Raw genomic sequence first — 115,343 nt, forward strand, 5'->3', positions numbered from 1 at the left:
TAATTGTGGAGCTATGTGTTAAACTTATGTTAAATATTTCACGAAAAGAGGAAAGTCTAATGGCAGAAGTAAAGATTCCGCAGGCTACTGCAAAACGTCTACCGATATATTATCGTTATCTAAGACTATTATCTAATTCTGGAAAGAATAGAGTTTCTTCAACAGAATTAGCTGAAGCCGTAAAAGTAGATTCTGCTACTATTCGACGTGATTTTTCGTATTTTGGTGCTTTAGGTAAACGTGGTTACGGATATGATGTACAAAGTTTACTTGATTTTTTTACTAAGCAATTAAATCAAGATACGCTAACTAATGTTGCTTTGGTTGGGGTTGGTAATTTAGGACATGCTTTATTGAACTTTAATTTCCATCAAAGTAATCATGTAAGAATTAGTGCAGCATTTGATGTAAATGAAGATATTACAGGAACAATTCAAAGTGGAATTCCAGTATATCCAATGTCTGATATGAAAGAACAATTAAAGTTACAGCAAATTGAAATTGTAATTTTAACTGTTCCGGCTCCTGTAGCACAAAAAGTTACAGATGAGTTAGTAGAAGTTGGTGTAAGAGGAATATTGAATTTTACGCCACTTAGAATTACTGTACCAGAAAATATACGTGTACAAAATGTAGATTTGACGAATGAAATGGAAACTTTGATTTATTTCTTGAATCATTTTGGAAACACAGAAGAGTAGTGTTACATAGAAGACTGAAATAAGTTTCAAAATAAAAATTGCTGAAGATTATGATGTTATCTAATCATTAATCTTCAGCAATTTTTTGATATTAACAACTTCTAAAGCGATGACAGAAGTATAATAAACAAGTTTAGAAATATATGACTAAAAGTAGAAGTAATAATCGTTCCAGTCCGATAGTAAATATAGCAAAACAAAAGGCCAATACTAGCATAGATAAGGAAATGACCATCCATATGAGCTAAACTAAATAGAAGACTGGAAATTAAGGCAGCAGGTAGAAAAGGGATGAATCTTGAAAAATTTCCAAATAAAACTTTTCTAAAAATTAACTCTTCCATTACAGGTGCAACAATTCCAGGTACTAAAATGTAGTATGGGTAATGGTGAACAATTTCTAACAATAGGTTAGTATTAGCTGAATATGATGAAAAATGGAAAAGTCCTGATTCAATACGAGATAATCCAATTTGAATTATGAGGGCACCGACCATACCAAGGATACTCCAGAGTAAAATAGATTTAAGTTTAATAGTTTTATATTCTAATTTATTTTTAAAAGAGAATCTATGATTGAGATAAACAATAAACAACATGCAGAGTATTCCAATAATAGTTTCAACCAAATAAAAATTATGACTTTGATTATAAAAAATATTGAATATTGCTAACAAAATTTGATAACCAATATAGGTTAGCAATAAGGGAATAGAATTTCTTTGTTCCAAATTAATTATCACCTTTCATTTTTAAATTTAATTGTACCATTAACAGGTCAAATAAAAAAATTAGCACTCTAATGTGTCGAGTGATAAAAAATACTTGCAATTTATATTTAAAGTGGTTATAGTATTAATTGTAGTTAGCACTCAGGAGTTGAGAGTGCTAAATGATACAGATGATTGATATTGGAGGGATTAGACGTGCTTAAACCATTAGGAGATCGCGTTGTTTTAAAAGTTCAAAAGGAAGAAGAACAATCCATTGGTGGAATTGTTATCGCAAGTAATGCAAAAGAAAAGCCTACAACAGGTGAAGTAATTGCTGTTGGTAACGGACGTATCTTAGACAATGGACAAAGGGTTGAACCTGAAGTAAAAGTTGGTCAATCAGTTGTTTTTGATAAGTATGCTGGTTCTGAAGTTAAATATGAAGGCGAAGAATATTTAGTAATCCGTGAAAATGATATTATTGCGGTTATAGATTAATTTTTAATTAATTTGAGGTGAAGAGATTTATGGCAAAGGAAATTAAGTTTTCAGAAGATGCTCGTTCAAAGATGTTGAAGGGTGTAGATAAATTAGCAAATACAGTAAAATCAACTATTGGTCCTAAAGGCCGTAATGTTGTTTTGGAACAATCTTATGGTTCCCCAACAATTACAAATGATGGTGTAACAATTGCTAAGGCTATTGATTTAGAAGATCATTTCGAAAATATGGGAGCAAAATTGGTGTCTGAAGTTGCTTCTAAGACAAATGATATCGCAGGTGATGGTACAACAACTGCTACTGTTTTAACACAAGCTATTGTAAATGAAGGTATGAAGAATGTAACTGCTGGTGCAAACCCAGTTGGAATTCGTCGTGGTATTGAATTAGCAACTAAGGCTGCAGTTGATGCATTACATGAAATGTCCCATACAGTAGAATCCAAGAGTGATATTGCACAAGTTGCTTCTATTTCATCTGCTAACGAAGAAGTTGGTAAATTAATTGCCGATGCTATGGAAAAGGTTGGTAATGATGGTGTTATTACAATTGAAGAATCTAAGGGTATCGATACTTCTTTAGATGTTGTTGAAGGTATGCAATTTGATAGAGGTTATCTATCACAATATATGGTAACTGATAATGATAAGATGGAAGCTGATTTAGATAATCCATACATTTTATTAACAGATAAGAAGATTTCAAACATTCAAGAAGTATTACCATTATTGCAATCAATTGTACAACAAGGTCGTCCATTATTGATTATTGCTGATGATGTAGACGGTGAAGCATTACCTACACTTGTTTTGAACAAGATTCGTGGAACATTTAACGTTGTTGCAGTTAAGGCTCCAGGATTTGGCGATCGTCGTAAGGCAATGTTACAAGATATTGCTACATTGACAGGTGCTACTGTTATCACAGATGACTTAGGCTTACAATTGAAAGATACAACAGTTGAACAATTAGGTTCTGCTGGAAAAGTAACAGTAACTAAGGAAAATACAACAATTGTTGAAGGCGCTGGTGATAAGGACAAGATTGCTGAACGTGTAGAACAAATTAAGAAGCAAATTAGTGAAACAACTTCTGATTTTGATCGTGAAAAATTACAAGAACGTTTGGCTAAATTATCTGGTGGTGTTGCAGTTATTAAAGTTGGTGCTGCAACTGAAACAGAATTGAAAGAACGTAAGTACCGTATTGAAGATGCTTTGAATGCTACACGTGCTGCTGTTGAAGAAGGATTTGTTCCTGGTGGTGGTACAGCATTGGTAAATGTTATTGGTAAAGTTGCTGCTTTGGAAGAAGAAGGCGATGTACAAACAGGTATTAACATTGTAAAACGTGCTTTGGAAGAACCTGTTCGTCAAATCGCAGAAAATGCAGGTTTAGAAGGTTCTGTAATTGTTGAAAAATTAAAGGAACAAAAACCAGGTGTAGGTTTCAATGCTGCTACAAATGAATGGGTTGACATGGTTGAAGCTGGTATTGTAGATCCTACAAAGGTAACTCGTTCAGCACTTCAAAATGCAGCTAGTGTATCTGCTTTATTATTAACAACAGAAGCAGTAGTTGCTGATAAGCCAGAACCAGAAAGTAACGACCAAATGCCTGCAACACCAGGTATGGGTGGTATGATGTAATCTAGGTTTAGATTACTAAATTAAAATAAGTAATAAACACTGAGATTTCAGTCATGAAATTTCAGTGTTTATTTTTTTAAAATTATATAATATTTTAAATGTATTATATAAAAGTTAAAGATTGTTCAATGATTTTATTATATCCTACATGTTATACTAACATTAGTGATAGTTAGGGATTGGGGGATAGTAATGAAAAAATCAAGTAACGAAAAAATTGATATAAATAGGATAACTCCTGATGCAGACTATGGGCTTACGGATAAACAAGTGGAAAAATATAAGAAAAATGGTTGGAGTAATGAGGCAGTGAAACCACCTGTACGTACTGCCAAAGAAATAGTTGCAGAAAATATATTTACATATTTTAATTTGATATTTTTAATATTAACTTTACTTTTATGTTTAGTAAATTCATTTAGAAACTTAACCTTTTTACCAATTATTATTGCAAATATTTTTATTGGGATAATTCAAGAATTAAGGGCAAAAAAAGTTGTTGATAAGTTAACGATGCTAAATTTTCCGCAGGCTATGGTAGTAAGAAATGGAGAGGTTACACAAGTAAATGCAGAAGATTTAGTATTAGATGATATTGTAATCTTTAAAACGGGGAATCAAATTTTAGCTGATAGTGAAATTGTAAGTGGAGAAGTTTTAGTAAACGAATCTTTATTGACAGGTGAGTCTGATGAAATTCCTAAAAAGCTAGGAGATAAATTAATGTCAGGTAGCTTTATTATTGCTGGAAAGTGTAGAGCAAGACTAACAGCGGTTGGCAAAGACTCATATATTTCTAAGTTAACATTAGAAGCTAAGAAAATGAAAAATGTTGAACGTTCTGAAATGATCCAAGATCTTGATATATTAGTAAAATTTGTAGGTGTAGCGTTAGTTCCGATTGGAATTGTTTTATTTATACAAGGGATTTTCATAAATCATGAAAGTTTACATGACAATATAACATCTATGGTAGCAGCTGTTTTAGGTATGATACCAGAGGGGCTGTATTTGTTAACAAGTGTAGCACTAGCTGTTAGTTCCATGAGGCTAGCTAAGAAAAAAGTATTGCTTCATGATATGAAAAGTATTGAAACTCTAGCAAGGGTAGATGTTTTATGTGTAGATAAAACAGGAACAATTACTGAAAATGAAATGAAAGTAGAAAAAATAAAAGCAATCGATGTAGAGAACAGAGATGCCTTTGAAGAGTTATTAGCAAAGTTTGTTTATGCAATAGATGAAAGTAATAATACTATGAAAGCTATAAGAAATTATTGTAAACAGACGAGTAAAGTAATAGCAAGTGAAATCATTCCATTTACATCAAAAAATAAGTATAGTGGGGCTGTTTTTGAAAATGATGCATATATATTAGGTGCTCCTGAATTTGTATTGCGTGAAGATTTTCCATTATATCAAGATAATATTAATGAAGATACTAAAAAAGGATACAGAGTACTAGTGTTTGGAAAAGCTTTAGATGGTTTTATGGATAAGAAAATTACAGGTAAAGTAATTCCTATAGGATATGTATTAATAACAAATCCCATAAGAAAAGAGGCACCTGCAACATTTAATTATTTTAAGGAGCAGGGAGTAGAAGTAAAGGTTATTTCTGGAGATAATCCGCAAACTGTTTCAGAAATATCTAAAAAAGCACAGATTGAAAATGCAGATTTGTACATTGATGCTACAAAGTTAGAGACAAAAGAGGACCTAGCTGAAGCAGTTAAAAACTATAATATTTTTGGTAGGGTGACACCAACGCAAAAAAGAGAAATTATACGAATTTTGAAAGAACAAGGAAGAACTGTTGCTATGACAGGCGATGGAGTAAATGACGTGCTAGCACTGAAAGATGCAGATTGTAGTATAGCTATGGCGTCTGGTAGTGATGCTGCAGTTTATTCATCGCAAGTAGTGCTGTTGGAATCGAATTTTTCATGTATGCCTGATGTGGTTTTAGAAGGAAGACGTGTAGTAAATAACATTCAACGTTCTGCTAGTTTGTTTTTGGTAAAGAATATATTTTCCTTTTTCTTATCAATGTTAGCAGTTATTTTATCATTTACTTATCCTTTAAAGCCTGCACAAGTTTCATTGATAGGGATGTTTACAATTGGGATACCTGCCTTTTTCCTAGCGTTACAACCTAATAAAGAAAAGATAGAAGGGCGATTTTTATCTAATATATTACTAAGGGCCTTTCCAGCAGGAATAACTGATGTGATAGTTGTGGAAATGATGGTACTTCTAGCTTCGATGTTTGAAATAAAATATGCAGATTATTCAACAGCTTCTACTATTTTATTATCTATAGTAGGATTGATAGTTTTGTATAAGACTTGTAAGCCATTCAATGTCCTTAGAGTAACCGTTTATGTGGGATGTATCTTAGGATTGATAGGAAGTTGTGTGTTTTTACCATGGCTATTTGGCATCACATTGCCATCAAAAGAATGTATTGTTTTATTAATATTAATTGTAATAACGATTAATACGTTATTAAGTTATACAACCAAAATTGTTAACTTAGTTCGAAATGGTTTTATTAAAATTAGAAATAAAATCAAAAGTATTTTTAATAATTAATGGTTAATTTTTAACAAGACCTATGTGACAAAATTCTAACAAATTTACTTTTTTAAACATTTTGATTAAATAGCTGTTGAAACTTTGAATGAAATATGATTTTATATAATTTGTATCAAAATATTCTTAACATTTAGTTAAGAAAAGAGAAAAATAGATAATTAAATTAAGGGAGCAATTATTATGTGGCGTTACTTAAAAAGATTACTTATTGGGGAGCCGCTTAAGACAACAGAAGAAGGCGGCCAAGCGTTAACAAAATTTAAAGCTCTAGCATTACTTTCATCAGATGCTTTATCCTCAGTTGCTTATGGTACAGAACAAATTACAACAGCTTTATTTGTTTTATCTGCAGCAGCTACATGGTATGCAATTCCAGCAGCAGGGATAGTATTGATTTTACTTTTTGCAATAACTATGTCATATCGACAAATTATCCATGCGTATCCTTCTGGCGGTGGTGCTTATGTTGTTGCTACGCAGAACTGGGGAACAGGTGCAGGATTAGTAGCTGGAGGTTCTTTATTAGTTGACTATATGCTTACGGTAGCTGTATCTGTAACATCTGGTACAGAAGCAATCACTTCTGCGATACCTTCTTTGAGGGCTCATAGTGTAGGTATATCTATTTTAATTGTCCTGTTCATTATGACTTTGAATTTAAGAGGATTGCGTGAATCAGCTTCATTTTTGACGGTTCCAGTATATTTCTTTGTAATTATGATTGTAGCTTTGGTGGGTTGGGGATTGTTTAATATCTTCACAGGTAATATCCACTATGCTGCAGCTGCGCATGTCGGTCAAGCAGTTCCTGGAATGTCAGTGCTTTTATTCTTAAAAGCTTTTTCTGCAGGTTCTTCCTCATTAACAGGGGTTGAAGCTATTAGTAATGCAGTTCCAAACTTTAAGAAACCTAAACGTAAAAATGCTGCTAATACATTAGGAATTATGGCATTGATTTTGGGTATCTTCTTTGCTGGAATTACATTCTTAAGTTACTACTTAGGTATTTTACCTAATTCCAAGCAAACAGTTTTATCACAAATAGGTATTGCCGTATTTGGGCATGGAGTGCTATTTTATCTATTACAATTGGCAACTGCGATGATTTTAGCTGTTGCTGCTAATACAGGTTTTTCAGCATTCCCAATCCTTGCATATAATCTTGCCAAGGATAAATTTATGCCACATATGTTTATGGACAAGGGTGATCGCTTAGGATACTCTAATGGTATTATTGCATTGGCAATTGGCGCGATTACTTTGATTTTAATTTTCCATGGACAAACTAATCTATTGATACCTTTATATGCAGTAGGTGTGTTTGTGCCATTTACTTTATCTCAGTCTGGAATGATCATTCATTGGTTTAGAGAACGAGGTAAACATTGGATTTTAAACTCAATGTTTAATTTGGTAGGTGCTCTAATTTCATTGGCTCTAGTTATTTTCTTGTTCTGGTTACATTTTGAAAATGTATGGCCATATTTGATTATCATGCCAGCATTGATTTTTGGATTCTATAAGATACACGATCACTATGTGAAGATTGCCGCTCAATTAAGATTAAGCAATGATGCTCAATTGCATGATTATGACGGTTCAACTGTTATTGTATTAGTTAGTTCTGTAACTCATGTAACTACTGGTGCTATTAACTATGCTCGTTCAATTGGTGACTATGTAATTGCAATGCATGTTTCGTTTGATACTAACCCTAAAAAAGAACACGAAACTGCTAAGGAATTTAAGGAATCATTTGGCGATGTGAGATTTGTTGATTTACATTCATCTTATCGTTCGGTTCAGACACCTGTTATTAGATTCTGTGATGTTATTGCTAAGAAAGCTGCGGAAAGAAATTATTCAGTTACGGTCTTGGTACCTCAATTTGTACCTAAGAAACCTTGGCAAAATATCTTGCATAACCAAACAGCATTACGTTTAAGAACAGCTTTGAATTCTCGAGAAAACATCATTGTTTCAACTTATAATTATCATTTGAAAAAATAATTAAAATAAGGATTGGCGATGTTAAATTGTCAATCCTATTTTATTTTAGGTATTAATGACTAATTTGATAAGTTATGATAAGATAGCGGTATATAATAAATTGTTAAAATATAGTTCTACATATAGTTAGAACTTAAGAAAGAGGATAATATGTATAGAATTATAGCATCTCTATTTGCAACAATGATTCTATCAGCTATTTTGACTCCGTTTATAAGATTGTTAGCATTTAAAGTAGGAGCTGTTGACAATCCAAATGCTCGTCGTGTAAATAAGGTTCCTATGCCGACAATGGGTGGATTAGCTATTTTTCTAGCATTTAATGTGACTAATTTTCTTTTATTGAGAAAGCAATACCCAATCGAACAATTGTGGGCATTATTGTTAGCAGAATGTATAATTTTAGCTACTGGAATAATAGATGATATTTATGAATTAAAACCTAGACAAAAAATATATGGAATAACTTTAGCAGCTTTAGTAGTATTTTTTATTGCTAAAATTAAAATGACAACTATTACATTACCATTTTTAGGTACAGTAACTTTAGGGTGGTTAAGTTTACCAATAACACTAATATGGATTTTAGCAATTACTAATGCAGTTAATTTAATTGATGGATTAGATGGATTAGCAACTGGAGTAGCAATTATTGCTTTATCTACCAGTGCAGTTACAGGATATTTCTTTTTAAATGTAACCAATACTTTTATATCAATAATGATGTTTACGTTAGTAGCAGCATTGATAGGATTTTTGCCATATAATTTTCATCCTGCTAAGATATATTTAGGTGATACGGGATCTTTATTTATAGGTTTCATGATCTCGGTTTTTGCATTATATGGTTTGAAGAATGCGACATTTATTACAATAATAATTCCAGTTATTATTTTAGGAGTACCAATAACTGATACTGTCTATGCAATCTTACGAAGAATTTTAAATAAAAAACCAATTTCACAAGCTGATAAGCATCATTTGCATCATAGACTAATGCAAATGGGATTGAGTCATAGACAAACCGTATTAGTTATTTATGGAATAGCATTGATTTTTTCATCTATTTCATTGCTATATCCTATTTCTAGTTTTTGGGGCTCTGTTTTATTGACAGTAGCTACACTATTGGGATTAGAAATTTTCGTTGAGGTTATTGGATTAGTTGGTGAATCACGACGTCCATTATTGAATTTTATTAAAAAAATAGTTCTCTTGTCTGAAAATAAAATAGAAAAATAAAAAATGACAGAAAATATTTAGTATTTTCTGTCATTTCTGCGTATATAGAAAGTAGAAAATATTGGGAGGGCAGGTATGGATGGATTTTAATGAAATGGCTGGTCGTTTAGTAGTAGTTGATAAATCGGAAGAAAAAATAATGTCATCTGATAATATTGAAGTTTATCAAGCAATTAAGGTTTTTAAAAATAAAATAAAGTGTAATCGTTGTGGAAAAGTAACAACTAAGGAAAGAGCTAAACTACCCTATGATAATTACTATTGCCCGAAATGTATTGTTTTAGGAAGAGTCAGTACATTGAATAATTTAGTTCATGTTATTGAGGATAATCATTTTAATAATGTTGATGAAATTTTAACGTGGGACGGGAAATTGTCTAAATTTCAAGAGGTATGTTCTAATGAACTAATTAATATAATTGGAAAAAATACAGAGCATTTATTATGGGCTGTTACGGGGGCTGGAAAAACTGAAATGCTATTTAAACCAATAGCTGAAGCTCTAAGAAAAAATTTTCGTGTAGCGATTGTTTCTCCTAGAGTGGATGTATGTAATGAATTATACCCACGTTTAGATAAAGCTTTCAAAAAGATTGATAAAATTCTTTTGCATGGAAGAAATGAAGAAGCATATAGATATACTCAACTGGTAGTATGTACAACACACCAATTATTAAAATTTAAAGAAGCTTTTGATGTACTGATAATTGATGAAGTCGATGCTTTTCCATATGTTAATAATAAAGAATTATTATTTGCAACTAAACAGGCTATTAAGAAAACAGGGACTCTTATTTATCTAACTGCTACGCCTAGTAATGAGTTGGCAAAAAAGATAAAAAGAGGGAATATATCTATAAGTTATTTACCAATGAGATTTCATCAAAATGCTTTACCTACTATAAAAGTAGAATTTACAAATAATTGGTGGGGATTTATTTTACAAGGGAAATTGGATACAAAAATTAAAAAGTATCTAAAAAAATGGGAGCAAAATGGAAAGCAGTTTTTAGTATTTGTACCTCATGTTGCTATGTTAAATAAAGTAAGAGAAGTAATTAAAGCAGTCTTAGCTAGTAAAATAAAAGGTGATACGGTGCATGCAGCTGATGAATATCGAATTGAAAAAGTACAAAAAATGAGAAACAAAGAATATACGTATTTAATAACAACAACAATTTTAGAAAGAGGAGTCACTTTTCCGGAAATTGATTTACTAGTGTTAGGTGCTGACAATAGTGTGTTTTCAACATCTGCTTTAGTTCAAATTGCTGGGAGAGTTGGACGCAGTGTTAGTAGACCAGATGGTGATGTAATATTTATCTGTGATAGATATACAAGAAAGGTAAAAGATGCACAAAAACAAATAGAATTTTTAAATAAAAAAGCTAAAAAATTGAGAGAAGGTATCTCATGAATTGCTTATTATGCAACAACACAATTGATTTTAAATTAAATATTAAATGGATTTTATCGTTAGAAAAATATAAGCGAGACAATGTTTGTAAAAGATGTAGAGAAGAATTGGGAAAATGTAAGATAGATAATGCTTGTGAAGGATGTGGGAGAGAACAAAAAAAGTTATTATTATGTAATGATTGCATTAAGTGGAAAAATAATAACAAAATCTTATTGAATAATAAGTCGATATATACATATGATAATTTAATTATCAAAAAATATTTCGAAAGATATAAATTTATGGGAGACTATTATTGGAGAAAAATTTTTAACATAGAGTTTAAAAATTTTATAACGAATAACTATCCCTCTAAAGATTGGATATATATTCCTATTCCAGTGGATGAATATACAATGCAACATAGAGGTTTCAATCAAGTAGAAGGATTAATAGGAGATCTACCTTATTCAAGAGTTCTGAAGATGAAGAAAATAAGAAGAGATAAAAAGCAGTCAGAAAAAAGTAGAAGTGAGCGTTTGAAAACACAACAACCATTTGAATACATAGGTGATAAACTACAAGGAAATTATGTCATAATAGATGATGTTTATACAACAGGAAGAACTCTATATTATGCTCAAGAATTACTACTAAAAAATGGAGCTAGTAGAGTATGTTCAGTAACTTTAGCAAGATGAGTTAAAAAATTATTGTAAACTTAAATGAAATTTATAAAGAAATTACATAAAACTTGATAAATTTATTTGATAATTTAAACGCTTTCTATTATAATATAGGTAGAAAGAGTGATAAAAGTTTTTTTATTTACTCTCTATATAAGTCTAATAAGACTTAGTTGTGAAAGGAGAGGTTTACCATGTTAAAAATCAATGTTCGTGGTGAAAATATTGAAGTTACAGGAGCAATCCGTGAATACGTTGAAAAGAGATTAGCAAAATTAGAGAAGTTCTTTGATAATACTGCTGATTCAACGGCTCACGTAAACTTAAAGGTGTACTCAGACAAGACTGCAAAGGTAGAAGTAACAATTCCATTACCATATCTTGTTTTGAGAGCAGAAGAAACCTCACCTGATATGTATGCAAGTATTGATCTTGTTACAGATAAACTTGAACGCCAAATTAGAAAATACAAGACTAAAGTAAATCGTAAGTCTCGTGAAAAAGGCTTTAAGAATTTTGAATTTGCACCTGTTGCAGATGAAAAAGAAGAAGTAGAAGATAAGAAGTTTGAAATCGTTCGTACTAAGCGTCTATCTTTGAAACCAATGGACAGTGAAGAAGCTGTATTACAAATGGACATGTTAGGTCATGACTTCTTCATTTATGAAGATGCAGAAAATGGTGGTATAAATATTGTATATCGTCGTCGCGATGGCCGTTATGGTTTAATTGAAGCTAGTGAAGACTAAGCTTAATTAATAATTAATTGCTCTAAATACTCCATAGATTAGTCTATGGGGTATTTTATTTTGATGAGCAATGCTATAATTTTTTTTAATGATACGATAACTATTTTGTGAGGATGAATATAAATGTTGAAAGTAAGAAATAATTTTGCTTGGGAAATAGTGTTAATTGCATGCAACTTAAGATTAGCAATTATAATTCTTACACCTTTAATAGATAAAATAGGAGAAACATTCAAGCTATCTACAGTTCAATTAGGGATACTTACTACGATACCATTATTATGTTTTGGTTTTATATCTATATTAATTTCTTTGTTAATTAAAAAAATTGGAACTAGAAGAACAATAATAATTGGTTTATTTTTGTTGATGCTAGCCAATTTTTTCAGAATATATACCGAAAGTTTGATTTTTGTAGGTACATTATTTGTAGGTGTAGCAATAACTATTTTAAATGTGACTTTACCGGCTTTGGTTGTAGATTATGCTGAAGAAAAATCAGCATTTTTAAATGGATTATATATAGCTACTAGCAATTTAATTTCTGCTTTAGCAGGAGGTGTGATAGTTCCACTGTCAAATCTAGTAGGTTGGGAAAATGCAATTCAAGTATTTTCATTGCCTGCATTAATTGCTGGAGTTGGAGCAATTTTGTTACCTAAAAAAGAAATTGAATTAGATAATAAAGTAGAAATTCTTGAAAAAGAAAAGGTATGGCAAAGGCATGCTATCTGGTTGTTAGCAATTTTTATGGGATTGCAGTCCTTAGTTTTTTACACGTTGGTAGCATGGTTACCAAGTGTTTTAGTAAATCATGGAATCTCTCCTGTAACAGCGGGATGGATATTTGCGGCATTTCAAATGATAGGATTCCCATTTTCGTATGTAGTTCCTAAATTAGTAAGTAGATTAAAGAGTGCACGATTGACAATGCTATTATTATTAGTGGGATATATTTTAGGTGTGGGAATGCTAATTGTTATTAAAGATAATTTATGGTTATTATTGCTAGCTTGTTTAATAAATGGAATAACAACAGGAACAAGTTTTGCATTATCTTTATATCTAATTACTGTTTTTTCAAGTAGTAGGGAAGAAGTTGGACAAGTTAGTGGCTTTATCCAATCTATAGGTTACTTACTGGCAAGTTCAGGCCCAGTTATTTTTGGAATTCTTAAAGATACTTTTAATAATTGGAATACGACTTTATTGTGTTTATTATTAGTAGCAGTATTTACTGCTATAATTGGGTTAGTTATGATAGGAATAGGAAGACAACATTTTTTACAGTTAAATAAGTAATTTGAAATTAAGGAATTTATTAAGTGTGATTATTTAATTTCAAAGTGATTAATGGTAAAATTAAGGTTAGTTTACAAATTTGGAAATAGTTTAATTTTATTGAGGATTGGAAGGAATTGACATATGGCAAATCTTCTTAAACGTTGGGTGGAAAGTGATAAACGAGAACTTAAACGCCTAGGAAAAATTGCTGATAAGGTAGAATCATATGCTGATGAATTCGGTGCTTTATCAGATGATGAATTAAAAGCAAAAACAGAAGAATTTAAAAAAAGATATCAAGATGGAGAAAGCTTAGATGATTTATTACCTGAAGCTTTTGCTGTCTGCCGAGAAGGTGCAAAAAGGGTACTAGGCTTGTATCCATACCATGTTCAAATAATTGGTGGTATCGTTTTGCACGAAGGTAATATTGCAGAAATGAAAACAGGTGAAGGTAAAACTTTGACTGCTACAATGCCAGTATATTTGAATGCTATTTCTGGTAAAGGTGTTCACGTTGTTACTGTTAACGAATATTTATCTGAACGTGATGCCACAGAAATGGGAGAGTTATACACATGGTTAGGGTTAACTGTTGGGTTGAACTTAGCTGATAAATCACCAGAAGAAAAGCGTAATGCTTATAATTGTGATATTACTTATTCAACTAATAGTGAGCTTGGTTTTGATTATTTGCGTGATAACATGGTTGTTTACAAGGAAGATATGGTTCAACGTCCATTGAATTTTGTTATCGTAGACGAAGTTGACTCTATTTTAATTGATGAAGCTAGAACACCATTGATTATTTCTGGTCAAGCAACGGGAACGACAACTCTTTATACTAGAACTGATCGTTTTGCTAAGACTTTGACAGAAGATGAAGATTTCAAGATTGATTTGGAATCAAAGACAGTTTCATTGACAGAAGATGGTATCCGTAAAGGTGAAAAATATTTTGGATTAAAGAACTTATATGACCCAGATAATATGGCACTAAACCATCATTTGGATAATGCTCTACGTGCTAATTACATCATGTTAAGAGATAAAGATTACGTTGTACGTGATGGTGAAGTTCTAATTGTTGATCAATTTACTGGACGTATTATGGATGGACGTCGTTATTCTGACGGATTACACCAAGCTATTGAAGCAAAAGAACATGTTGAAATTGAAGAAGAAACAAAGACAATGGCTAACATTACTTATCAGAACTTCTTCAGAATGTATAATAAACTTTCTGGAATGACAGGTACAGCTAAGACAGAACGTGAAGAATTCCGTGAAATTTATAATATGGAAGTTGTATCTATTCCTACAAACAAACCAATTGCTCGTGTAGACAAGCCTGATTTGTTATATCCTACACTAAAGAGTAAATTTAATGCAGTAGTAAGAGATGTAAAAGCACGTCATGAAAAAGGACAACCTGTTTTAGTAGGTACAGTTGCAGTTGAAACTTCTGAATTATTGTCTAAGATGTTAGACGATGAAGGCATACCACATTCTGTTTTAAATGCTAAAAATCATGCTCGTGAAGCTGAAATTGTAATGAATGCTGGTCAACGTGGTGCGGTAACAATTGCTACTAACATGGCTGGTCGTGGTACTGATATCAAACTTGGACCTGGTGTTCGTGAATTAGGTGGATTAGCTGTTATCGGTACTGAACGTCATGAATCACGAAGAATTGATAATCAGTTACGTGGACGTTCAGGTCGTCAAGGAGATCCGGGTGTTACTCAGTTCTATCTATCATTAGAAGACGATTTAATGTTGCGTTTTGGATCGGAACGCATTAAGAACTTCTTGGAAAGAATGAAAGTTAGTGATGACGATGCAGTTATTCAATCCAAGATGATAAGTCGTCAAGTAGAATCAGCACAAAAACGTGTTGAAGGTAATAACTATGATACTCGTAAGCAAGTTCTTCAATATGATGATGTTATGAGAGCTCAACGTGAAGTTATTTATGCTCAAAGACAACAAGTAATCATGGAAGAAAAGAGTTTGAAACCAATAATTATGCCTATGATTGAAAGAACTGTAAAGCATACAGTTTTGATGCATACTCAAGGTGATAAGAGTGAATGGAATTTGCAAGGTATTTTAGATTTTGCTGTTTCTGCAATGGTTAATGAAGATACTATTAGTTTAGGTGATTTGGTGAATAAAACACCGGATGAAATTGTTGACTATTTAATGAAACGTGCAGAAGATATCTATGCTGAAAAAGAAAAGCAATTGTATGATGAAAGCCAAATGTTAGAATTTGAAAAAGTTGTAATTCTAAGAGTTGTTGACTCATTGTGGACAGATCATATTGATGAAATGGATCAATTAAGACAATCTATTGGTTTGCGTGGATATGGACAATTAAATCCATTGGTAGAATATCAACAAGATGGTTTCAGAATGTTTGAACAAATGGTAGGTGCAATCGAATATGATGTTACTCGTTTGTTCTTGAAAGCTGAAATTAGACAAGACATAAAGCGATAATAAACAGTAAAGACTGGAAAGAAGTTCTTCTTTCTAGCCTTTATAGTATACAGACTAAATTATTGATAGGAGCGATGATTTTGAACTTAGAATTAAGTGAATATAAGAAAAATATTGCTGAAATGAGTAATAAAGTTAGTGAATTTAGGAGGTCTCTTTGACTTAGATGCTTTAGAAGAAAAGATTGCAGAAAATGAAGCAAGGATGGCAGAGCCAGGATTTTGGGACGATCAAGAAAAAGCACAAGAGGTTATTGCTGAAAATAATGATTTAAAGGCAAAATTTGAGACATTTCATGAACTAGCGGAATCTATTTCAGATTTAGGAGTATCGTTAGAGTTATTACAAGAAATTCCAGATGATGAGGAATTACAAGCAGATTTAGAAGAAAATTATCAACATGCTGAAAAATTGTTACAATCATATCAATTAAATATGTTGTTAAGTGAAAAGTATGATAAGAATAATGCTATTTTAGAAATTCATCCTGGAGCAGGTGGCACAGAATCTCAAGATTGGGGATCAATGTTACTAAGAATGTATACACGCTGGGCTAGTCAACACGATTTTAAAGTTGAAACTGTAGATTATCAACCAGGCGATGATGCTGGTATAAAAAGTGTAACGCTTATGATAGAAGGAAAAAATGCTTATGGTTATCTACGAAGCGAACGAGGAGTTCATAGACTAGTACGTATTTCACCATTTGATTCTGCCGGAAGACGTCATACCTCATTTGCATCTGTTAATGTTATGCCAGAACTTGATGATTCTGTTGAAGTTGAGTTAAGACCTGAAGATATAAAAATGGAAGTCTTTCGTGCTAGTGGAGCAGGTGGACAGCATATTAATAAAACTTCTTCAGCTGTTAGACTTATTCATATACCAACGGGAATAGTTGTTTCAAGTCAGGCACAACGTTCTCAATTTCAAAATAGAGCAACTGCAGAAAATATGTTACGTGCTAAGTTATATCAATTGGAGATGGAAGAAAAAGAAAAGCAACGTGCTGCTATTCAAGGGGAACAATTAGATATTGGTTGGGGTTCCCAGATTAGATCATATGTCTTTCATCCATACTCAATGGTCAAAGATCATCGCACTGATTATGAAACTGGAAATATTCAAGCAGTCATGGATGGAGATTTAGATCCATTTATTAATGCTTATTTACAATGGAAGCTGCAACAAGCTAATCCACAATAATTGTTATATAATAAAACTATAGAGGGTTGAAGCACCAATAAATCAGTAATTAGTAATGACTGATTATAGGTGCTTTTTTTATTATGTGATATTTTTGTCAATGAATTACAAAATTTGATATACTTAAATTAAACTATGTTTTGAGGAGGGACGTTAACTTGTTAATTTTAAAACTTATAGGTAGTTACTTATTGACACCTGTTTTATGGTTAGGAATATTGTACGTAATTATTAGTTATAATCAGAGAATTAATAAAGAAAGAAAACAATTTAGAGTTGCGATAAATAAGGATTTTTATGAGGGGCGAAATTTCATAAAATATGGTCTGTTCTTTTTTGTGATGGGAAGTTTAATTTCCATGATATTAGGACTAACCTTGCCTACAAATAGTGTATACATATATCAAATTTTAGTAGTACTGGCGTTTTTAATAAACGGATTTTCAACAACAAGCATGTTATTAGTTATGACTGCAGCAGGTATATTAGAGTTAGTTGTCCCAAGATTCATTACATTTTTTGGAGATGTATTTCCAGAAATATCAGGGCCTAGTTGGCTATTGTTAATATTTATTTCAATATTAGCCGATTATTATCTAACGAGAAATATGAAGAAGCATCCATTAAGTCCAAGGATAAAAAGTGGAAAACGTGGTAGAAACATTGCTACATATTTAGGAAGAGAAACGGTTGTGTTTCCACTGTTGGCATTAATCCCTAGTGGTACTCTCTCTAGCACTTTGAATTTTTGGCCAGTTTTTAATATTGGTAATCAAAAATTTTCGTTAATTCTATTTCCAATTTTTATAAGTACTAGCGTTAAAGTTATAAAAAGAGCTAAGGAACGAGTAATACAAGATAAATTAAAGAATATTGAATTACTTTTAGGTTTAACTTTTGTTTTAATAGTATTAACTAAATTTATGTCAAAACTATTTTTGATCAGTTTGATAATTTTGACAGTAGTATCGATATTTTTTGAAATTAAACTTAGAAAGAAAGAGAAAGATGCCGATTCTTGGTATGTGGAAACAGATGAAGGTATTAGAATCATTTCAGTTCAGCCAGAGACACCTGCAGCAAAAATGAAGTTGCAGCCGGGAGATGTTATTTTGACATGCAATAATAGAGTAGTAAATTCTGAGGAAGAATTTTATCAAGCATTACAACTAAACTCTGCATATTGCCATGTTAAAGTGAGAACTTATGAGGGAGATTTACGAATTGCGGAAAGTGCCATTTTCATGGATTCTCCTCATGAAATCGGCTTAATTTTATTCCACTAGTTAGAAGGTGAAAATATGGCAAAAGTATTGGTTGTAGATGATGAACAAGCAATAACAACATTGTTGAAATATAATTTAGAAAAGGCAGGCTATGAAGTTAAAACCGTTAATAATGGAAATGATGCATTAGATGAAGGATTAACTGGCAAATACGACTTTATAATCTTAGATCTAATGTTGCCAGGAATTGATGGAATTGAAGTTACTAAGAGAATAAGACAAGAAAAGATAACAACATATATTCTTATTCTTACTGCTAAGGATGATGAGTATGATAAGATCATTGGACTGGAATTAGGTGCTGATGACTATTTGACTAAACCCTTCTCACCACGTGAAATTGTTGCTAGGTTAAAAGCAGTCAAAAGAAGAGTGGAACATTATTCTGATAATTCAGAGAAGGATTCCAAAAATAAGTATTACTTTGGAAACTATATGGTAAATCTTGATAGTTATGAATTGAGAGATAAAAATAATAATTTAATTAAGTTAACGCCTAAAGAATTCGAATTGCTTGTATATTTTTTAAGAAAAAAAGGTAGGGTTTTAGGACGCGAAGAATTGTTGAACAATGTTTGGGGATTTGACTATATCGGTCAAACAAGAATGGTAGATATGCATGTCAGTCATTTACGGGAAAAAATAGAGGAGAATCCTAAGAAACCTATTTTTTTAAAAACCGTTAGAGGCTTCGGCTATCGCTTTGAGGACGAATAATGAGTAAAATTAGACTTGTTTTATTAAATATTGTTTTAGTTCTAATATCAATGCTAGGTGCAGTATTGATAATGGTTGATTTTAAAAAATCGGTTCTATCAGAGTTTTTGGAAAGAGAATCGTGGATACAAATTATAATTGCTGTTGTAGTACTTGTAGTATTAGATACAGGAATTGATTTGTGGAATAGTAGAAAACAAAGAAAAGAGATAGAGAGATTAAATAAGAAAATTATAGAAGATATCAAATTAACTGATAATGTGATAGATAAGAAGAATCCTTATTATGAGTTATCTCAATCTATAGGTTATGTTCAAGATAAACAAAATAAGCTTTCTAAAAAATATGATAAAAGAAAAAGAGAATATTTGAGTTTATTAGAATACATTGATATTGGAATATTAGTTATTGATTATAAAGATAGATTAACAATGTCTAATGAATTAGGAAAAGATTTTTTTGATTTTGACAATGAATGGAAAAATCAAGATTATCAAAATTATATTTACAATCTTGATGTGAGAAAATTAATTGAGCAAGTTAAGTTGACCAAGGAAGATAAGAAAAAACAGATTGTATTAAAAGTCGATACAGTTCAAAAAATTGTTGAGGTAAGTGCTATCTATATTCCAATAGATTCTAAGCGCTACTTAATAATGCTAATGTTACGAGATTTAACAGCTCAAAAAGAAGTGGAAAAAAAGCAATTAGATTTTGTGGGAAATCTTAGTCATGAAATAAAAACGCCTATTACTGCAATAACAGGATTTAGTGAGACATTATTAGATGGTGCTCTAAATGATAAAGAAGTTAGTAAACAATTTATTGAAATTATTCATGATGAAAGTACTAAACTCTCGAACTTAGTTGATGATATGATAACTATTTCTAGATTAAACGAGCATGGAAATTTGAATATTGAGTTGGTAAATATCTTTAAGTTGGTTAAAGATACATTACAATTATTTAGTCATGAAATTGAGAAAAAAAGATTGAATGTTAGGATAGAAATAGATGAAGAATTAAGTTTATATTGTGATAAATTGAAATTAAAGCATATTATCACTAATTTAATTCAAAATGCAATTCGATATAATTTAGAAAATGGGGAAATAAAAATTAAGGTCCAAAATGATAAAAAAAATGAGTGGGTCTTTGTTATCAGTGATACAGGTATTGGTATATCGGATGAAGATAAAGAAAGGATCTTTGAGAGATTTTATCGTGTAGATAAATCACATAGTAAAACAGTTGGTGGAACAGGATTAGGTTTAGCTGTTGTAAAGGAATCAGTTGATGCTTTATCTGGAAGGATAAAAGTTAAAAGTCAAATTAATAAGGGAACAACATTTTATGTGATTTTACCAAGATTTAAGGCAAGGTAGGGATAGCAATATATGAAAAAATTATACAGATCAAATAGAAATCGTATAGTTGGTGGAGTTTGTGGTGGTATTGGTGAATATTTAGGAATAGATGCTAAGTATGTCAGAATAACTTTTGTAGCTTTGACGATTATTACTAGTATTTTTAGGCCATTGTCTATGGTAGTGCCTGGAATTTATATTATTATGATGCTAGCAATTCCAGTTAAAAAAATTAATAGAGATGATTTTGACTCAACTTTTGATCCATTCTCATATTTTGAGAAAACAGATGATGTTAAAGAAGAAAAAGGTAGAAAAACATTAACAAATGTTACTGAAAAGGACATTAAAGATGATAGAAAGGATTAAACAATGTATTTAGGTTTTTGGAAGAGAGTTTTGATAAATGGCATATTTTTCATAGCGATTGCTGGTTTATATAGCTCAGGGTTACATGTGGCCAATGTTTGGGTAGCATTCATGGCTGCTTTTGTTTTAGGATTGTTAAATACGTTTGTAAAACCATTTTTAATAATTTTATCTTTACCGATAACTTTGTGGACAATGGGGCTATTTTATTTTGTAATCAATGCTTTATTACTAGAATTGACCTCAGTTGTAATGAAAGGTGCATTTTATTTTACAAGTTTTGGTTCAGCACTAATTGTTGCGATTATCATGAGTATTGTAAACTTAATTGTGACAAATTATTTTATGAATAGATAAAGTAGTGAAACCGGTTTATAAAAATGATAGAATATAGATAGAAGTTATTTACTTCTGAATGGAGGGAAGATAATGAATAGTGTTTCAGTAGCTAACTTGGTAGAAGCTATTAACTTAACCGTTTATTCTGGAGAAGAATATTTAGAAGAAAAGCAGATTACTACAAGTGATATCTATCGTCCTGGTTTAGAACTTACAGGATATTTTGAATATTATCCAGAAGAACGTATCCAGTTATTTGGAATGACAGAAGTCTCATACGCTCATCAATTGACTAAAAAAGATTTGCAGGATGTTGCGGAAAAATTATGTGCTTCAAAGACACCTTGTTTAGTAATTGCTAGGGATCTAAAGGTACCAGCAGAATTAGAAAAATCAGCGAAAGCCAATAATATTCCGATTTTATTATCTAGCTTACCAACAACAAGATTGTCATCAAAAATGACGGATTATCTTGAAGGAAAGTTAGCTGAGCGAAGAGCAATGCATGGAGTACTAGTAGATATTTATGGCTTAGGTGTCCTAATTACTGGAGATTCAGGTGTAGGTAAATCAGAAACTGCACTTGAATTAATAAAACGTGGGCACCGTTTAATAGCTGATGATAGAGTCGAAGTGTGGCAACAAGACGAACAAACTGTTGTTGGTGAAGCACCACAAATTTTGCGTCATTTATTAGAAATTAGAGGAATTGGAATCATTGATGTCATGAATTTATTCGGTGCTGGTGCTGTTAGACAAGACACAGATATATCATTGATTGTTCATCTTGAAAATTGGAGTAAAGATAAACAATTTGATCGTTTAGGTTCAGGAGAACAAAGTCAACAAATTTTTGATGTATCAGTTCCTAAAATTACTATTCCAGTAAAAATTGGACGAAATTTAGCTATTATTATTGAAGCCGCAGCGATGAATTTCCGTGCAAAAACAATGGGATATGATGCAACTAAAGCATTTGAGAGAAATCTTAACAATTTAATTAAAGAGAATTCAGAAAATTAGAGGTGTAAAGATTAATGAATTTTTTAGGAGTAATTAATCCGGTTGCCTTACAATTAGGTCCATTTCAAATTAGATGGTATGGAATAATTATTGCTAGTGCAGTTATTCTGGCAGTATATTTATCTGTTTTAGAGGGAAGGAAACAAAATATCTTAGATGATGATATCTATGATTTATTGTTGTATTCTCTGCCAGTAGCAATTATCTGTGCCCGAATTTACTATGTAGTTTTTGAATGGTCATATTATTCTCATCATTTAAGTGAGACTTATCGTATTTGGGACGGTGGAATTGCTATTTATGGTGCACTAATAGGTGCAGTTATAGTTATCTTGATCTTTTGTCGTCGTCGCAATATTCCAACTTGGACTTTACTTGATGTGATTGCCCCAACAGTTATATTGGCACAAGGCATAGGACGTTGGGGAAATTTCATGAATCAAGAAGCTCATGGTGTTGCAACGACATTAGGTTTTTTAAAATCGTTACATCTACCTAAGTTTATAATTAACCAGATGTATATAGATGGAACATATTATCAACCTACGTTTCTTTATGAGTCTCTATGGGATATTAGTGGATTCGTTGTTTTAATTATTTTGAGAAGACAGAAGAAATTATTAAAAAGTGGAGAAGTTGTTCTGTCTTACATAATTTGGTATTCATTTGGTCGTTTCTTTATTGAAGGAATGAGAACTGATAGCTTAATGTTGGGGAGTTTAAGAGTATCACAATGGTTATCTTTAATTCTATTTATTAGTGCCATCGCAGCAATCTTTTACAGAAGATACAATGATCCGTTGTTGAAATGGTATACAGAATAATAATTAATTAAAAAAATTTGCTATTCTATAGTATAATATAGATATATGTTAATGGAAGGGTGATTTTCATGAGTTGGCAAGATACTTACCAAGACTGGAAAGAAAATAAAGAATTAGTTGAAGATTTACGTGCAGATTTAGTACGTATGGAAGGAAATCAAGATGAACTTGAAGATGCATTCTATGCACCATTAGAATTTGGTACAGCTGGTATGCGTGGGGTTTTAGGTGCAGGAATTAATCGTATGAACATTTATACTGTTCGTCAAGCTACTGAAGGTTTAGCTCTTTTCATGGAAACTCTTGATGAAGAAACAAGAAAACGTGGTGTAGCTATTAGTTACGATTCACGTCACCATTCACAAGATTTTGCTTTTGAATCTGCTAGAGTATTAGGACAACATGGTATTCCAACATTTGTTTTTGAAAGTTTACGTCCAACACCTGAATTATCATTCACAGTACGTCACTTACATACTTATGCAGGGATTATGATTACTGCAAGTCACAATCCAAAGCAATACAACGGATATAAGATTTATGGTGAAGATGGGGCACAAATGCCTCCTAAAGAATCAGATTTGATTACTAAATATATTCGTAAAGTAGATGATCTATTTGCAATTAAAGTTGCAGATCAAGAAGAACTAATAGAAGATGGTGTTCTTAAGGTAATTGGTGACGAAGTTGATAAAGCATACTTAGATGAAGTAAAACAAGTTACTATTAATCAAGAACTAGTTGCTGAAGAAGGTAAGACAATGAAACTTATCTTTACACCACTTCATGGTACAGGAGCTATGTTAGGTGAAAAAGCTTTGCGTCAAGCAGGTTTTGAAAACTTTACAATGGTTCCAGAACAAGCTAAGCCAGATCCTGATTTCTCAACAGTTAAGAAGCCAAATCCAGAAGATACAGCAGCCTTTGATTTAGCTATTAAATTAGGTAAAGAAGAAGGTGCAGATTTATTAGTTGCTGTTGACCCTGATGCTGACCGTTTGGGAGCAGCTGTGCGTCAACCAGATGGTGAATATCAATTATTAACAGGTAACCAAATTGCAACAATTATGTTAAACTACATTTTAACTGCTAGAAAGAATGCAGGTACTTTACCAGCTAATGCAGCAGCAGTTAAATCAATTGTATCAAGTGAATTTGCTACAAAGATTGCTGAAAGTTTTAACGTAGATATGATCAATGTTTTAACTGGATTCAAATTTATTGCTGAACAAATTAAGCATTTTGAAGATACAAATGAACATACATTTATGTTTGGATTTGAAGAAAGTTATGGATATTTGGTTCGTCCATTTGTTCGTGATAAAGATGCTGTACAATCACTTGTAATGTTAGCAGAAGTGGCTGCTTTCTATAAGAAACAAGGTAAGAATCTATACGATGGTCTTCAAGAATTATTTGAAAAGCATGGTTACTTTGTTGAAAAGACAACATCATTAACTTTTGATGGGGTTGAAGGTGCTAATAAGATTAAAGACTTAATGGCTAAATTTAGAGCTGAAGCACCAAAACAATTTGGTGATTATAAAGTTGTTGCAATGGAAGATTTTGATAAATCTGAAAAGAGTTATGCTGACGGAAAAGTCGAAGCAATGACTCTACCTAAGTCTAATGTATTAAAATTCTTATTGGAAGACGGTACATGGATTGCTATTCGTCCTTCTGGTACAGAACCAAAGATCAAATTCTACATTGGTACTTTAGGCGATACCTTAGAAGTAGCAACAAAGAAACGTGCAGTCTTTGAAGAAGAAATTAACAATTTTGTAAATGAATAATAAATAGAAATTAGTTTAGAGAAACGTCTTATTACTGATAAAAATTAGTAGTAAGACGTTTTTATTAATTCTAAACTAAGTAGTAGTAGTAGAATTTCTTGTTCGGTGTGGTACAATATATATGCAATTTTTATGATTGGGAGGGTTCGATGTGATTGAGCGTCAAGCAGATAGAAATTTTGAATTAGTTTCTAAGTATAGCCCAACTGGAGACCAGCCGGAAGCAATACAAGAATTAACAGAAGGAATTAAAAAAGGTGAAAAAGCTCAAATTTTAATGGGAGCGACAGGTACTGGTAAAACTTTTACAATTTCTAACGTAATAAAGAATGTTAATAAACCAACTTTAGTTTTAGCACATAATAAGACGTTGGCAGGACAATTATATGGGGAATTTAAAGAATTCTTTCCTAATAATGCAGTGGAATATTTTGTTAGTTACTATGACTATTATCAACCAGAAGCTTATGTTCCTTCTAGCGATACTTATATTGAAAAAGATTCAAGTATTAATGATGAAATAGATAAACTTCGTCATTCTGCTACAAGTTCATTATTAGAAAGAAATGATGTAATTGTTGTGGCTTCTGTTTCATCAATCTTTGGGTTAGGTGATCCCCATGAATATAGAGAACACACAATTTCATTAAGAGTTGGACAAGAAATTGAGCGTAATAAATTATTAAATGATTTAATTGATATTCAATTTGAACGAAATGACATCGACTTTCAACGTGGACGTTTCAGAGTTCGTGGAGATGTTGTTGAAATCTTTCCAGCTTCAAGAGATGAGTCAGCATTACGAGTAGAATTTTTTGGCGATGAAATTGATAGAATTAGAGAAATTGACCCATTGACTGGAGAAACTATCGCTGATAGAGAACACATCGCTATTTTCCCTGCTACTCACTTTATGACAAATGAAGAAAGATTAGGAACAGCTATTGAGGGAATTCAACAAGAATTAGAAGAAAGAACGGCTGAATTAAAAAGTGAAGGAAAACTTTTAGAAGCTCAGCGATTACAGCAAAGAACCACATATGATATTGAAATGCTAAAGGAAATGGGATATTGTTCTGGAATTGAAAATTATTCAAGACATATGGATGGTAGAAAGCCAGGAGAAGCACCTTATACTTTATTAGATTTCTTCCCAGATGATTTCTTGATTGTAGTAGATGAATCACATGTAACGATGCCTCAAGTTAGAGGTATGTATAATGGGGATAGAGCTAGAAAGCAAATGCTGGTAGATTATGGATTTAGATTACCTAGTGCTTTAGATAATCGTCCATTAACTAGAGAAGAATTTGAAAAACATGTAAATCAAATAATTTACATGTCAGCGACACCAGGGCCTTATGAACAAGAAAAAACATCACATGTTGTACAACAGATTATTCGACCAACTGGATTATTGGATCCAGAAATTGAAGTTCGTCCTATTATGGGACAAATGGATGACTTAGTTGGAGAAATCAATAAACGGGTTGAACTTAATGAAAGAGTATTTGTCACAACGTTAACTAAGAAAATGGCTGAAGATTTAACTGATTATTTCAAAGAAATGGGAATAAAAGTTAAATACTTACACTCTGATATAAAAACATTAGAAAGAACTGAGATTGTTCGAGACTTAAGAATGGGAAAATTCGATGTTTTAGTAGGTATTAATCTTTTGAGAGAAGGAATAGATGTACCTGAAGTTTCATTGGTAGCAATTTTAGATGCTGATAAAGAAGGCTTTTTACGAAATGAACGCTCTTTAATTCAGACGATTGGACGTGCTGCTCGTAATGCAAGTGGTCATGTAATTATGTATGCTGACGATGTAACACCTTCTATGGAAGCAGCCATCAAGGAAACTAAGAGACGTCGTAGTATCCAAGAACAATATAATAAAGATCATAATATTATTCCTAAAACAATTATTAAACCAATTAGAGCAGCTATTTCTATAAGTTCAAAAGTTAATAAATCAGACACAAATATCAGTGATACAGTAGATTTTGCTGATATGAGTAAGAAGGAACAATTAGAAATGATTTCTAATCTAGAAGAACAAATGCGTGAGGCTGCTAAGAAGTTAGATTTTGAAGAAGCTGCAACATTAAGAGATACTGTAATGGAATTGAAAGCACAGATTAGTTAAGGAAGAAGGGTATATAATTTGGCTCAAAATAAAATAAAAATTCGCGGAGCAAGGGCACATAATTTAAAAAATATAGATGTCGATATACCTAAAGATAAGTTGGTAGTAGTTACTGGTTTATCTGGTTCAGGTAAAAGTTCATTAGCATTTGATACTTTATATGCTGAAGGACAACGAAGATATGTAGAGAGTCTCTCAGCATATGCACGTCAATTCTTGGGACAAATGGATAAACCAGATGTTGATTCGATTGATGGATTATCTCCAGCAATTTCAATTGATCAAAAGACAACTTCCAAAAACCCAAGATCGACAGTAGGAACAGTTACTGAAATCAATGATTTTTTACGATTATTATGGGCAAGAGTCGGAACACCTATTTGTCCTAATGATGGTCATGAAATAACAAGTCAATCTCCAGAACAAATGGTAGATAAGATATTAGAATTGCCAGAAAGAACTAAATTACAAATTCTAGCTCCAATTGTACGAGGAAAAAAAGGGCAACATAAGAAAATTATTGAAAAAGTAAAAAAAGATGGATTTGTACGCATTATTGTTGATGGTGAAATCCATGATGTTGAAGAAGAAATAGAGTTAGATAAAAATAAAAAGCATGATATAAGTGTTGTAGTAGATCGAATTGTATTGAAAGATGGTATTCGATCAAGATTGTTTGATTCACTAGAAGCCGCTTTAAGATTAACTAACGGCAATGTTGCAGTTGATGTAATTGGTGATAAGATGTTGCAATTTTCTGAGAATTTCTCATGTCCATATTGTGGTTTTACCATTGGAGAATTAGAACCACGTATATTTTCTTTTAACGCACCATTTGGAGCATGTCCTGATTGTGATGGTATAGGTGTGAAATTAGAAGTAGATAAAGATTTGGTAATACCAGACGATACAAAAACTTTAAATGAAGGTGCACTTGCACCATGGAATCCTATCAGTTCTAAGTACTACCCAACGATGTTGCAACAAGCATGTGAGGCATTTGGTATTGATATGGATACTCCATTTAAAGATTTACCAGACAAAGATAAAAAAATTATATTGTATGGAGCTGGAGATAGAGAATTTCATCTTAAATTTGAAAGTGACTTCGGTGGTTTGAAGGATATTGATACAACATTTGAAGGTGTTATTCCAAATGTTGAAAGACGTTATAGAGAAACAAATAGTGATTTTACAAGAGATGTTATGCGTCAATACATGACTAGTTTAACTTGTCAAACATGTCATGGATATCGTTTAAATGAACAAGCATTATCTGTAAAAATAGCAGGTAAACATATTGGTGAAGTGTCAGATTTTCCTATTAATGAAAGCTTGAATTTCTTTGAAAATCTAACATTTAGTGAACAAAATCAAGAGATTGCCAGACCGATTCTAAAAGAAATTGACGATAGGTTAACATTTTTAAAGAATGTAGGTTTAGATTACTTAACACTTAGTCGTTCGGCACGTACACTATCAGGTGGAGAAGCCCAAAGAATTCGTTTAGCTACACAAATTGGATCAAATTTATCGGGCGTAATGTATGTTTTAGATGAACCATCAATTGGTCTCCATCAAAGAGATAATGATAGATTGATTGCTTCACTGAAAAAAATGCGTGATTTAGGTAATACACTAATTGTTGTAGAACACGATGAAGATACTATGAGAGCAGCAGATTATTTAATTGATATTGGTCCAGGTGCTGGCGAGAATGGTGGACAAGTTATAGCTGCTGGAACCCCAAAACAAGTAGAAAAAAAGAAAAATTCTTTAACTGGACAATATTTGTCAGGTAAGAAGTATATTGCAATCCCAAATGAACGACGAAAAGGAAATGGAAAGAAGATAGTAGTTAAGGGTGCTTCGGAGAATAATTTGAAAAATATAGATGTTAGTTTCCCACTAGGTGAATTTATAGCTGTTACCGGTGTATCTGGTTCTGGGAAATCAACATTGGTAAACATGATTTTAAAGCGTGCCTTGGCTCAAAAACTTAATCATAATTCTGAAAAACCAGGTAAATATCAAAAAATTGAAGGTGTCGAAAATATCGAAAAAATTATTGATATAGATCAAACACCAATTGGACGTACTCCTAGAAGTAATCCGGCTACATATACCGGTGTATTCGATGATATTAGAGGACTATTTGCTCAAACTAATCAGGCTAAATTGAGAGGATATGGCAAAGGAAGATTTAGCTTTAATATTAAGGGTGGAAGATGTGAGGCATGTAAAGGCGATGGAATTATAAAGATTGAAATGAACTTTTTACCAGATGTTTATGTTCCTTGTGAAGTGTGTCATGGTACACGCTATAATTCTGAAACTTTAGAGGTAGAGTATAAAGATAAAAATATTGCTGATATTTTAAATATGACTGTATCTGAAGCTTTAACATTTTTTGAACCAATTCCTAAAATTAAACGGAAATTACAAACGATTGTAGATGTTGGTTTAGGTTATGTGAAATTAGGACAACCAGCAACAACTTTATCTGGTGGTGAAGCACAAAGAATGAAATTAGCTTCAGAACTTCATAAAAAGTCTAATGGAAAAACTTTTTATATTTTAGATGAACCTACAACGGGGTTACATTCAGAAGATATTAAGAGACTATTAGAAGTTCTGCAAAGATTAGTTGATAAGGGAAATACTGTTCTTGTAATTGAGCATAATTTAGATATTATAAAGACTGCAGATTATTTAATTGATTTAGGTCCTGAAGGTGGAGATGGTGGCGGTCAAATAGTAGCTACCGGAACACCAGAAGAAGTTATAAAAGTTAATGATAGCTATACTGGTAAGTACTTAAAAGAAGTGCTGGTACCTGATCATTATGCATAGTTATAATTTGCAATTTTAAATAAAAATGATAGAGTAGAAATTGAAATTGATATTTTTTATATAGGAAGTGTTAAGATGGCTAAGGTAGAAAGTTTTACATTAGATCATACAGCTGTTAAGGCTCCATATGTACGTTTAATTACTGTTGAAACAGGTGCAAAAGGAGATAAGATTTCAAATTTTGATTTAAGATTTGTTCAACCAAATGAAAATGCAATTCCAACAGCTGGATTGCATACAATTGAACATATGTTGGCAGGATATTTGCGTGATCATATGGATGGAGTTATTGATTGCTCACCTTTTGGATGTCGTACAGGTTTCCATTTAATTATGTGGGGTGAACATGATACTACTGAAGTTGCAACAGCTTTAAAGGCATCTTTAAATGACATTATTAATGCTAGTTGGGAAGATGTTCAAGGAACAGATATTAAGAGTTGTGGTAATTATAGAGACCATTCTCTATTTTCTGCTCAAGAATGGTGTAAGAAGATTTTGACTGATGGCATTTCAACTGATCCATTTGAAAGAAAAGTTATTTAATTTTTTTTGTTAGGAGGATGTTTCATGGCTAAGATATTTGTAGTTGGTGGCTCTGGTAGAGTGGCATCAGAACTAATTAAGAATTTAATTAATGATGGTAATCAAGTATCTGCAAGTTCACGTCATCCTGAGAAAATTATTAAGTTAGATAATGTTGTTCCAGTTAAGTTGGATTTGCATAGTGATGTTAGTGCTTGGTCTGAAGTTTTTAAAGGTATGGATGTTATTTACTTTGTAGCTGGATCTAGAGGTAAAGATTTGCTACAAACGGATGCAATGGGAGCTGTCAAAACGATACAAGCAGCTGAGAACGTTGGTGTTAAAAGATATATAATGTTGAGTTCTTTGTATGCTTTACAGCCTGAAAAATGGGCACAATATGAATCATTGGCAGCGTTGACTGATTATAATATCGCAAAATTCTTTGCAGATAATTATTTAGTTAATGATACCAAATTGGACTATACAGTTGTTCAGCCAGCATCACTAACTGAAGAAACAGGTACTGGAAGAGTATCTTTTAATGAAATAATAAGTAATACTAATCCAATTCCAGATGTTGCTAAAGTATTGGCAGAGGTAATCAAATATAACAATACGATTGGTAAAGTTATTATGATGTGTAGTGGAGATAACCCAATTGAAACAGCATTAAAAGACATTTAGAGTGTCGGATTTGACCCGTATATCTAAAGGCAAGATGACTTTGGATTGCGGGTCATTTCTTGTGAAAAGGAAAGAATTATAATTAAAATATATGTAGGAATATTTTTATTTTTTTAAAGACACGCCCGGATATGATATAATGGTAAAATGATTAAAAAGGATAAGAAAGTTGAGGCGATGTTCATGAGTGCATTGCAATTAGTAATAGTTACCGGAATGAGTGGTGCTGGGAAAACAGTAGCTGTACAGAGTTTTGAAGATTTAGGTTATTTTTGTGTGGATAATATGCCTCCTAAATTATTGCCTAAATTTTATGAATTGGTTAAGGAATCTGGGAAAATAACGAAAATAGCATTAGTAGTAGATTTAAGATCTCGTGCTTTCTATGATGAAATTGTAGAAATGGTGAGAGAATTAGATGAAAATGAATTCAATTCTTCTAGAATATTGTTTTTAGATGCTTCAGATGAAGAACTAGTTGCTAGATATAAAGAAACTAGAAGATCTCATCCGTTGGCTATGGAGGGAAGAATTTTAGACGGAATTCATTTAGAAAGAGAACTATTGGCACCAATTAAGTCAAATGCTCAAATCATTATTGATACCTCTAAGTTATCTCCACGTCAACTAAGAGAAGAGATATTTAAGAATTTTGAATCTAGAGATACCAAAACTTTTCATATCGAAATTATGTCATTTGGTTTTAAATATGGACTACCTATAGATGCAGATATTGTTATGGATGTACGTTTCTTACCTAATCCTTACTATGTACCGGAATTGCGAAATAAAACTGGTAAGGATGACGCTGTATACGAATATGTGATGAAATCTGAGAAAACAGAAGAATTTTATCAAAAATTTGTATCTCTTCTAAAATACGTAATTCCAGGCTATATTGCAGAAGGGAAATCTAATGTAACAATTGCAATTGGATGTACAGGGGGGCAACATCGCTCAGTGGCATTAGCTGAAAGAATAGGTAATGAATTATCTAAAGAGTATCCTGTTCATATGTCACATCGTGATATGAATAAACGAAAGGAGACGGTGAATCGCTCATGAAACAACAAACAAGAAATACACCTAAAATTGTTGTCATAGGTGGAGGTACTGGCCTTCCTGTTATTTTAAATGGTTTACGTAAGAGAGATGCTGACATTACTGCTGTTGTTACAGTTGCTGATGATGGAGGATCTTCCGGAATTATCAGAGATTATATTAACGTAGTTCCGCCTGGAGATATTAGAAATGTATTAGTTGCTTTATCTGATCTACCAGATGTATATAAAGATATATTTCAGTACAGATTTAATTCTAAAGATCAGTTCTTTTCAGGGCATGCAATTGGAAATCTTATAATAGCTGCACTATCTGAAATGGAAAATAGAGGAATTTTTAATGCAGTGCAAGAGTTATCTGAATTAATGAAAGTAGATGGACATGTCTATCCGGCTGCTAATACTCCGTTAGTATTGAATGCAGAATTTACTGATGGTAGTGAAATCTCTGGTGAAGCAGAAATTTCAGCAGCTGGAAAAACCATAAAAAAAGTATGGGTTACAACAAATGGTGAAGGTAAACCAGAGGCGATGCCAGAAGTAATTGATGCCATTATGAATGCTGATCAGATTGTATTAGGGCCAGGAAGTCTATTTACTAGTATCTTGCCTAATTTAATGATTGAAAATGTGGGTCGTGCAGTTTGTGAAACTAAGGCTGAGGTTATATATATTTGTAACATCATGACTCAAAAGGGTGAAACTGAACATTTTTCAGATGCAGATCATGTTAAAGTTTTGAATAGTCATTTAGGTAAAAACTTTATTGACACAGTGTTGGTAAATACTGAAAATGTGCCTAGCGATTATTTAGACAGACAAAAATACGACGAATACTTATATCAAGTAAAACATGATTTTTCAGGTTTACGTGAACAAGGAACAAGAGTTATTTCAGATAACTTCTTATTAATGCGTGATAGAGGAATTTTCCATAATGGAGATCAGGTTGTAGATGAACTGATGAGGCTTACTGGAAGACCCAAGTCATGGAACGACGATGAATTTAATTAGAGTATAGAATAGAGGTGGAGGAATGTCATACGCTAGTGATGTAAAAAAAGAACTTACAATGCTTGAGGTTCATTTTGGTAATGCTAAGGCTGAATTGATGGCACTAATAAGGATGAATGGCTCATTGAGTATTGTTAATAAGCAATTTGTTTTAAGTGTTCAAACAGAAAATCCAGCTATTGCTAGGCGTATCTACCGATTATTAAAGCAGTTTTACGATATAGAGAGTGAATTGATCGTTCGTCGAAAGATGAAATTGAAGAAGAATAATTTTTATATTGTACGTTTAAAAACTGGAACAAATGAAATTTTAAAGGATTTAGATATACTAGATAATTTTCAGATTAAAGAAACTGTTCCTTTAGAATTTTTGGATGACGATGCCAAGGTAAGATCATATTTACGTGGGGCATTTTTAGCAACTGGTTCTGTTAATAATCCTGAAACAAGTAGATATCATTTAGAAATTTACTCACTATATGAAGATCATAATGATACAATATGTGAAATGATGAATAGATATGGATTAAATGCAAGGAAAACAGAGAGAAGAAGTGGTTATATTACTTATCTAAAAGAAGCTGAGAAAATAGCAGACTTTTTATCTTTGATAGGTGCAACGAATGCTATGCTGAAATTTGAAGATATTAGAATTGTTAGGGATATGAGAAATTCAGTTAATCGTATTGTGAATTGTGAAACTGCTAATCTTAATAAAATCGCAGATGCTTCTAAAAAGCAAATTGATAATATTAAGTTGATTGATGCTAAGGTGGGAATTGATAAATTACCACAGAAATTACAAGAAGTAGCAATAGCGAGATTGGGGCATCCAGAAGAAAGCTTAAAGAATTTGGGTGAACTTATACCTGGAGGACCAATTTCTAAATCTGGTATAAATCATAGGTTGAGAAAATTAAATGAAATTGCCGAAAAAATACGCGCTGGTGAAAGTATTGCGGTACTATAAAAAAAGTTCCTAGATTTTATGGTCTAGGAACTTTTTTATAATGTATTAATTATTTAATCTTCTTCTTATTCTTCATAATACCATCAATCAAACCATAATCTACAGCTTGTTGAGCAGTCATGAAATTGTCACGTTCAGTATCTTTATTGATAGTTTCAATATCTTGACCAGAACCGTCAGCTAAGATTTGATTAATTAACTTGCGAGTCTTAAGAATGTGTTCAGCAGCAATTTGAATTTCAGTTGATTGTCCTTGAGCACCACCTAATGGTTGATGAATCATAATTTCAGAATTAGGTAGAGCAAAACGTTTACCTTTGGTACCAGCTGTTGCAAGGACAGAAGCCATAGATGCAGCCATACCCATAACGATAGTTTGAACATCAGCATTAACGAAATTCATTGTATCGTAGATTGCTAAACCAGCAGAAACAGAACCACCAGGAGAATTAATGTACATATAAATATCTTTTTCAGAATCTTGAGCATCTAAAAATAGAAGTTGGGCGATGATAGCATTAGCCATGTCATCATTGACTTCACCAGATACCATAATAATTCTATCTTTTAATAAACGTGAATAAATATCATAAGCACGTTCACCTTGTGAAGATTGTTCAATAACTGTAGGCACTAAATTCATAAGAGAAACCTCCTAAATAAAATTTATATTCTTGAATAATTTTAGCATTCAAGCTCTTATATTGCTAGTTTAGTACAAAGGTCAATAATGGTCAAATTTAAAGCCTTAATTAAATGAAAATAATTTTATTGCTTTTAAAGTTTATATGAAGTAAAATCAATAACGTTATTTAATTTGTGCTGTTAGTGTAATGGATATCACACAAGATTCCGGTTCTTGTAATCTCGGTTCGACTCCGAGACGGCATATAATTAATTTTTAAGCTGGTTCAGGGTTGAGCTGGCTTTTTATTTTATTATAAATAATGTTCGGATTTTATCATTACAAAATGAAATTTAGAAATAAAAATTCTGAATATTTCGATATTATTTATAGAAAAGTTAATTTAATTAAGATTTAAAGAATTTATAAAGAAACGCTCAAATTAGAGAGTTTAAAGGCTTGCAAAATTTAAAGAATATTGATATACTACAAATGTAGTTGAGGTATAAGAACAGTTTAATGGTTAATTAATTGTTGTTGTACTTTTTCTTTTTAACTTAACTGGGTCGCTCGATGACACTGTTGGACGTCAAGAGTCCCGCAAGAAAGAGGACATAAAATGCGCGAGGAAGTAGAGTTGATTGAGTCAATCGTTCCGGATTTAATTGATGTTCTGAGGAAAAGATTCATTATCTTAAGAAATATTGATTGGTCTGAACCAGTTGGCAGAAGAGTATTAGCACAAACCTTGGGCATGAGTGAACGAGTTTTGCGGACTGAAACAGATTATTTAAGGAAGCAAGAATTAATTGCTTCAACAAAGTCTGGTATGATTTTGACTGCTAAAGGTAAAAGAACAATACAAGGCCTTTCCAAGTTGATGGACTCTTTATTAGGGTTACAACAAATGGAGAAAGAATTATCTCGATACCTAGGTATAAGAAACTGTTTAATTGTTTCGGGAGATAGTGATAGACAGCCTTTGATTATTGAGGACATGGGCAAGTTAGTAAATGATATCCTAGGTAAGGAATTGCCTAAGGGTAAAAATGTCATTGCTGCAATGGGTGGTACTACGATGGCTAAAGTTGCTACCTGTTTGACTTCCGAAATTGCAGTAGATAGAGATTTGACTTTCGTGCCTGCCCGTGGTGGTATAGGCGAAAGGTTAGATATTCAGGCGAATAATGTATGTGGCTTAATGGCTGAAAAAACTGGTGGTAATCACAGGACATTATATGTGCCTGAACAGGTTAGCGAAGATACTTATCGTCCGCTTCTTAATGAACCCGTAGTACAAGAAGTTGTGAATTTAATTAGACAGAGTAATGCTGCTGTTCATAGTATAGGTGAAGCAATTAGTATGGCAGAGAGACGTTCGATGCCTAAAAATGTGGTAGCAATGCTAAAAGAGCGTAAGGCTGTGTCTGAGACTTTTGGTTATTTCTTTGACGATAAGGGGAAAGTTGTTTACAAGATTCCTAGAATTGGATTGCAACTTGAAGATCTCGCGAATATGGATTGTATAATCGCTGTTGCTGGTGGTAGTTCTAAAGCACGAGCAATAGCAGCATACATGAAGAACGCTCCTGAGAAAACATACTTGATTACTGACGAAGGAGCTGCTAAGATGATTTTAAAAGGGTAGTAATTCTATTACCTTTTAAAATAAAATAAAATTTTCATTTCCTAAAGGAGGAAATTTTAGTTATGACAACTAAAGTAGGTATTAATGGTTTTGGCCGTATCGGTCGTTTAGCATTCCGTCGTATTGCTGAAACATCTAAGGACTTGGAAGTTGTTGCTATCAACGACTTAACATCTCCAGCAATGTTAGCACACTTATTGAAATATGATACAGCTCATGGTCAATTTGACGGTGAAGTTTCTGCTACAGACAACGCACTTATCGTAAATGGTAAGGAAATTCCTGTTTATGCTGAAGCTGATGCTAAGAACATTCCTTGGGTTAAGAACGATGGCGTAGACTTAGTTCTTGAATCAACAGGTTTCTACACATCTAAAGAAAAGGCATCTGCTCACCTTGAAGCTGGTGCAAAACGTGTATTAGTTTCTGCTCCTGCAGGTGACATGACAACAATCGTTTACGGTGTAAACGACGATGCAATCACAGCTGATGACAAGATTGTTTCTGCTGCTTCATGTACAACAAACTGCTTGGCACCACTTGCAAAGGCTGTTAACGATGCATTTGGTATCAAAGCTGGTACAATGACAACAATCCATGCTTACACAGCTACACAAAAATTACAAGATGGTCCAGATCGCAAGGGTAACGTTCGTAACGCTCGTGCTGCTGCTCAAAACACAATTCCTCACTCAACTGGTGCTGCAAAAGCTATCGGTTTAGTTGTTCCAGAATTGAACGGTAAGTTAGATGGACATGCACAACGTGTTCCTGTAATTACAGGTTCCTTAACAGAATTAGTTGCAACTCTTGACAAAGAAGTTACAGCTGAAGAAGTTAACGAAGCAGTTAAGAAAGTTACAGAAAACAACCCATCATTCGGTTACAACGCAGATGGCATTGTTTCTTCTGACATTATCGGTACAACATTTGGTTCTGTATTTGACCCAACTCAAACACAAGTTGTTGGTAAGGGTGACGGCCAAGTTGTTAAAGTTGTTGCATGGTACGACAACGAATACGGTTTCACATCTCAAATGATCCGTACATTAGAAAAATTTGCTAGCATGATCTAATTTTAGTTTTTACTAAAATTAATTTGCAATGCAAGTTACTGAGGCGGGAGGAGGTTACTCCTTCCGCCTTTTATTTTAATTCTACTTTGGAGGTTTACTAAAATCATGGCTAAACTTATTGTTTCAGATTTAGACGTAAAAGGTAAAAAAGTTCTTATGCGTGTTGACTTTAATGTTCCTATTAAAAATGGAGTAATTGGTAACGACAACCGTATTGTTGCTGCTTTACCAACAATTAACTACATTATTGAACACGATGGAAAGGCTATTTTATTCTCACACTTAGGACGTGTTAAGAAGGAAGAAGATAAGAAAGAATTATCCTTACGTCCAGTTGCAGAACGTCTTGCAGAATTATTAAACAAGCCTGTTACATTTGTTCCTGCTACACGTGGAGCACAACTTGAAGATGCTATCAATAATATGAATGATGGCGACGTTCTTTTAGTTGAAAATACTCGTTTTGAAGACTTAGATGGTAAGAAAGAATCTGGAAATGATCCAGAATTAGGTAAGTACTGGGCATCATTAGGTGATGTATTCGTAAACGATGCATTTGGTACAGCTCACCGTTCACATGCTTCTAACGTTGGTATTTCTGAAGCTATGAAGGCTGAAGGTAAGCAAGCTGCTGCAGGTTACTTACTTGAAAAAGAAATCAAGTTTTTAGGCAACGCTGTGGATAATCCAAAGCACCCATTTGTTGCTATCTTAGGTGGTGCTAAAGTTTCTGATAAGATTGGTGTTATTAACCACTTATTAGGAAAAGCTGATAAAGTTATCGTTGGTGGTGGTATGACATATACATTCTACGCTGCTAAGGGTATCAAAATCGGTAACTCTTTAGTTGAAAAAGATAAGATCGAATTAGCTAAGGAAATTATGGAAAAAGCTGGCGATAAGCTAGTATTACCTGTAGACAACGTATGTGCAAAAGAATTTAACAACGATGCACCTAGTGAAGTTGTTGAAGGTGATATTCCAGATGGTTACATGGCTCTAGATATTGGACCAAAATCTGTTGAATTATTTGAAGATACTTTGAAAGATGCTAAGACAGTTGTATGGAACGGACCTATGGGTGTATTTGAAATGAGCAACTTTGCAAAAGGTACACTTGAAGTAGGTAAGTTCTTAGGTACTTTAAGCGATGCTACAACAATTGTTGGTGGTGGCGATTCTACAGCTGCTGTACAACAATTAGGTGTTGCTGACAAGTTAACACACATTTCTACTGGTGGTGGTGCTTCCCTTGAATATCTAGAAGGTAAGACATTACCTGGTATCGCAGCAGTTTCTGATAAGTAATTTAAGTTAAGTTATAGAAACTAGGTTGAGGTTTAATTTCTGAAAGGATGATTTATTGTGCGTACACCAATTATCGCAGGTAACTGGAAAATGAATATGAATCCAGAACAAACTGCAGAATTTGTAAAAGCTGTTAAGGATAATTTACCAGCAGCATCTGAAGTTGAAGCTGTTATTGCAGCTCCTGCTGTTGACTTACCAGCATTACTTGAAAATGCAAAAGGTTCTGATTTAAAAGTTGCAGCTGAAAACTGCTACTTTGAAGATGAAGGTGCTTTTACAGGTGAAACATCACCAAAAGTACTAAAGGAAATGGGAGTAGACTACGTTGTTATCGGTCATTCCGAACGTCGTGATTACTTCCACGAAACTGATGAAGATATTAACAAGAAAGCTCACGCTATCTTCCGTAATGGTTTAACACCAATCATTTGCTGTGGTGAATCTTTGGAAACTCGTGAAGCTGGAAAAGCTGAAGAATGGGTAGCAAACCAAGTTACAGCAGCTTTGAAGGATCTTTCCGCAGAACAAGTTGCAAGCTTAGTTATCGCTTATGAACCAATCTGGGCTATCGGTACAGGTAAGACAGCTACTGCAGATCAAGCAGAAGAAATTTGTGCAGTAGTTCGTAAGACAGTTGCTGATTTATATGATGAAACAGTAGCTGACAAAGTACGTGTACAATACGGTGGTTCTGTAAAACCAGCTAACGTTAAAGAATTAATGGCAAAAGAAAACATTGATGGTGGATTAGTTGGTGGAGCTTCATTAGTTCCTGATTCATACTTACAATTAGTAAACTACAAAAACTAGTTTTTAGGATAAATTATTCATAAGTAATTGAATAATTTAGTAAAAACCCTTAAAATATCTATTAGAGAAGGAATTCTCAGTTAATTTTTATAAACTCAAAGGAGTGTAATTTAATGTCTGCAATTACAGAAATTTATGCACGCGAAGTTTTAGATTCACGTGGTAACCCAACAGTTGAAGCTGAAGTATATACACAAGATGGTGGTTTCGGTCGTGGAATCGTTCCTTCTGGTGCATCTACAGGTGAACATGAAGCTGTTGAATTACGCGATGGTGACAAAGATCGTTACATGGGTAAAGGTGTAACAAAAGCTGTTGCTAACGTTAATGATATTATTGCTAAGGAAATCGTTGGTTACGAAGTTACTGATCAAGTTGCTATCGATAAAGCAATGATTGCTTTAGATGGTACACCAAATAAAGGTAAGTTAGGTGCTAACGCAATCTTAGCAGTTTCTATTGCTGTTGCTCGTGCAGCTGCTGACGAATTACAAGTTCCATTGTACAACTACATTGGTGGTTTCAATGCTCACGTATTGCCAACACCTATGATGAACGTTATCAATGGTGGTGCTCACTCTGATAACAAGGTTGACTTCCAAGAATTTATGATTATGCCTGTTGGTGCTCCAACAGTTAAGGAAGCAATCCGTATGGGTTCAGAAACATTCCATCACTTACAAAAATTATTAGCTGCTGATGGTAAAGTAACATCCGTTGGTGACGAAGGTGGTTTTGCTCCTGACTTTGCAAACAACGAAGAACCATTAGAATACCTTATCAAAGCTATTGAAGCTGCAGGTTACAAGCCAGGTAAGGATATTGCTATTGCTGTTGACGTTGCTTCTTCTGAACTTTGGGACAATGATTCCAAGAAGTACAAGTTACGCTGGTCAACAGGTGAAGAATTCACAACTGAAGAATTCATCAAATATCTTGAAGGCTTAGTTGCTAAGTACCCAATTATTTCTATCGAAGATCCTATCGATGAAAACAACTGGGATGACTGGGTAACAATTACTTCTGAACTTGGTAAGAAAGTTCAATTAGTTGGTGACGACTTCTTCGTTACAAACACAGAATACCTACGTAAAGGTATCAAGATGGGTGCTGCAAACTCTATCTTAATCAAGGTTAACCAAATCGGTACATTAACAGAAACAATGGAAGCTATCGAAATGGCTAAAGAAGCTGGCTACACAGCTATTGTTTCACACCGTTCTGGTGAAACTGAAGATACAACAATTGCTGACTTAGTTGTTGCTACAAATGCAGGTCAAATTAAGACTGGTTCTATGAGCCGTACAGACCGTCTTGCTAAGTACAACCAATTAATGCGTATTGAAGATCAATTAACAGACTTGGTTGCTAAGTACAAGGGTATCAACTCATTCTACAACTTGAGTGAACAAGCTCGTCAAGACATCATTAACAAGTAATTGTTATGACTTAAGAAAGAATGTGATTATTAATCACATTCTTTTTTTGTTTGCTAAATTGAATATTAACTTATATAATATAAATGATTTAAAGAGATAAGTAATTATCTCTTTTTGTTTTATATTTTATAGAACGTACGTTTTAAAGGCGGTGATATTAACATGGAGAGAAAAATTTTGCATATTGATATGGATGCATTTTATGCTTCTATTGAAATGAGAGATAATCCAGAGTACTTAAATAAGCCATTAGTGATTGCTAGAAATCCTAAACATACTGCTGGAAAGGGAGTTGTAGCAACCGCTAATTATGTTGCTAGAAAATATGGAATTCATTCTGCAATGAGTGCTCAAAAAGCATTAGATAAGTGTCCTCATGCAATTTTTAAAACTCCTGATTTTACTAAATATCGCCGAGTATCCAGTCAAATTCATACAATATTTCATGAGTACACTGATAAAATTGAAAATGTAGCACTAGATGAAGCATATCTTGACATTACAGAAAATAAGTTAGGCATAAAATCAGCAGTAGAAGTTGCCTGTAGAATTCAAAGAGAAATTTATTTAAAAACTAAATTAACTTGTTCTACAGGAGTTTCGTATAATAAATTTCTAGCTAAATTAGCATCTGATTACTCTAAACCATTTGGAATAACAGTTGTGACACCAGATGATGTACAAGATTTTTTATTTAATATGCCAATTAAGAAATTTAGAGGCGTAGGTAAAAAAACATTACCTAAAATGTATGAGGAAGGGATATACTATGGTATTGATTTATACAATAAGAAAGAAATAGACTTAATTAATAAATTTGGTAAAATTGGACATATATTATATCAGCGTGTACGTGGTATAGATATGAGGCCAGTTGAATGGAAACGAGAACGAAAATCTGTTGGCAAGGAGCGGACATTTGATCAACCTTTAAAAACAGTTGAAGAGGTTGATAGTCAATTAAGATTGATAGCTACAAAACTTATAGGTATAACGACAAGTAGACAAATTAGGGGAAAAACTTTAGTTATTAAAGTTAGAAATAATGATTTTGAAACGGTAACAAAGAGAACTACCCTTCAAGATTATATTCCTAATGATGTAGAAAATATAGTTTTTTATGGAAAACAATTATTTGAAGAAGTACAAGACACAGATATAGATGTTAGGCTATTGGGCTTGACTTTGACAAATTTAGATACTGTAAATTTTGAAAATATGAGCTTACCTATTTAAAGTTTAATAATGATAGTGTAGCATATTACTTATAATGTAAGTGAGGTAATAAACATGAAACTACTAATGATTGAAGATAACAAATCAGTATGTGAAATGATGTCCATGTTTTTTGAAAAAGAAAAATGGGACGTAGAATATGCTTATGATGGTATTTCTGCAGTAGAAAAATTTAAAGAAAAATCTGATGAGTGGGATATGATCACACTTGACTTGAATTTGCCTGGAATGGATGGAATGCAAGTTAATGCTGAAATAAGAAAAATTTCAAGTACTGTTCCAATCATAATTTTGACTGCTAGAGATTCTGAAAGTGATCAGATTTTAGGCTTAGAAATGGGAGCAGATGAGTATGTTTCGAAGCCATTTTCACCAATAACATTAATTGCAAGAATTAAAGCCCTTCATCGTCGTGCTCAAATTTCTGCATTAGGAAGCAGCAAACAGAATAAGGTAGATGATGATTTTGATGTTAAAACAGATCATTTTAAACTAAATTCTAGTACTAGAGAAGCTTACTTGAATGACAATAGGATTGATGGTCTAACACCAAAAGAATTTGACTTGTTAAGAGTATTAGCAAAAAAACCACGTCAAGTATTCTCTAGAGAACAATTATTGCAATTGGTATGGGATTATGAATACTATGGTGATGAAAGAACAGTTGATGCACATATTAAAAAGCTAAGACAAAAAATTGAAAAAGTTGGTCCACAAGTTATACAAACTGTGTGGGGTGTTGGATATAAGTTTGATGATACAGAGGCAGAATAATGAAATTTATATATCAACAAATGCTGGCTTTTTTGTCTATTATAATTATTTTGTCTGGAACGTTAGCGATGGTCTTTTTTCATTTAACTAAGGAAATGACGTATGAAAATGCCTGGCAACAGATGCAAGGCTATGCTTATACTTTAAGGAAAGAAGCTCTCAAATTGACAACAGATAAAGCCGGAAAGACAATAATTGTATTGAATGTCTCACAATTAAAAGCTACAGAAAAACTATTATCAGCACAAAACACACATTTTACTATTTATACAAGTAGAACAGACGTGTTATATCCTGATAATTCAGTCATTCGTGAGAATAGAAGTATTAGTAAGGCTGATTGGAAACAGTTGACAGCAGGTAATGTTGTTAAGAGAAAACAGGACTTTAGACCAAGAAAAAGTAAGAGTGAAGTAGATGGGTCGGATGTTAAAATAACGGATATTTACGCCCCTTGTTTTGATTATCAGGGAAATTTAGTAGCTGTTATTAAAGTAGGTGAAGACTTATCTAATATCACACAGAACCTACAAATTATAAGACGAAATGTAGTTTTGACAGTTGCCTTTGCAATTTTAGTAGGAGTTATTTTAAGTATCATAATTGCCCATTTCTTAACTAAAAAAATAGCTCGATTGAGAAATGCTACAGATCTAGTTGCTGCGGGAAATTTTGATGTGCATTTAGATACTAATGGTGACAGTGAATTGGATAAATTAACATTGGACTTCAATTCAATGGTACAATCATTGCGTGAATCAAATGAAGAAATAAAGCGTCAAGAAGAACGTAGACGCCAATTTTTTGCTGATGCAGCACATGAAATGAGGACACCGTTAACTACTATTAATGGGTTGCTTGAAGGCTTGGCATATGATGCTATTCCTGAAGAAAGCAAAGAGAAAAGTATTGAATTAATGCGTAATGAAACTAAACGTTTGATAAGATTAGTAAATGAAAATTTAGACTATGAAAAAATTAGATCTGGACAAATTGAACTTTCCAAAACTGAGTTTGATGTTGTTCAAGTTTTAAATAATATTATTAAGCAATTAAGAAATAAAGCTGAACAAGTAGGAGATAAATTTGAATTGTATACACCTGATAAATTAATGGTTTATGCAGATTATGATAGGTTAGTTCAAATTATTTTTAATATTACACAAAATGCGATACAATTTACAGAAAATGGTGTAATTAGCATCTCTGCTGAAAAAGGAAATGAAGAAACAATTATTCGCATCTCTGATAATGGAATTGGTATGAACGAAGAACAATTAAGAAATATTTGGGAACGATATTATAAAGCTGATCCTTCAAGAAAAAATACCAAGTATGGCGAATCTGGATTAGGATTATCTATTGTTCATCAATTAATGCAATTACATCAAGGAAGCGTTACTGTTGAAAGTAAGGAAGGAAAGGGGACAACCTTTACTTTACGTTTTCCAAATAAAAATAAGTTAAGTAAAATTTAGATTAATTAAGGATACAGTTGAACAAGGAGGTTTGACTGTATTTTCTTGTAGAGGGGTGGAGATTTTTTGAAAAAAGAAATATCTTTATTCGCTGTATTGCTAGGCTCTTTTTGTACTAGCTTTGAAATGAGTTTTATTTGGCCATTAACAAGTGTTTATTTGCACGACAATCTGCATATTTCACTCGCACTAGTGGGCTTAGTGTTATTTTTTAATTCTTTGGCTAGTGTAATTGGAAATATATTTGGTGGATTAGGATTTGATAAATTGAATCCATATTATTTATTGTTATTAGGCGGAGGAGTTACAACCTTATCCCTAGTTGTTTTAGTATTTTTCCACCAGGCTTTACCGTTTTCTATCTGTCTATTCTTTTTAGGATTAAGTGCAGGATGGAATGGAACTCTAATAAGTGCGTTAGGTGCGATATTGAAGAAATATGACGGTAATTATGTGTTTAATATGATTTATTTTATCCAAAATCTTGGAATTGTTATTGGGTCTTCAACTGTAGGTTTCCTATATGATTGGAATATAAAGTTGCCATTTATAGCTGCTATGCTAATTAGTTTTGGCTTTTTGTTAGTTGTAATGATAGGATTTCGTGCATTGAAGTACGAAAACATACATGGTAATACCCATAAACATAGTAAAGTTAAGGTTGTTTTACCAAAAATAAACATGTATTTAATCTATAGTTTATTTGCGATGTTGTTGGTTACTTGGACAATGTATCAACAATGGGGAAGTAATGTTTCAGTATATATTACAAGTTTAGGAATACCATTTCGTTACTATAGTGTTTTATGGACTATCAATGCAGGACTAATATTGGTAATTCAAATTTTTATTGTTAGATTAAGACATCTAATAAAGAATAATTATCTTCCAATTTACTTTGGTATATTTACTTTTGCGTTATCTTTTGTAGTTTTATTTTTTGCTAAACAGTATTATTTATTTGTCGTAGCAATGGTCCTACTGACATTTGGAGAGGCTTTAGCTTTTCCTCAAGTTCCAGTTATTATTAATCAACTGACACCAAATGAAGTTAAAGGTAAATATCTTGGTTTAGTTAATTCATTTGGAAGTGCTGGAAGAGCAATCGCCCCTTTATTTGGTGGATTGGTTATTGAAGGTTTTGGATATAGAAATTTATTTTTAATTGCGATAATTTTTAATTTAGCAATATTAGTAATAGTGTATTTAGTTAGATTAAGAGTCGGAAATAACGTAAAAAATTATTAATAGATGGTAATAGATTTAATAGAATATATAGAAAATACAGGATCAATTTATAATTTATAGATTGATTCTGTATTTTTTATGGTGATGTTGAAATATTAAGCATTTAGATTGTATTTGAAATAGTATATAATTAAATTTATAACATTATTAAATTTTTATTTTGAAGGGAATTAAAATGAAATTTGATACGAGTAGATTTATATTTATAGTTAAAGGATTATTAGTTGGAGCGGCAGTAGGAATTGTAGTTAGTTTATTTCGACTATTAATTGAAAAATTTTTAGTACTTATCAAGTTTTTGTTTATGCAAGCCCATAATAATTCAATCTATTTTATAATTTTAGCAATTATAATGTTAGTATCTTTAATAGCTAATTCAAAATTCATTAAGGATGAACCAAATATTAAGGGATCAGGTATTCCCCAAGTCGAAGGACAACTTGCTGGAGAATTGGAAATGAACTGGTGGTCTGTTCTTTGGCGTAAATGGGTTGGTGGAATTTTAAGTATCGGAATAGGCCTATTTTTAGGGCGTGAAGGTCCATCAATTCAATTAGGAGCAGCAGTAGGACAGGGGATAGCTGAAAGAACAAATCATCGCGGTTCTGGTAGAAGAATTTTAATTGCTGGAGGAGCTTCAGCAGGATTATCTGCAGCTTTTAATGCACCAATTGCATCAACATTATTTATTCTTGAAGAGGTTTATCATAATTTTTCTCCATTAGTTTGGACAACTTCTTTAGCAGCGGCAATTGCAGCTAATTTTGTTTCTTTAAATTTTTTTGGTTTAACACCAGTATTACATATGTCTTATAAATTAGCTTTTCCCATTCATTATTATATCCATCTAGTATTATTGGGAATTTTTTTAGGACTCTTAGGGTATGTTTATCAATACTTAACTTTAAATGTCGATAGATTTTATAAACTATTTAAATTTATCCCTAGTAATTGGTTAGCAATAATTCCCATAATATTATTATTTCCTTTAGGGTACTTTTTACCAGACACTTTAGGTGGAGGTAATAGTTTAATTCTTGAAATAGGTGGTAATATTCCGACGGTATGGCTACTTTTAGGTATTTTCTTATTAAGATTACTATTTTCTACTTTATCTTACGGTAGTGGATTGCCTGGTGGAATTTTCTTGCCTATTTTGACAATTGGAGCTACTTTAGGAGCTTTATATGGAGTTGTTGCAGCTCATTTTGGTTTATTGCCAGATAAATATATTGTTGACTGTATTATTTATGCCATGGCAGGTTATTTTGCTTGTATAGGGAAAGCACCATTTACGGCGATTCTCTTAATTACCGAAATGGTAGGTTCTTTGCATCATTTAATGCCATTAGCAGCCGTATCACTAACAGCATATACAGTTGTTGATTTATTACGTGGACGCCCAATTTACGAAACATTGTTAGAAAAATCTCTTAAACGTTATACACCACATCTAGATGAGTTTACAGATCAATTAGAAATTCCTGTATTTGCAGGTTCATATTTACAAGACAAACAAGTTAGAGATATAACATGGCCTAAAGAATGCTTATTAGTGGCAATTCAACGTGGAGAAAAACAAACAATCCCACATGGTGATACGTTAATTAGAAGTGGTGATACTCTTGTAATTGAGACTGGAGATGCTCATCGTGCAGAAGTAGCAAGAAAAATTGGACATATTGCTAATGACATTTCCAACTGGAAAAACTAGTAAAGATATGTTAAATTAGAGTATATGTATTACTGTATAAGGAAAAGGAGGTTTTCCTTTTGTATAATGTGTTATTAACATTATTAGTTATTATCTCAATATTAATAATTATCGCTGTGATGATGCAGCCTGCTAAAAATGATAATGCTTCAACTGCTCTTTCAGGCGGTTCAAGTGAGTTATTTAGTAAGCAAAAACCACGTGGATTTGAAGCGTTTATGCAAAAAGTAACAACAATTTTAGGAATTTTATTTTTTGTGATAGGTTTGGCATTGGTTTATTTGTCATCTCACTAATTACTATAAACCTCCTGTTAATTTACAGGGGGTTTTTCTATACAAATTATTTAATAAATGACGAGGAATTAAATGGATAAAGAAAAATTACAAGAAAAGCTATTACAAATTTTTGAAGCTGAACCACAAAAAAAATTCCAAGTTCAAGATTTAGTTAAAGTTCTTGACATGGAAGGAGCAGGTCAATTCAAATTTGTAGTACAAGCTTTAGCAGATTTAGAACATAATAAGCAAATAAAATTATCTGAAGATGATACATTTAGTTTAATAGTAAAAGAAAGTCCTAAGACTTTTGAGGGAGTCTTTCACGCTAATGATAGAGGATTTGGCTTTGTATCAGTAGATGATGAAGAATTGGATGATTTCTTTATTAGTCCTACACAAACTTTAGCTGCATTGAACGGCGACCGCGTTGTAGTCGAAATGATCAGTGAAGGAGATCCTGAAATTAGCAAGCGTCCTGAAGGTAAGGTTATCGAAATTATTGATCATGCTCTAACACAAGTTGTTGGGGAATTTCGTGTTGATCCAGATGAAATCATGCCAGATGGATATATTGGAACAGTACATTTAAAAGATAAAAAATTATCTAATATCAAGTGTTTTATTGAAGAAAAAGGGCTACATCCAGTACCTGGGGAAGTTATTTTAGCTGATATCACTTCTTATCCTACACAGACACTACCAAATATAATCAAGGCAGTAGCTGTTAAAGTTATTGGTAATGTTAACGATCCAGGAATGGATATTTTAGAAATTGTATACCAACACAATATTCCAACTGAATTTCCAGAAGAAGTGTTAGAACAAATTTCTAAGATTCCAGACTATGTTACAGAAGAAGAAAAAGTTGGTCGTGTAGACTTAACTGATCAAGATCTTGTTACTATTGATAGTATAGAATCTAAGGACTTGGATGATGCTGTAAATGTTTGGAAACTTCCTAATGGAAATTATCATTTAGGAGTACATATTGCTGATGTTTCACATTATGTAAAACCTAAAACACCTCTAGATAAAGAGGCTTTTGAACGAGGTACTTCTGTTTATTTAACAGACAGAGTTATTCCAATGTTACCTCCTAAATTATCTAATGGTATATGTTCTTTAAATCCACATGTAGAACGTTTAGCAATGACATGTGAAATGGAAATTAATGCTGATGGAGAAGTTGTAAATCATAAAATTTTCCCAAGTGTCATTAAATCAACTGAAAGAATGACATATAAGGCAATCAATAAAATTTTAGAATCTGATGATGAAAAAACTAAAGAACGTTATGCAGATTTAGTACCTATGTTTAAAGACATGGCTGAATTACATAAGATTTTAGTTAAAATGAGAAAACGTCGTGGTGCAATTGATTTTGATGCCCCTGAAGCAAAAATCATTGTAGATGAATTAGGACATCCAATTGATATTGAATTACGTGAACGTGGAACTAGTGAAAGAATGGTCGAGTCATTCATGTTAGCAGCTAATGAAACTGTCGCGGCTCACTATAATAAATTACATGTACCATTTGTATACCGTATTCATGAAACACCAACTCCAGAAAAAATAACAACATTCTTTGAAGCTCTTAATAGTTTAGGAATAGAAGTTACTGGTAGAAGTAATGATGTTAAACCTAAGATGTTACAAAATATCTTGAAGAAGGTAGCAGGTAAACCAGAAGAAGCAATGGTATCAACAATGTTGCTTCGTTCTATGCAACAAGCTAAATACTCACCTGACCCATTGGGACATTTTGGTTTAGCAGCTAAAGATTATACTCACTTTACTTCCCCAATTAGACGTTATCCTGACTTGATGGTACATCGTTTGATTAGATACTATAAAGAAAATGGTACATCTGAACAAGTTCAAGAAAAGTATCGTAACAAATTAGACGAAATTACACTTCACAGTTCACAAATGGAAAGACAAGCAATTGACGCTGAACGTGATACTGATGCAATGAAGAAGGCTGAATTTATGGCTGATAGAGTTGGAGAAACATTCCCAGCTGTAGTTAGCTCAGTTACAAAATTTGGAATGTTTATTGCGCTTGAGAATACTGTAGAAGGTTTAATTCATATTAGTGAGATGAAAGATGACTATTACGTATTCCTTGAAAAGCAAATGGCGTTAGTTGGTCGTCATTCTAAACGAACATTTAAGATTGGACAACCAATTGAAGTTAAACTAATTAATGTTAATGTCGAACAAAAAGAGATAGACTTTAAATTAGAGGGTGTCAAAGATATTCCTAAGTCTGATTTATTAGAGGGTGTTGAATTACCTGAATTTAAACCACGTGATAATAATAAACGTCGTTTTAAAGATAAGGATAAAAAACGTTCACATGGCAATAAGAAGTACCATGGTAAAGATAAGAAAAACTTTAAAGGTGGACAAAAGCCTTTCTACAAAAATGGTAATAAAAATAGATTTAATCACTCTAATAAGAAAGGTCGACGTTCAAGATAAGTTTATTGATAAGGGTGTGAGATAAGTGGCAAAAAGTAAGCCTAAAGATAATGCTTTAGCACAAAATCGTAAAGCACGCCATGATTATAATATTTTAGAGACTTATGAGGCTGGAATTGCTTTAACTGGGACAGAAATAAAATCTGTACGTGCTAGCCGAATTAATTTAAAAGACGGTTTTGCGCAAGTTAAAAATGGTGAAGTTTGGCTAATGAATGTTCATATTTCTTTATACGATCAAGGAAATATTTTTAATCATGATCCTTTAAGAAATAGAAAGTTATTATTACACAAAAAAGAGATTAAACATTTAAGTGAAGAAACTCAGAAAAAAGGAATTACGATAGTACCTTTGAAAGTATATATCAAAAATGGATTTGCCAAAGTATTGATAGGTATCGCACAAGGTAAACATGTCTATGACAAGCGTGAGGCAATAAAACGTCGTGATCAAGAAAGAGAAATAAGAAGAACTTTGAAAAATTATGGATAGAAAAAAACTCGTTGAGCATTTGTTCAACGAGTTTTTTTATGAATAATTAACGTTAAGATTATTATTTAGTTCAGTTTGATTAGAATGTGAAGGATTACGCATTTTAGCCCAATAGTCTAAAATTGAAGCGATGCATAAACATAATGGTTCATATTCTTTATGGGAGATTTCAAATTCTAAATAATTACCGCCGTCTGGAAGAGTTACTTCATGAATTTTCATAATGCAGTCTCTACCTTTAAAAACCTTATAGTTAAAAGTAAAAAGATTACCAAAAATAAACCAATTTAATTTTTTTACGAATAACATATCATGATTAGTACCATAATACCTTCTAAGAGAACCAGCATAATGGCCATCTTCCAAAAATATAAATTTTGGAAAAAAACCTAGCGATTTTTGACGAGCTTCAGCTAATAACTTTCCCTGAATATCAAAAAGATCTATTCGGCCTTGGTGTCCGCCAAGATGGCCCGAAAGAAAGTAGATAATTTTTTTGTCTGAGTCTCTAAAAGTAAGCTGAGTCCCAACTTCGAACATATCTCGGCGTGTGTATAACTTACGAATTTGAATCACCCTCAATCATACGCTAATTATAGATTAATTAGTGTTCTTGATTTTCTCTAAGAACTTCTTCAATAGCCTTACCAACACCGTCAGAAGTATTAGTGTCAGCTATTCTTTTAGCTAACATTTTAACTTCGTTAGAGCCATTTTCCATTGCATAACTTATTCCAGCGACTTTTAACATAGAAACATCATTGTTATTGTCGCCAATTGCCATGACGTTATCCATAGGTATATTTAAATAGTCAGCATATGCTTGTAAAGCAATTCCTTTCTGAGCATTAACATGATTAATTTCAATGTTAGATTCAGAAGAAGAGGTTACAACAAGTTCAGAATTTTCACTGATTTCATTACGAATAGGATCTAAAACTTTCTTACCTTCAGAACTAAAGGCAACAATTTTGAAAACTTTGGTGTGCTTTTCATCTATAAGTTCCATATAGTCGTCAGTATAATTGATATTCATAAGTTCTAGACGATTAGAAGCCATGATAACAGCTAACTTATATGGAGTATCAGGACTAACTCGAGTTAAAAGTTCAGCAAAGTTTTCAATTCTTTTAGCTTTGTTATCAGAGTAGATGCCCTTTGAAGTGATTACTTCAGCGTAGAGTCCTTTTTTTCGTAATAAGCGAATGATTTTTTTAGCAGTAATTTTAGGTAGAGGAGAAGAACTTAAAACTTTTCCATTTTCATCTAAAACTTCAGCACCGTTAAGTGTAATCATAGGACTATTGAAATCAGCAGCCTCAATTAAAGGCTTGATTTCATTATATCCACGACCAGAGGAAACAATGAAGTGAACCCCATTTTTTTGTGCTTCTTTAATGGCATCGGCATTTCGTTTAGAAATTACCATTTTGTCATTTAAAAGTGTACCGTCCATATCTGAAGCGATTATTTGTATCATAAAGGAAGCCTCCCTAAAAAACTTTATACTACTAGTTTACCATGATATAGTGAAGAAAAGTAAATTTTAGAGACTAAGAATTTAGTGATAGTGATTAATCTTTAAATAAATTTATGATAGAATAGAAAACGAGGTGTTCATGTTGAAAACGTTTATACACAATGATTGGCAAGAAGTATTAGGTCCAGAATTTGAGAAACCTTATTATACAGAATTGCATAATTTTTTAAAAAATGAATATAAGACGCAGTATATTCACCCAGATATGTACCATATATACGAAGCCTTTGAATGGACGCCATTTTCAAAGGTAAAAGTTGTCATTTTAGGACAAGATCCTTATCATGGCCCTAATCAAGCTCATGGGTTAAGTTTTTCTGTGTTACCAGGCGTGGCTATTCCACCTTCATTACGGAATATCTACAAGGAGTTATATTCCGATTTAGGAATAAAACCTGTTAATCATGGTTATCTTGAAAAATGGGCTAAACAGGGTGTTTTAATGTTAAATTCAGTTTTAACGGTTAGAAATGGACAGGCATTTTCTCATCAAGGAAAAGGTTGGGAAAAATTGACGGATGAAGCGATTAAAAAGCTCTCAGAAAGACCAATGCCAGTTGTTTTTATATTGTGGGGAGCAGCTGCTAGAAAAAAGGCAGCTTTGATTGATAGAAAGAAGAATATCATTATTGAATCTCCACATCCTAGTCCTCTTTCTGCTAACAGGGGATTTTTTGGATCTCGTCCGTTTTCAAAAACTAACGCTGCTTTGGAGGCATTAGGTGAAACGCCGATAGATTGGCAATTACCAGAGAAAGTAGAATTGACAGAAAAGTAAATTAACCTTAATTTAATTTTAGAGGTGTTTTAAATGGATTTATTTGATAACTTAAAGCAAAAAGTTGCAGGAGCAAACAAAACAATAGTATTCCCAGAAGGACAAGAACCACGCATTTTTCGTGCAGCTATTCGATTGAAGAATGACGGTTTAGTAGTTCCTATTTTGTTAGGAAAAGTTGATGAAATTAAGCAAAATGCGGAAAATGAAGGGGTAGATTTAGGAGATATTGAATTAATTGATCCAAATACTTACCCTGAAGATAAATTTGCTGAAATGGTAGAAGCTTTTGTTGAACGCAGAAAAGGCAAAAATACTAAAGAACAAGCAGAAACAATGCTACGTGATGTAAATTATTTTGGAACAATGTTAGTTTACATGGATAAAGCTGATGGCTTAGTTTCAGGTGCTATTCATTCAACAGGGGATACAGTACGCCCAGCATTACAAATAATTAAAACAAAGCCAGGCGTAAGTAGAACAAGTGGTGCTTTTGTAATGGTTAAAGGCGATGAAAGATATTTATTTGCAGATTGCGCTATCAATATTAATCCAGGTGCACAAGAATTAGCTGAAATTGCTGTGGAAAGTGCAAACACTGCTAAAATTTTTGATATTGATCCACAAGTTGCAATGCTAAGTTTCTCTACAATGGGTTCAGCTAAATCAGATGAAGTAACAAAAGTTCAAGAAGCAGTAAAATTAGCTAAAGAATTAGCACCTAATGAAAAGATTGATGGAGAACTACAATTTGATGCAGCTTTTGTACCAGTTGTTGCTAAACAAAAGGCACCAGAATCAGAAGTTGCAGGATACGCTAATGTCTTTGTATTCCCAGAATTACAATCTGGAAATATTGGATATAAAATTGCACAAAGATTAGGAGGATTCGAAGCAATTGGACCTGTTCTTCAAGGGTTAAATAAACCTGTATCAGATTTATCAAGAGGTTCTGTTGAAGAAGATGTCTACAAGGTTGCAATTATTACAGCAGCTCAAGCTTTGATGTAAAACATGGAAATAGTAAGTAAAAAAGCAGAAGATACAGAAAAGTTGGCAAAAAAGATAGCTCAATTTTTAAAGCCTCAAGATATTATTTTGCTAGATGGAGATTTAGGTGCTGGTAAAACAACTTTCACTAAAGGACTTGCTTTAGGATTAGGAATTAAGAAAAATGTAAAAAGTCCAACATTTACAATTGTTAGAGAATATCATGAAGGTAGATTACCACTATATCATATGGATGTTTATCGTTTAGAAGATACCAGTGCTGATGATATTGGCTTAGATGAATATTTTAACGGTGACGGTGTAAGTGTTGTTGAGTGGTCACAATTTATTGATGATGAATTACCTAATGAATATTTGATTATTCATATCATTAAAGATGAACAAAATGATGATCAGAGAAAGATAGTAGTTGAGGCTAAAGGGGAACGTTATCAAGAATTGCTAGCGGAGTTATAATATTTGATGCTAATAAAAGCACTGTAGGATCTGATTACGTACAGAAGTCAGATCTTTACAGTGCTTTTGATTTATTTTATTTTAATGAATGGTTGTAACTGATCTTCACCAAAAAGATTAGCTTGGTAAAGTAAAATTTCAGCACAAGCAGTACTATCAAATAAAGCATTATGATGATGCTTTAAATCGATGTTTAAGTTATTACAAATTGTATCAAGCTTGTGATTCTCAAAATCTTTGAAAAATTTCTTACTAGTTCTAAGTGTATCTAATAGTTGATAATGTGGTAGGGTGATATCATAATGTTCTAGTGTTCTTAATAAAACACTGGAATCAAAACTTGCATTATGAGCAACAATTAGATTGTTAGGTGTAAAGAAATTTTGAATATGTGGCCAGAGTTCAGGAAAACTAGGTGCATTTTGTACTTGTTTTTCTGTAATTCCATGGACTTGAATATTTCTCCAAGAAAAATCAGTATCAGGCTTGATTAAAGAATAAAATTGATCGGCAATTTGATTATTTTTAACAACAGTTAGTGCTAAAGAACAGGCACTATATCTTTTAGGATTGGCTGTTTCAAAGTCAATTGCTACGAAATTCAAAAAATCACCTTCTGTTTTATAGATATATCTAGTCTAACAATTTTAGACTTAAAAAGCGAATAATATATTAATAACTAGATTTACAATTATAATCTAGCTATAGTATGTTAGAATTAAAAATGAAACTATTTAATAACGAGGGAATAAAATGACAACAAATGATTTAAGAGAATTGTTTTTGGATTTAAATGTTAAATTTGATGAAGAATTAAAGAAATATACAAATACAAAAACAGGAGGAAAAGCTGACGTATTAGCTTTTCCTGACAGTATTGAAGAAACTGAAAAATTAATCAAAATTGCTAAAAAAAATAATGTACCTTTGACAATTTTAGGAAATGCAAGCAATTTAATTGTTAAAGATGGTGGAATTAGAGGTCTAGTCGTAATTTTGCAACATCTAAATCAGATAACCGTTGATGGAACAAAAGTCACAGCACAAGCAGGAGCTTCTTTGATAGGAACAACCCGTGTAGCAGCTAAGCACAGTCTAACCGGAATGGAGTTTGCGTCAGGAATTCCTGGTAGTATTGGTGGAGCAATATTTATGAACGCTGGAGCTTACGGTGGGGAAATAAAAAACATTGTTGAATCTGTTAAGTTATTAACTCGTAATGGTGAATACAAAACTTATACTGTAGATGAGTTAGACTTTGGTTATCGCCATAGTCGTTTACAAAGTGAAGATGATATTGTAGTTGCTGCAACCTTTAAACTAGAACATGGTGATATAAAGAAAATTAGGGAAAGAATGGAAGAACTTAGCTTTTTAAGAGCTTCAAAACAACCTCTAGAGTATCCATCTTGTGGTAGTGTATTTAAACGTCCAGCAGGGCATTTTACAGGTAAATTAGTACATGACTCAGGATTGCAAGGATATACAGTAGGCGGTGTTCAGGTATCTAAAAAGCATGCTGGATTTATTGTGAATATTGGTAATGGTACTGGTAAAGATTATTTAGATGTTATTCATCATGTCCAAGCAGTTGTGAAGGAAAAATTTGATGTTGAATTAGAAACAGAAGTTAGGATAATTGGTGAAGATTAAAAATAAGAGAGGCTGGAAAAAACTATATTTTCAGATGAATTTTAGAAAATAGTTATATTAAAAACCGCTAGGAATCAACGATTTTAGTAATGTGATTTCTAGCGGCTTTTAAGTATTGAGACTTTTTTCAGCCTCTTATATTTCTAAATTATTTTGTTTTGCATATAAATAAATTGAGTGACGTCCAATAGCCACAGAAGCCCAGACAATTAATTGAATTATTGTCATAAAGATAACGAAGGTTAACATTCTAGCATTCCACATACCTATTAATAAATCAACCACCCATTTAGGACTAGTGAAGAGGTAAGCTGAATGAAGTCTTAAAAATCTACCAACATAAATTCCAATTGAGGAAAGAATTGTCAAAATAAAGGCCAATGATATTCTGAAAGGAATTGAACGTTTATTCCAACGAATAGCAATAACATTAATAAAGTGATCAAAACTCCATAATCCCATCAATGTACAACCTAGAGCACTTGAAATTAAATTAGTAAATTCTAACCACATTTTTAATTTTAAAGTCATAAGACCTGTTGTAGGGTCGTACGGATTAAAACGTGCTAAATGGAACAAGTCTGTTAAGACATAAGGTGCATTGGGATAGAATAATAACCAGAAGAAAAATAAAAGCCAAAAAATAACAGGATTTTGTTTTTCGTTAATATGCATCGCTAATTCAACAGGGATATATCCTAAAAATGTATTTAAAAGTAAGAAACTAAAAAAAGTTCCGCGGCTATAATCAGCTATATAAATGTAAATCATAAATAAAACAAAGATTGTTCGAATGAACCATTTTAATTTAGTAGGCATAAAAATTCACCACTTTTCCAATTCTCTTTAACTAACATTCTAACAAATATATTTGTCTATAATGTGAACAAATTATTTACTTTATAAAGATTTTAAAGTTAAAGTCTTCTAAGTAACATTATATTCCAAATGTTGTTAATTGTAATTCGAAAAGTATAGGATTATTTTTAATAAAATAGATTTTTCAATTGGTTAACGTGATATAATATTGAAAGACCAAGGAGGGATATTTATGCCTTTTGATTGGAGCAACTTGATAACTGCACAACATTTGATAAACTTATTAGATGTTGCAGTTGTTTGGTATGCTATTTATAAGTTGATGATGCTTCTTCGAGGAACAAAGGCAGTTCAACTCTTTAAAGGAATTGTAGTAATCGTAATTATTAAGTTACTAAGCTGGTATATTGGATTATCAACTGTATCCTGGATAATGGACCAAGTTATTAATTGGGGAATTATTGCAATTATCATTATTTTTCAGCCTGAAATTCGGCGAGGTCTAGAACATTTAGGACGTGGAACATTTGTCCATAACCGTAAGCAAGGTGCTGAAGAAGAGAAGATGGTAAAAGCTCTCGATCAGGCTATTCAATATATGTCTAAACGAAGAATTGGGGCGTTGATAACAATCCAAATGAATACAGGTTTAGAAGATTATATTGAAACAGGGATAAAATTGGATGCAGATATAACAGGTGCATTACTAATAAATATTTTTATTCCTAATACGCCTCTTCATGATGGAGCTGTTATTATCAAAGATAACAAGATTGCGGTAGCCGCAGCATACTTACCATTATCTGAAAGTAATCTTATTCCTAAAGCTTTAGGAACACGTCATCGAGCAGCTGTGGGAATTAGTGAAGTAACGGATGCTTTGACGATTGTTGTATCTGAAGAAACTGGTGGAGTTACAATTACCAAAAATAGTGAATTATTAAGGGATTTAACTCAAAATGACTACCTTAAGCTTTTAAGAAATGAACTTATTCCTAAGCAAGAAGTTAAGAATGATAATATCTTAATTAAATTTGTAGATGGATTTGCTAAGAGTTTTAAAGGAGGTAGAAAACATTGAAATTATCAAAGTACTTTAATACAAAATTTTTCTACCGAATTGTTGCTCTAATTTTTGCTCTTTTTCTTTTTTTCTATGTTAATGCAGATCAGTTAACATCAGGACAGTCTACAGGACATACATTAACAACAAGTACAAATGAGAAGTCAATTGTTATTGAGATGCCATTAAAAGTTAAGGGAGCAAAAGATACTGAATTTGTGGCAGGATTACCAGATAAGGTAAAGGTTAGAATAATTGGGCCAAGCGCAATTGTCACAGCTATTAACAATACGCGTAATTTTGAGGTGTATGCCGATTTAACTGGTAAAGGGTATGGTAAACATACAATAACTTTATCTCAATCTGGGCTGAGCAAAGAAGTGTCAGCTAAGATAGATCCACAAACTGTTAAGGTTAAAATTAGTAAGAAAGCTACAAAAACTTTTCCAGTTCAAGCACGCTATAATTCAAGTAATGTAGCAAGTGGATATGCAACTGGTAGTGTAACTATGAATAATCAAACGGTTCGAGTTACAGGTGCTAAAAATGATGTAAAAAATGTCGAAATTGTTGTAGCAAATGTTAATATCCCAAGTGGAACTAAGAATGATGTAGTACGATCTGTTCTACTACAAGCTTTAGATAAAAAGGGTAAAAGCTTAGATGTAGTTTTTGATCCTGAAACAGTTCGTGTAACGATTCCGGTTTTTGAAGCTAGTTCAAGTAAAAAAGTGAGCTTGAATTTAGTTCAAAGCGATGGAGACAAAAATCGAAGTTACTCGATATCAACAGATACAAAAACAGTTGTGTTACATGGAACAAAACAAGCTTTGAGCAAGGTTTCAACATTAACGGTGCCTGTGTCAGTAGAAGGTGTAACTAGTTCTGTAACAAGAACAATTCAATTACAATCAACAATTAGTGGAATTGCAAGTATTTCTCCAGCTACAATTTCGGTAACTATTACTGCAAGTGGAGATAATAATGAAAGTTCTGCAGATGTATCGCAGACTAATAAAATAGATAATAGTTTGAATAATGATAAAACTGAAGATGATAGCAGTAAAACTAGCTCAAATATAAGTGTAAGTAGCTCGAATAGTGAGAAATCATCTGAAAGTAATAATTAATTTGAATGTGAGGATTTTTTAATATGAAGTATTTTGGAACTGATGGTGTTAGAGGAATTGCAAACGAAACATTGAGCCCAGAATTAGCATTTAAGCTAGGTCGTTGTGGAGGATATGTTTTAACTCAACATGCTTCTAATAAACCAGCACGTGTGTTAGTTGCAAGAGATACACGTATTTCTGGACAAATGCTTGAACAAGCTCTTATTGCTGGTCTTTTATCAGTAGGAATTGAAGTATTTTCTTTAGGAGTTATGACAACACCTGGGGTAGCTTATTTAGTAAGATTACAAGATGCTGATGCTGGAATTATGATTTCTGCATCACACAATCCTGTACAAGATAACGGAATTAAATTCTTCGGTAGCGATGGTTATAAATTATCTGATGAAAAAGAAGAAGAAATTGAAGCATTATTAGAAAGTGATGAAGATACTTTACCACGTCCTTCTGCAGAAGGCTTAGGTACTCTAAGTGATTATCGTGAAGGTGCTTTGAAATATACACAATTCTTAGAACAAACAATTCCTGATGATTTAGAAGGAATGCACATTGCTGTTGATGGAGCTAACGGATCTACAAGTGCATTGGTATCACGTTTGTTTGCAGATTTGGGTGCAGATTTTGATACAATGGCAACAAATCCAGATGGACTTAATATCAATAAGGGAGTAGGTTCTACTCATCCAGAAGCATTAGCAAAATTTGTTGTAGAAAAGGGTGCACAAGTTGGTGTAGCTTTTGATGGTGATGGCGATAGATGTATTGCTGTTGACGAAAATGGCGAAATCGTTGATGGCGATAAGATTATGTTTATTTGTGGTAAGTACTTGAGTGAACGTGGACGCTTGAAGAAAGACACAATTGTAACAACTGTTATGAGTAATATTGGTTTGTACAAAGCAATGAAAGAAAATAATCTTAATTCTGTTCAAACTAAAGTTGGCGATAGATACGTTGTAGAAGCAATGAGAAAAGATGGATATAACGTTGGTGGGGAACAATCAGGACACGTTGTATTCTTAGACTTCAATACAACTGGTGACGGAATGTTAACCGCACTTCAATTATTAAATGTAATCAAGCAAACTGGTAAGAAGTTATCAGAATTAGCAGCTGAAGTTAAGACATATCCACAAGAATTAGTAAATATTAAAGTTACTGATAAAAAAGCAGCTTTAGATAATGAAAAGATTAAAGAAGCTATCGCTAAAGTTGAAGAAAAAATGGCTGGTGATGGTCGTGTCTTAGTAAGACCAAGTGGAACAGAAGACTTACTTAGAGTAATGGCTGAAGCTAAAACTCAAGAATTAGTGCATGACTATGTAATGGAAATTGCAGACGTTGTAGAAACTGAAATGGGTGTAAATGAATAAGAGGTAAAAAGTCTCGAAACTTAAAGCGCTAGAAACCACGTTATTGAAAACGTTGGTTTCTAGCGCTTTTTACATTGATGTTTTTTATAGTTTCACTTGAAAAGTTGCTTTTCTAGCATCCTATTAGTTTAATATTCAATTGTAGAACCAACGTGGATGGATGGCATTTTTTCAGGAGATAAATAGATAGCATTATTTTGAGGTTCATCAGGTACTTCAGTGAAGTATAGAGTAACATGTCCTAACATAGAAAAGTTACTATCAACTAAATCTCCCTTAAATTTTACAGTATAAACTTGATTATCAATTTTAATTTCATTATTGATGGTTATATCTGCAGATTGGACATTTTCAAATCTCTGAACAACGGATACTTTTTCTAGGTTGTCAGTTACAGAATTTTCACCAAATAAAATGATAATAGGTTCTGTATCACTGATTGCATTTTCACCAATACTTACAACATTTGCTTTAAACAAAATTTACTCAACTCCATTTTAAAGAATAAAGCAATTATAACACAGAAGATGTTAGATTATGAAATAAGAGCAATGGAACATAATTAGGTTTATGTGATATGTTATACTTAACAATGTAAACTATTACAAGGAGGCTTTTTCATGCTTGAAAAAATATATTTTGGAACTTATACCAGAAATAACAGTAAGGGTATTTATCAAGCCGAGTTAGATACTGAGAAAAAAGAAATTAGAGATTTAGAATTATTTATTGATGATATCGTAAGTCCTACATATCTTACAACGACTAATAATGGAATTTTACTGACAATTACAGGAAATGATCAGGGACAAGGAGGAATTGCAAGTTATAATCTTACAACGCCTAAACCTGTTTTAGTTGATCAAAAATTAGCTGATGGTGCATCTCCTTGTTATGTAAGCTATGATGGTCAGCGTAAGTTGGTGTATACTGCAAATTATCATAAAGGTTTAGTTGAAGCATATTGCCTAGAAAATGATAATACTTTAACATTAAAAGATTCCGTTACTTATGAAGGAAAAGGTCCGCGTCCAGAACAAGATAAATCACATGCTCATTATGCAGATTTAACACCTGATAATAAATTGGTAACTATTGATTTAGGTGACGATAAGGTTCACACATATGATGTGTCAGAAGAAGGTAAGATTTCTGAAATCGCAGCTTTTCAAACTCCTGAAGGTTTTGGACCTAGACACATTGTATTTTCCAATAATGGTAAATTAGCATATCTAGCAGGAGAATTATCAAGTGAAGTAGCTGTATTGGAATATAATAATGGTATTTTTAATCTTATCCAGATAGTATCAACTATACCTGTGGACTGGACAAAACATAATGGGGTAGCGGCTATACGTATTTCTTCTGATGATAAATTTGTATATGTTTCTAATAGAGGACATAATTCTATCGCAGTATTTGAAGTTGAAGAAGATGGTATTTTGAAACTTATTCAAACTATTTCAACAAATGGAGATTTTCCACGTGATTTTGCGCTTGATAATAGTGAGAGATTTATAGTTGTTGCTCATCAAAATTCGACAATTGCATCTTTATTTGCAAGAAATGCAACTTCTGGTAAACTAGAACTATTGCAAACAGACATTCCGGTTCCAGAGGGTGTTTGTGTTCACTTTGTAAAATAGGGAGGAATTTGTTTTGATTTTCAAGGATACACGAGTTAATTCGCTATCAGAATTAGTCAATGTTATAAAACAAGGTACTCATCGTGTTACTTTAAAAAATCATGGAGCAACTGTTAGTAAAGGATTTATGGCAGAAGCTATCAAGTATGCTCATGAACATGATGTATCAGTTAATATTGTAATTAATATTCCAACTGAAACTTCTTATCAATACTCAGATATTGAAATTAAAGCTTTAGAGGCAGATATTTTTGAGGCACAAGCATTAGGAGCAGATAGTATAGAGTTTTTAGCATTAAATGAAGACGGTAGTTTTGATACTGATACTGCAGATCAGTTTTTAGCAGCTTGCGGTGGAATGGAAGGAACTATCAATTTAAGTGATATTCAATTTACAAATGATCAGTTAGAAAAGATTGCAGAGTGGGTTAAAGAAAAACAAATCTCACGTGTTTATACTGATAATGAGAGTGCAGATGAATTAATTAAATTAAAGGAAGTCCTTCCTAACATAGTTGTTCCTGCTGCAATTTCAATAGAAACAGCAGAAGAGTTAGAATTTAAACAAATTCAATTATAAGAGATTCTGAAAAAGTGAATCATAGAATTACAGTCAACGTCTAAAAATTTAGAAGTTGACTGTATTTTTTTGAAATGTTTTGCATTTAAAGGGTATATAATAAGAATATATTATTATGATAAGGAATAAAGTTTAGATATGGAAGGAATAATATTATTAGTTGAAGATGAAAGGTCTTTACTATCATCGTTAAAAACAGAATTACAATTTGAAAACTATCAAGTTTTAGAAGCTAAAGATGGATTACAAGCAGTTGAAGTATTTAATGATTATAGTTCAGAGATTGATTTGAGAAACTATTAGTTAGAATTGCATCAGTACTTAAAAGGACAGAATTTACAAAATAGAGGAAAATGATCATGAAAAAATATATTCCGTATGTAACGATAGGGATAATGATTTTAATAAATCTATATTTTCAATTAATGGCACATAATATAATCATTGGTTCTGATACATTATTTCATTTCAATAGATTTTATGATACTGCGATGCAAATAAAACAAGCTAAACTTAGTTATTTTCAGATGAACTATACTTTTAAACAAAGTGGGCGAATTGTAAATGCAGTATATGGTCCTTATTTTGCTTATATTAATGGTCTAATATTACTTATTGCTAAAAATTGGTTTAGATACCAAATATATACAACTATACTTATATATTTAATTGGGGGTATTGGAATATATAAACTTACTAGAAGATTTAATAAGAGCATATTTTTAAATTCAATAAGTATTATTATATTTTTAAGTATGGGATGGATAACTAGATGGCAAGTATCACAGAATTTGACAGCATGGGGTGCAGCATTAGCTCCGTATGTTATTAATTGTGGAATTGATATGCTTGAAAATAAAGAATATAACTACTTAAAATTAGCGATAATTATGAGTATTGCTATCGAAACACATTTGTTAAGTAGTTTGATTTTTGTTATAACATTAATTCCATTTTTTATTATCAGAATAGTGAAGAAAAAGGAAAGAGGAAAGTTTGTTATTAGTATAATTAAAAGTGTACTATTAACATTACTTTTGACGTGTAATTATTGGTGGGTGTTGTTAAGACTTTCATTAACTAATAATCTAGCACAACCTGCGGCATTTAATATGACTAATAACACTCTTAGATTTATTAAAAGTATTTATTTACAAGAAGTATTAATACCATCATTTATACTTTTGGTAATTTTACAGTTAATATATGTATTAATAATAAATAGATCAGAAATTAACTTATACATTACTTTAATAGGGACTGGATTTTTAATTTTAGGTTCACGGTTATTTATTTGGGATAAAGTGCAAAAAAATTTTCCAATTATAGCAAGAGATTTTCAATTTCCAGATAGATTATCCATAGTAATATATCCATTATTTTTGACAGCATTTCTAATAGCGTTAGCAGAATTAAAAAATAAAAGAATAAAAATTATTTGTAGTTGTATATTATTAATAACTGCAATTACAAGTGTAGTTATGACCACCAATAATATAAGATATTATACTAATAGAGGAATAGTTGATAAACATGTGATTACTTTAAAGAAGATAGATTTAGAAAAAGCGAGTCATTCGGATAAATTAGCAATTTTATTACAGGGTTTAAGTAAAAGGTCGCCAGATTATCTACCACTTAAGTCTAAAGTTAAAAGAAAAGATTCTGTTAATTATGAAAAAGAAATTTTAGATAATACAAAAAATTATGATAAAGATGTTTTAAAAGATGGAACATTAAAACTTATGTGGCATGCTAAAAAATTTAAAAATATAATTTTACCAGTAGTATTATACAAGCAATCTAGGTTAATAGTTAATAATAAAGTTATATCTGGTGAGAAAAAAAGTATTATTAATGTTCCTAGAGTATATCAAAGAAGAGGTAGTAATGTAGCAAAAGTAAAATTCATGGCACCTGTAGATATGGTGATGTCGATTAATATTTCAATTGTTTCGTGGATAATTCTTTTTTGTGTCACACTAATAAGATTATACAGAAGAAAATTTGCTATCATGAAGTAAAAATGAATATTATAAAAGACACATCTAACTCTGAACGTTGTAAGTTCAAGGTTAGACGTGTCTTTATGTTAATTAAGTAATTTTTATTAAAAGAAAATTGTATTTATTTGTTTTTGAAACTTGCTACATATGCATCATGTTTGGCTTGATCAAATTCATTTTCGGATTTACCAATAACGAGAGTAGCTGTAACATTACCAGCAACATTAACAGCAGTACGTCCCATATCGACAAGACGATCGATACCGGCAATTAATGCTAAACCAGAAACAGGTACACCAATTGAAGATACAGTTGCTAATAAAACAACGAATGAAGCACCTGGAACACCAGCCATACCTTTAGAAGTAATCATTAAAACTAAAAGCAAAGTAATTTGTTGACTAATTGATAAGTGAACATGATATGCTTGAGCTAAAAAGATAGCAGCAAGTGATTGATAAATTGCTGAACCATCAAGGTTAAATGTATAACCAGTTGGAATAACAAATGAACTAATAGCTTGATCTACCCCAAGTTTTTGTGTCTTCTGCATTAAACGAGGTAGAGTAACTTCTGAACTAGCAGTTGTGAAAGCTAAAATTAGTTCATCTTTAACAACTATTAATTGATCCATGATTCTGAAACCAAAAATACGAGAAGTGATACCTAATACCACTAAAATAAAGAATATCATAGTGATATATGCCATTACGATAAAGAGTGCCAATGGTTTTAATGAAGCTAAACCAAGTTGGGCAACAGTAGCACCAATTAAACCAGCAACACCAAATGGAGCAAAATGCATAATCCAACCAGTTATTTTGAACATAACTTCAGCAACGGCTTGTAAGAAAGTAATTAATATTTTACCTTTTTCACCGATTGCAGCAATTCCTAAACCAAATAGGGATGAGAAGAAAATAACAGGTAGCATTTGTCCTGTAGCTAATGCATCAAAAAAGTTAGAAGGAACAATAGACATAAGTATTGAACCTAAACCATTATGAGCAGCAGATTTAGCAGTCTTTACGTAAGTAGAAATATCAACATGAGATAATTGACTTAGATCAAGCATATATCCAAGATGAGAAAAATTAGAAATAACCATCCCAACAATAAATGCAATTGTAGATAAAACTTCAAAATAGATTAATGTCTTTAATCCAATTTTACCTAATTTTTTGATATCTCCCATATTAGAGATCCCGACAATTAAACTAGAGACAACAATAGGAAGAACAATCATTGAAATCATATTGATGAAAGTTGAACCTAAACCGTTGGCAAAAGCAATAAATTTCTTATTATCAGCAAAAACGACACCGAGAATTACACCGATGACTAAGCCTAAAATGATTTGCCAACCTAAAGAAAGTCGAAAAACTTTATTCTTTTTCATAATCTTATAATCAACTCCTATATTCTATATGCCATATATTAATTTACCACAACTTTAATAAAAAATCATGTTTTTGTTAAGAATTCTATAAGATAAATATAATTTATATCAATTAAGTTCGGAAATAACGGCCAAAACTAGGGGTTTTCAGGATATTGTTACAAAATAAAAAAGATTGTTATAAAAACAATCTTTTAAAGTAATTACAACATATCACCGTTGTAGATAGAATTTTTAACAATTACATAGTCAACTTTTCTAAGAGCTAATAATTCTTTACCACCAGCATAAGAAATAGCAGATTGTAAATCTTCTTGCATTTCGCGAAGTGTATCGGCTATTTTTCCTTTGTATGGTAGAAGTAATTTTTTACCTTCGACATTTTTGTATTCGCCTTTTTGATATTGAGAAGCAGATCCAAAATAAGTTTTGAACTTCTTGCCATCTTTTTCAATAATATCACCAGGAGTTTCATCATGTCCGGCAAAAAGGGAGCCAATCATACACATTGAAGCACCAAAGCGAATTGATTTGGCAATATCACCATTATTTCTAATACCACCATCAGCAACGATTGGTTTGCTAGCAGCCTTAGCACATGCACGAATAGCAGCTAACTGCCATCCACCAGTTCCAAAGCCAGTTTTTAATTTAGTGATGCAAGCCTTACCAGGTCCAATTCCAACTTTAGTAGCATCAGCTCCAGCATTTTCTAATTCACGAACAGCTTCAGGAGTACCAACATTTCCAGCGATAACGAAAACACCAGGTAATTTGTGTTTAATGTGTTTAATCATATTAATGACGGTATCTGAATGTCCATGAGCAATATCAATAGTAATATATTCAGGAACTAAATTCTTTTGAGATAATTCGTCGATTAAATCATATTCAGCAGGTTTTACTCCAACAGAAATTGAAGCAAAAAGACCTTTGTCATGCATATTTTTAACAAAATCAACACGTTCATTTTCATAAAAACGGTGCATAATATAGAAATAACCGTTCTTAGCTAACCAAACAGCAAGATTTTCATCAATAATAGTCTGCATATTAGCAGGGACTACAGGTATTTTAAAAGTCATAGGTCCAAATTTAACTTTTGTATTTACTTCAGATCTACTCTTAACAATACATTTATTTGGAACTAATTGGATATCTTCATAATCAAAAACTGGCATAATAAAACCTCGCTCTATTAAATAATTTACGGTATTAATTAAGAAATAACCACAAAACATAAGATATAATAACGTATTTTAAAATATATGTCAAACTAATAGCCTAATATTCGTGATAATGTTCGCGTTTAGCTGAAAACTTTAAATTGATATAGATATAAGTTAAAATTATATTGATTGTGCTATTGTTTAAGATAATTAAATTTTAGAAAGAAGAGGTTTAAATGGCAAAAAAGAAGAAAAAAACTAAAGAAAAAAAGACTAATGAAGAGCGAGTATTGGACCAACACAATATAGAATATGAAGAAACATCTTTCAATTGGATAGAGCAAGGAAAAGATGCATTGAAGGAAGCTGCTGAATTAGGAGTAGAACCTGAATCTATTTTAAAGACAATTGTTTTACAAGGTAAGGGAGATCCTAAAGACTTTTTTGTAGTTTGCCTACCAATTGTACATGAAATGGACTTGAAGTTAGTTGCTCAGCAATTAGGTAAAAAACAAGTACACCTAGCTGATAATAAAAACTTAATTAATATAACTGGTTATATTCATGGAGCAAATACGCCAATTGGTATTCATGCTTTTAAGGGATTTCCAATCTATTTTGATAAAAGAATTAAGCCTTTTGAAATAATTTCAGTATCAGCTGGTAAAGTTGGACGCTCTGTTAGATTAAAACAAGAAGATTTAGTTAAACTGGTTAATGGTAAATATATTGAAGTTGAGAGAAAAGAATAGTGAAGAAAATAGATAGAGCAAAATTATTTATTCAAAATAACATGGAAATTTTCCGATGTCCTTTTTGTCAAAATAAAATAACCAGTTTACAAGATAACAGTATTGTATGTATTAATGGACATGTTATCAATCTTAATAAAAAAGGAACATTACATTTATTAACTCATGGTGTGAAAAGTGACTATGATAATAAAGAATTGTGGAATGCGAGACGAACTTTGTTACAAGCTGGTCTATTTTCACCAATTATTGAGCAGATAATGAAAGAATTACCAGCAAAAAAATTAAAGATAATTGATGTAGGTTGTGGAGAGGGCACACCATTAATTAATTTAGCAAGATCAAGAGAAAAGTATAAGGATACCCTAATAGGGTTTGATATTTCTAAGGATGCGATAAATTTAGCAACACAAAATGAATTACATCCATTTTTTTGTATTGCAGATTTAGCAAATCTTCCATTTATGGATAATAGTATTGATGCTATTATTGATATTTTTTCTCCTTCATCTTACGAAGAATTTTTAAGAGTTCTGAAAAATGAAGGTAAGATATACAAAGTAATTCCTAATGCAAATTATTTAATTGAACTACGACATCTTTTATATGGTGATACAGGTTCAAGAAAATCAAGTTATAGTAACGATAAGGTGTTAAATTTATTTTCAAAGCATTTTCCCAACTTTGAAAGCAAGCGTATAAGATACAAGTTTAATTTAACGTCAGAAAATTTTAAAAATTTATTGTTAATGACGCCACTTAGTTGGGGTGCAAGTAACAAGCAATTAGAATATGCTAGGCAAAATCCATTAAATGAAATAACTGTAGACGTTACCTTATTAATAGCATAGTTTTAAAATTTAAGTAGATAAATAATTTGTATAAGATAAATTAAAATTAATTTTCTGAAAAGTATTGAAAAAAGTATAAGATGGTGTTACTATAGTCTACAAGAAATCGGTTGTTAGTAATTAACGGAACTGTCGTTAGTTGCTATATAATTGTACTTCATTAACGTAGCTGTTCGCCGTGCCCACACCGAATGGCTACGCTTTTTTTATGGATAAAAATTGTTATGAAAGGATTTACATATGGCTAATCATATTGTTTTATTTGAACCACTAATGCCTGCTAATACAGGAAATATTGCTAGAACTTGCGCAGGTACAAATACAGAATTACATTTAATTGAACCACTAGGATTTTCAACAGATGATAAATATATGAAAAGAGCTGGATTGGATTATTGGGATAAAGTAAAAATTACTTATCATCCCAATTTACCAGCATTTTTAGAAACAATTCCTGAAAATGGTGAATTATATATCGTGTCTAAATTTGCTTCTAAGGCATATACAGAAGCCGATTATACAAATACTGAAAAAGAACATTATTTCTTATTTGGTAAAGAAACAACTGGTTTACCAGAAATGTTTATGCGACAAAATCCAGAAAAATGTATTAGAATTCCTCAAAATGATGAACATATTAGAGCTTTAAATTTATCTAATACAGCAGCAATTGTAGTTTATGAAGCACTTAGACAACAAGGATTCCCTAATTTAGAAACTACTCATACTTATGAAAATGATAAATTAAAATAAGTAAGATAGCTTGGTATTTTAGAAAGGACTATCGTTGTGGCTAGAAGAAAGAAAACAAAAAGAAAGACAAAAAAGAAAATACAAAAACAAACTTCTGAGCGAGTTGTCGGTGGTTGCTTTATTCTATTTGGAATTTTAGGGTTATTAAATCTGGGATACCTTGGTGTTTTACTGGCAAATGTCTTTAGGATATTTGTTGGTGATAGTTATAAAGTAGCGGTAGTGTTACTCATAGGATATGGAACATATTTGTTATCAATGGGAGAACAGCCGATAATTCCTAGAAAGAAAATAAGCGGTGTATTATTAGCTTATTTAGGAGTACTACTTTTTTTAGAAGTACTACTATTTCAAAAACTTGATTTACATGCCAATTTTGTTGATATAACTTGGCAGTATTTAAGCTCAGATATTATTTCTGGTAGTGTTGGTAGTGCTGTTGGTGGTGGAATTACAGGAGCTTTATTATATAGCGCAACTTCGTTTTTGGTAGCGCAGATAGGCTCTTATATTGTTGCAGTTTTAATTTTTATAGCTGGCTTATGTTTATTGTTTGATATTGCATATCGACAAGTTTTCGAGTATTTAGGCAAGAGTCTGTATTGGGTGATTTCTGAAACAAAAAAAGTAGTAGTTGCTTTTTCACATTCAATTAGTAAAGGGAATGACAGAGTTAAGCAAATTAAAAAAGCGCGTCAGGAAAAAGCAATTGAAAAAGCTAAAGAAAACGAAATTACTCATAGCAATGATGAAGAAAGAGATTTGCCTACACCAGTAGCAGATATGGAAAAACTTGAAGTAGATAATGATAGTAAAGATGATTTGACTGACTGGAATCAACCAGTTGAAGAAAAAAGTGAGGATGAGCAAGAAATTGTAGTAAAGAATCATCCAACTTTAGAAAATTATCAATTACCATCAGTTAATTTGTTACAGGATGTGCCACCTACTGACCAAAGTGAAGAAAAAGCAGAGATTCAACGAAATAAGAAGATATTAAAAGAGACATTTAAGAGTTTTGGTGTAGATGTAGAACTAAAAAATACAATTTTAGGTCCATCGGTTACAAAATATGAGCTGCATCCAGCAATTGGAGTTAAAGTTAGCAAGATTGTTAATTTAGCTGATGATTTGGCCTTGGCATTAGCAGCTAAAGACATTCGTATTGAAGCACCAATTCCTGGTAAATCATTAATTGGTATAGAAGTACCTAATAAAAAAGTAGCAACAATATCGTTTAAAGATATTATTTCTTCACAAAAGAAAGATTCTAGTAAACCTTTGGAAGTACCGATTGGTCGCGATGTTTCGGGTAGTTTAATCACTGCTGATTTGGCTAAGATGCCACATCTATTAATTGCTGGTTCGACAGGTAGTGGTAAGTCAGTTGCAATTAATGGCATCATTACAAGTTTATTGATGAATTGTCCCCCAGATGAAGTGAAATTAATGTTAGTTGATCCTAAAAAAGTAGAGCTTGGTGTTTATAATGGAATTCCACATTTATTGACACCGGTTGTAACCGATCCGAAAAAAGCATCGCGAGCCTTGCATAAGTTAGTTTCGGAAATGGAAAGACGCTACGAATTATTTGCTAATACGGGACAACGTAATATTTCTGGATATAATGCGATGATTCAAAGACAAAATCATGATAATAATTCTAAAGAACCTTTAATGCCATACATTGTGGCAATTGTTGATGAATTATCAGATCTAATGATGGTAGCTTCTAATGAAGTTGAAGATGCAATTATTAGATTAGCTCAAATGGCTCGTGCGGCTGGTATCCATATGATCTTAGCTACACAAAGACCATCAGTAGATGTTATTACTGGTTTGATTAAGGCAAACGTACCATCAAGAATGGCATTTGCTGTATCGAGTGGAACTGATTCACGTACAATTATTGATCAGTCTGGAGCTGAGAAATTACTTGGACGTGGAGATATGTTATTCTTACCAATGGGAATGAATAAGCCTGTACGTGTACAAGGTGCGTTTATTTCAGATTCTGATGTTGAGAATGTGGTCAACTTTGTTCGTGAACAACTTCCAGCTGAGTATGATGAGTCGATGGAAGTATCTGATGAGGAATTACAACATGAAGCTGACGGAGAGGCTGAAGATGAGCTATTTAGTGAAGCAGTTGAATTTGTCAGACAAGAACAGAAATGTAGTGTGTCAATGCTTCAAAGACGATTTAGGATTGGATATAATCGCTCAGCTAGAATTGTCGATGAAATGGAAAAACGTGGAATTGTTGGCCCTCAAGAAGGTAGTAAACCACGCAAGGTATATAGTCAAGATAATTAGTGAGTATTATAAAATGGCATTATTTGGAATTATAAGGCTAATTAATACATTTAGTTAGTTGATGATTTCAAAATGCCATTTTTTAATTGTTTTTAAGTATATTATACATTATATTAGATTATGAGTTAAGGAGGCGTTTTTTTGCGTATAGAATTAGTCAAAGGCGTGAATTTAAATATCATTCCTTCTAAACAATTTAAGACAACAAGAATTTTTATATCATTTATTAAAAATATAGAATCAAAAAAAGAATTAGCCGAAAGGGCATTGTTGGCTAATTATCTAGAAATGTGTAGCCAAAACTATCCTACACAAATTGATATTGCACGTAAATTATCTCAAATGTATGGTGCTAGTTTTGGTAGTTCCGTTGATAGACGTGGAAATTATCAACTTATTAATTTTAGTATTGATTATATTGAAGGTAAGTATCTAGTAGGCAATGAAGATTTACTTTCAGAAGTAATTGAATTTTTAAAAGAAATTATTTTCAATCCATTGAAAGTGGGGGGAAATAAAAACTTTGATGAAGAAACTTTTACCAGACAGAAAAACAACACTATTACATATTTGAATTCTATTAAAGAAGATAAGCAAGCTTATGCTACAGCAAAATTAAGAAAGCTTTACTTTGATAATGAGATTCAACAAGTACCATCATTTGGTGAAAGTGAAGATGTTGAGAAGCTAACAATCTCTGATTTAATGGATGCTTATCAAAAAATGCTAAATACTGATAGAGTAGAAATTATGATTTCTGGAGATGTTAATACTGATGAGGTTGTAAATAAGTTCTCTGTGTTACCATTTAAGGCGCGAAATATTTCACGAGCAAGCATGAGTTATACTCAAGAGATAAAACAAGAGATTGTAACACAAATTGATGAAGAACCTTTATCTCAAAGTAAGTTTGATATGGCATTTAGGTTGCCAGTTGTATATCGTGGAGATTTGCATTATGCAGCACTTGTTTTCAATAGTTTATTTGGTGGTTCAGCATTAAGTTTATTATTCACCGTTGTGAGAGAAAAAATGAGTATGGCATATTATGCTAATAGTAACTTTGATCCATTTAGACAATTATTAGTAGTTCAAACTGGAATTTCATATACTAACAAGGATAAGGTTCAAGAATTAATTTTAGAGCAACTAGAACGACTAAGAAAAGGTGATTTTGAAGACGAGTTGTTAGAACAAAATAAGAATAATTTGATTAGTAGTTATATTTCTCGTTTAGATAGTCAAACTTCAGCTTTATTAAGGGCACAATCTGCAGCTTTAACTGGAATCAATGTTACTGTTGAAGAATGGTTGGATAATTTGCAAAGTGTAACCAAAGACGATGTGATGAAAGTTGCAAAAATGGTCGAACTACAGGCTACTTATATGTTAGGAACTAATTAGTGAGGTGATATAGTGTTAGAAAAGAAGGAATACACACAATTTGGAGAAACCATTTATAGTGAAGAATTGGATAACGGATTAAAAGTTAAGCTTCTACCAAAGAAAAGTTTTCATAAAGTGTATGGTATCATGTCTACTAATTATGGCTCAGCTGATAATGAATTTGTTCCTTATGGAAAAAAGGATATGAAAGTTTATCCAGCAGGAATTGCACATTTTTTAGAGCATAAATTGTTTGAAAAGAAAGATTATGATGCTTTTGAATTATTTGGAAAGTATGGAGCGGATTCCAATGCTTTTACAAGTTTTACAAGAACAAGTTATTTATTTTCAGCTACACAGAATGTAGAAAAATGTGTAGAAATTCTGCTAGATTTTGTTCAAGAGCCTTATTTTTCTGAAGAGTCTGTGAAAAAAGAGCAGGGTATTATTGGGCAAGAAATAAAGATGTATGATGATGATTCAGGCTGGCAGTTATATTTTGGATTAATAGAGAATTTATATCCTAATACTCCAATTAGCCAAGATATCGCAGGTACAATTGAGTCGATTAGTAAAATAACAGCGCAAGATTTATATGATTGTTATAATACATTCTATCAACCTAGTAATATGACCTTGTTTTTAGTGGGAAATTTTGATGAAACGGCGATGATTTCACTAATTAAGAAAAATCAAGCTAAAAAAACTTTCTCTAAGACAGAAAAGATTGTACGAGCTCCATTCTCTAAAGGAGATGAAGATAAGATAATAATTTCTTCAAGAACCAGAAAAATGGATTTACAATTACCTAAAGTTGCGATTGGTATAAAAGGATTAGGTAAACAATTACGTGGATATGAAGCGATAGGTTATAAGTTGAAAGTCCAATTATTACTAGATATCTTGTTCGGTGAAAGTTCCAAAGAATATTTACAATGGTACAACGAAAATATTATTGATGATAGTTTTGGATATGATTTTCAATTTGAACGTGGATTTAATTTTGCGATGATAAGCGGAAGTACAAGTAAACCTGAAGAATTCAAAAAGAGAATTAAAGACTTAATAGTTCAAGCACCTGATTTATTAGAAGATAGAGCAGAAGAATTTGAATTATCTAAGAAAGAATTCCTAGGTAGCATTATTCGTTCAATGAATTCACTAGAGAGTATTGCTAATCGCTATGAAGGTAGATTGTATGATGATGCAACAATTTTTGATATGGTGGAAATTTTAGAAAAGATAACTTTAGAAGATGTTGTAGAAACTGCTGAAGAATTTCTCAATCAAGATGCTATTAGCATTTATGAATTATTACCAGAGAGTAGGTGAAAATAATGCGATGGGCTTTGATATTAGGTGCTTCAGGAGATATAGGATCAAGAATAGCTAATGATTTAGCTGCCCAAGGTTGGTCATTATATCTTCATTATAATAATTCTTATGAGAAAGTTAAAAGATTATATAATAAGCTAGATAGTGAATATAGTAAGCAAGAATTTTTAATCATTCAAAGTGACATGTCGAAAATTTCTGAAATAGATAAGTTGACTAATTCAGTTTTTAGTTTAGATGCTGTTATTTTTGCTGAAGGAACAACTAAGTACGGATTGTTTAACCAGTTAAAAATGGAAGAATTTGATGAAATGTTAACAATGCAACTTAGATATCCTTTATTCCTATTGCAAAAGCTAGAGGAAAAATTAGCACGTTCTAGTTTAGGGAGAATAGTATTTATAGGTTCTGTTTATGGTGGATATGGTAGTGCCATGGAAGTTGGATATAGTACGATTAAAGGTGCTTTGAGTGCATTTGTAAAAGCCTATAGCAAAGAAGTAGCTTCATTAGGAATTACAGTAAATGTTGTAGCTCCAGGTGCAGTCGATACTAGAATGAACAATATGTTTTCTTCTGATGTGAAAGAACAAGTGGCAGAGGATATTCCAATGGGAAAACTGGCACAACCTGATCAAATAAGTTATTGGGTAACTTGTCTATTAGCAGATAGAGCAGAGTATCTAACAGGGCAGACAATATATGTGACGGGTGGTTGGTTACAATAAAAATAGCATTAATATTTTTATTGTAGTATGCTATACTATTATACGAAAACAATAGATTTTAGATTATGGAGAGAGTATCAATGACTGATATTGGAAAAACTTTACAAAATGCTAGAAATGAAAAGCATTATACTTTAGATGATCTTCAACAAATTACCAAAATCCAAAAAAGATATTTGATAGCGATTGAAGAAAATAACTTTGATGCACTTCCGGGAGATTTCTATGTTCGTGCTTTTATCAGACAATATGCTGATACAGTTGGTATAAAAGCAGATAAATTATTATCAGAACTTGATGAACAAGCCGGTAAGAAGAAAGTCGAAGAAACTGAAGAAGAGCCAACAGAGGCTAAAACAAGAACAGAAGCAGTTAGAAGACAACAACAATCAAGTACTCCAAGTCAAGTTAGTCAAAGCTTTGATAAGTTTATGCATTATTTACCAACAATCATTATTGTTGGGGTTGTGGTTATCATTATAGGTTCCATATACTTTGTAGTTGCTGGAAATAAAAAGGAAGCTAACCAAGCTGCTTCAAGTACAAATGTGTCTATTTCATCAGATGTATCCTCATCAAAGAAATCTTCTAAGAAAGAGTCTTCTTCTGAAGAAGTAAGCAGTAGTTCAAGTAAGAAAGAAAGTAGTTCTAGCAGTGAATCTTCTAAGAGCAGTAAGGGACAAAAGATTACTAATACAGCTGTTAGTGGTTCAAGATTTACTTACTCATTAACAAGCCCTGCTAAGAAGAATAAGATTAAGTTTACTTCTAAAGGTGGTTCTGCATGGAGCAGCATCTCAGTTAACGGTACAGCAAATTGGCAAGGTACATTACAAAACGGTGCTTCTCATACAGTAACATTGCCAGAAGGTACTACAAGTTTTAATATTAGTTTAGGTAATTCAAATGTAACTAATATTACAATCAATGGTAAAAAGTTTGATTTCTTAAAAGAAAACAGCACATTAACTGTTCGTCAAATTACGGTTAACGTTGCTAATGAATAACGTTAACTTAGGGAGTGGATATTCACTCCCTTATATTAAGGAGTGATTAATTTGAACTTACCTAACAAATTGACAATCATTAGAATCTTATTGATTCCAGTTTTCATGTTAGTATTATTATTACCGTTAAACTGGGGTGATGTGATAATTGCAGGAACAACAATTCCTGTAACATCATTATGGGGTGCAATTATATTTGCAGTAGCCTCAATTACTGATTTTGCTGATGGACAGATTGCTCGTCGCAGACATTTGGTATCTAACTTTGGTAAATTTGCTGATCCTTTGGCTGACAAAATGTTAGTTATGACGGCATTTATTATTTTGGTGCAAATGGGAAAGGTACAAGCTTGGATTGCAGCAATCATCGTATGTCGTGAACTTGCAGTAACAGGTTTAAGATTAATTGTAGTTGAAAATGATGGAGAAGTAATAGCGGCTGCAATGCCAGGAAAAATTAAGACTTTTACACAAATGTTTTCAATTTTATTCTTGTTCTTAAACGATGTATTCTTTGCAGCTGTAAGTATTCCAATAGGTGAAATTTTATTATATATTTGCTTATTCTTTACAGTTTATTCCGGTATTGATTATTTTTATCATAGTAAAGATATTTTCAGCGATTCATTTGGAAAATAATTTTTTGATTATGTGGGAAGAATTGTTCTTCTCACATTTTTTTTGAATTACAAAGATTTTTGCGTAATTTATTTTTGAAGAAGAATTTTTGTGAACTTTAGTTCGATTCTCTTGATATTTACCGTATAAATCAGTATGATTAATAGAGTAAAAGTTCTTCTTTATATTAAGATGAAACGAGGAGGAATTGTAAGTGGCTAATGACAAAAATAAAGTTCAAGGCGATCAACCTGAAGAAAGATTAAAAGCTTTAGATGCAGCTTTAAAAAAGATTGAGAAAAAGTTCGGTAAGGGTTCCATTATGAAAATGGGAGGAAAGGTAGATACAAAGATCTCTACTATTTCTAGTGGCTCAATTGCTATTGATGCAGGATTAGGTGTAGGTGGTTATCCACGAGGACGTATTATTGAAATTTATGGTCCAGAAAGTTCTGGTAAGACAACAGTTGCATTACATGCAGTTGCTGAAGTTCAAAAACGTGGTGGTACAGCAGCATATATCGATGCTGAAAATGCTTTGGATCCTGCATATGCTACTGCATTGGGAGTAAACATTGATGAATTACTACTTTCACAACCAGACACTGGTGAACAAGGCTTAGAAATTGCTGATGCTTTGGTTTCATCTGGTGCAATTGATATAATTGTTGTTGACTCAGTAGCCGCTTTAGTACCTAAAGCTGAAATTGAAGGTGAAATGGGTGATTCTCATGTTGGGTTGCAAGCTCGTTTGATGTCACAGGCTTTGAGAAAACTTTCAGGTACAATCAATAAGACGAAGACGGTAGCTATATTTATTAACCAAATTCGTGAAAAAGTAGGGGTTATGTTTGGAAATCCCGAAACAACTCCTGGTGGTCGTGCTTTGAAGTTCTATTCAACTGTTAGAATGGAAGTGCGTCGTTCCGAAGCAATTAAGGCAAAATCTGAAATTATTGGTAATAGAACTAAGATTAAATTTGTGAAAAATAAGGTTGCTCCACCATTCAAAGTAGCTGAAGTTGATATTATGTATGGTGAAGGTATTTCTAAAACTGGTGAATTACTGGATATGGCTGTTGAAAAGGATATCATTCACAAGAGTGGTTCTTGGTTCTCTTATGGAGATACAAGAATAGGTCAAGGACGTGAAAATGCTAAGGAATATCTTAGTGAACATGAAGACGAGATGAATGAAATTAATATCAAAGTCAGAGAAGCATACGGTATACCGGATGAAAATGGAAATGTACCTGAATCTCAAGATAAGAATACTACTCAATCTGCTATGGATGACAAGGCTGCAGATATAGATGATTCTGAAGAAGTATCTTTAGATGTAAATGATAGTGACGAATAATTAGTTATTTAAACGGCTTGAAAGTTTTACTTTTAAGTCGTTTATTTTCGAGGGAAAAGAAGTAATTATTGACATAAGCATGTAACAAACATTAAAATATTATTGTGTGTATTAATCAATGACATCAATTAGTATAGACATTTTAAATATAAATAATGGTGTGGAGGTGCAAGTGTGATTATAGCAATTACAATCCTCGCCATCGCCATTGCGACTTTAGTTATCGGTTTTGCGTTGGGGGTAGCTTATCGTAAGCGTAGTTATGAACAAGCTTTAGATGTAGCAACCCAAACAGCAACTGGTATCATTGAAACAGCAAAAAAAGAAGCTGCTGCAAGTAAGAAGGAAGCGATTATTGAAGCTAAAGAAGAAAATCATCGTTACCGTTCTGAAATAGAAAGTGAACTAAAGGAACGCAGATCTGAAATTCAACGTCAGGAAAATCGCTTGTTACAAAGAGAAGAAATTCTCGATAGAAAAGATACTGCTTTAGATAAACGTGAGGACGTTTTAGAGAAAAAAGAAGCACAATTAGATTCTGATCAAAAAGTTGTAACTAAGCAAAAAGAACAAGCATCTTTGTTAGTAAAAGAGCAACAAGATAAACTTGAAGAAATTGCAGCATTGACAAGACCCGAAGCTAAGGAATTAATCTTGAATGAAACTAAGGAAGAATTAATTCATGAGCGTGCGGTAATGATTAAGGAAAGTGAAGAAGAAACTAAAGCTACAGTTGACCGAAAAGCTAAGAGTTTAATCGCTCAAGCTATTCAACGTAGTGCTGCAGATATGGTATCTGAGACAACTGTATCTGTAGTAAATCTTCCAAATGATGAGATGAAGGGTAGAATAATTGGACGTGAAGGTCGAAATATTCGTACTTTAGAAACATTGACTGGAATTGACTTAATAATCGATGATACGCCAGAAGCAGTCGTTTTAAGTGGTTTCGATCCAGTTAGAAGAGAAATTGCTAAAATGGCCTTAGAAAGATTAATTCAGGATGGTCGAATTCATCCAGCAAGAATTGAAGAAATGGTTGATAAGGCTACTAAGGATATGGATGCAAAAATTCGTGAAATAGGTGAAGAAGTTATTTTTGACCTAGGAATTCATTCAATGCACCCAGACTTGATTAAGACTGTTGGTAGATTAAATTATCGTACAAGTTATGGTCAAAATGTTTTGAATCATTCAATTGAAGTTGCAAAAATTTCAGGAATACTAGCTGCTGAGTTAGGCGAAGATGTCATATTGGCGAAACGTGCAGGATTATTACACGATATTGGTAAAGCTGTTGATCATGAGATTGAGGGTTCACATGTCGAACTTGGTGTAGAACTCACTAAGAAATATAATGAAAGTGAGACAGTTGTCAATACAATTGCTTCGCATCATGGAGACACAGAGCCTAAATCCGTAATAGCTGTTTTAGTTGCTGCGGCTGATGCAATTTCAGCTGCTAGACCAGGTGCTCGTAGTGAATCATTAGAAAATTATATCCACCGTCTTGAAAAATTGGAAAATATTTCAAACGAATTTAAGGGTGTTCAAAAGAGTTACGCTATTCAAGCTGGTCGAGAAGTTAGAGTTATTGTTCAACCAAATGAGGTTAGCGATTTAGAAGCAACTGTTTTGGCTAGAGATATTCGAATGAAGATTGAAGATGAGTTAGAATATCCAGGTCATATTAAAGTGACAGTTATTAGAGAAACAAGAGCTGTTGAATATGCTAAGTAATTAATGAAGCTGAGGAGAATTTTATCTTCTCGGCTTTTTAAGTATCGTGAAGTAAGTTTTCGTTAATTAATTGAAAGCAATTAATAAAAAAACATGTTAAAATTATACTTGCACGTAAATTTTGGACGTATAAATAAATATATTTTTAGAAAGGACTTTAGAAAGAATGCCTCAGAAAACAAAGCAAACACCAATGATGGAACAATATATGCAGATAAAAAAGCAATATCCCGATGCCTTTTTGTTCTATCGTTTGGGTGACTTTTATGAAATGTTTTATGATGATGCAATTAAAGGATCTCAAATTTTAGAATTGACATTGACACAACGCAATAAAAAAGCAGTTGATCCAATTCCAATGTGTGGTGTACCTCATCATGCTGCACAAAATTATATAGATATTTTAGTAGATAAAGGTTATAAAGTTGCCATTTGTGAACAAGTTGAAGATCCTAAGCAAGCTAAAGGGATGGTAAAGCGTGAGGTCATTCAGCTGGTAACACCGGGGACAATAATTGATGAATCCGCAGGTGAAGCTAAGGAAAATAATTATTTAACAGCTTTACATTTTGAAAATAATCAATATGGTTTTGCATATGTTGATTTATCAACTGGTGAACTTAAAGTATCTGTGTTAAATACAATTGACACAATATTAAATGAGTTAATCAGTCTTAGAACGAAAGAAATTGTGGTTGACTCAAGTGTAAACGATGAAGTTTTAAATCAAATTAAGAATCTTAAGATTTTAATTTCTGAACAAAATGATACAGAAGATAGTTCAGAAGTAAGTTTTGCTAGTCAAGATGTTGAGAATAGTGTCGAAATTGAAGTAATTAAACATTTAATTACCTATCTGAAAATTACTCAAAAACGTGCTTTATCACATTTACAGCGAGCAGTACATTATGAGCCATCACAATATTTAAAGATGGATTATCATGCAAAAAGAAATTTAGAATTATTAAGAAATCTTCGTACTCAGAAAAAATCAGGAGCGTTATTGTGGTTGCTGGATTCAACTAAAACTGCAATGGGCGGTCGTCTATTAAAGCAATGGATTGACAGACCTTTGATTAATTTAAAAGAAATAGAAGCTAGACAATCAATGGTTGAGAATTTATTAACCCACTATTTTGAAAGAAGTGGACTTCAGGAAGAATTAGTTAATGTCTATGACTTAGAAAGATTAGCGGGAAAGGTTGCATTTGGTAGTGTTAACGGTCGGGATTTAATCCAACTTAGAACATCATTGGAACATATTCCACAAATTAGATATATTATTCAAGAATTAAATAATGATAGTACATTTGATGAAATTTTTGACAAATTGGATCCAATTGAAGATATTGCGGATTTGATTGAACAAGCAATTGAAGACGAACCACCAATTTCTGTGACTGATGGTAATTTGATAAAGTCTGGATATAGCAAAGAGTTAGATGAATACGTAGATGCTATGAAAAATGGTAAAGCATGGTTAGCAGAACTAGAAGCTAAAGAACGTCAAACAACTGGAATAAATAATTTAAAGATAGGATTCAACAGAGTTTTTGGATACTACATTGAAGTTTCTAAGGGAAATTTGAGTAAATTGCCTGAAGATAGATATCAACGTAAGCAAACATTAACTAATGCTGAAAGATTTATCACTCCTGAATTGAAAGAAAAAGAATCACTAATTTTAGGAGCAGAAAGTAAAGCTAAAGAGCTAGAATACAAGATTTTTACTGGTATTCGTGATCAAATAAAAGATGAGATTCAGCGTATCCAGGAATTAGCAGGTGCTGTAGCTGCATTAGATGTTTTGCAAAGTTTTGCTACTGTAAGTGAGCAGGGACATTTTGTGAAACCAGAATTAACTACTGACAATCATAGTTTAGATATTAAGGATGGTTGGCATCCAGTGGTTGAGAAAGTTATGGGTAAGCAGAGTTATATTCCAAATGACATTAAAATGGATGATGATTTAGATGTACTTTTGATAACAGGGCCTAATATGTCTGGTAAAAGTACGTATATGCGACAATTAGCTTTAACTGTAGTTATCGCACAGATTGGGTGTTTTGTACCTGCTAAATCTGCTAAGATGCCAATATTTGACCAAATTTTTACACGTATTGGAGCGGCAGATGATTTAATTTCTGGTGAATCAACATTTATGGTGGAAATGAAAGAAACAAATGTTGCTTTAATGAATGCAACTAGAAATAGTTTGTTATTGTTTGATGAAATTGGTCGAGGAACTGCTACTTATGATGGCATGGCTTTAGCTCAAGCAATAATTGAGTATGTACACAATAATATCCATGCTAAAACTTTATTCTCTACTCATTACCATGAATTAACAATTCTGGATGAAAGTTTGGATAAATTACAAAATGTCCATGTAGGTGCAATAGAAAAAAATGGTGAGTTGATTTTCTTGCATAAAATGCAGGAAGGTCCAGCTGATAAATCATATGGGATTCATGTTGCTAAGCTAGCTGGTATGCCAGATAAACTTTTAAAGCGTGCTGACAGCATTTTAAATAAATTAGAGAGTGAGAATGATTTTACTGTAGAATCAACAGAAAGTTACACTGAAGAAAAGCATATTGAAGAAAAAAATGAAAATGAAACTTCGGAGATTCAAGAAGAACAGTTGTCGTTGTTCCAACCCGAAGCAGTAAGTTTAGATTCTAATCAAAGTAAAATACTTAAAGAAATTAAGAATGCTAATTTAATGGGAATGACACCAATGGATGTAATGAATATTGTTTTCAAATGGCAAAAAGAACTCAATAAGAAAGGTTAGTGATAGATTATGGCTAAAATTCACGAACTTTCAGAAATTTTGGCTAATCAAATTGCAGCCGGAGAAGTAGTTGAAAGGCCGGCATCTGTTGTAAAAGAGCTAGTTGAAAATTCTATTGACGCTGGGGCAAAACAGATTGATATAATTATTGAAGATGCTGGATTAAAATCAATTCAGATTATTGATGATGGGAATGGAATCGAGGCTGAAGATGTTGAAACAGCCTTTAAGCGTCATGCAACAAGTAAGATTATCGATAGAAAAGACTTGTTTAAAGTTCATACATTAGGTTTTAGAGGAGAAGCTTTACCAAGTATTGCCTCTGTTTCAGATGTAGTGATGGAAACAGCTGTATCTGGTCAAGCAGGAACTAAAATTCATATCAAGGGTGGAGAAGTACTTGAAAAAACACTAAGCGCAAGTCGTGAAGGTACTACTATTACGGTTTCAGATTTATTTTATAATACACCTGCAAGATTAAAGTATTTAAAATCTGTTCAAACAGAATTGTCGTATATTAGTGATATTGTAAATAGATTAGCTTTGAGTCATACTGACGTAGCACTTTCGTTAACAAATAATGGACGTCAATTATTACAATCTGCAGGGAATGGAAACTTGCAACAAACAATAGGTGCAATTTACGGAGTTCAAAATGCTCGTCAAATGGTAAAGTTTGAGGATGCTAATCTAGATTTTAAAATAAGTGGTTATACTTCTTTACCTAAATTAACAAGAGCGTCAAGAAATTATATTAGTTTGTTGGTAAATGGACGTTATGTTAAGAACTTTCAACTTACTAAAGCAGTAATTGAAGGGTATGGTTCAAAATTAATGACGGGTCGTTATCCGATAACGGTCTTGTCAATAGAATTAGATCCTACTCTAGTAGATGTTAATGTTCATCCTACAAAGCAAGAAATAAAAATTAGTAAGGAAGATGAATTAGTTACATTTATTAAGAAGACTATTTTTGAAAGAATTGGTCAAGAAAATCTAATTCCTGATGGGTTGCAAAATATTAAAAGTAAGACTAAGGAAAAATTAGACTTTGAGCAATTAAAAGTAGGACTAAATGAAGCCTCTAAACAATATCAAACTAAACAGCATCGAACAGGAATAACACCAGAAGTGACAGCAGCATTAGTTGGAGAAAAACTGACTAAAGATGAGAGTCAAACTCAAACTAATGAAAAAATAAAGGAAGAAACTAAAGTAGAGCTTAGTCCGATAATTATTAAAGATAAACAAGATTTAAAATCTGATAGAGTAAAAGAGTGGGATGAAAAATATCAATCTCAGAATAAAGAAACGGAAGTTACATCTATAGTAGAAGAAAGTGGATCAGTGGATGACGAAAGAAAAGATGCACCGAGATTTCCAACTTTACGCTACATTGGCCAGATGCATGGAACTTTCTTATTTGCTGAAGGCGAAGAGGGATTATATATTGTAGATCAACATGCTGCACAAGAGCGTGTAAAATATGAGTATTATCGTGAAGAGATAGGAAAAGTATCTCCAACTCAACAAAATTTGTTAGTACCAATTGTTTTAACGTATCCAACAACCGATTCATTGATTATTAATGAAAATGTGGATAAATTGAAAGAACTAGGTATATATTTAGAAGATTTTGGACAAAATACTTATATTATTAGACAACATCCTACTTGGTTTAAAGAAGGGCAAGAAGAGTCAATTATTCGTGAAATGATAGACTATTTCTTAAAAGATAGGAAATTAAGTATCGCTAAATTTAGAGAAAAAACCGCAATTATGATGAGTTGTAAAAGATCGATTAAAGCAAACCATCATCTAGATGATAAGCAAGCTAAATCGATTTTAGAACAGTTAAAGACTTGTGAAAATCCTTTTAACTGTCCACATGGTCGTCCAGTATTGGTGAAACTTTCCAATAAAGATCTGGAGCACATGTTTAAACGAATTCAAGACCCTCATCATACCGGAATTTTAGAAGAAGATTAGTAGTGAGGAATTACAGATGTATGAATATTTAAGAGGTGTAATAACCGAAGTAACACCGTACTATATTGTAGTTGATGTAAATGGAGTAGGATATCAAGTTTATGTTGCTAATCCTTTCAAATATGAAGAAGATGAGCATGCAGAACAAAAAGTTTTTGTTTATCAAGCAGTTAGAGATAATGATATAAGCTTATATGGGTTTAAAAATAGTTCAGAGAAACAATTATTTTTAAAACTTTTAGATGTATCTGGAATCGGACCTAAGAGTGCATTGGCAATTCTAGCTAATGATGATAATCGTGGTTTGATTAATGCAATTAACAGCGATGATGATGGATATTTGACGAAGTTTCCAGGTATCGGTAAAAAGACTGCTAAACAAATTATTTTGGATTTGAAAGGTAAACTATCAGATGTTGATAGCGATATGTTAACTGGACAAGATAACTTAGATTTAGATTTAAATGCTTCTTCACCATATTTGAAAGAAAGTTTGGAAGCATTACGTGCTTTAGGATATACTAAAACAGAAGTTAAAAGAATTAGTAAGAAACTTGAAAAATATGACGGTAAGTCAACAGATGATTATCTACGACAAGGTTTGCGTTTATTAATGAGTTAATAGTTCTAATAAATTAGAGGAAAGGAGGAGCTTTTTTCAATGTATGATGAAGAGAGAATAATTTCTGGTGATAGTTTTGAAGGTGAAGATTTAAATGAACAATCCTTACGTCCCCAAACTTTTGATCAATATATTGGTCAAAAATTATTGAAAGACGAAATTAGTGTTTATATCCAGGCTGCAAAGCAAAGGGAAGAATCATTAGATCATGTTTTGCTATATGGTCCTCCTGGTTTAGGGAAAACAACTTTAGCAACAGTAATTGCTAATGAAATGGGCGTTAAAATAAAGACTACCACCGGTCCGGCTATTGAAAAACCCGGAGATTTAGTAGCTTTACTGAATGAATTAGAACCAGGCGATGTTTTATTTATTGATGAAATTCATCGTTTGCCAAAAAATGTAGAGGAAATCTTGTATTCAGCAATGGAAGATTATTTTATTGATATTATTGTTGGTCAAGGTCCAACTGCACATCCTGTACATTTTCCTCTACCACCCTTTACTTTAGTAGGAGCTACTACCAGAGCTGGGCTTTTGTCTGCTCCATTAAGAGCTAGATTTGGAATTGTCGGTCATATGGAGTATTATAATGAAGTTGACTTATCACAAATCATTAAAAGGTCTGCCCAAATTTTAAGTACAGGAATTGATGATGAGGGTGCTCATGAAATAGCACGTCGTTCTCGTGGGACTCCACGTGTTGCTAATCGTCTTTTAAAGCGAGTCCGAGACTTTGCTGAAGTTAAGCATAAAGACAAGATTGATACGGAAATTGTACAATTTGCGTTAGATTTGTTGCGAGTTGATAAAGTAGGCTTAGATAGAACTGATAGAAAACTACTAAAAGCAATGATTGAATTGTATGATGGAGGTCCAGTGGGTTTAAATACTATTGCTGCTAATATCGGTGAAGAAAGTGATACTATTGCTGATATGATTGAACCATATTTAATGCAAATAGGATTTATTAAACGAACTCCAAGAGGCAGAATTGTAACATTAGCTGCTTATGAACATTTGGGAATAAAATATAATAAAGAAGGTTAAGAGAGATGTCAGAGAAACATTTAACAACAGAAGATTTTGATTATGATTTACCAGAAAGTTTGATTGCACAAACACCGCTTGAAGAAAGAGATCAATCAAGAATGTTGATTCTAGATAGTAAGACTGGTGAATATCAAGATGATTATTTTTATAATGTAATTGATCAATTAAATCCTGGTGACGCATTGGTTATGAACGATTCTCGTGTTATGCCAGCAAGAATATATGGTGTAAAACCGGAAACTGGTGGTCATGTGGAAGTTTTATTACTAAATAATACACATGGTGATGAATGGGAAACTTTAGTTAAGCCTGCGCGTCGTGCTAAAGTTGGTACAAAGATTTCCTTTGGCGATGGAGCTTTAAAAGCAACAGTTACTAAAGAATTGGAACATGGTGGTCGTTTAATTGAATTTGAATATGATGGAATCTTTATGGAAATTCTAGATAAATTAGGAGAAATGCCATTACCACCTTACATCAAGGAAAAATTAGAAAATCCAGAAATGTATCAAACCGTTTATTCACGTGAAGTCGGATCTGCAGCTGCACCAACCGCTGGATTACATTTTACTAAAGAATTATTGCATAAAATTGAAGAAAAAGGTGTAAAACTAGTTTATTTGACTTTACACGTAGGACTAGGAACATTCCGTCCAGTTAGTGAAAAAAATATTGAAGATCACAAGATGCACAGTGAATTCTATCGTTTAACTGAAGAAGCAGCTGCAACTTTAAACGAAGTTAGAAAAAATGGTGGACGTATTGTTGCAACAGGTACAACAAGTATTAGAACTCTTGAAACTATTGGTACTAAATATAATGGTGAAATTAAAGCAGATAGCGGTTGGACAGATATCTTTATCAAACCAGGTTATGAATGGAAAGTAGTACAAGCTTTCATTACTAACTTCCACTTACCTAAGTCTACTTTAGTAATGCTAGTTGCTTCATTTACTGGACGAGAAAATATTTTGAATGCTTATAAGCATGCTGTTGAAGAAAAATATCGTTTCTTTAGTTTTGGCGATGCAATGTTTATTAAATAATATTAGGGGGATTATATGGCAGTAGAACCAGCAATTAAATATCGTTTGATAAAAAAAGAAAAGCATACAGGGGCTAGATTAGGAGAAATTATAACTCCTCATGGAACTTTTCCAACGCCAATGTTTATGCCTGTAGGGACACAAGCTTCAGTAAAATCAATTGCACCAGAAGAATTAGATGCAATGGGTGCTAACATTATTTTATCTAACACATATCATTTATGGTTGAGACCAGGTGAGGATTTAGTTGAAGAAGCTGGTGGCTTACATAAATTTATGAATTGGGACAAAGGTATTTTAACTGATTCAGGTGGTTTTCAAGTGTTTTCTTTAGCTGATTTGAGAAACATTAAAGAAGAAGGGGTATATTTCCGCAATCATTTAAATGGACAAAAACTCTTCTTATCACCAGAAAAAGCTATTAACATTGAAAATGCTTTAGGAGCAGATATCATCATGAGTTTTGATGAATGTCCACCTTTCTTTGAAAGCTACGATTATATAAAGAAATCTGTTGAGCGTACAAGTCGTTGGGCTGAACGTGGATTGAAAGCTCATAAGTATCCTGACCGTCAAGGATTGTTTGGAATTGTTCAAGGTGGGGGGCATAAGGATTTACGTCAACAAAGCGCAAGAGATTTAGTATCATTAGATTTTCCAGGTTATTCAATTGGTGGATTATCAGTTGGTGAATCAAAAGCAGAAATGAATAATGTTCTAGAATTTACAACACCATTATTGCCAGAAAATAAACCACGTTATTTAATGGGCGTTGGTTCACCTGATGCCTTAATTGATGGGGTAATTCGTGGAGTTGATATGTTTGACTGCGTATTGCCAACAAGAATTGCTCGTAACGGTACATGTATGACATCACATGGACGCTTAGTTGTGAAAAATGCTAAGTATGCACGTGACTTTACTCCAATAGATGATAATTGTAACTGTTACACATGTCGTAACTTCACTAGAGCTTATGTTCGTCATTTATTAAAAGCAGATGAAACATTTGGATTACGCTTAACAAGTTACCATAATTTGTATTTCTTAATTAATTTAATGAAACAAGTTAGAGAAGCTATTATGAATGACAACTTATTAGAATTTAGAGAATATTTCTTTGAAGAATATGGATATAATGAAAGTAAGAGAAATTTCTAAATTTGCTAGTAAACTGTTAATATTTTTGATACAGTAGATATAGACAATTTTTTTAGGAGTGAATATAAATGGGTTCAACTTATACAATTTTTATGTTTGTATTGTTGTTTGTGATGATGTATTTCTTTATGATTCGTCCACAACGTAAACAACAACAACAACATCAAGAAATGATGAATAATTTAAAAAAGGGCGATGAGGTTGTTACAATTGGTCGTTTACATGGTGTGATTGACTCCATCAATACTGAAGATAAAACAGTTACTTTAGATTGTGACGGAGTTTATTTAGTTTTTGATATCAATGCAATTGGGAGAGTTCTTTCACCTGCTACAACTATTAAGACAGAAGAAAAAGCTGTTGTTGATGAAAATAAGGAAGCAACAACTGAAGAAGAAAACAGTACTGAAGAAAAAAGCGAAGATGTAAAAAGTACAGAAGAAAAATAATATATAGTATTTTAAACCTTAACTTGTTGAAAAATTACTTTTCTAACAGGTTGAGGTTTTTTAGTTAAAAAAAGATTTGATCTTGAAATAAGGTTATTTTTGAAGTAAAGTTTAAATTGTAAGCGTGTACATAAAAGAGAGGAGAAACTGAAATGAAAGATAAAACTAATTATTGTTATAATCGAGCAAGAACTTATCTATATGAGGCACAAAGAGGAATTGAATTTGTAATGTCGGGGGATGAAAATAGGGGAGAGTTAATTTTAAATACTCTAATTAGGGTTGGAAAAGCAGAAGCTAGGAATGAAGTAGGGATTAAAGAATATAATGAGATGTTAGAAAAAATTAATACATATGCAGTTGAAGATCATGATTTGATAGATAAGTTAGTAAGAATTAGAAATTGTTCGCGAAACTATCTAAATCATGCTAGTTTGAAAGATTTTTGAATTAATTGTGGATAGTGTAATTATGTGACGACAACGCTTGCATTTAATGATATAATGTACATATAGAGAAATCTATATATAGATGCAAGGGAGTGAGCGATTATGAATCAAGTTCAACACTACAAAAGAATTTTGACCCCAGTGGATGGTTCTGAAGCAGCAGAAAAGGCATTACAAACTGCAACTGAAATCGCCAAAAGAAATAACGCACATTTAGATATCTTAAATGTTATTGATTTAAAGCAATTTTCTGTAAGTTTTGGTGGAATGGTCGATGCTAATGGTGATGTTGTTTATCAAACATTTGAGGATGTTGATAAGTACTTGAATGAACTATTAGAAAAGACTAAAGAACAAGGCTTAGAAGATGTTGAGGTTCATGCACGTTTTGGCTCACCAAGAACGGTTATTGCTAGAGAATTCCCAGCTGATCATCAAACAGATTTGATAGTTATGGGACCTACAGGATTGAATCCAGTTGAGCGTGTATTAGTAGGAGCAGTTACAGATTATGTAACACGAGCTGCTCAATGTGACGTTATCATTGCTCGATAATTTTTAAATAATGGTAAAGAATATTAGTTTTTGGCGAAAAAACTAATATTTTTTTATACTTTCCTTGACATTATTTGAAATATTCTATTATATATATTATGTTACCTAAAAGTTGAGAAATAACCTATTGGCTTTTTAATCAAATTTTGAAGGGGAATTGATGAAAGTATGAAAACTTTAAAGTTATATGGGGTAGCGTTATTGCGAGTACTAGCTCCCTTTATCGTCTTGATGGCAATAGCAGTTATAATGAATACTGATTCATGGAAATATTTAACAGAGTATTTTTTGGTAAGTAACTTTTTCTTATTCTTCCCATATATATTTTTAAAATATAGAAATGACAAATTGAAAAAAATGAAATATGTAGATGAGATAGACGATAGTGAAGAAAATGAAGATGAAATTAAATATCGTCGTCGCAGTAATCGTAGAGAAGAAAAAGATTGGTTGGAGACTGCTGAGGATAGAGATAATGCTTTTCGTGAAAGCAGTACTCACTACTTGATAGTATTGGTATATGGATTTGTAAAATATACGATATTATTAGTAGGGGCGCCAATTATATTTTTATATTATATGTTATTTAAAAATGATTTTGAATTTTAAAATTACTTGTAGATTCTAATACTTTATTAATGAAACGCTTTCTTGATAAGATGGCGTTTTTTTAATATGACTAACTACTTAAAATGTATTTATCAAAATAGAATATGAAAAAATTATTATTTAGATTGACCTTTTCTCATACTTTTGTTATAATTCTAACATTATTAAAAGTAGGAGGAAAAAGATATGGCGAATTTTTTTAAAAGATTGTTTGCTAAAGAAGACCCTAGTGTTTATCAAAAGAAAGATGCACATTTAATTCAAGTGTTAACCGTAAAGGATTTCTTAGCATTAGGGGTCGGTACGATTGTTTCGACTTCAATCTTTACTCTACCTGGTGTTGTAGCAGCTAATTATGCAGGCCCTGCTGTTGCTATTTCATTCTTGGTTGCTGCGGTTGTTGCTGGCTTGGTAGCATTCGCTTATGCAGAAATGTCCTCTGCCATGCCTTTTGCTGGTTCAGCATTTTCATGGATAAGTGTCGTTTTTGGTGAATTTTTCGGTTGGATTGCTGGTTGGGCATTATTAGCTGAATATTTTATTGCTGTAGCATTCGTTGGTTCTGGATTTAGTGCTAATATTAGAGGTTTGTTGGCACCAATAGGTTTCAACTTACCAGCTTCTTTATCTAATCCTTTTGGAACCAATGGTGGTATTGTTGACTTAATGTCATTAGTTGTAATTCTTTTAGTTGCATTTCTATTATCTAGAGGTGTATCAGAAGCTGCTAGAGTAGAAAATGCTTTAGTTATTTTGAAAGTATTTGCTATTATTCTATTTATTATAGTTGGTGCTACTGCAGTTAAAGCAAGTAATTATGTTCCATTCATTCCAGAACATCGTTTAAATGCTGATGGTACTCATTTTGGTGGTTGGCAAGGAATATATGCAGGTGTTTCATCTATTTTCCTATCTTATATCGGATTTGATTCAATAGCTGCAAATGCTGCTGAAGCTAAAAATCCATCTAAGACCATGCCGAGAGGGATTTTAGGTTCATTGTTAATTGCAGTTGTTTTATTTGTGGCTGTTGCTTTAGTATTAGTAGGAATGTTTAAATACTCTAGTTATGCTGGAAATGCTGAGCCTGTTGGTTGGGCGTTACGTAAAGCTGGTCATGGTGTTATTGCTTCAGTAGTACAAGCAATTGCAGTTTTCGGAATGTTTACAGCTTTGATTGGAATGATGATGGCGGGTTCTCGTTTACTTTATTCATTCGGACGTGATGGCTTGCTTTCTAAATGGTTAGGTGTTTTAAATGAAAACAACTTGCCTAATCATGCACTTTTTGTTCTAACAGTTATTGCTGTAATATTAGGTGCTTTCTTCCCATTCCAAGTGTTATCACAATTAATTTCTGCCGGAACATTGATTGCGTTCATGTTTGTTTCTTTGGGTATTTATGCATTAAGACCTCGTGAAGGTAAAGATTTACCAGTTCCAGGATTTAAGATGCCATTATATCCAGTTTTACCAGCATTAGCATTTATCGGTGCTTTAATTGTGTTCTTAGGATTGGATATCGAAGCTAAAGAGTATTCATTATACTGGTTTATTATTGGTGTAGTAGTATACATAGTTTATGGAATGCATCATTCTAATTTACAAAAAAATCTTAAGTAATATAGATTGTTAAATATTGAACTTTATAAAATATTAAATTTTAGATATAGATATATAATTTATTAGTTTAAATAAATTTTATCTATATCTATTTTTTTGTGCTTTAATTTAAGTATGACTGATTTAACAGTGATTATAGAAGTTATTTGTAAAAAACAACTATTGAAATTTATCTATTAAGAGTAATTTTTTTGAAAAAAACTATAAATTATGTACTTTTTTTCTAATGACACTTGTGAAATAAAGAGTTATAATGAAAGCGAATTTAAGTTAGAATCGTTCTAAAAGGAGGTGGCTGACTTCAATCTAGAAGTCAGGTGTTATGAAAAAAATAAAAGTTTGTATTTTTTCTACTTGTCTAGTTGATTTACTTTTTCCTAAAGTAGGGATGGCGATGGTAGAAGTTTTAGAACGTTTGGGTTGTGAAACTGTATTACCTGAAAAACAAATTTGTTGTGGGCAACCAACATATAATAGTGGCTATTCTAAAGATAGTATGAAAACGTTTAAGAATGAAATTGATGCATTACTAAGCATTGATGCTGATTACATTGTTGGTCCTTCGGGTTCTTGTGTTTTTATGATTAAAGAATATAAGGATATTTTTAAAGATGATCCTGAGTATGGTCCTAAAGCCGCAGAAATAGATAGCAAAATTTATGAATTTACACAATTTATTTACCGAGTTTTAAAAGTCGTAGATTGTGGTGCGGAATTAGATGCTAAAGTAACTGTCCATCGTTCATGCCATATGACGCGTTTGATAGGCGAAAGAACAGCTCCATTTGTATTATTGGATCATGTAAAAGATATTGAAAGAGTTCCTTTAAAGAATGTACAGTTATGTTGTGGATTTGGTGGTACTTTCTCAGCTAAAAGACCAGAACTTTCAGTAGAAATGGTTGATGAAAAAGTTAAGAATATTGTTGATACAGATGCTGAGATCCTAATTGGAACAGAAGAATCTTGCTTGATGAATATTGTAGGTAGAATGAATCGTTTAGGATATAAGATAAAAGCGATGCATATTGCTGAAGTATTAAACCATAATGTTGATATAAATAGAATTAAATATATTAAGGATACAGATCATGTTGTTGTACCAGCTAATGGAGAAGGGGTGTTTTAAATGGGAATTTCAACTAGCGATAAGCCATATTTAGAAAGAATTGAAGATGCAAAAAGCGATCATTTTATGCAAGCTGCCGTCGCTAAGGCCCAAGACGCTCAATTTATTAAACGAACAAAAGCAAGACGTGAAATGGGAAACTGGAATGAATGGCGTGATTTGGCTGAACAAATTAGACAGCATGTTTTAAAATATCTTCCTGATTATTTAGAAGAATTTTCGCAAAATGTTGAAAAACAAGGTGGCCATGTATTTTTTGCTCAAACTGAGGAAGAAGCACGTAATTTTATTAAAGAATTAGTAATTGAGAAAAAAGCAAAAAATGTGGTTAAATCCAAGTCAATGGTTACTACTGAAATTGACTTAGACAAAACTTTATTAGATATAGATGGGGTTAATCTTTTAGAAAGTGACTTAGCAGAATTTATTTTGCAAGAAGATAACTGGGATGAGCCTACACATATTGTTTTTCCAACTTTACATAAAAATCGTGATCAAGTTCAAGAAGAGTTTAAGAAATTGGGCTATACCGGAGACAATGACCCTCAACATGAAGCTCGTTTTGTTAGAGGATACTTGCGCGACTACTTTATGAAAGCTGATTTTGGAATAACTGGATGTAATTTTGCCGTAGCTGATAAAGGTATCATTAATTTAGATACAAACGAAGGAAATGCTGATTTAACAATGGCTTTACCTAAAACTCAAGTTGTAGTAATGGGGATGGAAAGAATTGTTCCATCTATGAAAGAAGCTGAAGTTTTAGATAACATGCTTGCTCGTTCAGCTGTAGGACAAAAATTAACAACATATTGTACTTTTTCTGGTAAAAAAGTTGAAGGTGAAGTTGATGGACCTGAAGATTTTTGGGTAGTTGTTTTAGATAATGGACGTTCGGATGCATTAGGAACTGAATTTGAACCAATTTTGCAATGTATTCGTTGTGGTGCTTGCATGAATGTTTGTCCAGTATATCGTCATATTGGTGGTAAGGGATATGGATCTATCTATCCTGGACCATTAGGGAAAGTTTTATCGCCTATTTTAGGTGGCTATGAAGAATTTGAAGATTTGCCATATGCTTGTTCTTTGTGTGCTGCATGTACAGAAACTTGTCCAGTTAAAATTCCGCTACATAATTTGATTAGGAAACATCGAATTGTAGAGATGGACAAAAAGCATATGGATCATAGTATGACTAACTTAATTATGAAAGTAATTGGTATGGGAACAGGTTCTCCATTCTTATTCCAATCAGCATTAAAAATGGAGCATGCTGGCTTAGGCATGTTTGGAAAAGCAAAAAATGATCAAGATGTTGATGGAACAATTTATGAAAATGGCAAGATTAAGAAGTTACCGAAAATTGCACCTAAATTGGTTAAAGGATGGTCTGATATCCGTGATATTCCAGTTCCCCCTAAGAGTAAAGATAACTTCAGAAATTGGTATAAGAATCATCAACCAGTTGAGTCAGTAGTAAGTATTAGACAAAAGGGGGAAAAGGGTGATGAGTAAACTATTAGATAAAGCAAATAGCAAAGAAAATAGAGAAGCCTTTTTAAATAGAATTTCTAAAAAAGCTGGCCGTCCTCGCCATCAAGTAAAAGAATTTAAGCCTTTAAATGATTTACCTGATAAAGTATTAATAAACAAGAGTAATGATGAGTTGCTAGAAATAGCTAAAGAAAACTCAGAATCTGTTAATGCTAAAGTGATTATTAAGAAGAAAGATGAATTAGCTAGATTTTTAAAAGAATATATTGAAAAGATTGAAGCTAAGAAATTAATGTTACCTAGTTTTAGCGATGAAAAATGGGAGAAATTTCATTTAAAAGGATGGTTAAATAATTCTGGAGCTGAAAAAGTTGATTATTGGACAAATGATTTAAGTAGGATGGAAAACGAAAATTTGGCAAATGATGCTGATATTGCAATAGGGTTTGCTGATTATTTAATCGCTAATACAGGGACTATTACTGTTACTGTTAGTCCAGAACAAGGAAGAGGATTTAACTTCTTACCAACGCACTATTTGGCATTAGTTCCTAAAAGTGGTTTAGTTCCATCTACTAGAGTAGCTGTAGAAAACTATGAAAAACGACTAGGTAGTAAAGAATTAGAAACCTCAGCGATTAACTTTATTTCAGGACCTTCTAATTCTGGTGATATTGAAATGGAATTAGTTGTAGGGGTTCATGGACCGTTAGATTGTACTTACTTAGTAGTAGAGGATATGTAAGATCGTTAGAAGCAGAAGATTTACGAAGTCTTTTGCTTTTTTTATTTGATAAAGCATTGTACAAAATATAGACTTTTAATTAAATTTTATTGATTTGTATAAAAAATTTAAAATGAAATAAATATATTTATCTGTTATAGTATATAATGTAAACGGTTAAATAATAAGATAAGGTCGTGTTGGTATGGAAAAAATTCTTTCAATAAATTCTGGAAGCTCAAGTTTAAAATTTAAATTATTTGCAATGCCTGATGAAAAAGTCCTAGCTAAAGGGCTTTTTGACCGTATTGGAATTGATAATTCTCGTGTTACTATTAAATATGATGGTAAAAAATATGATGAGCAAAGAGAATTGAAAGATCATAATCAAGCTGTACATGTTTTGTTGAGCTTATTCAAAGAATTAAAATTAATTAATGATTTTAATGAAATTACAGGGGTTGGACATCGTGTAGTTGCTGGTGGTGAATACTTTGATAAATCTGTAATTGTTGATGAAGATGTTATGAATAAAATTGATGAATTGGCTGAATATGCGCCTTTGCATAATCCTGCAGAATTAGTTGGTATTAGAGTATTTAAGGAATTATTGCCAAATGCAGTGTCTGTAGCTGTATTTGATACTGCATATCATCAAACAATGCCTAAAACAAATTACATGTATTCTATCCCATATGAATGGTATGAAAAATATCATGTAAGAAAGTATGGGGCACATGGTACAAGTCATCGCTATGTAGCTCATGAAGCTGCTAAATTGTTAGACAAACCATTTGAAAATTTAAAAATTATAACTTGCCATTTGGGAGCAGGTGCATCAATTTGTGCAACAATGAATGGAAAGTCTTTTGATACTTCAATGGGATTCACGCCATTAGCAGGAATTACAATGGCTACACGTGCAGGTGATATTGATGCATCATTAGTTTCTTTCATGATGGAAAAATTACAAATTAATAGTTCTGAAATGATAGATATTTTAAATCATAAAGCTGGTTTAATTGGTATTTCAGGAGTTTCATCAGATATGCGTGATGTTTTAGCGGCAGCAGATGATAATGAGAGAGCCCAGCTAGCAGTTGATATTTTTGTAAAAAATGTTGTTAAATATATCGGTTCATATATAGCTGAAATGGGTGGCGTTGATACGATTGTATTTACTGCTGGTATCGGGGAAAACTCAACACCAATTAGAAAGTTAGTCATGGAACGTTTAGCATATTTGGGAATTACAATTAATGAAGAAGAAAATAGTAAGCATGGTTCAGCAGGAGTAATTTCAGGCGATGATTCCACTATTAAAGTACTAAGAATTCCAACCAATGAAGAATTAATGATTGCAAGAGATGTTCAAAAATTAGAAAAAGAAGTAAAATAAATGTAGAGAAAGAACTAAAGATGATATGAGAATATCTTTAGTTCTTTTGTTTTAATTTAATGTATTCGGTTTCAAAAAAGCTGTTATAATAGTATCATAGGGAGGATGACTAATATAATCGAGGTGATTATTAAAATATCTGGTGCAAGTTATATATTGAACATATTAAAATGGATGATGTATTTAAAATTTTGTAACCAAAAAGTAAAATAAAAAGGTTCACTTTTTGATTGAAACATGATATTTTATTTAGGTCAATTAGATTTTAGGAGGACTTTATCATGGGCAATAAACTCGACATACAACATGAGTATGAAGAAGCTGAGAAAAAGGCAAGCGAGTTAAAAGATGTTTGTGAAAAGATAAATAATTCGGCACGAGGCCGACACTTACTCGAGGAGTATGAGAAGAAACATAAAGAAGCAGAAGCAGAAAAAGAACAATTAAGCATAATTTTAGATGCAATTCAAGCTGCTGAAGATTAATATTGAAAGTTAGTATCCTTGTATTTGACAGTACTGATGCTGTTGATGCAAGGATTTTTAAATTGAATAATTTTGTAATTATAGTAAATAATCGGTATACTTAGTAAGGTAGAATAGTGAAATACGAGGAGTCTTAAAATGACAGTAGAAAAAGAAATAATCCAAAAAATAGAAGAGTATGATACGATTATTATTCATCGCCACCAACATCCAGATCCAGATGCTTATGGATCACAAGGTGGATTGGCAACAGCTATTATGCAAAGCTTTCCCGCAAAGAAGGTATATCAAGTAGGGAAAAACATTCCTGGATTAAATTGGATTACAGTTGAAAATGAAGATTTACCAGATGAAACTTACAAGAATGCTTTAGTAATTGTTACTGATACAGCTAATACACCAAGAGTGGATGATGATAGATATAATAAAGGTGATTTTTTGATTAAGATTGACCATCATCCTAATGATGACCAATATGGTGACTTAAGCTTAGTTAATACCAATGCTTCAAGTTGCTCAGAAATTATCCATGATTTAATTCTAGCTTCAGAAGGAAAATTAGAATTGACTGCTGAGGTTGCTGAAAAACTATATGCTGGTATTTCCAGTGATACTGGAAGATTTATGTATGATGCAACAACTGCACATACAATGGAAGTAGTAGCTTCTCTAATGAGAACTGGTATTGATACTAGCAAGATAAATCGTCGCTTAGATAGTATAACTTTACCCGTGGCTCGTTTATCTGCTTATGTGTATGAAAATATGAAAATTACTAAAAATAATGCAGCTTACATCATATTAAATCATGATAAGATCGAAGAATTTGATTTGGGCGATGCAGGAACATCTGCGGTAGTGCCACTTCTAGGTAAAATTAATACTACAATTTGTTGGACAGTATTTGTACAACAAAAAGATGGTACATATCGTTTACGAGTACGCTCAAAGGGCCCTGTGATCAACGAATTAGCTAAAGAATATCAAGGTGGCGGTCATCCATTAGCAAGTGGTGCAAGAATAGATGATGCTAACGAAATTCCAGCTTATATTGAAAAATTAGACGGATTAGCAAAGAAATTTGCTGAAGAACATGACATGACAGACTGGTAATCAATCGAGGTGAAGAAATTTAATGGCAAATTTTAGAGAATTTAATTTTAAAGAGTATATTTATCAAGCATTAGACGAAATTAATTTTAAAGAACCTACTGAAGTTCAAGCTCGTTTAATTCCGACTATTTTAAAGGGCAAGAGCGTAGTAGGACAATCACAAACTGGTAGTGGTAAAACTCATACGTTCTTATTACCTATCTTTCAAAATCTTAACGCACAGAAAGATGAAGTTCAGGCTGTGATTACAACACCAAGTAGGGAATTAGCATACCAAATTTATGAAGCAGCAAAGCAACTAGCAAAGTTTTCTCCTGAAAATATTTGGATTCAAAACTATGTTGGTGGAACAGATAAGCAAAGACAAATTGAAAAGCTGAAATCTCATCAACCACAATTAGTAATTGGAACACCAGGACGTATATTGGATTTAGTGAGAGAAAATGCACTTGATATCCATAATGCTCACTATTTAGTAGTGGATGAAGCAGATATGACATTGGATTTAGGATTTTTAAAAGAAACAGATGCAATAGCATCGACGTTACCTAAAGACTTACAAATGCTAGTCTTTTCAGCTACTATTCCAGAAAAATTACGTCCGTTTTTAAGAAAATATATGTACAATCCAGTTATTGAAGTTGTTGCTAACAAACATGTAATTAGTCCAACAATTGATAATTGGTTAGTTTCAACTAAAGGTAGAGACAGAAATAAGCTTATTTATGACTTGCTAACAATGGGTGAACCTTATTTAGCATTAGTATTTGCAAATACTAAAGAACGAGCTGATGAGTTAACAAATTATCTTCGTTCTCAAGGGTTGAAAGTAGCTAAAGTTCATGGTGGTATTCAACCTCGTCAACGTAAGCGAATTATGCGTGAAATTCAAAATCTTGATTATCAATTTGTGGTAGCTACAGATTTAGCGGCTCGTGGAATTGATATTGAAGGTGTTTCACATGTTATCAATGACGACATCCCTGAAGATTTAGAATTCTTTGTTCATCGTGTAGGTAGAACTGGACGTAATGGAATGAAAGGTACAGCAATCACACTTTATGAACCAAGTGAAGAAAAATTAATTGATGAACTTGAAAGTATGGGAGTTCATTTTGTACCAAAAGCAGTTAAAAATGGTGAAATAGTTGATTCATATGATCGTAATCGTCGTGAAAAGCGTCAAACACGCAAAGAATCAATGGATCCTAAATTACGTGGTTTTGTAAAGAAAGAAAAGAAAAAACGTAAACCTGGTTATAAAAAGAAAATTAAGCGAGCAATAAAACGCGATGAACAACAAAAGCGTCGAATTGCACGTCGTCAAGCAAGAAAAATGAAGTAAAAAGTATATGTTTATATAGTATGAAAAAAATACTTTTCTATTGACATCTAGCGGTTTATCGCATATACTTTGACTTGAATTAGGACATACTGCTAAGTACCTCTATTACAGAGAGAGTTCGGTGCTGGAAGGACTTATAGGTTGGCTTAGACAGTGCTACCTAAATGTTTATAACAAAAGAATATTATTAATGAAGTGGTTAACGATGACATCGTTGCAAGTAAGGTGGTACCGCGTAGTAATTGCGTCCTTACTAGCAACGATGTTTTATTGTTTTTGGGCTTTAAAACAGAAAGGAATTTGAAAATGAAAGAATTATCAAGTGCTCAAATACGTCAAATGTATTTAGACTTTTTCAAGAGTAAGGGACACGATGTAATGAAGAGTGCACCACTTATTCCACACGATGATCCAACTTTATTGTGGATTAACTCCGGTGTTGCTACAATGAAAAAATATTTTGACGGTTCAGTTGTTCCAAAGAACCATCGTATCACTAGTTCACAAAAGTCTATTAGAACTAATGATATTGAAAATGTAGGTCATACAGCTCGTCACCATACTTTATTTGAAATGTTAGGAAACTTTTCTGTTGGTGATTATTTCAAGAAAGAAGCTATTACATGGGCATGGGAATTACTAACAAGTCCTGAATGGTTCGATATGGATAAGGAAAAATTGTACATCACAGTTTATCCTGAAGATAAAGATGCTAAGAAGTATTGGGAAGAAGTAGGGGTAGATCCTAGCCACATTTATGAAGCTGAAGATAACTTCTGGGATATTGGTGAAGGCCCATCTGGTCCGGACTCAGAAATATTCTTTGATCGTGGTCAAGAAATGAATAATTTGTCAGAAGATGATCCTGAAAGTTATCCTGGTGGAGAAAATGAACGTTATTTGGAAATCTGGAATATTGTATTTTCTGAATTCAATCATAAACCAGACGGAACATATGAACCATTGCCACATAAAAACATTGATACGGGTATGGGATTAGAACGTGTGGTATCCGTATTCCAACATGCACGAACAAACTTTGAAACAGACTTATTCTTACCAATTATTGAAAAAACTGCTGAATTAAGTGCAGGTAAGAAGTATGGTGAAAATGCAGAAGCAGATGTTTCCTTTAAAGTTATTGCAGATCATGCACGTGCAGTTACATTTGCTATTGGTGACGGTGCTTTGCCTTCAAATGAAGGTCGAGGATATGTTATTCGTCGTCTTATCAGACGTGCAGTTATGCATGGCCAAAAGCTTGGAATTGATGAAGCATTTCTTTATAAGTTGGTTCCAGTTGTTGGAAAAATTATGGAATCTGCATATCCAGAAGTATTAGAACAAGCTGAATTTATCGAAAAAGTTATTAAGATGGAAGAAGATAGATTCAACGATACTTTGAAAGATGGTATGCAATTATTAGATAGCTTAATTGCTGAAACTAAAGAAAATGGTGGTAAAGAATTACCAGGAAAACCTGTATTTAAGTTATATGACACATATGGATTCCCATTAGAATTGACAAAAGAATATGCTAATGATGAAGGCCTTGATGTTGATGAAGAAGGTTTCAATGAAGAAATGGAACAACAAAAGGCACGTGCAAGAGCAGCTCGTTCAGATGCTAAGTCTATGGGTGTTCAAAATGGCTTATTAACTGATATTACAACTCCAAGTGAATATGTAGGTTATCATGAATTGAAAGCTAATGGTGTATTAAAAGATATCATCATTGACAATGAATTAGTTGATACAGTTCCAGCTGATTCTAGAGCACAAGTTATCTTTGATAAAACACCATTCTATGCTGAAATGGGTGGACAAGTAGCTGACAAGGGTGTTATCAAGAACCAAGCTGGCGAAGTTGTTGCTGAAGTTGAAGATGTACAACATGCTCCAAATGGACAAAATATGCATACAATTCACGCACTTAAGGAAATGACTAGAGAAAATACATATTCTCTAGAAGTAGATGTTGCTTTCCATAATAAAGTGAAGAAGAATCATACTGCAACTCACTTATTAGACCAAGCATTGAGAGATGTTTTAGGTTCACATACTCATCAAGCAGGATCATTAGTTGAACCAACATATTTACGTTTTGACTTCACAAATCTAGGATCTGTAACAGCAGAAGATTTGAAGAAGATTGAAGATATCGTGAATGCTAAGATTTGGGAAAATATTCAAGTTGAAACAGTTGTTACAGATAAGGAATCAGCTGAAAAAATGGGTGCTATTGCCTTGTTTGGTGATAAGTATGGTGATACAGTTCGTGTTGTTAAAGTTGGCGATTACTCCATGGAATTCTGTGGTGGTACTCATGTTGCTAATACTAATGAAATTGGTTTATTCAAGATTGTTTCTGAATCAGGTGTTGGTGCTGGAGTAAGACGTATTGAAGCTGTTACTTCAGAAGAAGCATTTGAATTCTTAGAAGAAAGAAATCAATTATTACGTCAAAGTGCTGATGAATTGAAGATAGTACAAATTAAAGAAGTTCCACGTAAGATTGAACAATTACAAGAACAAGTCAAATTACTTGAACAACAAAAACAAGCTTTGGAAGATAAGTTTGCAAGTCAACAAGCAGGAGATATCTTTAAGAATGTTAAAGAAATCAACGGCAAGACTTTGATTGCTGGTCAGGTTAACGTTTCAGGCATGAGTCAATTAAGACAACTTGCAGATCAATGGAAAGAAAAGCAACTTTCAGATGTACTTGTACTTGCTACTGCAACAGCAGATGGTAAGGTTAACTTAATTACAGCTATTAGTAGCGATGCAGTTAAGGAAGGTTATAAAGCTGGAGATTTAATTAAAGCAATCGCACCTAAAGTAGGCGGTGGCGGTGGTGGCCGTCCTGACTTGGCACAAGCTGGTGGTAAGAAACCAGAAGGTATTCAAGAAGCATTGAAAGCTGCTGAAGATTGGTTGAATAAATAAGATTAAAGAGTGATATTGATAGGAATGACAGTTCTTAGCAATATCATTTTTTATTATTGCATTAATTTTAAGTAATATTTTTTCTAATACAGTTTTTTTAATTGTTTGTTGTGATCCATTTTAGTACAATAGATATTAGAGTAATGTAGTGTATGGAGGTGTTCTCGATGAGTGCATTAGATAAAACAATGTATTTTGACTTTGGACAAAATGAAAAAAAGGATGTTCATCAGACTTTAGAAACGGTTTATAATTCTTTGGAAGAAAAGGGTTATAATCCTATTAATCAAATAGTTGGTTATTTATTGTCAGGAGACCCTGCATATATTCCTCGTTTGAATGATGCTCGTAATTTAATCAGAAAACATGAACGCGATGAAATTATCGAAGAGTTAGTACGAGCTTACTTAGATAAGGGGGAAAAATAGTGGGCAGATTAATGGGGTTAGATGTAGGATCTAGGACTGTTGGTGTAGCTGTTAGTGATATGCTAGGTTGGACTGCACAAGGTGTAGAAATTGTTCAAATTAATGAAGATGAGCAAGAATTTGGGCTAGATAGAATAGCTGAATTGGTTAAAGAAAATGAAGTTGTAGGATTTGTATTAGGATTGCCTAAAAATATGAATAATACTTCTGGTCCAAGAGTAGAAGCTGCTAAAGCATATGGTGAACTGCTAAAAGAAAAATTCAATTTACCAATAGATTTTATTGATGAACGTCTAACAACCGTTGAAGCAGAAAGAATGTTGGTTGAACAAGCTGATGCTTCAAGAAAAAAGCGTAAAAAAGTTATTGATAAATTGGCTGCTAGTTTAATTCTACAAAATTATCTAGACGCTAAAGGAAAATTATTAAAAGAACTTAACTAAGGAGTATGACAATGGCAAAACAGAATCAAGATGAAAACTTAATTACATTAGTTGACGAACAAGGAAATGAAACTTTATACCAAGAATTGTTCAATTTCCATTCAGATGACTATGACAAATCATATATTTTATTGATTCCAGCAGGTTCTGAACCTGAAGAACAAGTAGATGTGTTGGCATTCGCATTCAATCCAGATGAAAATGATGATAGCCAGGATTATGAATTGTTTGATATTGAAAGTGATGAAGAATGGGAAATGGTAGAAGGTGTCCTAGATACGTTCTTGAACGATGAAAATATGAGATAATGCTGGTGCAAAGTCGGTTACACAAATGGATAGCTAACAAGCTGATATGTGTACGTCGGCTTTGTTTTTATTTAAAATTAATTTAGAGAGCTGAGTGTAATTTTGGGAAAAAAGAGATTTAAAATAGAAATTGGTGGTAAGGAATATATTATCATCGGTGAGGGTAGTCAGGAAAGAATGAACGCAGTTGTTCAACTTGCTAATGAAAAATTGGAAAAAATTAAGAAACAAATTCCAGATATAAGTGATGAAAAAGCAATGACTTTATTAGCAATTAATGCATTTTCTGAACAATTAGAGCTACAAGAAGAATTAGACAAATATACGGAAAAATAATACGGTGCAAAGATGATACTATCATTAATAATTATAATTTTGTTGATATGTGCATTTAGATATGGCATAAGAAGAGGCCTTTTGGGATCACTTGTTAGTTTGCTAGGTTACATCATTGTATTTATCTTATCTTTATTTTTAGCATCGCCACTTGGTAATATAATTGCAGGTTTGTTCAGTAATATTAATGATGGATCTGGATTATTGGCGACTACCTTTTATAAAATTTTGTCATTTTGGATTATTGGAATTATAGGTGGAATTATTGTTAGAATTTTAGCGAATGTTTCTAAGGGCTTTACAAAATTACCTGTAATTTCACAATTTAATGCATTATTGGGTGGAATTTTAACCACTATTATGATGTATGTTGTAATCTTTTTTGGATTAATATTACTATCTAATTGGCCTAGTCAGGAAGTTAAGCAAACTGTGGAAGAATCAAGAGTAGCAGTCTATATTTTAGACAATACTCCTAATGTTATGAATCAAATAGTAAGTATGTAGTTAAAAGAGGTGTATTATGAATAAAAAGGTATTAAAAACTTTAGAATATGATAAAGTTAAGCAAAATTTATATGCTTTTACTACAACTTCAATGGGAAAGAGGTTGATCGACAAGTTAGAACCATCATCTGACTATGATGAAATTTCCAATTCACTAGCACAGACTAAAGATGGAGCTGACATTTTACGAATTAAGGGCGGTATACCTGTTCCAAATCTTATTTCCATTAAAAGTTTTTTGAAAAGATTAGATATAGGTGGGACTCTCAATAGTAAAGAATTAGCTGCTATTGGACGAGTTTTGAGAGCTACAAATGAAGTTAATCGCTTTTTTAAAGATTTAGCAGATAATAAAATCAAGTTAGAAGTGTTATTTGATGATGTAGCTAAATTGGAAAGCTTACCAGAAATTAGTAAAAAATTATTAGTTTCAATTGAAAATGATGGACATGTAACTGATGATGCATCTACATTGTTAAAGAGTATTAGACAACAAATTTCAGTAACTGAGGAAACTATACGTGAGCGTTTAAATGCATATACTAGAGGAACTAATTCTAAGTATTTGAGTAATGCAGTGGTTACAATTCGTAATGAAAGATATGTTTTACCAGTTAAACAAGAATATCGTAGCAAGTTTGGCGGTATTGTACACGATCAAAGTTCTTCAGGACAAACATTATTTGTTGAACCTGCAGTGATTGTTGAATTGAATAATCGTTTAAGACAGCAACAGGTTGCAGAACGTGAAGAGATAAATAGAATCTTGGAAGAATTATCTAAGGAGTTAGCACCTTATACACATGAACTAAACAATAATGCCAAAATTTTGGGAATGTTGGACTTTATTAATGCTAAAGCTAAATATGCACACAGTATTAAGGCAACGGAACCAATCTTATCAAAGGAAAATGATGTTTATTTAAGACAGGTTTGGCATCCATTGCTAGATATGAAAAAAGCTGTAAAAAATGACATTATGATTGGTAAGGACTATCAGGCAATTGTAATAACAGGACCTAATACAGGTGGTAAGACAATCACTTTAAAAACATTAGGGTTGGTACAGTTGATGGGTCAATCTGGACTATATATACCTGCTTTTGAAGAAAGTAGAATTGGAATATTTGACGATATATTTGCTGATATTGGTGATGAACAGTCAATAGAACAAAGCTTGAGTACATTTTCCTCACATATGACTAATATTGTAGAAATATTAAAAGGTATAGATGAAAAATCATTAGTGTTATTTGATGAATTAGGTGCAGGAACAGATCCTCAAGAAGGTGCAGCTTTGGCTATCAGTATTTTAGATGCTGTAGGTGCTAAAGGAAGTTATGTAGTTGCGACAACTCACTATCCAGAGCTTAAGGCTTATGGTTTTGAAAGACCTAATACTATTAATGCAAGTATGGAATTTGATGTTAATACATTACAGCCAACATATCGCTTATTAATTGGAATTCCAGGTCGTAGTAATGCTTTTGACATTTCTCAAAGACTGGGACTAGATAAAATGATTGTTATGGCTGCTAGACAACTTACTTCACAAGATAGTCAAGATCTAAATGAGATGATTTCAGATTTAGTTGCTAAAAGACATGATGCCGAAGAAAAAGAGATTATGTATCGAAAATATTTGCGTGAAGCTGAAGAATTGCACCATGATTTAGAAACTAACTTCCATCAATTTGAACGTCAAAAAGAAAATATGTTAGAACAAGCTAAGGAAAGAGCTAATCAAATTGTTGAAGAAACTAAGAAAAAATCTGACGAATTGATTTCTGAACTTAGAAAGATGAAAATGTCAGCTGCTTCTAACATAGAAGAAGGCAGTCTAATAGATGCTCAAGGGCGAGTTAATGCTTTACATCAAGAAACTAATTTGAAGAAGAATAAAGTGTTACGTAAGGCTAAGCAACAACAAGAATTACATCCTAACGATGATGTTATGGTTAATTCCTATGGCCAAAGAGGTGTTCTGTTGCGTAAAGCAGGAAACCATGTTTGGGAAGTTCAATTGGGTATTTTGAAGATGAAAATCGATGAAAGCGACCTTGAGAAAATTAAGGTCAAAGATACTCAGCCTAAACGAGCAGGGACAGTATTGAAATCATCTAGTTCTAGTCATGTTTCACCAACTTTAGATTTACGTGGTGAACGTTATGAAAATGCGATGGTAAAAGTTGATAGATACATTGACGCTGCCGTTTTAGCAGGTTATAACTCTGTTACTATTATTCATGGTAAAGGAACAGGTGCGTTGAGAACAGGTATCATTAACTATCTCAAGCAAAATAAAGCAGTCAAGAATTTTGAGTTTGCAAGTCCTAACAATGGTGGTAATGGGGCAACTGTGGTATATTTCAAGTAAGGCAAAAAACTTGATTTTTATGTTGTATATGATATTATTTACTTACGAAAAGAAAGTAGAAGGTGATTTGAATGGTTACAGAATTAACAGATCAAACATTTGATGAAAAAACAAATAATGGAGTAACATTTACAGACTTTTGGGCAACATGGTGTGGTCCTTGTCGTATGCAATCTCCTGTTATCGAACAATTAGCTGAAGAAATGGGAGATAAAGTATTCTTCTCTAAAGTAGATGTTGATGCAAATCAAGAAACAGCAGCTAAATTTGGAATTATGAGTATTCCAACAATGCTTATTAAGAAAGATGGACAAGTTGTAGATACAATTGTTGGTTATCACACAAAAGAACAATTACAAAAGAAACTTGAAGCATATATCTAATTAGATAAAAAGAGAACCTAAAGTTTAGCGACTTTAGGTTCTTTTCTATAGTTCCTCTCTAGATGGATTGAGTAAATCCTTGTCAGGAATAGTATTTAAGTCAACAGGATCACGTTGATCAACTTGAACAGTTATAAAAACGGAATTTCCACGAGATGTTTCAGCATCGATAACAGCTTCTGAAGTAAATCCGCTTTGATTTTGGATAGTTTCTGCGATGAATCCTGCTTCTAAAAGAAATTCACATTTAGAATTAATTTTTTTTCTGATTTCGACTATTGGACCTGAAAGCTCGAAAACTTGACGATTCATCTTAGATTTTACCCTTTTTAAGTACCCCCAATTAGCTTTCTCGAAAAATACAGGTAAATCTTCATCTTTAGCTAGTGGAAAATTTCGAGCTAAACGTTTGCCTGCCCAGTAAAGAATAGTGTTATCTGTTCCAACTAGATCAGGTAAAAGAGCATCCCTCAAGATAGAACTCCCAAGAGTGGTCCCTAAATTATTATGCTCCACAGCTGTTGAATAAAATTTGACATCCACTTTCTTCCTAGCCCCTTTAACAATTGATAATTTTATTATACACACTTTTTATTTGAATAGCTTAAATTATACTTAACTTTTTAATCTTTTTTAGAGAATTAAGTATCTGTCTAAATAAGATAGTTGATTTTTTGTGTGAGTTTTGCATAATAAAAGATAGATAAGAACTAGAGATAGATGGTGGTAAAATGGTTAAACATATATTGATAGCAACAAAAAATGCGGGAAAAGCACGGGAGTTCAAGAAATTATTTAGTGAAAAGGGAATAGAAGTAAAAACTTTACTAGATATGGAAAATACACCCGAAATTGATGAAAATGGTAAGACTTTTACGGAGAATGCATTGATTAAAGCCCAAACATTAACAGATTTGTATAAAATTCCAGTCTTAGCTGATGATTCGGGGATTGTAGTTGATTATTTAAATGGAGAACCTGGTATTTATTCTGCAAGATATGCTGGTGATCATGATGATGAAGCAAATAAAAAGAAATTACTACATAATTTAGAAGGTGTACCTTTTGAAAAGAGGACAGCTCATTTTCATTGTTCGTTAGTAATTACTAGTCCAGTAAAAGATCCATTGATTGCTGAAGGAAATGTAGAAGGCTACATTGTTGAAGAAGAAAGAGGTAAGGGTGGTTTTGGTTATGATCCATTATTCTTCTACCCACCTTTGGATAAAACTTTTGGTGAAACAACTGCAGATGAAAAGAATGCTGTTAGTCATCGTGCAAATGCTATTAAAGATTTGCTAACAAAATTTGATGAATGGTGGAAAGAATAATGAAAATTTTAGTAGTTAGTGATAGCCATTCTAAAAAGAATATATTGGCAGACTTAAGAGATAAGTATAGTAATGAGGTTGATTACTTCATTCATTGTGGCGATAGTGAGTTAGACCCTAATTCAAAATGGGTATCAGATTATACAATTGTTGAGGGGAATTGTGATTACTATGACTATCCAGAAAAAGAAGTTGTTGCAACTGAAGAGGGTAATATTTTAGTAACTCATGGTCATCTGTATGGAGTTAACTATGGATTAGACAGACTAGCACTATTAGCTAAACAAGAAAATGCTAAATTTGTTTTTTATGGTCATACACATCGCTTAGCAGTTGAATATGTTGATGGTACGCTCTTTTTGAATCCGGGGAGTGTGTGGTTCCCACGTGGAGAATATCAAAAACTAGGTGGAACTTACGCTATTGTATCTGTAAATGAAAGTAAGATTAAGGTTACTTATTATACTAGAGAAGGATTAGCTCCTGTTTCAGAGTTGCAATTTGAATATCAAAAGTAATTTGTCGAAAAATCATGCTAAAAAAGACTTGATTTTGATTATTTTCAGGAGTAATATTATACGAGTAAGTTAATTGCCCGTTGGTCAAATTGGTTAAGACGTCGCCCTCTCAAGGCGGAGTTACGGGTTCGATCCCCGTACGGGTGATAATATTCGTATGTAAAATGAGAACGACTTGAATAATAGGTTGTTCTCATTTTTTATTGTAAATAATAAAAAATCAGCAATCCAAAAATTGCTGATTTTAAAATATTTAACGATTATTTTTGTTCTGTTGGGTTCTTTTTATTAGATTCTTTTTCAACAGTTTTAGTTTCTTTTCGATTTTTAGGATCAATAGTTGCAAATTTATCAAATAATTGTTCTAAATTGTGTTGTTGATTGACCTTTAATCCCATAATATTCACTTCCTCAAAAAATTGCTAACATCTATTGCCTAGAAAGTTATCAAAATTTTAAGCTACTGTCAAGTTAGAGCTTAAATTACGTTGGTAGGAGTACCTGTCAAATAGCTTTTCAAGTTATTAACTGTAATTTCAAGTAATCTTTCCCTAGTTTCCAAAGGAGCCCATGCGATATGTGGAGTGATGTAGCAATTTTTTGCAGTTAAAAGAGGATTATCTTCTGAAATTGGTTCTTTGGAGACTACATCAGTTGCTAAAGCATAGATGCGATCATTATTTAATGCCTCAGCTATATCAGTTTCATTGATTAGTTTTCCTCTAGCTGTGTTTAAAATAATAACATTCTTTTTCATTTTAGAGATTGTCTCTTTATTAATTAGATTAATTGTGTCAGGTGTTTGAATAACGTGTAAACTAATAACATCTGATTGTCTTAGAAGTTCGTCTAAAGGAACTTGCTTAATCCAGGGAACATTAACCTCTTTAGGACGATGATTATAAAAGATGATATTCATTGAGAAAGCATGACCTAATTCAGCTACTTTTTGTGCGATACGACCGTAACCAATTAATCCTAATGTTTTACCCTTTAATTCATAGAGAGGTTTGTCCCAAAATGTAAAATCAGGAACTTTTGACCATTTTCCTTCATGAATTAGTTGATTATGTAAGCCAACTTGACCAGTTACTTCTAGTAGAAGAGAAAATGTGAATTGAGCAACTGCATCAGTACCGTATGTAGGAACATTGGTTACAATTATATTATGTTGGTGGGCACTCTCAATATCTACGACATCATACCCCGTTCCCATGATACCAATATATTTTAAGTTGGGAACCTGTTTTAAAACTTCACTTCTTAATGGTGTTTTATGTGTAATTACAATTTCAGCATTGTCAATACGTTTAATAATCTCTTCAGTATCATCTACAGGTGTTTGATCGTAAAAAGTACAATTACCTAAGTTGGATAGTTTGCTCCAAGTTAAATCGAAGTTTAGAGAGTAACCATCTAAAAGTACAATATCCATAATATAATCACCTCAAAAAATAATTTGGTTTAATTATAAACGTTTTCAAAATCCAGTTCAATATGTGAGTATGACAATTGGTTTTGCTAGATATAAATAGTATAATTGAGACTAGAATATTAGAGAAAGGACGTAACTATGGCGACACAACATATTGAAAATAAATTAAAACTATTACCAGATTTACCTGGCTGTTACATGATGAAAGATATCAATAGTAGAATTATTTATGTAGGTAAAGCCAAAAATTTAAAAAATCGCGTACGTTCATATTTTAAAAGTAGTCATGAGGGAAAAACAGCTAAATTAGTGTCTGAAATAAGGGATTTTGAAACAATTATTACTTCAACCGATAAGGAAGCATTTTTGTTAGAAATTACTTTAATTCAAAAACATAAGCCTTACTACAATATTAAGTTAAAAAGGGGAACTGGGTATCCGTATATTAAGATAACTCATGAAAAAGACCCACAATTAAAAATTGTCAGTCAAGTTAAAAAAGATGGTGGCTATTATTTTGGCCCTTATCCCAATGTCTATGCTGCAACAGAAACACTACAGTTATTACAAAAGGTGTATCCTTTAAGACGTTGCAATGGATATCAAAAACGACCATGTTTGTACTATCATATGGGACAATGCTTGGGTGCTTGTTTTAAAGAAGTTCCACAATCCGAGTATGAAAAGCAAATCAAAAAGATAAAGTCGTTTTTAAATGGAAATGTAAGTAAAATAAAAAAAGAACTTGAACAAAAAATGGAAACTGCATCCGAGAATTTAGAGTTTGAAAGGGCAGCTGAAATAAGAGATCAAATTCACTATGTTGAAATGACAGTTGAAAAACAAAAAATCATTAGTAATGATAATACACCGCGTGATTTATTTGCTTTTTACATGAATAAAGGTTGGTTATCTTTACAAATTTTCTCTATTAGACAAGCACGTTTGATGAAACGTGAAAAACGACTATTTCCATGTATAGACACGCCTGAAGCTGAGCTAGAATCTTTTATTTTACAGTTTTATAATCAAAAAAACCGTATTTTACCTAAAGAAATTTTAGTTCCTTCAGGGATGGATAAAGAAACATTAAGTGAAATTTTAGGTATTCCAGTTAAAACACCACAACGAGGACAAAAGCGTGATTTACTAGAAATGGCACAGAAAAATGCTAAGTTAGTGTTGGAAGAAAAATTCCGTTTACTTGAATTGGATGAAAGAAAGACAACTGGGGCTATGAATGAAATAACAGATGCGTTAGGATTGCCTAATGGTCATAGAATTGAAGCATTTGATCATTCTCATTTACAAGGAGAAGATTTAGTATCCGCGATGGTTTGTTTCATTGATGGGAGACCAGAAAAAACAGAATATCGAAAATATAAGTTAAAAAATGTTGACCATGCTGATGAAGCTGCTAGTACAAGAGAAGTTATTTATCGTAGATATAGTAGACTTTTAAAAGAAAAAGCTAATTTACCTGATTTAATATTAATGGACGGTGCAAGTATTCAAATTAATGCCGCTGTTGATGTGTTACATAATCAATTAGGTATTGATATTCCTGTAGCAGGAATGGTAAAAAATGATCGCCATAAAACTGCTGATTTAATGACGGAAAATGATGAAAAGATTGGTTTAGATCCTAAAAGTGAAGGCTTTTATCTACTACAAAGAATTCAGGATGAAGTTCATAGATTTGCGATTACTTTCCATCGCCAAGTTCGATCAAAAAATTCATTAGCTTCACGCTTAGAAAGAATTCAAGGAGTAGGTCCTAAAACGAGAATTAAGTTATTAAGAAATTATGGTTCTCTGAAGAATATTTCTGCAGCTTCAGTAGAGGATTTGGAAAGCTTAGGTATTTCTAAAAAAGTGGCTCAGACAATTAAGTTAAGCTTGAAAAACCAAAGTTAGAAAATGCTTTGACCTAAGAGAAGATAATTGGTATATTTAAGATTGATTAACTTATTGATGAAATAGAATAATAAATATGCAATATAGTTAGATATATAAGGAAAGGCGATTAAATAAATGTTTGTAGATCAAATAAAAATTGAAGTAAAAGCCGGAAAAGGTGGCGACGGTATGGTTGCTTTCCGCCGTGAAAAGTATGTTCCTAATGGTGGACCTGCTGGTGGTGACGGTGGTAAAGGCGGAAGCATTATTTTAAAAGTAGACCAAGGTTTACGTACATTAATGGATTTTAGATATCACCGTATTTTTAAAGCAAAACCTGGTCAAAACGGCATGATCAAGGGAATGTATGGTCGTGGTGCAGACGATACCTATATTAGTGTTCCTCAAGGTACAACAGTTACAGATGCTGAAACTGGAGAATTGTTAGGTGATTTAGTTGAAGCAGACGATGAATTAGTTGTAGCTAAAGGTGGCCGTGGTGGTCGTGGTAATATTAAGTTTGCTAGTCCTAAAAATCCAGCTCCAGAAATTGCTGAAAATGGTGAACCTGGCGAAGAAAGAAAATTAAAACTAGAACTTAAAGTGTTAGCCGATGTTGGTTTAGTAGGTTTCCCTTCTGTTGGTAAATCTACTTTACTTTCAGTTGTAACAAGTGCTAAGCCAAAAATTGCTGAATATCACTTTACAACTTTGGTTCCTAATTTGGGTATGGTTCGTCTAGATGATGGTAGAGATTATGTTATGGCTGACTTACCTGGATTAATTGAAGGTGCTTCTCAAGGTGTAGGTTTAGGTATTCAGTTCTTACGTCATGTTGAAAGAACTCGTGTTATTTTGCATTTGATTGATATGTCGGGTGTAGAAGGTAGAGATCCATATGATGATTTTGTCAAAATTAATGAAGAATTGAAGGTATATGATCCAACTTTACTTGATAGACCACAAATCGTAGTAGCAAGTAAGATGGATATGCCAGACAGTGCCAAGAATTTGGCAGAATTCAAAGTCAAGTTAGCTAAGGATAAGACTTTAAAACAAGTACCAGAAGTTATGGAAATATCTTCCCTAACTCATCAAGGGTTGAAAGAGTTAACACATAGAACAGCTGATGTACTAGAATCTACTCCTAAGTTTGAAACATTGGCAGAAAAAGAACAAGCAAGCAAGGTTTACACTTTTAAAGAAGATGAACCAGCATTCAAGATTACACGTGATTCTGACGCAACTTGGGTACTTTCAGGTGAAAAATTGGAACGTCTATTTAAGATGACTAACTTTAACCATGATGAAAGTTTAATGAGATTTGCTCGTCAATTGCGTGGAATGGGTGTAGATGATGCCCTACGCGAACGTGGTGCTAAAGGTGGAGATTTGGTAAGAATCGAAGACTTTACTTTTGAATTTGTAGAATAATAATCATGCTTAAGTAGGGGTAATGGAAAAATGAGAAGATTAAAAAGAAGCCGATACATTACGGGATTTGACGGTATTCGAACGCTGGCAGTTATTGCAGTTATTTTCTATCATTTGTTTCCTTACGCAATGCAAGGCGGCTTGATGGGAGTTTCTATATTCTTCGTTATTTCTGGATATTTAATAACTGATTTGTTGTTACAAGAATGGGAACAAAATCAAAAAATTGATGTCAAAGCTTTTTATATTAGGCGTATGAAAAGGTTGTATCCAGGATTGGTAACAATGTTAGTTGGAACGATAGCGTATATAACTTTGTTTCAAAAAGAGTTATTGGCTCATATTCGAATGGTTTTTCTGACAAATTTGACCTCAATATATAATTGGTATCAAATTCATACAGGTCAATCATATTTTGATAAATTTGCGATTCAGTCTCCTTTTACACATTTATGGTCGTTATCTATTGAAGGACAATTTTATTTGTTTTGGCCTTTATTGATTATATTAATGTGTAAATACTTACCTAAGAAAAGTGTTAGATTCTTTCTCTTAATAGGATTGAGTTTACTATCAGCTTTAGAAATGATGCTTTTATTTAAGGTAGGTAGTGATCCTTCACGTGTTTACTA

General features: G+C 32.5%; 105 protein-coding genes and 1 tRNA gene (1 of these 106 only partly in view). 94 read left to right on the forward strand and 12 right to left on the reverse strand.

The genetic code is table 11. The annotated features are described in order from the left end of the window. Positions 1 to 59 precede the first annotated feature (59 nt). Positions 60 to 701, forward strand: a complete 642-nt coding sequence (locus tag NOU10_RS00355; RefSeq protein ID WP_081510526.1) for a redox-sensing transcriptional repressor Rex — start codon at positions 60 to 62, stop codon at positions 699 to 701. 101 nt (positions 702 to 802) lie between these two features. On the opposite strand, the gene NOU10_RS00360 is transcribed toward NOU10_RS00355, so the two are convergent. Continuing rightward, entirely contained in the window at positions 803 to 1,432 is a 630-nt protein-coding gene (locus NOU10_RS00360; protein ID WP_003710513.1) for a CPBP family intramembrane glutamic endopeptidase, read from the reverse strand. A 195-nt stretch (positions 1,433 to 1,627) separates the two neighbouring features. Between NOU10_RS00360 and groES the strand changes: the two genes are divergently transcribed. From groES to whiA, 26 genes are all read left to right on the forward strand, one after another. Next, positions 1,628 to 1,912: a co-chaperone GroES gene (gene groES / locus NOU10_RS00365; RefSeq protein ID WP_003706535.1), complete on the forward strand. Its 285-nt coding sequence runs from the start codon at positions 1,628 to 1,630 to the stop codon at positions 1,910 to 1,912. A gap of 29 nt (positions 1,913 to 1,941) precedes the next feature. Next, on the forward strand, positions 1,942 to 3,564 hold the full coding sequence (gene groL / locus NOU10_RS00370) for a chaperonin GroEL (protein ID WP_003706536.1): 1,623 nt from the start codon (positions 1,942 to 1,944) through the stop codon (positions 3,562 to 3,564). A gap of 192 nt (positions 3,565 to 3,756) precedes the next feature. Beyond that, positions 3,757 to 6,159, forward strand: a complete 2,403-nt coding sequence (locus tag NOU10_RS00375; RefSeq protein ID WP_255905740.1) for a cation-translocating P-type ATPase — start codon at positions 3,757 to 3,759, stop codon at positions 6,157 to 6,159. Between the two features lie 183 nt (positions 6,160 to 6,342). Beyond that, the gene (locus NOU10_RS00380; RefSeq protein WP_160944281.1) at positions 6,343 to 8,172 is read left to right on the forward strand and encodes an APC family permease; all 1,830 of its coding nucleotides are present in this window, start codon (positions 6,343 to 6,345) and stop codon (positions 8,170 to 8,172) included. 150 nt (positions 8,173 to 8,322) lie between these two features. Then, positions 8,323 to 9,414 carry a glycosyltransferase family 4 protein gene (locus tag NOU10_RS00385; protein WP_003700645.1) on the forward strand — a complete coding sequence of 364 codons (1,092 nt, stop codon included), beginning with the start codon at positions 8,323 to 8,325 and terminating at the stop codon, positions 9,412 to 9,414. Between the two features lie 79 nt (positions 9,415 to 9,493). Next, entirely contained in the window at positions 9,494 to 10,831 is a 1,338-nt protein-coding gene (locus NOU10_RS00390; RefSeq protein ID WP_255905741.1) for a DEAD/DEAH box helicase, read from the forward strand. Then, entirely contained in the window at positions 10,828 to 11,514 is a 687-nt protein-coding gene (locus NOU10_RS00395; RefSeq protein ID WP_255905742.1) for a ComF family protein, read from the forward strand. The genes NOU10_RS00390 and NOU10_RS00395 overlap by 4 nt, the downstream gene beginning before the upstream one ends. A 179-nt stretch (positions 11,515 to 11,693) precedes the next feature. After that, positions 11,694 to 12,248, forward strand: a complete 555-nt coding sequence (gene hpf, locus NOU10_RS00400; protein ID WP_003700641.1) for a ribosome hibernation-promoting factor, HPF/YfiA family — start codon at positions 11,694 to 11,696, stop codon at positions 12,246 to 12,248. 123 nt (positions 12,249 to 12,371) lie between these two features. Beyond that, positions 12,372 to 13,550: an MFS transporter gene (locus NOU10_RS00405; RefSeq protein ID WP_255905743.1), complete on the forward strand. Its 1,179-nt coding sequence runs from the start codon at positions 12,372 to 12,374 to the stop codon at positions 13,548 to 13,550. 123 nt (positions 13,551 to 13,673) lie between these two features. Beyond that, entirely contained in the window at positions 13,674 to 16,037 is a 2,364-nt protein-coding gene (secA, locus tag NOU10_RS00410; protein ID WP_003700639.1) for a preprotein translocase subunit SecA, read from the forward strand. Between the two features lie 74 nt (positions 16,038 to 16,111). Next, positions 16,112 to 17,243, forward strand: a protein-coding gene (prfB, locus tag NOU10_RS00415; protein ID WP_099450942.1) for a peptide chain release factor 2 whose coding sequence is annotated in 2 segments (ribosomal slippage) — positions 16,112 to 16,195 and positions 16,197 to 17,243 — 1,131 coding nt in all. Because the reading frame shifts where the segments join, the coding sequence is not laid out codon by codon here. A 158-nt stretch (positions 17,244 to 17,401) separates the two neighbouring features. Next, the gene (locus tag NOU10_RS00420; RefSeq protein ID WP_250200470.1) at positions 17,402 to 18,529 is read left to right on the forward strand and encodes a PDZ domain-containing protein; all 1,128 of its coding nucleotides are present in this window, start codon (positions 17,402 to 17,404) and stop codon (positions 18,527 to 18,529) included. Positions 18,530 to 18,544: 15 nt separating this feature from the next. Beyond that, the gene (locus NOU10_RS00425; RefSeq protein WP_047035794.1) at positions 18,545 to 19,246 is read left to right on the forward strand and encodes a response regulator transcription factor; all 702 of its coding nucleotides are present in this window, start codon (positions 18,545 to 18,547) and stop codon (positions 19,244 to 19,246) included. Beyond that, the gene (locus NOU10_RS00430; protein WP_049165108.1) at positions 19,246 to 20,631 is read left to right on the forward strand and encodes a cell wall metabolism sensor histidine kinase WalK; all 1,386 of its coding nucleotides are present in this window, start codon (positions 19,246 to 19,248) and stop codon (positions 20,629 to 20,631) included. Before NOU10_RS00425 ends, NOU10_RS00430 begins: the two co-directional genes overlap by 1 nt. Before the next feature lie 12 nt (positions 20,632 to 20,643). Continuing rightward, positions 20,644 to 20,982 carry a PspC domain-containing protein gene (locus NOU10_RS00435; protein ID WP_069469133.1) on the forward strand — a complete coding sequence of 113 codons (339 nt, stop codon included), beginning with the start codon at positions 20,644 to 20,646 and terminating at the stop codon, positions 20,980 to 20,982. 3 nt (positions 20,983 to 20,985) lie between these two features. After that, on the forward strand, positions 20,986 to 21,339 hold the full coding sequence (locus NOU10_RS00440; RefSeq protein WP_003700632.1) for a phage holin family protein: 354 nt from the start codon (positions 20,986 to 20,988) through the stop codon (positions 21,337 to 21,339). 69 nt (positions 21,340 to 21,408) lie between these two features. Further along, a complete protein-coding gene (hprK, locus tag NOU10_RS00445) occupies positions 21,409 to 22,344 on the forward strand; it encodes an HPr(Ser) kinase/phosphatase (RefSeq protein WP_034982337.1) in 936 nt (311 codons plus the stop codon). Positions 22,345 to 22,358: 14 nt separating this feature from the next. Then, positions 22,359 to 23,168, forward strand: a complete 810-nt coding sequence (gene lgt / locus NOU10_RS00450) for a prolipoprotein diacylglyceryl transferase (RefSeq protein ID WP_003700630.1) — start codon at positions 22,359 to 22,361, stop codon at positions 23,166 to 23,168. 68 nt (positions 23,169 to 23,236) lie between these two features. Next, a complete protein-coding gene (locus NOU10_RS00455) occupies positions 23,237 to 24,964 on the forward strand; it encodes a phospho-sugar mutase (protein ID WP_255905744.1) in 1,728 nt (575 codons plus the stop codon). Positions 24,965 to 25,115: 151 nt separating this feature from the next. After that, positions 25,116 to 27,116, forward strand: coding sequence for an excinuclease ABC subunit UvrB (gene uvrB, locus NOU10_RS00460; protein ID WP_049165113.1), 2,001 nt, complete (start codon positions 25,116 to 25,118; stop codon positions 27,114 to 27,116). An 18-nt stretch (positions 27,117 to 27,134) separates the two neighbouring features. Beyond that, complete coding sequence (gene uvrA / locus NOU10_RS00465; protein WP_255905745.1) at positions 27,135 to 29,969, forward strand: excinuclease ABC subunit UvrA; 2,835 nt, start codon at positions 27,135 to 27,137, stop codon at positions 29,967 to 29,969. 75 nt (positions 29,970 to 30,044) lie between these two features. Beyond that, positions 30,045 to 30,515, forward strand: a complete 471-nt coding sequence (locus NOU10_RS00470; protein ID WP_255905746.1) for an S-ribosylhomocysteine lyase — start codon at positions 30,045 to 30,047, stop codon at positions 30,513 to 30,515. A 24-nt stretch (positions 30,516 to 30,539) separates the two neighbouring features. Continuing rightward, complete coding sequence (locus NOU10_RS00475; protein WP_255905747.1) at positions 30,540 to 31,181, forward strand: NAD(P)H-binding protein; 642 nt, start codon at positions 30,540 to 30,542, stop codon at positions 31,179 to 31,181. 183 nt (positions 31,182 to 31,364) lie between these two features. Then, positions 31,365 to 32,246, forward strand: a complete 882-nt coding sequence (gene rapZ, locus NOU10_RS00480) for an RNase adapter RapZ (protein WP_305119779.1) — start codon at positions 31,365 to 31,367, stop codon at positions 32,244 to 32,246. Continuing rightward, positions 32,243 to 33,256 carry a YvcK family protein gene (gene yvcK, locus NOU10_RS00485; RefSeq protein ID WP_003710476.1) on the forward strand — a complete coding sequence of 338 codons (1,014 nt, stop codon included), beginning with the start codon at positions 32,243 to 32,245 and terminating at the stop codon, positions 33,254 to 33,256. Before rapZ ends, yvcK begins: the two co-directional genes overlap by 4 nt. 22 nt (positions 33,257 to 33,278) lie before the next feature. Beyond that, the gene (gene whiA, locus NOU10_RS00490; RefSeq protein WP_003700622.1) at positions 33,279 to 34,226 is read left to right on the forward strand and encodes a DNA-binding protein WhiA; all 948 of its coding nucleotides are present in this window, start codon (positions 33,279 to 33,281) and stop codon (positions 34,224 to 34,226) included. Positions 34,227 to 34,275: 49 nt separating this feature from the next. Here the strand turns inward: whiA and clpP are convergent, their stop codons facing one another. Continuing rightward, complete coding sequence (clpP, locus tag NOU10_RS00495; RefSeq protein ID WP_003700621.1) at positions 34,276 to 34,869, reverse strand: ATP-dependent Clp endopeptidase proteolytic subunit ClpP; 594 nt, start codon at positions 34,867 to 34,869, stop codon at positions 34,276 to 34,278. Positions 34,870 to 35,470: 601 nt separating this feature from the next. Between clpP and NOU10_RS00500 the strand changes: the two genes are divergently transcribed. The 13 genes from NOU10_RS00500 to smpB all read left to right on the forward strand — a co-directional run bounded on the left by NOU10_RS00500 (position 35,471) and on the right by smpB (position 50,846). Then, positions 35,471 to 36,499 (forward strand): sugar-binding transcriptional regulator, encoded by a 1,029-nt coding sequence (locus NOU10_RS00500; RefSeq protein WP_003706553.1) that lies wholly within the window; start codon positions 35,471 to 35,473, stop codon positions 36,497 to 36,499. A gap of 62 nt (positions 36,500 to 36,561) precedes the next feature. Next, entirely contained in the window at positions 36,562 to 37,575 is a 1,014-nt protein-coding gene (gene gap, locus NOU10_RS00505; protein ID WP_003700619.1) for a type I glyceraldehyde-3-phosphate dehydrogenase, read from the forward strand. Positions 37,576 to 37,680: 105 nt separating this feature from the next. Continuing rightward, positions 37,681 to 38,883 carry a phosphoglycerate kinase gene (pgk, locus tag NOU10_RS00510; RefSeq protein ID WP_161022552.1) on the forward strand — a complete coding sequence of 401 codons (1,203 nt, stop codon included), beginning with the start codon at positions 37,681 to 37,683 and terminating at the stop codon, positions 38,881 to 38,883. Between the two features lie 57 nt (positions 38,884 to 38,940). After that, positions 38,941 to 39,696, forward strand: coding sequence for a triose-phosphate isomerase (gene tpiA, locus NOU10_RS00515; protein ID WP_003700616.1), 756 nt, complete (start codon positions 38,941 to 38,943; stop codon positions 39,694 to 39,696). A 113-nt stretch (positions 39,697 to 39,809) separates the two neighbouring features. Next, positions 39,810 to 41,135 carry a phosphopyruvate hydratase gene (gene eno, locus NOU10_RS00520; protein WP_003700615.1) on the forward strand — a complete coding sequence of 442 codons (1,326 nt, stop codon included), beginning with the start codon at positions 39,810 to 39,812 and terminating at the stop codon, positions 41,133 to 41,135. Positions 41,136 to 41,297: 162 nt separating this feature from the next. Next, positions 41,298 to 42,371 carry a DNA polymerase IV gene (gene dinB / locus NOU10_RS00525; protein ID WP_255905749.1) on the forward strand — a complete coding sequence of 358 codons (1,074 nt, stop codon included), beginning with the start codon at positions 41,298 to 41,300 and terminating at the stop codon, positions 42,369 to 42,371. Positions 42,372 to 42,425: 54 nt separating this feature from the next. Beyond that, entirely contained in the window at positions 42,426 to 43,145 is a 720-nt protein-coding gene (locus tag NOU10_RS00530) for a response regulator transcription factor (RefSeq protein ID WP_011476194.1), read from the forward strand. Beyond that, positions 43,145 to 44,623 carry a HAMP domain-containing sensor histidine kinase gene (locus NOU10_RS00535; protein WP_255905750.1) on the forward strand — a complete coding sequence of 493 codons (1,479 nt, stop codon included), beginning with the start codon at positions 43,145 to 43,147 and terminating at the stop codon, positions 44,621 to 44,623. Before NOU10_RS00530 ends, NOU10_RS00535 begins: the two co-directional genes overlap by 1 nt. 66 nt (positions 44,624 to 44,689) lie before the next feature. Then, complete coding sequence (locus tag NOU10_RS00540) at positions 44,690 to 45,871, forward strand: MFS transporter (RefSeq protein ID WP_201898698.1); 1,182 nt, start codon at positions 44,690 to 44,692, stop codon at positions 45,869 to 45,871. A gap of 175 nt (positions 45,872 to 46,046) precedes the next feature. Further along, positions 46,047 to 47,585, forward strand: a complete 1,539-nt coding sequence (locus tag NOU10_RS00545) for a ClC family H(+)/Cl(-) exchange transporter (protein WP_255905751.1) — start codon at positions 46,047 to 46,049, stop codon at positions 47,583 to 47,585. Positions 47,586 to 47,644: 59 nt separating this feature from the next. Further along, on the forward strand, positions 47,645 to 47,881 hold the full coding sequence (secG, locus tag NOU10_RS00550; protein ID WP_003700607.1) for a preprotein translocase subunit SecG: 237 nt from the start codon (positions 47,645 to 47,647) through the stop codon (positions 47,879 to 47,881). A gap of 72 nt (positions 47,882 to 47,953) precedes the next feature. Next, positions 47,954 to 50,353 (forward strand): ribonuclease R, encoded by a 2,400-nt coding sequence (gene rnr, locus NOU10_RS00555; protein WP_003706562.1) that lies wholly within the window; start codon positions 47,954 to 47,956, stop codon positions 50,351 to 50,353. 25 nt (positions 50,354 to 50,378) lie between these two features. Then, entirely contained in the window at positions 50,379 to 50,846 is a 468-nt protein-coding gene (gene smpB, locus NOU10_RS00560; RefSeq protein ID WP_255905752.1) for an SsrA-binding protein SmpB, read from the forward strand. 36 nt (positions 50,847 to 50,882) lie between these two features. On the opposite strand, the gene NOU10_RS00565 is transcribed toward smpB, so the two are convergent. Continuing rightward, complete coding sequence (locus NOU10_RS00565) at positions 50,883 to 51,386, reverse strand: LURP-one-related/scramblase family protein (RefSeq protein ID WP_255905753.1); 504 nt, start codon at positions 51,384 to 51,386, stop codon at positions 50,883 to 50,885. Positions 51,387 to 51,450: 64 nt separating this feature from the next. Next, on the reverse strand, positions 51,451 to 52,326 hold the full coding sequence (locus tag NOU10_RS00570; protein ID WP_255905754.1) for a Cof-type HAD-IIB family hydrolase: 876 nt from the start codon (positions 52,324 to 52,326) through the stop codon (positions 51,451 to 51,453). Positions 52,327 to 52,465: 139 nt separating this feature from the next. On the opposite strand from NOU10_RS00570, the gene NOU10_RS00575 reads away from it, so the two are divergent. From NOU10_RS00575 to tsaE, 3 genes are read left to right on the forward strand one after another with little or no spacing between them, the layout of a single operon-like run. Further along, positions 52,466 to 53,164, forward strand: a complete 699-nt coding sequence (locus NOU10_RS00575) for a uracil-DNA glycosylase (RefSeq protein ID WP_003706565.1) — start codon at positions 52,466 to 52,468, stop codon at positions 53,162 to 53,164. 33 nt (positions 53,165 to 53,197) lie between these two features. Further along, the gene (gene pta, locus NOU10_RS00580; RefSeq protein WP_095759453.1) at positions 53,198 to 54,175 is read left to right on the forward strand and encodes a phosphate acetyltransferase; all 978 of its coding nucleotides are present in this window, start codon (positions 53,198 to 53,200) and stop codon (positions 54,173 to 54,175) included. Positions 54,176 to 54,178: 3 nt separating this feature from the next. Next, positions 54,179 to 54,631, forward strand: a complete 453-nt coding sequence (tsaE, locus tag NOU10_RS00585) for a tRNA (adenosine(37)-N6)-threonylcarbamoyltransferase complex ATPase subunit type 1 TsaE (protein WP_095759454.1) — start codon at positions 54,179 to 54,181, stop codon at positions 54,629 to 54,631. Positions 54,632 to 54,702: 71 nt separating this feature from the next. Here tsaE and NOU10_RS00590 read toward each other — a convergent pair whose 3' ends face one another. Then, positions 54,703 to 55,236 carry a 3'-5' exonuclease gene (locus NOU10_RS00590; RefSeq protein WP_003700597.1) on the reverse strand — a complete coding sequence of 178 codons (534 nt, stop codon included), beginning with the start codon at positions 55,234 to 55,236 and terminating at the stop codon, positions 54,703 to 54,705. 148 nt (positions 55,237 to 55,384) lie between these two features. On the opposite strand from NOU10_RS00590, the gene murB reads away from it, so the two are divergent. Next, positions 55,385 to 56,284 carry a UDP-N-acetylmuramate dehydrogenase gene (gene murB / locus NOU10_RS00595; RefSeq protein ID WP_003700595.1) on the forward strand — a complete coding sequence of 300 codons (900 nt, stop codon included), beginning with the start codon at positions 55,385 to 55,387 and terminating at the stop codon, positions 56,282 to 56,284. A 135-nt stretch (positions 56,285 to 56,419) separates the two neighbouring features. Here the strand turns inward: murB and NOU10_RS00600 are convergent, their stop codons facing one another. After that, positions 56,420 to 57,103, reverse strand: a complete 684-nt coding sequence (locus tag NOU10_RS00600) for a DUF1361 domain-containing protein (RefSeq protein WP_087118353.1) — start codon at positions 57,101 to 57,103, stop codon at positions 56,420 to 56,422. A gap of 232 nt (positions 57,104 to 57,335) precedes the next feature. Between NOU10_RS00600 and cdaA the strand changes: the two genes are divergently transcribed. Genes cdaA through glmM form a run of 3 tightly spaced genes read left to right on the forward strand, consistent with a single transcriptional unit; the run spans position 57,336 to position 60,672 of the window. Then, entirely contained in the window at positions 57,336 to 58,184 is an 849-nt protein-coding gene (gene cdaA, locus NOU10_RS00605; protein WP_255905755.1) for a diadenylate cyclase CdaA, read from the forward strand. Further along, complete coding sequence (locus NOU10_RS00610; RefSeq protein WP_003706571.1) at positions 58,181 to 59,296, forward strand: YbbR-like domain-containing protein; 1,116 nt, start codon at positions 58,181 to 58,183, stop codon at positions 59,294 to 59,296. Before cdaA ends, NOU10_RS00610 begins: the two co-directional genes overlap by 4 nt. A 23-nt stretch (positions 59,297 to 59,319) precedes the next feature. Beyond that, positions 59,320 to 60,672 carry a phosphoglucosamine mutase gene (gene glmM, locus NOU10_RS00615; RefSeq protein ID WP_160944304.1) on the forward strand — a complete coding sequence of 451 codons (1,353 nt, stop codon included), beginning with the start codon at positions 59,320 to 59,322 and terminating at the stop codon, positions 60,670 to 60,672. Between the two features lie 128 nt (positions 60,673 to 60,800). On the opposite strand, the gene NOU10_RS00620 is transcribed toward glmM, so the two are convergent. Continuing rightward, positions 60,801 to 61,151, reverse strand: a complete 351-nt coding sequence (locus tag NOU10_RS00620; RefSeq protein ID WP_160993739.1) for a PTS glucitol/sorbitol transporter subunit IIA — start codon at positions 61,149 to 61,151, stop codon at positions 60,801 to 60,803. 141 nt (positions 61,152 to 61,292) lie between these two features. On the opposite strand from NOU10_RS00620, the gene NOU10_RS00625 reads away from it, so the two are divergent. From NOU10_RS00625 to NOU10_RS00640, 4 genes are all read left to right on the forward strand, one after another. After that, positions 61,293 to 62,318: a lactonase family protein gene (locus tag NOU10_RS00625; protein WP_255905756.1), complete on the forward strand. Its 1,026-nt coding sequence runs from the start codon at positions 61,293 to 61,295 to the stop codon at positions 62,316 to 62,318. Between the two features lie 13 nt (positions 62,319 to 62,331). Beyond that, entirely contained in the window at positions 62,332 to 62,898 is a 567-nt protein-coding gene (locus tag NOU10_RS00630) for a copper homeostasis protein CutC (protein ID WP_255905757.1), read from the forward strand. A gap of 138 nt (positions 62,899 to 63,036) precedes the next feature. After that, positions 63,037 to 63,201: a response regulator gene (locus NOU10_RS00635; protein WP_143456130.1), complete on the forward strand. Its 165-nt coding sequence runs from the start codon at positions 63,037 to 63,039 to the stop codon at positions 63,199 to 63,201. A gap of 56 nt (positions 63,202 to 63,257) precedes the next feature. Then, the gene (locus tag NOU10_RS00640; protein WP_255905758.1) at positions 63,258 to 64,922 is read left to right on the forward strand and encodes a hypothetical protein; all 1,665 of its coding nucleotides are present in this window, start codon (positions 63,258 to 63,260) and stop codon (positions 64,920 to 64,922) included. Positions 64,923 to 65,025: 103 nt separating this feature from the next. On the opposite strand, the gene NOU10_RS00645 is transcribed toward NOU10_RS00640, so the two are convergent. Beyond that, positions 65,026 to 66,303, reverse strand: coding sequence for a cation:dicarboxylate symporter family transporter (locus tag NOU10_RS00645; RefSeq protein ID WP_250200446.1), 1,278 nt, complete (start codon positions 66,301 to 66,303; stop codon positions 65,026 to 65,028). A 203-nt stretch (positions 66,304 to 66,506) separates the two neighbouring features. Further along, entirely contained in the window at positions 66,507 to 67,484 is a 978-nt protein-coding gene (locus tag NOU10_RS00650; RefSeq protein WP_003700584.1) for a GMP reductase, read from the reverse strand. Positions 67,485 to 67,708: 224 nt separating this feature from the next. On the opposite strand from NOU10_RS00650, the gene NOU10_RS00655 reads away from it, so the two are divergent. From NOU10_RS00655 to trxA, 37 genes are all read left to right on the forward strand, one after another. Continuing rightward, entirely contained in the window at positions 67,709 to 68,224 is a 516-nt protein-coding gene (locus NOU10_RS00655; RefSeq protein ID WP_255905759.1) for an aminoacyl-tRNA deacylase, read from the forward strand. Beyond that, a complete protein-coding gene (locus NOU10_RS00660) occupies positions 68,224 to 69,075 on the forward strand; it encodes a methyltransferase domain-containing protein (protein WP_255905760.1) in 852 nt (283 codons plus the stop codon). The genes NOU10_RS00655 and NOU10_RS00660 overlap by 1 nt, the downstream gene beginning before the upstream one ends. A 240-nt stretch (positions 69,076 to 69,315) precedes the next feature. Beyond that, entirely contained in the window at positions 69,316 to 69,828 is a 513-nt protein-coding gene (gene trmL, locus NOU10_RS00665) for a tRNA (uridine(34)/cytosine(34)/5-carboxymethylaminomethyluridine(34)-2'-O)-methyltransferase TrmL (protein WP_003700579.1), read from the forward strand. Positions 69,829 to 69,864: 36 nt separating this feature from the next. Further along, positions 69,865 to 72,144 (forward strand): DNA translocase FtsK, encoded by a 2,280-nt coding sequence (locus tag NOU10_RS00670; RefSeq protein ID WP_255905761.1) that lies wholly within the window; start codon positions 69,865 to 69,867, stop codon positions 72,142 to 72,144. Between the two features lie 141 nt (positions 72,145 to 72,285). Next, positions 72,286 to 73,548 (forward strand): EF-P 5-aminopentanol modification-associated protein YfmF, encoded by a 1,263-nt coding sequence (gene yfmF / locus NOU10_RS00675; RefSeq protein ID WP_255905762.1) that lies wholly within the window; start codon positions 72,286 to 72,288, stop codon positions 73,546 to 73,548. Between the two features lie 12 nt (positions 73,549 to 73,560). Continuing rightward, a complete protein-coding gene (gene yfmH / locus NOU10_RS00680) occupies positions 73,561 to 74,862 on the forward strand; it encodes an EF-P 5-aminopentanol modification-associated protein YfmH (protein ID WP_160996017.1) in 1,302 nt (433 codons plus the stop codon). Positions 74,863 to 74,867: 5 nt separating this feature from the next. Continuing rightward, a complete protein-coding gene (gene ymfI, locus NOU10_RS00685; RefSeq protein WP_255905763.1) occupies positions 74,868 to 75,593 on the forward strand; it encodes an elongation factor P 5-aminopentanone reductase in 726 nt (241 codons plus the stop codon). A gap of 80 nt (positions 75,594 to 75,673) precedes the next feature. Next, positions 75,674 to 76,600 carry a helix-turn-helix domain-containing protein gene (locus NOU10_RS00690; RefSeq protein WP_004564371.1) on the forward strand — a complete coding sequence of 309 codons (927 nt, stop codon included), beginning with the start codon at positions 75,674 to 75,676 and terminating at the stop codon, positions 76,598 to 76,600. Positions 76,601 to 76,651: 51 nt separating this feature from the next. After that, positions 76,652 to 77,239, forward strand: a complete 588-nt coding sequence (gene pgsA, locus NOU10_RS00695; protein WP_003706586.1) for a CDP-diacylglycerol--glycerol-3-phosphate 3-phosphatidyltransferase — start codon at positions 76,652 to 76,654, stop codon at positions 77,237 to 77,239. A 193-nt stretch (positions 77,240 to 77,432) separates the two neighbouring features. Beyond that, positions 77,433 to 78,578: a recombinase RecA gene (gene recA, locus NOU10_RS00700; protein ID WP_003700567.1), complete on the forward strand. Its 1,146-nt coding sequence runs from the start codon at positions 77,433 to 77,435 to the stop codon at positions 78,576 to 78,578. A gap of 174 nt (positions 78,579 to 78,752) precedes the next feature. After that, a complete protein-coding gene (rny, locus tag NOU10_RS00705; RefSeq protein WP_223688594.1) occupies positions 78,753 to 80,318 on the forward strand; it encodes a ribonuclease Y in 1,566 nt (521 codons plus the stop codon). A gap of 166 nt (positions 80,319 to 80,484) precedes the next feature. Beyond that, positions 80,485 to 83,115 (forward strand): DNA mismatch repair protein MutS, encoded by a 2,631-nt coding sequence (gene mutS, locus NOU10_RS00710; RefSeq protein WP_255905764.1) that lies wholly within the window; start codon positions 80,485 to 80,487, stop codon positions 83,113 to 83,115. A 9-nt stretch (positions 83,116 to 83,124) separates the two neighbouring features. After that, positions 83,125 to 85,104, forward strand: coding sequence for a DNA mismatch repair endonuclease MutL (gene mutL, locus NOU10_RS00715; protein WP_255905765.1), 1,980 nt, complete (start codon positions 83,125 to 83,127; stop codon positions 85,102 to 85,104). Between the two features lie 16 nt (positions 85,105 to 85,120). After that, on the forward strand, positions 85,121 to 85,726 hold the full coding sequence (gene ruvA / locus NOU10_RS00720; RefSeq protein ID WP_003700560.1) for a Holliday junction branch migration protein RuvA: 606 nt from the start codon (positions 85,121 to 85,123) through the stop codon (positions 85,724 to 85,726). A 39-nt stretch (positions 85,727 to 85,765) separates the two neighbouring features. Beyond that, a complete protein-coding gene (ruvB, locus tag NOU10_RS00725; RefSeq protein WP_160996021.1) occupies positions 85,766 to 86,776 on the forward strand; it encodes a Holliday junction branch migration DNA helicase RuvB in 1,011 nt (336 codons plus the stop codon). A 5-nt stretch (positions 86,777 to 86,781) separates the two neighbouring features. Continuing rightward, positions 86,782 to 87,825, forward strand: coding sequence for a tRNA preQ1(34) S-adenosylmethionine ribosyltransferase-isomerase QueA (gene queA, locus NOU10_RS00730; protein WP_003700557.1), 1,044 nt, complete (start codon positions 86,782 to 86,784; stop codon positions 87,823 to 87,825). 15 nt (positions 87,826 to 87,840) lie between these two features. Then, positions 87,841 to 88,986 carry a tRNA guanosine(34) transglycosylase Tgt gene (tgt, locus tag NOU10_RS00735; RefSeq protein ID WP_255905766.1) on the forward strand — a complete coding sequence of 382 codons (1,146 nt, stop codon included), beginning with the start codon at positions 87,841 to 87,843 and terminating at the stop codon, positions 88,984 to 88,986. A 68-nt stretch (positions 88,987 to 89,054) separates the two neighbouring features. Then, positions 89,055 to 89,435 carry a preprotein translocase subunit YajC gene (gene yajC, locus NOU10_RS00740; protein WP_255905767.1) on the forward strand — a complete coding sequence of 127 codons (381 nt, stop codon included), beginning with the start codon at positions 89,055 to 89,057 and terminating at the stop codon, positions 89,433 to 89,435. A gap of 152 nt (positions 89,436 to 89,587) precedes the next feature. Further along, positions 89,588 to 89,884, forward strand: a complete 297-nt coding sequence (locus NOU10_RS00745) for a hypothetical protein (RefSeq protein WP_003700552.1) — start codon at positions 89,588 to 89,590, stop codon at positions 89,882 to 89,884. A gap of 102 nt (positions 89,885 to 89,986) precedes the next feature. Further along, positions 89,987 to 90,439, forward strand: coding sequence for a universal stress protein (locus NOU10_RS00750; RefSeq protein WP_003700550.1), 453 nt, complete (start codon positions 89,987 to 89,989; stop codon positions 90,437 to 90,439). A 168-nt stretch (positions 90,440 to 90,607) separates the two neighbouring features. Beyond that, positions 90,608 to 91,048 carry a hypothetical protein gene (locus NOU10_RS00755; RefSeq protein WP_003704690.1) on the forward strand — a complete coding sequence of 147 codons (441 nt, stop codon included), beginning with the start codon at positions 90,608 to 90,610 and terminating at the stop codon, positions 91,046 to 91,048. Between the two features lie 186 nt (positions 91,049 to 91,234). Beyond that, positions 91,235 to 92,671, forward strand: a complete 1,437-nt coding sequence (locus tag NOU10_RS00760) for an APC family permease (protein WP_003700547.1) — start codon at positions 91,235 to 91,237, stop codon at positions 92,669 to 92,671. A 322-nt stretch (positions 92,672 to 92,993) separates the two neighbouring features. Then, the gene (locus NOU10_RS00765; protein ID WP_003700546.1) at positions 92,994 to 93,800 is read left to right on the forward strand and encodes a (Fe-S)-binding protein; all 807 of its coding nucleotides are present in this window, start codon (positions 92,994 to 92,996) and stop codon (positions 93,798 to 93,800) included. Further along, positions 93,801 to 95,318, forward strand: coding sequence for a LutB/LldF family L-lactate oxidation iron-sulfur protein (locus NOU10_RS00770; protein ID WP_004564379.1), 1,518 nt, complete (start codon positions 93,801 to 93,803; stop codon positions 95,316 to 95,318). Continuing rightward, positions 95,311 to 96,042, forward strand: a complete 732-nt coding sequence (locus NOU10_RS00775; protein WP_087118343.1) for a lactate utilization protein C — start codon at positions 95,311 to 95,313, stop codon at positions 96,040 to 96,042. The genes NOU10_RS00770 and NOU10_RS00775 overlap by 8 nt, the downstream gene beginning before the upstream one ends. Positions 96,043 to 96,226: 184 nt before the next feature. Beyond that, on the forward strand, positions 96,227 to 97,420 hold the full coding sequence (locus tag NOU10_RS00780; RefSeq protein WP_255905768.1) for an acetate/propionate family kinase: 1,194 nt from the start codon (positions 96,227 to 96,229) through the stop codon (positions 97,418 to 97,420). Between the two features lie 281 nt (positions 97,421 to 97,701). After that, a complete protein-coding gene (locus NOU10_RS00785) occupies positions 97,702 to 97,905 on the forward strand; it encodes a hypothetical protein (protein ID WP_081538098.1) in 204 nt (67 codons plus the stop codon). A 138-nt stretch (positions 97,906 to 98,043) separates the two neighbouring features. Beyond that, positions 98,044 to 99,018, forward strand: a complete 975-nt coding sequence (locus NOU10_RS00790) for a bifunctional oligoribonuclease/PAP phosphatase NrnA (RefSeq protein WP_034983702.1) — start codon at positions 98,044 to 98,046, stop codon at positions 99,016 to 99,018. A 22-nt stretch (positions 99,019 to 99,040) separates the two neighbouring features. Beyond that, positions 99,041 to 100,363, forward strand: coding sequence for a DEAD/DEAH box helicase (locus NOU10_RS00795; protein ID WP_003700537.1), 1,323 nt, complete (start codon positions 99,041 to 99,043; stop codon positions 100,361 to 100,363). Between the two features lie 306 nt (positions 100,364 to 100,669). Further along, positions 100,670 to 103,312 (forward strand): alanine--tRNA ligase, encoded by a 2,643-nt coding sequence (gene alaS / locus NOU10_RS00800; RefSeq protein WP_255905769.1) that lies wholly within the window; start codon positions 100,670 to 100,672, stop codon positions 103,310 to 103,312. A gap of 167 nt (positions 103,313 to 103,479) precedes the next feature. Then, positions 103,480 to 103,740, forward strand: a complete 261-nt coding sequence (locus tag NOU10_RS00805; RefSeq protein ID WP_003703962.1) for an IreB family regulatory phosphoprotein — start codon at positions 103,480 to 103,482, stop codon at positions 103,738 to 103,740. Further along, a complete protein-coding gene (ruvX, locus tag NOU10_RS00810) occupies positions 103,740 to 104,183 on the forward strand; it encodes a Holliday junction resolvase RuvX (RefSeq protein ID WP_003703966.1) in 444 nt (147 codons plus the stop codon). Before NOU10_RS00805 ends, ruvX begins: the two co-directional genes overlap by 1 nt. 11 nt (positions 104,184 to 104,194) lie before the next feature. Then, positions 104,195 to 104,491 (forward strand): DUF1292 domain-containing protein, encoded by a 297-nt coding sequence (locus tag NOU10_RS00815; protein ID WP_003706616.1) that lies wholly within the window; start codon positions 104,195 to 104,197, stop codon positions 104,489 to 104,491. A 102-nt stretch (positions 104,492 to 104,593) separates the two neighbouring features. Continuing rightward, positions 104,594 to 104,827 (forward strand): cell division protein ZapA, encoded by a 234-nt coding sequence (locus NOU10_RS00820; protein ID WP_160996026.1) that lies wholly within the window; start codon positions 104,594 to 104,596, stop codon positions 104,825 to 104,827. 12 nt (positions 104,828 to 104,839) lie between these two features. After that, on the forward strand, positions 104,840 to 105,334 hold the full coding sequence (locus NOU10_RS00825; protein ID WP_003703969.1) for a CvpA family protein: 495 nt from the start codon (positions 104,840 to 104,842) through the stop codon (positions 105,332 to 105,334). A 16-nt stretch (positions 105,335 to 105,350) separates the two neighbouring features. Continuing rightward, on the forward strand, positions 105,351 to 107,711 hold the full coding sequence (locus NOU10_RS00830) for an endonuclease MutS2 (RefSeq protein ID WP_255905770.1): 2,361 nt from the start codon (positions 105,351 to 105,353) through the stop codon (positions 107,709 to 107,711). A 71-nt stretch (positions 107,712 to 107,782) separates the two neighbouring features. Beyond that, positions 107,783 to 108,094 carry a thioredoxin gene (gene trxA / locus NOU10_RS00835; protein ID WP_003700525.1) on the forward strand — a complete coding sequence of 104 codons (312 nt, stop codon included), beginning with the start codon at positions 107,783 to 107,785 and terminating at the stop codon, positions 108,092 to 108,094. A 45-nt stretch (positions 108,095 to 108,139) separates the two neighbouring features. Here trxA and NOU10_RS00840 read toward each other — a convergent pair whose 3' ends face one another. Beyond that, positions 108,140 to 108,637: a YslB family protein gene (locus NOU10_RS00840; RefSeq protein ID WP_255905771.1), complete on the reverse strand. Its 498-nt coding sequence runs from the start codon at positions 108,635 to 108,637 to the stop codon at positions 108,140 to 108,142. A gap of 188 nt (positions 108,638 to 108,825) precedes the next feature. Here NOU10_RS00840 and NOU10_RS00845 point away from each other — a divergent pair, with 188 nt between their 5' ends. From NOU10_RS00845 to NOU10_RS00855, 3 genes are all read left to right on the forward strand, one after another. Further along, the gene (locus NOU10_RS00845) at positions 108,826 to 109,425 is read left to right on the forward strand and encodes an XTP/dITP diphosphatase (RefSeq protein ID WP_255905772.1); all 600 of its coding nucleotides are present in this window, start codon (positions 108,826 to 108,828) and stop codon (positions 109,423 to 109,425) included. Beyond that, complete coding sequence (locus NOU10_RS00850) at positions 109,425 to 109,943, forward strand: metallophosphoesterase (protein ID WP_003700520.1); 519 nt, start codon at positions 109,425 to 109,427, stop codon at positions 109,941 to 109,943. Before NOU10_RS00845 ends, NOU10_RS00850 begins: the two co-directional genes overlap by 1 nt. Positions 109,944 to 110,017: 74 nt before the next feature. Then, a tRNA-Glu gene (locus NOU10_RS00855) sits at positions 110,018 to 110,090 on the forward strand. A 113-nt stretch (positions 110,091 to 110,203) separates the two neighbouring features. Here NOU10_RS00855 and NOU10_RS00860 read toward each other — a convergent pair. Further along, positions 110,204 to 110,341, reverse strand: a complete 138-nt coding sequence (locus NOU10_RS00860; protein ID WP_003700519.1) for an SPJ_0845 family protein — start codon at positions 110,339 to 110,341, stop codon at positions 110,204 to 110,206. A gap of 80 nt (positions 110,342 to 110,421) precedes the next feature. Beyond that, positions 110,422 to 111,378: a D-2-hydroxyacid dehydrogenase gene (locus tag NOU10_RS00865; protein ID WP_255905773.1), complete on the reverse strand. Its 957-nt coding sequence runs from the start codon at positions 111,376 to 111,378 to the stop codon at positions 110,422 to 110,424. A 138-nt stretch (positions 111,379 to 111,516) separates the two neighbouring features. Here NOU10_RS00865 and uvrC point away from each other — a divergent pair, with 138 nt between their 5' ends. The 3 genes from uvrC to NOU10_RS00880 form a co-directional block, all read left to right on the forward strand. Further along, positions 111,517 to 113,295, forward strand: a complete 1,779-nt coding sequence (gene uvrC / locus NOU10_RS00870) for an excinuclease ABC subunit UvrC (protein WP_109241957.1) — start codon at positions 111,517 to 111,519, stop codon at positions 113,293 to 113,295. A 117-nt stretch (positions 113,296 to 113,412) separates the two neighbouring features. After that, positions 113,413 to 114,711, forward strand: a complete 1,299-nt coding sequence (gene obgE, locus NOU10_RS00875; protein ID WP_034982600.1) for a GTPase ObgE — start codon at positions 113,413 to 113,415, stop codon at positions 114,709 to 114,711. Positions 114,712 to 114,741: 30 nt separating this feature from the next. Next, a protein-coding gene (locus NOU10_RS00880) for an acyltransferase family protein (RefSeq protein WP_255905774.1) crosses the window boundary here: on the forward strand, positions 114,742 to 115,343 show its start. Its footprint extends 1,252 nt past the window's final position; 602 of the gene's 1,854 nt are visible here — the first part of the coding sequence; its start codon is at positions 114,742 to 114,744; the stop codon falls past the right edge of the window.

The sequence above is a fragment of the Ligilactobacillus sp. MP3 genome (assembly GCF_024436335.1).
In the GTDB taxonomy this organism is placed as follows: Bacteria; Bacillota; Bacilli; order Lactobacillales; family Lactobacillaceae; genus Ligilactobacillus; species Ligilactobacillus salivarius.

What these genes read in the sequence shown, in the direction of transcription:
- NOU10_RS00435 (WP_069469133.1), top strand. Translation starts at nt 20,644, where the DNA reads ATGAAAAAATTATACAGATCAAATAGAAATCGTATAGTTGGTGGAGTT.
- rapZ (WP_305119779.1), top strand. Translation starts at nt 31,365, where the DNA reads ATGAGTGCATTGCAATTAGTAATAGTTACCGGAATGAGTGGTGCTGGG.
- NOU10_RS00565 (WP_255905753.1), bottom strand. Translation starts at nt 51,386, where the DNA reads ATGTTCGAAGTTGGGACTCAGCTTACTTTTAGAGACTCAGACAAAAAA.
- mutS (WP_255905764.1), top strand. Translation starts at nt 80,485, where the DNA reads ATGCCTCAGAAAACAAAGCAAACACCAATGATGGAACAATATATGCAG.
- NOU10_RS00405 (WP_255905743.1), top strand. Translation starts at nt 12,372, where the DNA reads ATGTTGAAAGTAAGAAATAATTTTGCTTGGGAAATAGTGTTAATTGCA.
- NOU10_RS00440 (WP_003700632.1), top strand. Translation starts at nt 20,986, where the DNA reads ATGTATTTAGGTTTTTGGAAGAGAGTTTTGATAAATGGCATATTTTTC.
- ruvB (WP_160996021.1), top strand. Translation starts at nt 85,766, where the DNA reads ATGTATGATGAAGAGAGAATAATTTCTGGTGATAGTTTTGAAGGTGAA.
- NOU10_RS00655 (WP_255905759.1), top strand. Translation starts at nt 67,709, where the DNA reads ATGGCAAAAAAGAAGAAAAAAACTAAAGAAAAAAAGACTAATGAAGAG.
- obgE (WP_034982600.1), top strand. Translation starts at nt 113,413, where the DNA reads ATGTTTGTAGATCAAATAAAAATTGAAGTAAAAGCCGGAAAAGGTGGC.
- NOU10_RS00770 (WP_004564379.1), top strand. Translation starts at nt 93,801, where the DNA reads ATGGGAATTTCAACTAGCGATAAGCCATATTTAGAAAGAATTGAAGAT.
- NOU10_RS00600 (WP_087118353.1), bottom strand. Translation starts at nt 57,103, where the DNA reads ATGCCTACTAAATTAAAATGGTTCATTCGAACAATCTTTGTTTTATTT.
- NOU10_RS00780 (WP_255905768.1), top strand. Translation starts at nt 96,227, where the DNA reads ATGGAAAAAATTCTTTCAATAAATTCTGGAAGCTCAAGTTTAAAATTT.
- clpP (WP_003700621.1), bottom strand. Translation starts at nt 34,869, where the DNA reads ATGAATTTAGTGCCTACAGTTATTGAACAATCTTCACAAGGTGAACGT.
- NOU10_RS00375 (WP_255905740.1), top strand. Translation starts at nt 3,757, where the DNA reads ATGAAAAAATCAAGTAACGAAAAAATTGATATAAATAGGATAACTCCT.
- trmL (WP_003700579.1), top strand. Translation starts at nt 69,316, where the DNA reads ATGGCTAATCATATTGTTTTATTTGAACCACTAATGCCTGCTAATACA.
- NOU10_RS00395 (WP_255905742.1), top strand. Translation starts at nt 10,828, where the DNA reads ATGAATTGCTTATTATGCAACAACACAATTGATTTTAAATTAAATATT.
- dinB (WP_255905749.1), top strand. Translation starts at nt 41,298, where the DNA reads ATGGAGAGAAAAATTTTGCATATTGATATGGATGCATTTTATGCTTCT.
- NOU10_RS00690 (WP_004564371.1), top strand. Translation starts at nt 75,674, where the DNA reads ATGACTGATATTGGAAAAACTTTACAAAATGCTAGAAATGAAAAGCAT.
- murB (WP_003700595.1), top strand. Translation starts at nt 55,385, where the DNA reads ATGACAACAAATGATTTAAGAGAATTGTTTTTGGATTTAAATGTTAAA.
- groL (WP_003706536.1), top strand. Translation starts at nt 1,942, where the DNA reads ATGGCAAAGGAAATTAAGTTTTCAGAAGATGCTCGTTCAAAGATGTTG.
- rnr (WP_003706562.1), top strand. Translation starts at nt 47,954, where the DNA reads ATGGATAAAGAAAAATTACAAGAAAAGCTATTACAAATTTTTGAAGCT.
- NOU10_RS00640 (WP_255905758.1), top strand. Translation starts at nt 63,258, where the DNA reads ATGAAAAAATATATTCCGTATGTAACGATAGGGATAATGATTTTAATA.
- NOU10_RS00575 (WP_003706565.1), top strand. Translation starts at nt 52,466, where the DNA reads ATGTTGAAAACGTTTATACACAATGATTGGCAAGAAGTATTAGGTCCA.
- NOU10_RS00830 (WP_255905770.1), top strand. Translation starts at nt 105,351, where the DNA reads ATGAATAAAAAGGTATTAAAAACTTTAGAATATGATAAAGTTAAGCAA.
- cdaA (WP_255905755.1), top strand. Translation starts at nt 57,336, where the DNA reads ATGCCTTTTGATTGGAGCAACTTGATAACTGCACAACATTTGATAAAC.
- NOU10_RS00425 (WP_047035794.1), top strand. Translation starts at nt 18,545, where the DNA reads ATGGCAAAAGTATTGGTTGTAGATGATGAACAAGCAATAACAACATTG.
- NOU10_RS00760 (WP_003700547.1), top strand. Translation starts at nt 91,235, where the DNA reads ATGGCGAATTTTTTTAAAAGATTGTTTGCTAAAGAAGACCCTAGTGTT.
- uvrC (WP_109241957.1), top strand. Translation starts at nt 111,517, where the DNA reads ATGGCGACACAACATATTGAAAATAAATTAAAACTATTACCAGATTTA.
- eno (WP_003700615.1), top strand. Translation starts at nt 39,810, where the DNA reads ATGTCTGCAATTACAGAAATTTATGCACGCGAAGTTTTAGATTCACGT.
- yajC (WP_255905767.1), top strand. Translation starts at nt 89,055, where the DNA reads ATGGGTTCAACTTATACAATTTTTATGTTTGTATTGTTGTTTGTGATG.
- yvcK (WP_003710476.1), top strand. Translation starts at nt 32,243, where the DNA reads ATGAAACAACAAACAAGAAATACACCTAAAATTGTTGTCATAGGTGGA.
- NOU10_RS00750 (WP_003700550.1), top strand. Translation starts at nt 89,987, where the DNA reads ATGAATCAAGTTCAACACTACAAAAGAATTTTGACCCCAGTGGATGGT.
- NOU10_RS00825 (WP_003703969.1), top strand. Translation starts at nt 104,840, where the DNA reads ATGATACTATCATTAATAATTATAATTTTGTTGATATGTGCATTTAGA.
- NOU10_RS00845 (WP_255905772.1), top strand. Translation starts at nt 108,826, where the DNA reads ATGGTTAAACATATATTGATAGCAACAAAAAATGCGGGAAAAGCACGG.
- NOU10_RS00865 (WP_255905773.1), bottom strand. Translation starts at nt 111,378, where the DNA reads ATGGATATTGTACTTTTAGATGGTTACTCTCTAAACTTCGATTTAACT.
- NOU10_RS00430 (WP_049165108.1), top strand. Translation starts at nt 19,246, where the DNA reads ATGAGTAAAATTAGACTTGTTTTATTAAATATTGTTTTAGTTCTAATA.
- NOU10_RS00755 (WP_003704690.1), top strand. Translation starts at nt 90,608, where the DNA reads ATGAAAACTTTAAAGTTATATGGGGTAGCGTTATTGCGAGTACTAGCT.
- NOU10_RS00625 (WP_255905756.1), top strand. Translation starts at nt 61,293, where the DNA reads ATGCTTGAAAAAATATATTTTGGAACTTATACCAGAAATAACAGTAAG.
- tsaE (WP_095759454.1), top strand. Translation starts at nt 54,179, where the DNA reads ATGGAAATAGTAAGTAAAAAAGCAGAAGATACAGAAAAGTTGGCAAAA.
- tgt (WP_255905766.1), top strand. Translation starts at nt 87,841, where the DNA reads ATGGCAGTAGAACCAGCAATTAAATATCGTTTGATAAAAAAAGAAAAG.
- NOU10_RS00385 (WP_003700645.1), top strand. Translation starts at nt 8,323, where the DNA reads ATGTATAGAATTATAGCATCTCTATTTGCAACAATGATTCTATCAGCT.
- NOU10_RS00390 (WP_255905741.1), top strand. Translation starts at nt 9,494, where the DNA reads ATGGATTTTAATGAAATGGCTGGTCGTTTAGTAGTAGTTGATAAATCG.
- gap (WP_003700619.1), top strand. Translation starts at nt 36,562, where the DNA reads ATGACAACTAAAGTAGGTATTAATGGTTTTGGCCGTATCGGTCGTTTA.
- trxA (WP_003700525.1), top strand. Translation starts at nt 107,783, where the DNA reads ATGGTTACAGAATTAACAGATCAAACATTTGATGAAAAAACAAATAAT.
- NOU10_RS00815 (WP_003706616.1), top strand. Translation starts at nt 104,195, where the DNA reads ATGGCAAAACAGAATCAAGATGAAAACTTAATTACATTAGTTGACGAA.
- NOU10_RS00785 (WP_081538098.1), top strand. Translation starts at nt 97,702, where the DNA reads ATGGGCAATAAACTCGACATACAACATGAGTATGAAGAAGCTGAGAAA.
- secA (WP_003700639.1), top strand. Translation starts at nt 13,674, where the DNA reads ATGGCAAATCTTCTTAAACGTTGGGTGGAAAGTGATAAACGAGAACTT.
- pta (WP_095759453.1), top strand. Translation starts at nt 53,198, where the DNA reads ATGGATTTATTTGATAACTTAAAGCAAAAAGTTGCAGGAGCAAACAAA.
- NOU10_RS00745 (WP_003700552.1), top strand. Translation starts at nt 89,588, where the DNA reads ATGAAAGATAAAACTAATTATTGTTATAATCGAGCAAGAACTTATCTA.
- NOU10_RS00645 (WP_250200446.1), bottom strand. Translation starts at nt 66,303, where the DNA reads ATGAAAAAGAATAAAGTTTTTCGACTTTCTTTAGGTTGGCAAATCATT.
- NOU10_RS00850 (WP_003700520.1), top strand. Translation starts at nt 109,425, where the DNA reads ATGAAAATTTTAGTAGTTAGTGATAGCCATTCTAAAAAGAATATATTG.
- NOU10_RS00635 (WP_143456130.1), top strand. Translation starts at nt 63,037, where the DNA reads ATGGAAGGAATAATATTATTAGTTGAAGATGAAAGGTCTTTACTATCA.
- NOU10_RS00790 (WP_034983702.1), top strand. Translation starts at nt 98,044, where the DNA reads ATGACAGTAGAAAAAGAAATAATCCAAAAAATAGAAGAGTATGATACG.
- NOU10_RS00475 (WP_255905747.1), top strand. Translation starts at nt 30,540, where the DNA reads ATGGCTAAGATATTTGTAGTTGGTGGCTCTGGTAGAGTGGCATCAGAA.
- NOU10_RS00470 (WP_255905746.1), top strand. Translation starts at nt 30,045, where the DNA reads ATGGCTAAGGTAGAAAGTTTTACATTAGATCATACAGCTGTTAAGGCT.
- pgk (WP_161022552.1), top strand. Translation starts at nt 37,681, where the DNA reads ATGGCTAAACTTATTGTTTCAGATTTAGACGTAAAAGGTAAAAAAGTT.
- alaS (WP_255905769.1), top strand. Translation starts at nt 100,670, where the DNA reads ATGAAAGAATTATCAAGTGCTCAAATACGTCAAATGTATTTAGACTTT.
- NOU10_RS00530 (WP_011476194.1), top strand. Translation starts at nt 42,426, where the DNA reads ATGAAACTACTAATGATTGAAGATAACAAATCAGTATGTGAAATGATG.
- NOU10_RS00765 (WP_003700546.1), top strand. Translation starts at nt 92,994, where the DNA reads ATGAAAAAAATAAAAGTTTGTATTTTTTCTACTTGTCTAGTTGATTTA.
- NOU10_RS00535 (WP_255905750.1), top strand. Translation starts at nt 43,145, where the DNA reads ATGAAATTTATATATCAACAAATGCTGGCTTTTTTGTCTATTATAATT.
- glmM (WP_160944304.1), top strand. Translation starts at nt 59,320, where the DNA reads ATGAAGTATTTTGGAACTGATGGTGTTAGAGGAATTGCAAACGAAACA.
- NOU10_RS00455 (WP_255905744.1), top strand. Translation starts at nt 23,237, where the DNA reads ATGAGTTGGCAAGATACTTACCAAGACTGGAAAGAAAATAAAGAATTA.
- ymfI (WP_255905763.1), top strand. Translation starts at nt 74,868, where the DNA reads ATGCGATGGGCTTTGATATTAGGTGCTTCAGGAGATATAGGATCAAGA.
- queA (WP_003700557.1), top strand. Translation starts at nt 86,782, where the DNA reads ATGTCAGAGAAACATTTAACAACAGAAGATTTTGATTATGATTTACCA.
- NOU10_RS00795 (WP_003700537.1), top strand. Translation starts at nt 99,041, where the DNA reads ATGGCAAATTTTAGAGAATTTAATTTTAAAGAGTATATTTATCAAGCA.
- NOU10_RS00775 (WP_087118343.1), top strand. Translation starts at nt 95,311, where the DNA reads ATGAGTAAACTATTAGATAAAGCAAATAGCAAAGAAAATAGAGAAGCC.
- lgt (WP_003700630.1), top strand. Translation starts at nt 22,359, where the DNA reads ATGAATTTTTTAGGAGTAATTAATCCGGTTGCCTTACAATTAGGTCCA.
- NOU10_RS00500 (WP_003706553.1), top strand. Translation starts at nt 35,471, where the DNA reads ATGCGCGAGGAAGTAGAGTTGATTGAGTCAATCGTTCCGGATTTAATT.
- ruvA (WP_003700560.1), top strand. Translation starts at nt 85,121, where the DNA reads ATGTATGAATATTTAAGAGGTGTAATAACCGAAGTAACACCGTACTAT.
- hpf (WP_003700641.1), top strand. Translation starts at nt 11,694, where the DNA reads ATGTTAAAAATCAATGTTCGTGGTGAAAATATTGAAGTTACAGGAGCA.
- NOU10_RS00570 (WP_255905754.1), bottom strand. Translation starts at nt 52,326, where the DNA reads ATGATACAAATAATCGCTTCAGATATGGACGGTACACTTTTAAATGAC.
- mutL (WP_255905765.1), top strand. Translation starts at nt 83,125, where the DNA reads ATGGCTAAAATTCACGAACTTTCAGAAATTTTGGCTAATCAAATTGCA.
- whiA (WP_003700622.1), top strand. Translation starts at nt 33,279, where the DNA reads ATGTCATACGCTAGTGATGTAAAAAAAGAACTTACAATGCTTGAGGTT.
- NOU10_RS00650 (WP_003700584.1), bottom strand. Translation starts at nt 67,484, where the DNA reads ATGCCAGTTTTTGATTATGAAGATATCCAATTAGTTCCAAATAAATGT.
- NOU10_RS00545 (WP_255905751.1), top strand. Translation starts at nt 46,047, where the DNA reads ATGAAATTTGATACGAGTAGATTTATATTTATAGTTAAAGGATTATTA.
- NOU10_RS00355 (WP_081510526.1), top strand. Translation starts at nt 60, where the DNA reads ATGGCAGAAGTAAAGATTCCGCAGGCTACTGCAAAACGTCTACCGATA.
- NOU10_RS00805 (WP_003703962.1), top strand. Translation starts at nt 103,480, where the DNA reads ATGAGTGCATTAGATAAAACAATGTATTTTGACTTTGGACAAAATGAA.
- NOU10_RS00380 (WP_160944281.1), top strand. Translation starts at nt 6,343, where the DNA reads ATGTGGCGTTACTTAAAAAGATTACTTATTGGGGAGCCGCTTAAGACA.
- NOU10_RS00860 (WP_003700519.1), bottom strand. Translation starts at nt 110,341, where the DNA reads ATGGGATTAAAGGTCAATCAACAACACAATTTAGAACAATTATTTGAT.